Origin of the sequence: Fibrobacter sp. UWB13, from assembly GCF_900177805.1 — a bacterium.
In the GTDB taxonomy this organism is placed as follows: domain Bacteria; phylum Fibrobacterota; class Fibrobacteria; order Fibrobacterales; family Fibrobacteraceae; genus Fibrobacter.
Map to the genome: position 1 here is coordinate 517,243 of NZ_FXAX01000001.1, position 115,343 is coordinate 632,585.

General features: G+C 48.1%; 93 protein-coding genes, 1 tRNA gene and 1 riboswitch (2 of these 95 only partly in view). Of the genes, 46 read left to right on the plus strand and 48 right to left on the minus strand.

The genetic code is table 11. The features are described 5' to 3' along the window. A protein-coding gene (gene mfd / locus B9Y77_RS02285; protein ID WP_085490312.1) for a transcription-repair coupling factor crosses the window boundary here: on the plus strand, positions 1 to 2,619 show its 3' portion. It extends 780 nt beyond the left edge of the window; 2,619 of the gene's 3,399 nt are visible here — the last part of the coding sequence; its start codon lies beyond the left edge, outside the window; the stop codon is at positions 2,617 to 2,619. Here the strand turns inward: mfd and B9Y77_RS02290 are convergent. Beyond that, a complete protein-coding gene (locus B9Y77_RS02290) occupies positions 2,584 to 3,324 on the minus strand; it encodes a TatD family hydrolase (RefSeq protein WP_085490313.1) in 741 nt (246 codons plus the stop codon). The two genes, mfd and B9Y77_RS02290, sit on opposite strands and share 36 nt — an antisense overlap. A gap of 141 nt (positions 3,325 to 3,465) precedes the next feature. Here B9Y77_RS02290 and B9Y77_RS02295 point away from each other — a divergent pair, with 141 nt between their 5' ends. Further along, a complete protein-coding gene (locus B9Y77_RS02295) occupies positions 3,466 to 3,663 on the plus strand; it encodes a hypothetical protein (RefSeq protein ID WP_014544972.1) in 198 nt (65 codons plus the stop codon). A 104-nt stretch (positions 3,664 to 3,767) separates the two neighbouring features. Here the strand turns inward: B9Y77_RS02295 and B9Y77_RS02300 are convergent, their stop codons facing one another. Together B9Y77_RS02300 and B9Y77_RS02305 are read right to left on the minus strand one after the other, a co-directional pair. After that, positions 3,768 to 5,348, minus strand: coding sequence for an FISUMP domain-containing protein (locus tag B9Y77_RS02300; protein ID WP_085490314.1), 1,581 nt, complete (start codon positions 5,346 to 5,348; stop codon positions 3,768 to 3,770). Positions 5,349 to 5,537: 189 nt separating this feature from the next. Next, positions 5,538 to 7,112, minus strand: coding sequence for a hypothetical protein (locus B9Y77_RS02305; RefSeq protein WP_085490315.1), 1,575 nt, complete (start codon positions 7,110 to 7,112; stop codon positions 5,538 to 5,540). Positions 7,113 to 7,234: 122 nt separating this feature from the next. Between B9Y77_RS02305 and B9Y77_RS02310 the strand changes: the two genes are divergently transcribed. From B9Y77_RS02310 to B9Y77_RS02330, 5 genes are all read left to right on the plus strand, one after another. Further along, positions 7,235 to 8,314: a hypothetical protein gene (locus B9Y77_RS02310; RefSeq protein WP_254899893.1), complete on the plus strand. Its 1,080-nt coding sequence runs from the start codon at positions 7,235 to 7,237 to the stop codon at positions 8,312 to 8,314. Continuing rightward, positions 8,307 to 8,756 (plus strand): type II toxin-antitoxin system VapC family toxin, encoded by a 450-nt coding sequence (locus B9Y77_RS02315; RefSeq protein ID WP_085490317.1) that lies wholly within the window; start codon positions 8,307 to 8,309, stop codon positions 8,754 to 8,756. The genes B9Y77_RS02310 and B9Y77_RS02315 overlap by 8 nt, the downstream gene beginning before the upstream one ends. 147 nt (positions 8,757 to 8,903) lie before the next feature. After that, positions 8,904 to 10,361, plus strand: a complete 1,458-nt coding sequence (gatB, locus tag B9Y77_RS02320; protein ID WP_014544977.1) for an Asp-tRNA(Asn)/Glu-tRNA(Gln) amidotransferase subunit GatB — start codon at positions 8,904 to 8,906, stop codon at positions 10,359 to 10,361. A gap of 118 nt (positions 10,362 to 10,479) precedes the next feature. Then, complete coding sequence (locus tag B9Y77_RS02325; protein WP_244536543.1) at positions 10,480 to 10,725, plus strand: hypothetical protein; 246 nt, start codon at positions 10,480 to 10,482, stop codon at positions 10,723 to 10,725. 43 nt (positions 10,726 to 10,768) lie between these two features. After that, on the plus strand, positions 10,769 to 11,503 hold the full coding sequence (locus B9Y77_RS02330) for an IMP cyclohydrolase (protein WP_085490318.1): 735 nt from the start codon (positions 10,769 to 10,771) through the stop codon (positions 11,501 to 11,503). An 84-nt stretch (positions 11,504 to 11,587) separates the two neighbouring features. Here B9Y77_RS02330 and B9Y77_RS02335 read toward each other — a convergent pair whose 3' ends face one another. The 10 genes from B9Y77_RS02335 to B9Y77_RS02380 all read right to left on the minus strand — a co-directional run bounded on the left by B9Y77_RS02335 (position 11,588) and on the right by B9Y77_RS02380 (position 24,662). Beyond that, positions 11,588 to 12,979: a GntR family transcriptional regulator gene (locus B9Y77_RS02335; RefSeq protein ID WP_085490319.1), complete on the minus strand. Its 1,392-nt coding sequence runs from the start codon at positions 12,977 to 12,979 to the stop codon at positions 11,588 to 11,590. Positions 12,980 to 12,982: 3 nt separating this feature from the next. After that, the gene (trmFO, locus tag B9Y77_RS02340) at positions 12,983 to 14,314 is read right to left on the minus strand and encodes a methylenetetrahydrofolate--tRNA-(uracil(54)-C(5))-methyltransferase (FADH(2)-oxidizing) TrmFO (RefSeq protein ID WP_085490320.1); all 1,332 of its coding nucleotides are present in this window, start codon (positions 14,312 to 14,314) and stop codon (positions 12,983 to 12,985) included. A gap of 1 nt (position 14,315) precedes the next feature. After that, on the minus strand, positions 14,316 to 14,771 hold the full coding sequence (locus B9Y77_RS02345; RefSeq protein ID WP_085490321.1) for a hypothetical protein: 456 nt from the start codon (positions 14,769 to 14,771) through the stop codon (positions 14,316 to 14,318). A gap of 17 nt (positions 14,772 to 14,788) precedes the next feature. Continuing rightward, complete coding sequence (locus B9Y77_RS02350) at positions 14,789 to 15,841, minus strand: IMP cyclohydrolase (protein ID WP_073424266.1); 1,053 nt, start codon at positions 15,839 to 15,841, stop codon at positions 14,789 to 14,791. Between the two features lie 110 nt (positions 15,842 to 15,951). Then, positions 15,952 to 16,773: a NifU family protein gene (locus B9Y77_RS02355; protein WP_085490322.1), complete on the minus strand. Its 822-nt coding sequence runs from the start codon at positions 16,771 to 16,773 to the stop codon at positions 15,952 to 15,954. 158 nt (positions 16,774 to 16,931) lie between these two features. After that, on the minus strand, positions 16,932 to 18,182 hold the full coding sequence (gene glgC / locus B9Y77_RS02360) for a glucose-1-phosphate adenylyltransferase (RefSeq protein WP_014544985.1): 1,251 nt from the start codon (positions 18,180 to 18,182) through the stop codon (positions 16,932 to 16,934). 186 nt (positions 18,183 to 18,368) lie between these two features. Continuing rightward, positions 18,369 to 19,280 (minus strand): patatin-like phospholipase family protein, encoded by a 912-nt coding sequence (locus tag B9Y77_RS02365; protein WP_176221697.1) that lies wholly within the window; start codon positions 19,278 to 19,280, stop codon positions 18,369 to 18,371. A gap of 292 nt (positions 19,281 to 19,572) precedes the next feature. Beyond that, the gene (gene nifJ / locus B9Y77_RS02370) at positions 19,573 to 23,142 is read right to left on the minus strand and encodes a pyruvate:ferredoxin (flavodoxin) oxidoreductase (RefSeq protein ID WP_085490324.1); all 3,570 of its coding nucleotides are present in this window, start codon (positions 23,140 to 23,142) and stop codon (positions 19,573 to 19,575) included. Between the two features lie 141 nt (positions 23,143 to 23,283). Continuing rightward, positions 23,284 to 23,967, minus strand: a complete 684-nt coding sequence (locus B9Y77_RS02375; RefSeq protein ID WP_085490325.1) for an N-formylglutamate amidohydrolase — start codon at positions 23,965 to 23,967, stop codon at positions 23,284 to 23,286. After that, complete coding sequence (locus B9Y77_RS02380; RefSeq protein WP_085490326.1) at positions 23,967 to 24,662, minus strand: peptidase-C39 like family protein; 696 nt, start codon at positions 24,660 to 24,662, stop codon at positions 23,967 to 23,969. Before B9Y77_RS02380 ends, B9Y77_RS02375 begins: the two co-directional genes overlap by 1 nt. A gap of 91 nt (positions 24,663 to 24,753) precedes the next feature. Between B9Y77_RS02380 and B9Y77_RS02385 the strand changes: the two genes are divergently transcribed. Together B9Y77_RS02385 and B9Y77_RS02390 are read left to right on the plus strand one after the other, a co-directional pair. Beyond that, positions 24,754 to 25,350 (plus strand): FISUMP domain-containing protein, encoded by a 597-nt coding sequence (locus B9Y77_RS02385; RefSeq protein WP_085490327.1) that lies wholly within the window; start codon positions 24,754 to 24,756, stop codon positions 25,348 to 25,350. 2 nt (positions 25,351 to 25,352) lie between these two features. Then, the gene (locus B9Y77_RS02390) at positions 25,353 to 25,949 is read left to right on the plus strand and encodes a hypothetical protein (protein WP_085490328.1); all 597 of its coding nucleotides are present in this window, start codon (positions 25,353 to 25,355) and stop codon (positions 25,947 to 25,949) included. A 75-nt stretch (positions 25,950 to 26,024) separates the two neighbouring features. On the opposite strand, the gene B9Y77_RS02395 is transcribed toward B9Y77_RS02390, so the two are convergent. Further along, positions 26,025 to 27,839, minus strand: a complete 1,815-nt coding sequence (locus B9Y77_RS02395; protein ID WP_085490329.1) for a glycoside hydrolase family 43 protein — start codon at positions 27,837 to 27,839, stop codon at positions 26,025 to 26,027. A gap of 170 nt (positions 27,840 to 28,009) precedes the next feature. Between B9Y77_RS02395 and B9Y77_RS02400 the strand changes: the two genes are divergently transcribed. Further along, positions 28,010 to 29,095 carry an HD-GYP domain-containing protein gene (locus tag B9Y77_RS02400; RefSeq protein ID WP_176221698.1) on the plus strand — a complete coding sequence of 362 codons (1,086 nt, stop codon included), beginning with the start codon at positions 28,010 to 28,012 and terminating at the stop codon, positions 29,093 to 29,095. After that, positions 29,092 to 33,081: a hybrid sensor histidine kinase/response regulator gene (locus B9Y77_RS02405; protein WP_085490331.1), complete on the plus strand. Its 3,990-nt coding sequence runs from the start codon at positions 29,092 to 29,094 to the stop codon at positions 33,079 to 33,081. Before B9Y77_RS02400 ends, B9Y77_RS02405 begins: the two co-directional genes overlap by 4 nt. On the opposite strand, the gene B9Y77_RS02410 is transcribed toward B9Y77_RS02405, so the two are convergent. The 5 genes from B9Y77_RS02410 to B9Y77_RS02430 all read right to left on the minus strand — a co-directional run bounded on the left by B9Y77_RS02410 (position 33,059) and on the right by B9Y77_RS02430 (position 36,798). After that, positions 33,059 to 33,295 carry a zinc ribbon domain-containing protein gene (locus B9Y77_RS02410; protein WP_073424257.1) on the minus strand — a complete coding sequence of 79 codons (237 nt, stop codon included), beginning with the start codon at positions 33,293 to 33,295 and terminating at the stop codon, positions 33,059 to 33,061. The genes B9Y77_RS02405 and B9Y77_RS02410 overlap by 23 nt on opposite strands. 90 nt (positions 33,296 to 33,385) lie before the next feature. Beyond that, the gene (locus B9Y77_RS02415; RefSeq protein ID WP_085490332.1) at positions 33,386 to 34,177 is read right to left on the minus strand and encodes a hypothetical protein; all 792 of its coding nucleotides are present in this window, start codon (positions 34,175 to 34,177) and stop codon (positions 33,386 to 33,388) included. 160 nt (positions 34,178 to 34,337) lie between these two features. After that, a complete protein-coding gene (locus B9Y77_RS02420; RefSeq protein WP_014544999.1) occupies positions 34,338 to 35,336 on the minus strand; it encodes a class II fructose-bisphosphate aldolase in 999 nt (332 codons plus the stop codon). A 181-nt stretch (positions 35,337 to 35,517) separates the two neighbouring features. Next, positions 35,518 to 36,402, minus strand: a complete 885-nt coding sequence (locus B9Y77_RS02425) for an OmpA family protein (RefSeq protein ID WP_244536542.1) — start codon at positions 36,400 to 36,402, stop codon at positions 35,518 to 35,520. Between the two features lie 12 nt (positions 36,403 to 36,414). Further along, positions 36,415 to 36,798 carry a hypothetical protein gene (locus tag B9Y77_RS02430; RefSeq protein ID WP_085490333.1) on the minus strand — a complete coding sequence of 128 codons (384 nt, stop codon included), beginning with the start codon at positions 36,796 to 36,798 and terminating at the stop codon, positions 36,415 to 36,417. A 142-nt stretch (positions 36,799 to 36,940) separates the two neighbouring features. Between B9Y77_RS02430 and B9Y77_RS02435 the strand changes: the two genes are divergently transcribed. After that, positions 36,941 to 38,065: an RICIN domain-containing protein gene (locus B9Y77_RS02435; RefSeq protein WP_254899894.1), complete on the plus strand. Its 1,125-nt coding sequence runs from the start codon at positions 36,941 to 36,943 to the stop codon at positions 38,063 to 38,065. A gap of 123 nt (positions 38,066 to 38,188) precedes the next feature. Here the strand turns inward: B9Y77_RS02435 and B9Y77_RS02440 are convergent, their stop codons facing one another. The 5 genes from B9Y77_RS02440 to B9Y77_RS02460 all read right to left on the minus strand — a co-directional run bounded on the left by B9Y77_RS02440 (position 38,189) and on the right by B9Y77_RS02460 (position 43,574). After that, on the minus strand, positions 38,189 to 38,503 hold the full coding sequence (locus tag B9Y77_RS02440; protein ID WP_073424253.1) for a hypothetical protein: 315 nt from the start codon (positions 38,501 to 38,503) through the stop codon (positions 38,189 to 38,191). Positions 38,504 to 38,526: 23 nt separating this feature from the next. After that, positions 38,527 to 38,611 (minus strand) — tRNA-Ser (locus tag B9Y77_RS02445). Between the two features lie 135 nt (positions 38,612 to 38,746). Further along, positions 38,747 to 40,441, minus strand: coding sequence for a M3 family oligoendopeptidase (locus tag B9Y77_RS02450; RefSeq protein WP_085490334.1), 1,695 nt, complete (start codon positions 40,439 to 40,441; stop codon positions 38,747 to 38,749). A 6-nt stretch (positions 40,442 to 40,447) separates the two neighbouring features. After that, positions 40,448 to 41,125 (minus strand): hypothetical protein, encoded by a 678-nt coding sequence (locus B9Y77_RS02455; protein WP_085490335.1) that lies wholly within the window; start codon positions 41,123 to 41,125, stop codon positions 40,448 to 40,450. Between the two features lie 52 nt (positions 41,126 to 41,177). Next, positions 41,178 to 43,574 (minus strand): response regulator, encoded by a 2,397-nt coding sequence (locus B9Y77_RS02460; protein WP_139829239.1) that lies wholly within the window; start codon positions 43,572 to 43,574, stop codon positions 41,178 to 41,180. Positions 43,575 to 43,975: 401 nt separating this feature from the next. Here B9Y77_RS02460 and B9Y77_RS02465 point away from each other — a divergent pair, with 401 nt between their 5' ends. The 3 genes from B9Y77_RS02465 to B9Y77_RS02475 all read left to right on the plus strand — a co-directional run bounded on the left by B9Y77_RS02465 (position 43,976) and on the right by B9Y77_RS02475 (position 48,277). Further along, positions 43,976 to 44,572, plus strand: coding sequence for a PadR family transcriptional regulator (locus B9Y77_RS02465; RefSeq protein WP_014545006.1), 597 nt, complete (start codon positions 43,976 to 43,978; stop codon positions 44,570 to 44,572). Between the two features lie 268 nt (positions 44,573 to 44,840). Next, entirely contained in the window at positions 44,841 to 47,369 is a 2,529-nt protein-coding gene (locus tag B9Y77_RS02470) for a glycoside hydrolase family 94 protein (protein WP_085490337.1), read from the plus strand. A 206-nt stretch (positions 47,370 to 47,575) separates the two neighbouring features. Beyond that, complete coding sequence (locus B9Y77_RS02475) at positions 47,576 to 48,277, plus strand: hypothetical protein (RefSeq protein WP_085490338.1); 702 nt, start codon at positions 47,576 to 47,578, stop codon at positions 48,275 to 48,277. Positions 48,278 to 48,381: 104 nt separating this feature from the next. On the opposite strand, the gene B9Y77_RS02480 is transcribed toward B9Y77_RS02475, so the two are convergent. From B9Y77_RS02480 to B9Y77_RS02490, 3 genes are all read right to left on the minus strand, one after another. Next, positions 48,382 to 49,674, minus strand: a complete 1,293-nt coding sequence (locus tag B9Y77_RS02480) for a PAS domain-containing protein (RefSeq protein ID WP_085490339.1) — start codon at positions 49,672 to 49,674, stop codon at positions 48,382 to 48,384. 122 nt (positions 49,675 to 49,796) lie between these two features. After that, positions 49,797 to 51,491 carry a proline--tRNA ligase gene (locus B9Y77_RS02485; RefSeq protein ID WP_014545010.1) on the minus strand — a complete coding sequence of 565 codons (1,695 nt, stop codon included), beginning with the start codon at positions 51,489 to 51,491 and terminating at the stop codon, positions 49,797 to 49,799. A 78-nt stretch (positions 51,492 to 51,569) separates the two neighbouring features. Then, complete coding sequence (locus B9Y77_RS02490) at positions 51,570 to 52,526, minus strand: hypothetical protein (protein WP_139829240.1); 957 nt, start codon at positions 52,524 to 52,526, stop codon at positions 51,570 to 51,572. Positions 52,527 to 52,693: 167 nt separating this feature from the next. On the opposite strand from B9Y77_RS02490, the gene B9Y77_RS02495 reads away from it, so the two are divergent. From B9Y77_RS02495 to thiH, 8 genes are all read left to right on the plus strand, one after another. Continuing rightward, positions 52,694 to 53,812, plus strand: a complete 1,119-nt coding sequence (locus B9Y77_RS02495; protein ID WP_085491419.1) for a DUF2914 domain-containing protein — start codon at positions 52,694 to 52,696, stop codon at positions 53,810 to 53,812. Between the two features lie 73 nt (positions 53,813 to 53,885). Then, the gene (locus B9Y77_RS02500) at positions 53,886 to 55,205 is read left to right on the plus strand and encodes an FKBP-type peptidyl-prolyl cis-trans isomerase N-terminal domain-containing protein (protein ID WP_085490341.1); all 1,320 of its coding nucleotides are present in this window, start codon (positions 53,886 to 53,888) and stop codon (positions 55,203 to 55,205) included. A gap of 164 nt (positions 55,206 to 55,369) precedes the next feature. Continuing rightward, positions 55,370 to 57,271: a tRNA uridine-5-carboxymethylaminomethyl(34) synthesis enzyme MnmG gene (gene mnmG / locus B9Y77_RS02505; RefSeq protein WP_085490342.1), complete on the plus strand. Its 1,902-nt coding sequence runs from the start codon at positions 55,370 to 55,372 to the stop codon at positions 57,269 to 57,271. A 164-nt stretch (positions 57,272 to 57,435) separates the two neighbouring features. Then, entirely contained in the window at positions 57,436 to 57,744 is a 309-nt protein-coding gene (locus B9Y77_RS02510; RefSeq protein ID WP_014545014.1) for a hypothetical protein, read from the plus strand. A gap of 114 nt (positions 57,745 to 57,858) precedes the next feature. After that, positions 57,859 to 57,962: riboswitch (TPP riboswitch) on the plus strand. Beyond that, positions 57,953 to 58,159, plus strand: coding sequence for a sulfur carrier protein ThiS (gene thiS / locus B9Y77_RS02515; protein WP_014545015.1), 207 nt, complete (start codon positions 57,953 to 57,955; stop codon positions 58,157 to 58,159). It overlaps the preceding riboswitch by 10 nt. Beyond that, positions 58,159 to 58,803, plus strand: a complete 645-nt coding sequence (thiF, locus tag B9Y77_RS02520; protein ID WP_085490343.1) for a thiamine biosynthesis protein ThiF — start codon at positions 58,159 to 58,161, stop codon at positions 58,801 to 58,803. Before thiS ends, thiF begins: the two co-directional genes overlap by 1 nt. A 16-nt stretch (positions 58,804 to 58,819) precedes the next feature. Continuing rightward, the gene (locus B9Y77_RS02525) at positions 58,820 to 59,590 is read left to right on the plus strand and encodes a thiazole synthase (protein WP_085490344.1); all 771 of its coding nucleotides are present in this window, start codon (positions 58,820 to 58,822) and stop codon (positions 59,588 to 59,590) included. A gap of 1 nt (position 59,591) precedes the next feature. Beyond that, positions 59,592 to 60,854 carry a 2-iminoacetate synthase ThiH gene (thiH, locus tag B9Y77_RS02530; protein WP_085490345.1) on the plus strand — a complete coding sequence of 421 codons (1,263 nt, stop codon included), beginning with the start codon at positions 59,592 to 59,594 and terminating at the stop codon, positions 60,852 to 60,854. Between the two features lie 105 nt (positions 60,855 to 60,959). Here the strand turns inward: thiH and B9Y77_RS02535 are convergent, their stop codons facing one another. Further along, positions 60,960 to 61,754: a type II secretion system protein gene (locus B9Y77_RS02535; RefSeq protein ID WP_085490346.1), complete on the minus strand. Its 795-nt coding sequence runs from the start codon at positions 61,752 to 61,754 to the stop codon at positions 60,960 to 60,962. Positions 61,755 to 61,934: 180 nt separating this feature from the next. Here B9Y77_RS02535 and thiE point away from each other — a divergent pair, with 180 nt between their 5' ends. From thiE to B9Y77_RS02570, 7 genes are all read left to right on the plus strand, one after another. Then, positions 61,935 to 62,573 (plus strand): thiamine phosphate synthase, encoded by a 639-nt coding sequence (gene thiE / locus B9Y77_RS02540; protein ID WP_073424239.1) that lies wholly within the window; start codon positions 61,935 to 61,937, stop codon positions 62,571 to 62,573. A 105-nt stretch (positions 62,574 to 62,678) separates the two neighbouring features. Continuing rightward, on the plus strand, positions 62,679 to 63,503 hold the full coding sequence (locus tag B9Y77_RS02545) for a type III pantothenate kinase (RefSeq protein ID WP_073424238.1): 825 nt from the start codon (positions 62,679 to 62,681) through the stop codon (positions 63,501 to 63,503). A gap of 19 nt (positions 63,504 to 63,522) precedes the next feature. Continuing rightward, positions 63,523 to 65,013 (plus strand): hypothetical protein, encoded by a 1,491-nt coding sequence (locus B9Y77_RS02550; protein ID WP_085490347.1) that lies wholly within the window; start codon positions 63,523 to 63,525, stop codon positions 65,011 to 65,013. Between the two features lie 72 nt (positions 65,014 to 65,085). After that, positions 65,086 to 67,050 (plus strand): polysaccharide biosynthesis protein, encoded by a 1,965-nt coding sequence (locus B9Y77_RS02555; protein WP_254899895.1) that lies wholly within the window; start codon positions 65,086 to 65,088, stop codon positions 67,048 to 67,050. Positions 67,051 to 67,085: 35 nt separating this feature from the next. Further along, positions 67,086 to 69,074: an OmpA family protein gene (locus B9Y77_RS02560; protein WP_085490348.1), complete on the plus strand. Its 1,989-nt coding sequence runs from the start codon at positions 67,086 to 67,088 to the stop codon at positions 69,072 to 69,074. A gap of 167 nt (positions 69,075 to 69,241) precedes the next feature. After that, positions 69,242 to 71,413: a polysaccharide biosynthesis tyrosine autokinase gene (locus B9Y77_RS02565; protein ID WP_085490349.1), complete on the plus strand. Its 2,172-nt coding sequence runs from the start codon at positions 69,242 to 69,244 to the stop codon at positions 71,411 to 71,413. A gap of 202 nt (positions 71,414 to 71,615) precedes the next feature. Further along, complete coding sequence (locus tag B9Y77_RS02570) at positions 71,616 to 73,637, plus strand: glycoside hydrolase (RefSeq protein WP_085490350.1); 2,022 nt, start codon at positions 71,616 to 71,618, stop codon at positions 73,635 to 73,637. A 48-nt stretch (positions 73,638 to 73,685) separates the two neighbouring features. Here B9Y77_RS02570 and B9Y77_RS02575 read toward each other — a convergent pair whose 3' ends face one another. The 4 genes from B9Y77_RS02575 to B9Y77_RS15755 all read right to left on the minus strand — a co-directional run bounded on the left by B9Y77_RS02575 (position 73,686) and on the right by B9Y77_RS15755 (position 78,509). Next, the gene (locus B9Y77_RS02575) at positions 73,686 to 74,273 is read right to left on the minus strand and encodes a flavodoxin family protein (protein ID WP_085490351.1); all 588 of its coding nucleotides are present in this window, start codon (positions 74,271 to 74,273) and stop codon (positions 73,686 to 73,688) included. A 209-nt stretch (positions 74,274 to 74,482) separates the two neighbouring features. Continuing rightward, the gene (dnaJ, locus tag B9Y77_RS02580; RefSeq protein WP_085490352.1) at positions 74,483 to 75,625 is read right to left on the minus strand and encodes a molecular chaperone DnaJ; all 1,143 of its coding nucleotides are present in this window, start codon (positions 75,623 to 75,625) and stop codon (positions 74,483 to 74,485) included. 110 nt (positions 75,626 to 75,735) lie between these two features. After that, on the minus strand, positions 75,736 to 77,637 hold the full coding sequence (gene dnaK / locus B9Y77_RS02585) for a molecular chaperone DnaK (RefSeq protein ID WP_085490353.1): 1,902 nt from the start codon (positions 77,635 to 77,637) through the stop codon (positions 75,736 to 75,738). A gap of 311 nt (positions 77,638 to 77,948) precedes the next feature. After that, entirely contained in the window at positions 77,949 to 78,509 is a 561-nt protein-coding gene (locus B9Y77_RS15755; protein WP_139829241.1) for a hypothetical protein, read from the minus strand. A 285-nt stretch (positions 78,510 to 78,794) separates the two neighbouring features. On the opposite strand from B9Y77_RS15755, the gene B9Y77_RS15860 reads away from it, so the two are divergent. Further along, positions 78,795 to 78,968 carry a hypothetical protein gene (locus tag B9Y77_RS15860; protein ID WP_176221689.1) on the plus strand — a complete coding sequence of 58 codons (174 nt, stop codon included), beginning with the start codon at positions 78,795 to 78,797 and terminating at the stop codon, positions 78,966 to 78,968. A 23-nt stretch (positions 78,969 to 78,991) separates the two neighbouring features. Here B9Y77_RS15860 and B9Y77_RS02595 read toward each other — a convergent pair whose 3' ends face one another. Beyond that, entirely contained in the window at positions 78,992 to 79,300 is a 309-nt protein-coding gene (locus B9Y77_RS02595) for a type II toxin-antitoxin system RelE/ParE family toxin (RefSeq protein ID WP_085490354.1), read from the minus strand. Further along, a complete protein-coding gene (locus tag B9Y77_RS02600) occupies positions 79,301 to 79,546 on the minus strand; it encodes a type II toxin-antitoxin system prevent-host-death family antitoxin (protein WP_085490355.1) in 246 nt (81 codons plus the stop codon). A gap of 164 nt (positions 79,547 to 79,710) precedes the next feature. On the opposite strand from B9Y77_RS02600, the gene B9Y77_RS02605 reads away from it, so the two are divergent. After that, positions 79,711 to 80,043, plus strand: coding sequence for a type II toxin-antitoxin system RelB/DinJ family antitoxin (locus tag B9Y77_RS02605; protein ID WP_085490356.1), 333 nt, complete (start codon positions 79,711 to 79,713; stop codon positions 80,041 to 80,043). Continuing rightward, entirely contained in the window at positions 80,040 to 80,297 is a 258-nt protein-coding gene (locus B9Y77_RS02610) for a putative toxin-antitoxin system toxin component, PIN family (RefSeq protein ID WP_254899896.1), read from the plus strand. Before B9Y77_RS02605 ends, B9Y77_RS02610 begins: the two co-directional genes overlap by 4 nt. Before the next feature lie 68 nt (positions 80,298 to 80,365). On the opposite strand, the gene B9Y77_RS02615 is transcribed toward B9Y77_RS02610, so the two are convergent. From B9Y77_RS02615 to B9Y77_RS02630, 4 genes are all read right to left on the minus strand, one after another. Beyond that, positions 80,366 to 82,468 (minus strand): family 43 glycosylhydrolase, encoded by a 2,103-nt coding sequence (locus B9Y77_RS02615; protein WP_085490357.1) that lies wholly within the window; start codon positions 82,466 to 82,468, stop codon positions 80,366 to 80,368. 169 nt (positions 82,469 to 82,637) lie between these two features. Continuing rightward, on the minus strand, positions 82,638 to 83,327 hold the full coding sequence (grpE, locus tag B9Y77_RS02620) for a nucleotide exchange factor GrpE (RefSeq protein WP_085490358.1): 690 nt from the start codon (positions 83,325 to 83,327) through the stop codon (positions 82,638 to 82,640). Positions 83,328 to 83,539: 212 nt separating this feature from the next. Continuing rightward, a complete protein-coding gene (locus tag B9Y77_RS02625) occupies positions 83,540 to 84,442 on the minus strand; it encodes a hypothetical protein (protein WP_085490359.1) in 903 nt (300 codons plus the stop codon). Positions 84,443 to 84,580: 138 nt separating this feature from the next. After that, positions 84,581 to 84,841 (minus strand): hypothetical protein, encoded by a 261-nt coding sequence (locus B9Y77_RS02630; RefSeq protein WP_085490360.1) that lies wholly within the window; start codon positions 84,839 to 84,841, stop codon positions 84,581 to 84,583. Positions 84,842 to 84,932: 91 nt separating this feature from the next. Here B9Y77_RS02630 and B9Y77_RS02635 point away from each other — a divergent pair, with 91 nt between their 5' ends. From B9Y77_RS02635 to B9Y77_RS02645, 3 genes are all read left to right on the plus strand, one after another. Next, positions 84,933 to 85,667 carry a hypothetical protein gene (locus tag B9Y77_RS02635; RefSeq protein ID WP_085490361.1) on the plus strand — a complete coding sequence of 245 codons (735 nt, stop codon included), beginning with the start codon at positions 84,933 to 84,935 and terminating at the stop codon, positions 85,665 to 85,667. A gap of 252 nt (positions 85,668 to 85,919) precedes the next feature. Next, entirely contained in the window at positions 85,920 to 86,261 is a 342-nt protein-coding gene (locus tag B9Y77_RS02640; protein WP_073424694.1) for a P-II family nitrogen regulator, read from the plus strand. Positions 86,262 to 86,317: 56 nt separating this feature from the next. Then, complete coding sequence (locus B9Y77_RS02645) at positions 86,318 to 87,583, plus strand: ammonium transporter (protein ID WP_085490362.1); 1,266 nt, start codon at positions 86,318 to 86,320, stop codon at positions 87,581 to 87,583. A 244-nt stretch (positions 87,584 to 87,827) separates the two neighbouring features. On the opposite strand, the gene B9Y77_RS02650 is transcribed toward B9Y77_RS02645, so the two are convergent. The 6 genes from B9Y77_RS02650 to gltB form a co-directional block, all read right to left on the minus strand. Beyond that, entirely contained in the window at positions 87,828 to 89,888 is a 2,061-nt protein-coding gene (locus tag B9Y77_RS02650; RefSeq protein ID WP_085490363.1) for an NAD(+) synthase, read from the minus strand. A 1-nt stretch (position 89,889) separates the two neighbouring features. Continuing rightward, positions 89,890 to 91,404: a sigma 54-interacting transcriptional regulator gene (locus tag B9Y77_RS02655; RefSeq protein WP_073424221.1), complete on the minus strand. Its 1,515-nt coding sequence runs from the start codon at positions 91,402 to 91,404 to the stop codon at positions 89,890 to 89,892. A gap of 66 nt (positions 91,405 to 91,470) precedes the next feature. Next, positions 91,471 to 92,679, minus strand: a complete 1,209-nt coding sequence (locus tag B9Y77_RS02660) for an LL-diaminopimelate aminotransferase (RefSeq protein WP_085490364.1) — start codon at positions 92,677 to 92,679, stop codon at positions 91,471 to 91,473. A gap of 55 nt (positions 92,680 to 92,734) precedes the next feature. Then, positions 92,735 to 93,541 (minus strand): diaminopimelate epimerase, encoded by an 807-nt coding sequence (gene dapF, locus B9Y77_RS02665; RefSeq protein ID WP_085490365.1) that lies wholly within the window; start codon positions 93,539 to 93,541, stop codon positions 92,735 to 92,737. 211 nt (positions 93,542 to 93,752) lie between these two features. Continuing rightward, positions 93,753 to 95,117 (minus strand): glutamate synthase subunit beta, encoded by a 1,365-nt coding sequence (locus B9Y77_RS02670; protein ID WP_085490366.1) that lies wholly within the window; start codon positions 95,115 to 95,117, stop codon positions 93,753 to 93,755. Positions 95,118 to 95,135: 18 nt separating this feature from the next. Continuing rightward, a complete protein-coding gene (gene gltB / locus B9Y77_RS02675; RefSeq protein WP_085490367.1) occupies positions 95,136 to 99,557 on the minus strand; it encodes a glutamate synthase large subunit in 4,422 nt (1,473 codons plus the stop codon). Positions 99,558 to 99,838: 281 nt separating this feature from the next. On the opposite strand from gltB, the gene B9Y77_RS02680 reads away from it, so the two are divergent. The 3 genes from B9Y77_RS02680 to B9Y77_RS02695 all read left to right on the plus strand — a co-directional run bounded on the left by B9Y77_RS02680 (position 99,839) and on the right by B9Y77_RS02695 (position 102,962). Next, a complete protein-coding gene (locus tag B9Y77_RS02680) occupies positions 99,839 to 101,350 on the plus strand; it encodes a carboxypeptidase-like regulatory domain-containing protein (protein WP_139829242.1) in 1,512 nt (503 codons plus the stop codon). Between the two features lie 161 nt (positions 101,351 to 101,511). Then, the gene (locus B9Y77_RS02685) at positions 101,512 to 102,135 is read left to right on the plus strand and encodes a formate/nitrite transporter family protein (protein WP_085490369.1); all 624 of its coding nucleotides are present in this window, start codon (positions 101,512 to 101,514) and stop codon (positions 102,133 to 102,135) included. Positions 102,136 to 102,596: 461 nt separating this feature from the next. Continuing rightward, positions 102,597 to 102,962 carry a helix-turn-helix transcriptional regulator gene (locus B9Y77_RS02695; protein ID WP_085490371.1) on the plus strand — a complete coding sequence of 122 codons (366 nt, stop codon included), beginning with the start codon at positions 102,597 to 102,599 and terminating at the stop codon, positions 102,960 to 102,962. A gap of 122 nt (positions 102,963 to 103,084) precedes the next feature. Here the strand turns inward: B9Y77_RS02695 and B9Y77_RS02700 are convergent, their stop codons facing one another. From B9Y77_RS02700 to B9Y77_RS02710, 3 genes are all read right to left on the minus strand, one after another. Further along, positions 103,085 to 104,722, minus strand: a complete 1,638-nt coding sequence (locus tag B9Y77_RS02700; protein ID WP_085490372.1) for a cellulase family glycosylhydrolase — start codon at positions 104,720 to 104,722, stop codon at positions 103,085 to 103,087. Positions 104,723 to 104,854: 132 nt separating this feature from the next. Then, complete coding sequence (locus B9Y77_RS02705; RefSeq protein WP_085490373.1) at positions 104,855 to 105,715, minus strand: TIGR03915 family putative DNA repair protein; 861 nt, start codon at positions 105,713 to 105,715, stop codon at positions 104,855 to 104,857. A 31-nt stretch (positions 105,716 to 105,746) separates the two neighbouring features. Beyond that, entirely contained in the window at positions 105,747 to 107,045 is a 1,299-nt protein-coding gene (locus B9Y77_RS02710; protein WP_085490374.1) for a putative DNA modification/repair radical SAM protein, read from the minus strand. A gap of 620 nt (positions 107,046 to 107,665) precedes the next feature. Here B9Y77_RS02710 and B9Y77_RS15865 point away from each other — a divergent pair. The 6 genes from B9Y77_RS15865 (at position 107,666) to B9Y77_RS15870 (ending at position 110,085) form a co-directional block, all read left to right on the plus strand. Continuing rightward, the gene (locus B9Y77_RS15865; protein WP_163442696.1) at positions 107,666 to 107,818 is read left to right on the plus strand and encodes a hypothetical protein; all 153 of its coding nucleotides are present in this window, start codon (positions 107,666 to 107,668) and stop codon (positions 107,816 to 107,818) included. 156 nt (positions 107,819 to 107,974) lie between these two features. After that, complete coding sequence (locus tag B9Y77_RS02715; protein ID WP_235002942.1) at positions 107,975 to 108,175, plus strand: hypothetical protein; 201 nt, start codon at positions 107,975 to 107,977, stop codon at positions 108,173 to 108,175. 73 nt (positions 108,176 to 108,248) lie between these two features. After that, positions 108,249 to 108,959 carry a type 1 glutamine amidotransferase gene (locus B9Y77_RS02720; RefSeq protein WP_072830128.1) on the plus strand — a complete coding sequence of 237 codons (711 nt, stop codon included), beginning with the start codon at positions 108,249 to 108,251 and terminating at the stop codon, positions 108,957 to 108,959. 285 nt (positions 108,960 to 109,244) lie between these two features. Further along, positions 109,245 to 109,526, plus strand: coding sequence for a hypothetical protein (locus B9Y77_RS02725; protein ID WP_139829243.1), 282 nt, complete (start codon positions 109,245 to 109,247; stop codon positions 109,524 to 109,526). Between the two features lie 60 nt (positions 109,527 to 109,586). Further along, positions 109,587 to 109,787 carry a hypothetical protein gene (locus B9Y77_RS02730; protein ID WP_139829244.1) on the plus strand — a complete coding sequence of 67 codons (201 nt, stop codon included), beginning with the start codon at positions 109,587 to 109,589 and terminating at the stop codon, positions 109,785 to 109,787. A gap of 121 nt (positions 109,788 to 109,908) precedes the next feature. Then, positions 109,909 to 110,085 (plus strand): hypothetical protein, encoded by a 177-nt coding sequence (locus B9Y77_RS15870; protein WP_176221699.1) that lies wholly within the window; start codon positions 109,909 to 109,911, stop codon positions 110,083 to 110,085. A gap of 573 nt (positions 110,086 to 110,658) precedes the next feature. On the opposite strand, the gene B9Y77_RS02735 is transcribed toward B9Y77_RS15870, so the two are convergent. Then, complete coding sequence (locus tag B9Y77_RS02735; protein WP_085490377.1) at positions 110,659 to 113,538, minus strand: TIGR02171 family lipoprotein; 2,880 nt, start codon at positions 113,536 to 113,538, stop codon at positions 110,659 to 110,661. A 301-nt stretch (positions 113,539 to 113,839) separates the two neighbouring features. On the opposite strand from B9Y77_RS02735, the gene B9Y77_RS02740 reads away from it, so the two are divergent. Continuing rightward, positions 113,840 to 115,343, plus strand: the 5' portion of a protein-coding gene (locus B9Y77_RS02740; RefSeq protein WP_085490378.1) for a glutamine synthetase III family protein. The gene runs 617 nt beyond the window's last position; only the first 1,504 of its 2,121 coding nucleotides appear in the window; the start codon lies at positions 113,840 to 113,842; its stop codon lies off the right edge, out of view.

The following is a 115,343-nucleotide window of genomic DNA, read 5'->3' on the forward strand; positions in this document are numbered from 1 at the left end:
TTAGATTATATGCCGCGTGCATCACTTGTTTTTGAAGAACTTTCGTTGCTTTCGGAAACAGCTTCGAAAATGTATGGTGCATTCCGCGGTGCTTATGATGAAGCCCGCGTGGCTGATGCTGGAATTGCAGCCCCTGCGGATATTTGGTTCAAAATTGGCGAACTTTCGCGTTTGTTCGTAGGCCGCGCGTCGCTGGATATGACTCGTGTCAAGGTGGATGACGGCAACTGGCATGAGATGCACATGCGTCCGCAAGATTTTACCTCGAACGGCACGGATGCAGTTGCCAAAGAAATTGAGGAATTTTACGACAAGGGCGGTCGCGTTTATGTGATGGCCCAGACGCTTGGCGGCGTGAACCGCTTGCGTGAAATTTTTGACGGCTTGCCGGTCGAAGATTATTTTATCGGAAACTTGAGCGAAGGCTTTTGGCTCGAAGACGATAACGTTGCGTTTCTCACGGAATCGAGAATTCTAAACCGCCATGCGAACAAGGCTCGTAAGCACAAGATTGCGGGCTCGGTGACGAATGCGTTGATGGTGGAATCGCTCAATCGCGGTGACCTGGTGGCGCACGAAGACCACGGTATTGGTCGCTACTTGGGACTTGTCCGCGTGGAAGTCAACGGCGGTATGGTCGATTGCGCATTGCTGGAATACGATGGCGGAGATCGCCTGAAGTTCCCTGTGTCGGACTTGCAAAAGATTGAACGCCTCGACCGCTCGGACGATGTGGAAACCAAGCTCGACCGCCTCGGCAGCAAGACTTGGGAAAACATCAAGAAGCGCGTCAAGGAAAAGGTCATCAAGATTGCGCGTGACCTTGTGGAACTTTATGCGAAACGCGAACTTGTCGAAGGATTCGGCTTCCCGCCTGATGGCAACATGCAAAAGGAATTCGAGGAATCATTCGAATACGATCCGACGCCAGACCAGCTCCGCGCCACGGCCGACATCAAGCGCGATATGGAAAGCCGTCGCCCGATGGACCGCCTCATTTGCGGTGACGTGGGCTTTGGAAAGACCGAAGTTGCGATGCGTGCGGCATTCAAGTGCGTGGCTTCCAACAAGCAGGTGGCCATTCTCGTGCCGACAACGATTCTTGCGGCACAACATTACGAAAATTTCTGCGAACGCTTTGCCGCTTATCCGGTCAACATCGCCTTGATGAACCGTTACAAGAGTGCCAAGGAAAAAAAGGAAATCTTCAAGCAGATTGCGGAAGGTTCCGTGAACATCGTCATCGGAACGCATGCGCTGTTATCGAACAAGAGCGAGTTCAAGGATTTGGGACTTTTGATTATCGACGAAGAGCAAAAGTTTGGCGTGAAGCAAAAGGAAAAATTGCGCCAGCTCCGCCTTGCTGTCGATACGCTCAGCATGAGTGCCACGCCGATTCCGCGATCGCTGCACTTGAGCATGACGGGCGTTCGCGACATTTCGCTTATTAATACGCCGCCCATTAACCGTTTGCCGGTGGAGACCAAGCTGATGCAGCGCGATGACGAAGTCTTGAAGAACGCGATTCTTGATGAACTTGCTCGTGGCGGCCAGGTGTTTGTGGTGAACGATCGCGTGCAAACGATTACGAAACTTGCCGAAGATATCGAAGCGATGGCTCCTGATGCGAAAGTCGCTGTGGCCCATGGTCAGATGGAAGACCATGAACTTGAACGCGTGATGGATGCTTTCCTTTCGCGCAAGTTCGATATTCTCGTGAGTACAAGCATCATTGAATCGGGCTTGGACGTGCCAAACGCGAACACGATTATTATCATGAACGCGCACCACTTTGGCATTAGCCAACTTTACCAGATGCGTGGACGTGTGGGCCGCAGCAGCGTCTTGGCAAAGGCGTTCCTCGTCATTCCGCAGCGTGGCGAAATCTCGCAGGAATCCATGCGCCGCCTCAAGGCTTTGGAACAGTTTACCGATCTCGGCAGCGGCTACCAGCTTGCCATGCGCGACCTTGAAATTCGCGGTGCAGGGAACTTGCTTGGTCAGGAACAGCACGGCTTTATTGCCGAAGTCGGCTTTGAAACTTATGTGCGCTTGGTGCGCGAAGCGGTCGAAATGCTGCGCGGTGGCGCTCTTGAAAAGCCAATTCAGCCGCGTGTGGAAATCGGCGTGGATGCGTACCTTCCCGAAGATTACGTGGAAGACGGTCTCACGAGAATCTCGCTGTACCAGCGCATTGCTCGCATCACATCGCAGGCGGATGTACAGAACATCGAAAGCGAATTGCAGGACCGCTTTGGCCCAGTGCCGACACCGGCAAAGATGCTTTTGCTCGTGACCGAACTTGGACTTTTGGCGGGCCGCTTGCGCATCCAGGGGCTTGCGCTCCGCAAGGGTGTCATTGTTGCGACATTTGCAGAAACGCCTTCACCGGACCCGCGCGTGCTTGGCGAAATCAGCAGTCTCTGCACATGCAGTATGCGTTACCTAGGTATGTCTCCGTTGCAGGCGGTGTTCGAGGTCGGACGCGGAACGCCTGTGGAAATGGCAAAAAAAACGCTCGAAGTGTTCCGAGCGTTCGCAAATATTCAAGTTCAGGCGGCGACCGTCCGGTCGGCGGATCCTTTACTCAAGGCTCTTGGCGTAGGCGAGCCGAACTGATTCTAGACGACCTTCTAGTTCTTCAAGAAGCTCCGCAGGCTCAAGGAATGATTCATCGGCATCAGTCTCGAAGAATACGTTGCTTTCAGGAATGAGCTTGATAGCGGCTGTGGTCGTTTTTTTGCGGAAACTATCCTCGTGCAGGGAAAAGAGCGCTCCATAGGGGAGGGCTTTTTTCACGAAATTTGCATCCCCGCCAAAACGGTGGAATATCGGGCGTGGCGCTTCTCGTGACGGCGCGCTTGTGGCTCTATCGGTTTGAGCCACGGACTCAAACCCCGCTTCTTCCAAAAGTTTCAGCACGTGCATATAGTCCCCAACGCAGTGTATTTGCAAATCCCGCTTGAGTTCCAATGCAAGTCCGGCTTGCGCCAAAAAAATCTGGTCTTGGGTGCCGTCGTTGTAACCCGGATAGCGCTTGTCGATACCCGCTTCGCCGACCATGGCAAACGGATCCTCTTCTAAACGGGTGCGCAGTTGGGCTAACGTTTCGCGAGAGGCCTGCGTTGCAATCATCGGGTGGATTCCGTAGGTCACTTTAAAAGGCTTGATTTCGGTCGAAAACTCTTTTTTCAGTTGCGAGACTTCTTCCCATTCCCAGGGTTCGCAAGAAACCGCTATAAAGTCGTAATTGCGTTCTAAAAGCAACTGCGCGAGCTGCTTTTTTTGGGGTAATCGTGCTAAATGAATGTGAAAATCGAACATAATAGCCCCCTATACCTTTAAAATACAAAGAATTTATGGAAAAACAAAATTATTTGCTTGTTTTTTGGGGTAAAAAAGCCTAGTTTAAGTTTGTTGGTGCGCCAACCCAAGTTTTTTGATCACCTCATTAAAGGAGTCGCTATGCGCGATTTACTCGAAAAAGCTCTGAATAAAGGTTTGACTGTCTGCTTTACATCCGAAAATGGCTTTGATGTCATTCGAATTTCTTCCGGTAACGAAGTCGTTGCAAGTTGCAGCCTTGGATCGAATAGCTTCCGTGCTTCGGTCGAAGAATCTCTCCAGGCGCTTTTGCTCGACCTGGAACGCAAGGGCTTCTAGCGGCTTCGCCGCAGTTATCAGTCGGCAGTAGACAGTAGGCAGTAATTGCAAAAGAAATCCTGCGAGGTCATCGCAGGATTTCTTTTATGATTTTTAAGTGACTGCTAGTCTTTTACGCAGCGGACATTTTGCAAGTCCGTTTTGTGACATGCGTAACCAGAAGTGTTTGCGTAATCGTCGTTGAAATTGGCTATGGTTGAAGTCCAGAATTGCATTTGGAAATAGTCCATTCCAAAATCTTTATATAACAGTTTGTTTAAGTCTGGATCTTCAATTTTTTTGAACCTGGTATGCTTTAAAAGACATTCCCCTTCATAAACGGTATAGGGGTTGATGGATTCCATAAAGTCCTCTATTTCGTTATTGTCGGGTAAATGCCAACCTGAGGGACATGCGATTAAAGCTTGATTCCAGGTGTAGAATTTTCCATAGTTTTTACAAGTGGCTTCATGTTCTTTGCAGTAAGTGTCGTCTATGCTGTATTTGTTTTTACAACTTACAGGGCTTCCGATAAGTGGATGTTTGCAGGAATAATCAGAAGATTTTTTGCATTCATCTTCATATTCTTCATCATCATCATTTTCTTCGTTTAATCTACATGCTGCATTTGTATCCACAACGTCAAATACGTAATTTAAGTTTTGGTCCATCCATGTTTTGCCGTTGACAACAACGGTCTTGTATGTTTGTCCATCGCGTTCATCGGTGAATTCACTGTATTCAAAATCTGGCAAGGCGGGCGCGGTTGGCAGAGGTGGGTCCACCCAATCAACTCCGGCAGGTTCGTCTCTTACGCAACGGAGCGAACTCATGTATCCGTGGTATTCTTCATAAACAGCAACGACTTCGTATTCTTCTCTAACGCCGCTATCATAGGTTGCTTCGGTTGCGATACTCCAAGTAAGTGTATCTGCTGTTGTTAAAAATTTTGTTGGAGGATTCCTTTCGTATTCAAAAGTAAAACCTTCCATGCCATCACCCCACCATATGGCATAATAACCGGCAGGAAGTACTGCAAAACCGAATTCATCGGTACCGTTGTTAATTTTCCATTCTGAATTTTGGGCTTTAAGCTTTTGTGCTGTTCCACATTTTCCGCCTATTGCTCTAATCAATTGTTCGACCTCTGATGGATTGGGAATATGGAAACCTTCGGGGCATATTCCACGAACCATTCCCGTTAAATTACATGGAGACTCGAAGCCGCAACCTTTGGCACTTGTTCCAAATAATCCGGCTGTATCGATGGCGATGTTCCACGGGTAGAAATGCTCGCTAGTGTCTAAAACTTCGCCATACAAATAACTGTTCCATAAGGCGTCATAAAAACCGTATTCGTTATTATATGTTCCGTCATCAACGTATTGGGTAACATCCAATTTGAGATTTTCAGCCATCCACACCTGATTTCCGATGACCGTTGTCTTGTATGTTTTGCCATCGCGCAAATCGACAACTTTGCCATCGGTGATGATGGAACCGTTTGATATTTCTGTGGAGGGTGTTTGTGAACTAGAACTTGTGACTACCGTTTCAGAACAGGAACTTGTTTCGATTACATCAGAGCTGGAGCTAGAATCCTCTTGACTTGATACAGGAGGCTCGTTAAGTGCGACCGCATTTTCGTCACCACATGCCACAAGCGCAAGTGTCGCCGCTACCGCAAGCGTTCTTAATAATTTCATCCATATCCTCCTTAAAACAAACCATTTATCAGTAATATAAAAAAACACCCTGCCAAGCAAGGTGCCTTTGTAAAGCCAGGCTGTTTTTGCAGTAGTCTGTGAGCAAAAAGCCCTCGGTATTAACCGAGGGCGTTGGCGAGAGCGAGGCGAAGACGGAGTCTTGCTTTGCTCAAGAGCCGAGCAGTCTTATTAGTTTATTCTACCCACCAGGTTGCCAGAAATCATCACGTCTCTGGAACCGTAGTAGTTGTGAAGGCCGGCAGACAGGGAGAAGCGATCCGTGAGCGCCTTTTCAAGATAAAGTGCTGCAAGAACGTCCTTGATATGCTTGGTCTGGACTTCATAGAAACCATGTCTTCTGCGATGGTTGATGTATTCTGCTTCAAGAATGACGCGGTCAACAGTCTTGAAGTTGAATTCGAAACCGCCAGTGACAGGTACTGCGAGGTCGTCAGCAAGGTCCATGAGGGCTGCTTCAGCAAAGACCGTGAAGAAATCCGGAACGATCGGAGCGCGAACCTTCAGAGATGCATTGTGCTGGATCTTGGCTTTGCTATCGTGAACTCTGTCAAAGATGTTGCTACGGTAGCCGAGCTGGATATCGAACAATTCGAGACTCGGAAGATCGTGGAAGTTAAACACAAGGCGGAGGTCACCGTTGTTGAGGTGGGCAGCCGTGCTGATGAAGGAAAGGGCGATATCCATGTTTTCGTTGACATTGAAGCCAAATTCAAACTGGTTTTCCGGATCCTGCGTAGAAAGGAAACCGCTCTTGTAACCATCGATATAGCCACCGAAGTAGTCGCCATTCTTATCGGTGTTGTCCCAACGACCGACCTTGAAGCTGAACCAATCCTTGCTCTGGTAAGCCCAAGCTTCATCGAGAGTGAAGTAGTCTTCTGCACCACCAATGGCGTGGTTGTCGCTATCGGTCTTCAAGTCACCAGGATAGAAGGCGAGAGCAACCTTGCCTTTGAAGTTCTGTGTTTCAGCGAGGATAGCGAGGTTGGCCTTACCGCTCCAGGTTTCAAAGTTATCCGAATTCTCATCGTCTTCGGTTGTCCAAAGAACCTTGCCTGCTTCGAGTTCGAAGTCGGCGTTGATGTCGAAATCAATCTGGTTGACGGTAAAGACTGCGTTTTCGATCATCTTCTTTTTCTTGCGGCTCGTAGTAGAAGCCGGTTCTGCGGAAGCGACTTCAGCCGGTGCAACTTCTGTCGGAACTTCGACAGCCGGAGCGGGGGCGACAACAGGTGCTGGAGCTGCCGGGGCGTTGACTTCGGCAACCGGTGCGGGTTCAGCCTTCGGTGCTTCCGGAGTCGGTGCGATAGCCGGAATAATCGGTTCTGCCGGAGCCTTTGTTTCAACGGCGGTTGCGGCGTCAGCCTTAGCGGCTTCAGCTGCTGCTTCTACAGCCTTTGCTGTTTCCTGAGCCTTGACTTCTGCTTCCGGTGCCTTTTCGGCTACAGCGGCTTTAGCATTATCCTTGGCTTCGGTTGCTGCAGTTTTTGCTGTTTCTGCTGCCTTAGCGGCTTCCTGAGCCTTAGCATCGGCAGCTGCTGCAGTAGCCTTGGCATCTTCAGCGGCCTTTTCGACCTTTGCCTTAGCCTTTGCTTTCTTCTTTGTGGTTGCAGCCTTTGCCTTGGTAACAGCGGTCTTTGCTTCTACTGCCGGCTTTTCAGTTGCTGCCTTAACATCTTCTGCACTCGGTGCTGCAAAAACGGATGCTGCAAGCAGGCAAGTTGCAAGAAACATTTTCTTCATTTGTGGATCTCCTTGGTATAAATCCGGGTTTAAATACTCGATTAAATGTTAGAAAAAAAATCTTAATCTTTTTTTTACTACATATAAAGCCCCCAATAATCTAATTTAAATATCCAAAAGAGGTGATTGTTTTGAAAAAAATTTTGTTGGTGGTGTTGGTTATTTTAACGGCGAGCGCATTCGCCCAGATGAAACTTAATGTCTATAAGAAAATTGATGGGAATATAGACGAAAATCGACCGCTTGGGTATTTGATGTCTTCGGATGCCATTAAGGAACTCCCGATTCCGAAGGACAGAATTGAACACGAAAGTTTTGTGGATGTTCAGGAAAAGGTTCGTGGCAAAAACGGGAAATACAAGACCGTTACCAAAAAGCAAAGAGTTGTCACTTATGAAGAGGTCGAGCCGAAAGCTCCGCCGCGCTATGTACCGGTAAATTGCAAGTTTGGTGATGTGTGGGTCAAGCGTTCGGAGCTGGACCGTTTTATGCAAGAATACGCAGACTTGAGTGGGGAATACGTCTCTGAAACGGGACGCGTGGTTCTCAAGAGTTCGCCGAGCAACGCTAGCCGCTTTAACATTGTTGTGCAGAATGGTAAGGACGATAACGTAGCCGAAATCGAAATGGGTAATCTCGAAAAGAAAAACATCAATGGTCATGCTCGCTTTGTTTACCAAGAAGAAGGCTGTGCCGTTGGCGTGGATGTGTTTAACCGAGTTGTTCGCGTGGCTCAGCGCGGCTGCGAAGATTACAATGCTGGCGAATACACGCTTGCCGGCAATTATCCGACGTTTAAGGGTAACAACCGTATCGTTGAAACATTTAATTTGGATTCCTATAGCTTCTCTTATCCAAAATATCTGTGGTGCGCAAGCGGTTTCGATACATGCGAACCGCTAAAAGATGAACATGGCATTGTGAACATCACCTGGAGCAAAGACGGCCACGGAACGATTGAACGCAAGGCTGGCAATACGGTGCATACGTACCGCGCTATGGAACGCGTAATTCCGCACAAACGCGATTTCTACAATGGCGAAAAACCGATTGCCATCAAGACTAAGCGTACGGACATGAGTGGCGAATGGATGAACTGGTATTTCTATCCGCGTGCGGGGCGCTTTAAGATGATGCGTTCTGGACAGCGCCACGATGCCGCTTACATGGAAATCTACGAACCGGTCAAAGAAGATGATTAAGTCGATTGAACAGAGTCGTATTTTATTTTTGGATTCGGGGCCGCTCGTTAGGCTTTTGCAGATGCATCCGGATTATTATCCGGTTGTTTCGGGTGTGCTCGATGGCGTGTATGAAAATAATGTGCAGGTTTTGGTTTCATCTGTGACGTTGTTTGAAATTTGCAAGAAGGCGTATGGCGCCAATGACGGCGTACTTGCTAGGCAGTATCGCGAATTTTTTGAGAAGTCTGCGAATGTGCGTCTTTGCGAAGTGAATGCCGATGTGTCGCTCAAGGCTGCGGAGCTTTTTGCGGCTGCAGCCCGTACAAACCACAAGCTGACCGAAGCGGAATCGCTGCGCTTGGCGACGGCGTTTGTGAACGGTGCCGACTGCATCCTCTCGGAATGTGCAAATTTCCGTGACGCAACTGATGCGCTTGTTGTGACATTGGACGAACTTTAGGCTACGGGGTGTGGGCTCGCACCTTTAGTGCATTGAGCACGCTTCGCTTTGAGGTTAGAGCGTTTTACAAGCATATCTAAGTTCTAAGCTCTAAGTTCTAAGTTCTAAAATACTATCTTTTCCGCGTAAAATTTATTGGAGTTTAACATGTCTAATTACTGTCCTGTTATTGGTCTCGAAATCCATTGCCAGCTCGCCACTAAGACAAAGATGTTCTGTGGCTGCGAAATTGAAGTGAACACAAGCCCGAACAAGCACGTTTGCCCTGTTTGCCTCGGTATGCCGGGTGCAATGCCGGTGCCGAACAAGAAGGCTGTGGAATACGCCATTCGCCTGGGCCTCGCTCTCAACTGCGAAATCGATTTGAACGCCATGTGGACTCGTAAGAACTACTTCTACCCGGACCTTCCGAAGGGTTACCAGATTACGCAGACGGGTGGACTTCCGGTTTATGACCATCCGATTTGCAAGAACGGCTGGCTTGAAATTGTGAAGGCTGACGGCACCAAGAAGCGCGTGGGCATTACCCGTATTCACATGGAAGAAGACGCCGGTAAGCTTATCCACGACATGAGCCCGTCCCAGAGCCATTTTGACGCAAATCGCTGCGGTACGCCGCTTTGCGAAATCGTGACTGAACCGGACATCCGTAGCCCGGAAGAAGCCGTGCTCGTCTTGAAGAAGATCAAGCAGACGCTCGAATACACTCGCGTTTCTAACGCCAACATGGAAAACGGCAACATGCGCTGCGACGGTAACATTTCTCTCCGCGCATCTGAAGACGCTCCGTTCGGTATCCGCGCTGAAATCAAGAACTTGAACAGCTTCACGAACCTCGAAAAGGCTCTCTACTGCGAAATGAACCTCCAGGCATCGACGCTCGATGCTGGCAAGGAAGTCGAACAATGCACCAAGCGTTATGATCCCAACGCCGACAAGACGATTGTGATCCGCTCTAAGGAAGACGCACACGACTACAAGTACTTCCCGGAACCGGATATGGTCCGCCTCGTGACTGACCCGGCCTTCGTCGAAGAAATCCGCCGCACCCTTCCGGAACTGCCGGATGCACGCCGCGAACGCTTCATGAAGGACTTCGGTGTTTCTGAATACGATGCCCAGGTGCTGACCGAAGACCGCGACGTGAGCGAATGGTACGACACCGCCGCCAAGAACTGCAAGAACGGTAAGGTGCTTGCTAACTGGGTCATCACGGAACTCCTCGCTAAGATGAAGGACCTTGAAGGTGGCCTCTCTGCTCTCAAGATCAAGCCGGAACAGCTTTGCGCTCTCGTGAACCTCATTGCAGACAACACCATCAATGGTAAGATTGCAAAGACCGTGTTCGCCGAAATGTTTGAAACGGGCAAGGATCCTGAAGTTATCGTGAAGGAAAAGGGTCTCGTGCAGGTGACTGACACCGCCGCTATCGAAGCTGTTGTTCGCGAAGTCTGCGCCGCTAACGCTGCACAGTTCGCAGAATTCAAGGCCGGTAAGGTTGCACTCAAGGGCTTCCTCGTGGGTATGACAATGCGCAAGTCCGGTGGCAAGGCCAACCCGGGTCTCGTGAACCAGATTCTCGACAAGCTCGCTAAGGAAGGTTAAGACGAGAGACGAAAGACTAGAGACTAGGGTAACAAGGTCGCTGAGCATGTCGAAGCGCCTTGTTTTTGCATTTCTTGTTTCTCTCTTTCTTGCTTTTCCGACCTCTGCTTTTGCAAAGATGGACCGCTCGGACAGTTCCTATGTTAGCACGTTGAACATGACGGAAGAACAAAAGGAAAAGGTCTATGGCGTAGATTCCTCAACTCTCGCCAAAGGCCCAACGCTCCAGGAACTCAACGAAGAAAATCCGACTTACGTCAAACGCGAATATGACCACAAACAGCAAGTGGTTGTCGGTAGCGTGGTGATGTTCTGCGTTGCCCTTGCAATGGTCCTGATGAACAATTACAACCCGAAGAGATAAGTTTAAACCTACAACAAAGTGCCGCTGGCACGCCGAAATCAATATGAACTACACAGAAGATGCAAAACAGAATTTCAACGACCTCTCCAAGAACCCGTATCCGGGCCGTGGCATTGTGCTTGGCACAAGCGCCGATGGCAAGTCTTACGTGCAGGTTTACTGGATCATGGGTCGCAGCGTGAACAGCCGCAACCGCGTGTTTGAAATCGAAGCCGACACTGGTTTTATGAAGACCAAGGCTTTCGATGAATCCAAGCTCACGGACCCGCACCTCATCATTTACTATCCGGCTCGCCATACGAAGGACGTGCAGATCATCACGAACGGCGACCAGACGGACACGATTTACAACGCCATTAAGCTCGGTGGCACGTTCGAAAGCGCTCTTCGCACTCGCCAGTACGAAGACGATGCTCCGAACTTCACGCCGCGTATTTCCGGCATCCACTACAAGAATGCTGAACCGGCTATCTACAAGCTCTCCATCCTCAAGAGCAGGGGCAACAGCGAAGATGCTGGCTGCGAACGCATGACGTTTGAATTCGAAAAGGCTTTGAACGGTCTTGGACACTTCATCAGCACATACGAAACGGATGGCAAGCCGATTCCGTCTTTCAACGGTTTTCCGAAGCTTATGCCGATTTTCGCTACCGCCGAAGAAACGCTCAAGACTTATTGGGACGCTCTCAACGCTGACAACAAGGTTTCCTTGATGGTCAAGTGGATTGACCGCGAAACCTTCGAAGCTAAGACGATTATCGTGAATAAGAATGTTTAGTTAATGGTCGTTCTATGGTCATTAGTTTTTGGCGCATGTCGCGATTAATTAATAACTATTGACTAGCTACTAACGACTATTAAACTATTTCTCAATGACCTGCCCCAGAATCTGGTGCAGGCGCTTTTTATTCCCGAATCCATCGGGATTTTCGATGTAGTAGAAAATTTGCTTGATAAGTGCGCTTGTGTTAAAGTCGTACGATGCAATGCGCAACAAGTAGCTTTCGGCGGAGTTATCAAATCCGAGCACGTTCGGGTCGGTCTTATCGCCTGGCAATGTGCAATCGCCGTCATCGCTCATTTCGTAGAAAATACCTGCGACTTCATCATTTACGCAGACCCAGCAGTTGCAATCCTCAGGAACATTCTTGGCGAACTGCAAAAGCTTTTTCTTCACGAGATTACGGGCGTACGATTCGACGGAAAATCTCGAGACTCTCTGTCTTGCGATTTCCTTGTAGTCCCACGGGCTTGCATATTCGTCATCGGTAAATGCAATGACTTCTAGCCCCGAATTCATGAGGCCTGTCAAGCGGTCCTTGGACCAGGAACTGTTATGGTACGGCGAGAAATAACAGACCTTCTTGATGCCTTTTTGCAAAAGGTATTTGCCGAGCTGCTGGCCCGGGATTTCTCCGAATGTGGAGTTGAAAAACGCCCAGTTATTTTTGCTCAAGAATCTCGGTGGAATGTTTTGCAACGGGTGTTCCCACCACACGGAGACGGGGTATTTCACACCGTAAAAGAGCTGCAAAAGTGCATGCGGGTTCTGCACCAAGAGTGTCGATAGCACTGCACCGATAGCATTCGGATAATCTGTCAGACGGCAGACTTTTCCACTGCGGTCAATGAGCTTGCCGCTTTCTTCGTTTATGCCGAGCAGAATGAGCTTGAAATGTTGTTCACCGGCGGTCTGGTAAACGAGACGCAAAAAGTCGAGTTCGCGTTCACTTTCGGCGGTAAAGCCGCCCCACGAATTGCATCGCGTGACGAACAAAATCTCGCTGAAATTCTTGACCGTCTTTGTCTTGAGCGGGGAAGCGAATGCGTACAAACGCCCTCTGCGGACAAGAATTCCCTGATTCACTTTATGAATCAGGAACTTGCGGAGAATCGTCTGCGACACGTTATAGCGGTCGGAGAGTTCCTTTGCAAGCGGCAAATTCCTATTCGGGTCGAGGAATCCCTTTTCCCAGTCCGTTGAAAATTCTCGTTCAAGGCGTTCGAGCACGGTTTCGCGATGGACCGTTTTCGAAAGCATTTGTGCAAGATCATTGGCGTCTGGAGCCTTGCCCCAGAAGAATCCCTTGCCGCGGATGCTGTAAATGAACCCTTCTTCAGAGAGCTGCTTGAGCACGCCCTGAATGGTTCCCGATGAGACTCCAAACGTTTTCATCAGCTTGCGTACAGACGGGAGCATTTCCCCGTCTTTCAGCTCTTGTTGCAAAATCGCTTGTTTGATCTCGTCACGCATAATTTATGCCATATTGCGGGCCGCAATCCATTCGCGAACGGCGCGTTCAGCTCGTTCTGCAAGAATCTCTTTCTTGTTCTTTTTTTTCAAGCCTTCGTGATGGGGGAGGAGTCCGAAGTTGAAATTCATCGGCTGGAAATCCTCGTTCTCTTCGACAAGGCGGTTCATCAAGGAGCCGATGCAACTTTCATCTGGGAGCGGGTCGGCGTGTCCGTGCAAAATCGTCTGCGCCATATTCCATGCGGCGTACCAACCTGTAGCAACCGCTTCGGTATAACCTTCAGAACCCGTAATCTGGCCTGCAAACCACGTGGGCGGAATATCCTTGGCGCAATCGAGTTCCGGACGCAAGCGGAGCGTCTTATCAAGGAACTTCGGCGATTCGATGAACGTGTTGCGGTGCATGCAGCCGAAGCGTGCAAATTTTGCGTTTCGTAACGCAGGCACCATGGTAAAGATTTCCTTTTGCGTGCCCCACTTGAGGCGCGTCTGGAAACCGACCATGTTGAACAAAGTCTTCTGCTTGTTTTCGGCACGGAGCTGGATCACGGCATACCACAGATGTCCGTTGTTTCCAAGCCCAAGCCCAATCGGACGCATGGGTCCGTGGCGGAGTGTTTCGTAGCCACGACGCGCCATTTCTTCAACCGGCAGGCAGCCTTCAAAAAGTTCGCGCTTTTCGAACGGGCGCGGTTCGGTTGCTTCTGCTTCGCAGAGCTTGTTTACAAATTCTGTATAAGTTTCTTTGTCGAGTGGGCAGTTGATAAAGTCTGCCGTTTCGCCCTTTTCCCAGCGGTTCATGTAGAACGCATGGTTAAAGTCGATGCTGTCTGTCTCGACGACAGGAGCAATCGCATCAAAGAAGTGCAGACGGTTACTGCCGAGGCGCTTGAAAATATCGTCGGCGAGAGCATCACTTGCTAAAGGCCCTGCGGCAACAAGCGTCGGGCAATCGCCTTCGAGACTCGTCACTTCTTCGCGGTGCAGCGTGATGTTCGGGAATTCTGCAATCTTCTTTTCGACAAGTTCACTAAAAATGTCGCGGTTCACCGTCAGGGAATCGCCTGCTGGCACTGCCGCTTCACGAGCGCAATCCAAGAGGAAACTCCCGAGCAGAGTGAGTTCCGCTTTTAAAAGGCCATGGGCACTAGTTATGCCTAAAGCCTTGAAACTGTTAGAACAGACGAGTTGGGCGAGGTGTCCATCCCTATGGGCGGGCGTCTGCCTGTTGGGGCGCATTTCGTACAAATCTACCTGAAAACCACGGCTTGCCAATTGTAAAGCCGATTCGCAGCCTGCAAGACCGCCACCAATAACACGTACTCGTTCGTTCATTTTAATTCACAACAATTTTTCTATAGCTCTTCGCGTTTCCGATCCAGAGCTTGACCAACAATTCTTCGAGGGATGCCGTACTCACGCAATCCGGGTCTGCGTCCTGAATTTCGTCCGAAATAAGATTCGCCTGAGTCAAGTTCAGCATGCCGTAGTACAAAGCCTCAAGCAACTGAGACAAGAACTCGGGAGAAACCTTAGCGACAGACTCCATGTCATTCAACGGTGGGAGCTGTGTCTTGTCCGGCTGGAACTGATCCAGGTTATCCATAGTCCACATGTCGGTTGCCTTGCTCATTTCGGGCGAGGGTGCAATACCACTAAGCTTGGAACGGTAATCACTCCATTCCTTGGCGGTCGTTTTCCCGGCTTTGCGGACAGACTTCAAGAAGGAGAGGACTGCGTAATACAGGTCCTTCTCCCTTTGGTTTGATTCTTTCTGAGATACTGGAATCATTCTTACCTTATAATAAATTAGTGGCGGAAGTGGCGCATTCCGGTGAACACCATCGCAATGCCGAACTTGTCTGCAGATTCGATGGAAAGGTCATCCTTCTTGGAGCCACCCGGCTGAACAATGTAACGGACGCCGGCATCGTGTGCGGCTTCGACGTTGTCCGGGAACGGGAAGAATGCGTCAGAACCCATAACGACTTCGCCGAAGACCTTCTTTTCGAGAGCCTTGAGGCCTGCTTCGTTGATGAGCTTGCCGTTTTCGTCGAAGAATTCCTTTGCTTCCGGGAGGCGTGCGACGTTGTCGCGAACGCGCGGCTGGCAGAGGCGGAGGTTCGAGTCAATGCGGTTCGGCTGACCCGGGCCAAGACCCATCACCTGGAAGTAACCCGGCTTGTATTCGTAGCACATCACGATAGCGTTAGACTTTGTATGCTTGGTAACGAGCCAAGTGAAGCGGGCGAGGTCTTCTTTGTTCTTCGGGAACTGAGCCTTCGTTACGCATTCGAACTTTTCCCAAGTACCGATGTCGCGGTCCTGGACGAGCATACCGCCAATCACGTGCTTGTAAACCTTGCAAGGCGTAGCCTTCTTGATTTCGCCAACTTCGAGGAGGCGAATGTCCTTGGACTTGTTCTTGAGGAATTCGAGAGCGTCGTCATCGAAAGCCGGAGCGAGCAAGATTTCAACGAACTTGCCCTTGAGGAATTCGGCCGTCTTGAGGTCAACCTTGCGGGTCACTGCAATCACAGAACCGAAAGCGGACACCGGGTCACCTGCCCAAGCGGCTTCCAAAGCTTCGCGGAGCGTTTCGCCCGTAGCAAGACCGCACGGATTCATGTGCTTCACAATCACGACAGCATTGCCGTCGCTGAATTCGCGAGCCATTTCGAGGGCGGCGTCAGCATCGACGATGTTGTTGAAAGAAAGTTCCTTGCCCCAGAGCTGCTTTGCAGAAGCGAGGTTTGCTTCGGTGCAGGTCGGGTCGCGGTAGAATACAGCGGACTGGTGGGAGTTTTCACCGTAGCGCATCGGCTGCGGGTCAACGAATTTCAAAACGAGTTCTTCGGACATATCATTTCCTTTGTGGATTTTTCCAAAGGAAATATAGAAAAAAGCCCACGCAGGGTGGGCTCAAAAAACGAATAACTAATGACTATAGACCAATGACTAACGACTTGTAATTAGAACAAACTAGCAGGCGGATTGTTGTCATCCAGGCCCGGCAAATCCGGATTCTGGGGGAGGTTTGCGAGCGGGTCTTCCGGTTCGACGATCAAGTTGTAATAGACATTATTCTTGAGCTCATCTTCGATGTAGAAGAGCGTGCCGCCCATAGCGCTGCCGCATCCGGCGCATGCGCCTTGATAGCGGATTTGCAAACGGTTGTCGTCCGTCAAGTCGAGAATCTGCACGTCGCCACCATCGCCCTGGAGCGTTCCACGGACGGTCTGGTGCAACCATGCTTCAATCTTTTCGATTTTTTGAACTTTGGTAAGCGCATTCCATTCTGCATCAGCTTCGGCACGTCCTTCAGCGGTTTGCGTGCGGTACTTGATGCGTTCCATCTTCTCGCGAACGATGATTGCCGTAGCCTTCTTTTCGGGGTAGACGAGCAGAATCTTTGAGATGAGCGTGTTCATCTGCTTTATTTCTACGGCGTCCTCCGGGATGGCTCGCACGTCCGGCGTGTCGCGCAATTCTTCTTCGAGGCTTTCGGCGGTAATCTTGCAGGCGTCATCGACCGTAGCCATCTGGATTTTGCGGCAGAACGAATCGGCAAGGGCGGTAAAGAGCGGCCCGCCGTACGTAAAGAATCGCGTTTCCAAAATCTTGTCGCATTCCGGGTCAATCATCAAGTAGACCTTGAGGCTTGCTTCCTTCACATCGACGAGGGCGAGGCCTTTTTCATCGGCTTCAATCTGGAAAATAGCCCCACGGTACTTGGGAGCCTTAGCAATATCTTGTAACTTCTGAGAGAATTTAGCGCTTTGTTCTTCGTTCATGCGCGCTAATTTAGAAATTTATGGCGCTTTTGGGGAGGTTTTTACAAAACCTAGCGTGAATATAGGGTTTTTAACGTAAAAAGGAAATGCCCGCGCTATGGCGGGCACTTCCGAGACTTTATGTATTTACGCCTGGCGCTCTTCGAGCGCGAGCCTTGCTAGGCTTTTATGATAGTATCCTTGGCGAGGACAACAATACCGGATTCGGTCACGTGGAAGAGCTGCTTGTCGCGTTCCAGGTCGTAACCAATCTGGAAACCGGCCGGAATATGCAAGCCCTTTTCAACGATTGCGCGGCGCACCTTAGCACCCGGGCCTATCGTCACGTTCGGGAAGAGGATGGATTCTTCGACGAGGGCATCCTTCTGGATGGTAACACCCGGCGAGAGGATGCTCTTCACAACCGTACCGCCACCGATAATGCAGCCCGCAGAAACGATGGAATCGACGGCTGCGCCCTGATGGCTTTCGTTGTCGCCCGCAAAGAAACGTGCAGGCGGCTGATTCCAGTTGTATGTACGGATCGGCCAGTAGTTGTTGTAAAGGTCGAACGGCGGATTTTCGGAGCAAAGGTCCATGTTTGCTTCGAAGAAGGCGTCAAGCGTACCCACGTCGCGCCAGTAGCCCTTTGTAGAAGCCTTTTCGCCACGCACGATGTTCGTGTTGAAGTCGTAGACGTACACCGGGTATTCCTTGTACAAGCGCGGAATGATGTGCTTGCCAAAGTCCGTTGCACCGTCGTTTGCGCCCTTCAAAAGTTCGCGCACGAGGAACTTGCTCGTGAAGAGGTAGTTACCCATGCTGGCGAGGCACCAACCCGGACGGTTCGGCATCTGCTTCGGTTCTTTCGGCTTTTCTTCGAAACCGATCATGCGGTTGTCCGCGTCAATTTCGATAATGCCAAATTCGCGAGCTTCTTCGACCGGCACCGGAATAGCCGCAATCGTGAGGAGGGCTGCACGGCTCAAATGGAAATCAATCATCTGGTTGATGTCCATCTTGTAAATGTGGTCGCCACCGAAAATCGCCACGAGGTCCGGACGTTCGTCGGTAATCAAGTTGATGTTCTGGAAAATGGCGTCGGCAGTACCGCGGTACCATTCGTCACCCGTACGCATCTGGGCGGGCACGAGGTCCACATACTGGTCCAAACTTGCGTTCAGGCTCCAGGCGGCAGAAATGTGCTTGTTCAACGAATCGCTCTTGAACTGCGTCAAAACCTTGATCTTGAAAATGCCGGAATTGATGAAATTGTTGAGGACGAAGTCGATAATGCGGTAGGTTCCGCCAAAGTGTACGGCGGGTTTTGCACGGTCGCGGGTGAGGGGCTGTAGACGGCTCCCTTGTCCACCAGCCATGATCATGCAAAGAATATTCTTTTGATGCTCTCTTGAGTAAGACCAGCTCATGAAATTCCTCTGTAAATGCAATTATGTAATAGTCGTCCATAAAATACTTTTTTTTTTGCAAAAAACCTTAAATTTTTGATTTTTTGTTAAAAAAAACATACCCCACCAAGGTGATTGGCGGAGTATATCCCATAAGTGTATGTCAGAAAGACTTATAGATGCTGTTTTCGACTTCTTTATGGATTTTTAGTCTTTCGTCAATTTCTGAGCCGGTTCTGTCGACTTCACAAATTCGCACACTTCCTTGCCGATTTGGTCGTACAGCTTATCCCAGATGTCAGAAACTGTATCGATAACGGAGAGGTCGTCCATGGCGTATTTCTTATCGACTTCGGGAACGACACGATAAACGTTCTTTTCGCCAATGTTTGCGCATGCCTGGAAATAGCCGGATCTGCCTGTGCGTGCCACCCATTCTTCCATGATGTATTTACCCCAGCCGATGATACTGTGGTCGGTTGGTGCTTTATTGGCAGAACGCATTCCCGTATTGAATGAGAGGATCTTGTAGTTGTCCTTGAATTCCTTGACCTTGTTCAAACCGGATTCCAGAACCATGATGGGGTCGTTGGACCACATGCCGCCATCGCAATAAATTTCCGTTTTACCATTCTTTTCGCGACTTACAGGATCAAAATACGTTGGGGCAGAGCAGCTCGAGAGCACAGCAAACCACTGGTCAGACATGCCATCGCCACGGTCCCAGACCTTTTCAACGCTATCGCCATTCATGAACGTTGAAGGGATAAAAATGGGCTTCTTGAATTCGTACATCTTGTAACGGAAATTCTGCTGCAAGAGCTTTTTGAGATTCGTATTGTCGTAACGATGGTAATCCGAAGAGAGAATGTTCAAAAATTGCGGTGTTTTGACCTTGGTAAAGATGGCTGGCAAATTGCATCTGTAAAGGTCGTAAAGCTGGCTTGCTGTCATGCCGGAGCAAAGACCTGCCGCAACGATAGAACCGGTTGAGGTTCCCGCAAAAGCAGCGCCTGCGTCAGCAAGATGAGAAGAAAGGTCTGCTTCCAGACGGCGCATAAACTGCAAAGGACCGATGCCAAGAGCACCACCGCCCGAAATAGCAATCGCAAGTTTCATAAAATTCTCCCTGGTAAATAGTTCTATTAAAGTTTGTCTAAAAATAATAAAATATTCTGTACAAAGAAAAAAAAGAGCGGCAAGATTTCTCTTGCCGCGTATGAGACTCCGCATTCAACTATCGCATACAAGAACTTGTGACGTTGAATGCTCCGCGCTACGAAGGCTACTTAATAGTAGCCTCCTTCGCTTGGCGGTGGACGCCCGCTTTTAAAACAAAACACCCCGTCACTCATCGTGACGGGGCGTTTTAGTAAAGGGGAGATCCCCGCCTTCGCGGGGATGACATCCATTACAGGCTGATCAACCCTTCCGTATCCTTGGACATGGCGTCGTAGAAGGCATAGCGGGCGTCCACTTCCTTCTGGAGGTCGTCGGCGAGCTTCTTGGCCACTTCCGGATTGTTACGGGTGAGCTGCTTGTAGCGGTTTTCGGTGTAGATGTATTCTGCAACCGGAATCGTCGGCTTCTTGGAGTCGAGGATAAGCGGGGCCTTTCCTTCGGCGGCGAGAGCCGGGTTGTAACGGAGCAGAGTCCAGTAACCGGAATCCACGGCCATCTTCTGGTGCTGAAGCTGGCTGTTGAGATCGAAACCGTGGTTGATGCAGGGGCAGTAGCAGATGATCAGGGACGGACCATTGTGTGCTTCTGCTTCCTGGAGAACCTTCAGGGCCTGAGCGTCGTTTGCACCGAGGGCGATACGGCCCACGTAAACGTTCTTGTAGCTCATGGCGATAAGGCCGAGGTCCTTCTTGCCAGCGCGCTTACCAGCGGCAGCGAAGAGGGCGACGGCGCCACGGTTCGTGGCCTTGGAAGCCTGTCCACCGGTGTTGGAGTACACTTCGGTATCGAGGACGCAGATGTTCACGTTTTCGCCGGTAGCCATGACGTGGTCGAGACCACCGTAACCGATGTCGTATGCCCAACCGTCACCACCGAAGATCCATACGGACTTCTTCACGAGGTAATCGGCGAATTCGTCGCGGAGGCTGACGGATGCGTCGTCGGTTGCATTGGCGAGGGCAGCCTTCAGGGCGGCAACGTTTTCACGCTGGGCCTTGATGCCGGCTTCATCGTCCTGCTTCTGGGTCGTGAGCTTTTCCTTGAGTTCTGCAGGAACGTTCACGGCTTCGAGGAGGCTGAGTGCCTGCTTGGCATGCTTCGTGATAGCGAGGCGCATACCGAGACCGAATTCGGCGTTGTCTTCGAAGAGGCTGTTGGCCCAAGCCGGACCGCGGCCTTCCTTGTTCTTTGCCCACGGTGTGGTCGGCAGGTTACCGCCGTAAATGGAGGAGCAACCCGTAGCGTTAGCGACAACCATGCGGTCGCCGAAGAGCTGAGAAACGAGACGCACGTAAGCGGTTTCGCCGCAGCCTGCGCAGGAGCCGGAGAATTCGAACAACGGTTCGAGGAGCATGGCCTGCTTGACGAGATTCTTGTTGACCTTGGTACGGTCGAATTCCGGGAGATCGACGAAGAAGTCCCAGCACTTGCCTTGCTGAACCTTGATGGGTTCCTGCGGCACCATGTTGATAGCCTTCTTGGTGGCGTCGGTCTTGTCCTTACCGATACAGGCCTGCGTACAAACGCCGCAACCTGTACAGTCGTAGCTGGACACGGAAATTGCAAATACCGGCTTTTCGGAACCTTCGAGCTTGAAGCCCTTGGCCGGAGTGAACTTGAAGCCTTCCGGAGCGTTTGCAACGGCGGATTCGTCCACAACCTTCATACGGATGGCTGCATGCGGGCAGACCATAGCGCACTTGCCGCACTGCACGCAAGCGTCCGGATTCCAGGACGGGATGTTGAGGGCGAGGTCGCGCTTTTCGTACTTGGTGGTAGCGGTCGGGAACACACCATCGCAAGGCATCTTGGAAACGGGGAGCTGTTCGCCGTTGCCCTTGATGATTTCTGCGGTGACTTCGTTCACGAACTTCGGAGCGTTGCCGTGGATCGGAGCGCGGAATTCCTTGGTGCTGGTGACAGCGGCCGGAACCTTGACTTCGAAGAGGTTAGCAAGAGAAGCATCGATAGCGTCCCAGTTCTTCTGGACGACTTCCATACCCTTCTTGGCGTAAGTCTTTTCGGCGTACTTCTTGATGTACTTGATAGCAGTTTCTGCATCGAGAACGTTACCGAGCTTGGAGAAGAAGCAGGTCTGCATCACAGTGTTGATGCGGCGGCCCATGCCGGTCTTTGCGGCAACGGCGTAAGCGTCAATGACGAACACCTTGAGGTGCTTCTTGATGATGGCTTCCTGCACCGGACGCGGGAAGGTATCCCAAACAGTGTCAGCGGAGTGCGGGGTGTTCACGAGGAACGTTGCACCGACCTTGGCATACTTGAGCATGTCGATGGATTCGAGATGCGGAGTATGGTGGCAAGCAACAAAGTCAGCTTCGTTTTCGCCAATGAGGTACGGGGCGTCGATGATGCTCTTACCAAAGCGGAGGTGAGAGGTGGTCATGGAGCCGGACTTCTTGGAGTCGTAAACGAAGTAGCCCTGAGCGTAGTTGTCGGTTTCGTTACCGATAATCTTGATGGAGTTCTTGTTGGCACCGACAGTACCGTCAGAGCCGAGACCGAAGAACATTGCCTGGAAGAAGTCGCTTTCGAGCTTGAAGTTCGGGTCGATGGTGAGACTCGTGTGGCAAACGTCGTCGTTGATACCGACTGTGAAGCGTGCCTTCGGTTCTGCCTTGGAGAGTTCGTCGAAGATGGCCTTGACCATAGCCGGCGTGAATTCCTTGGAAGAAAGACCGTAGCGGCCGCCGATCATCTTCGGCATAGCCATCTTGCCTGCCATCACGGCTTCGGAAATAGCGGTCAGGGCATCCTGGAAGAGCGGTTCGCCTGCGGAACCCGGTTCCTTGCAGCGGTCGAGGACGGCAATCTTCTTGACTGTCTTCGGGAGAGCGGCAACGACAGCTTCCATCGGGAACGGACGGTAGAGGCGGATGTTGACGAGACCGACCTTTTCGCCCTTCCCGTTGAGGTACTTGACGGTGTCACCGATGGTGCAGGTCGAAGAACCCATAGAAATGATTACGCGTTCTGCATCAGCAGCACCGACGTAGTCCACGATGTGGTACTGACGGCCAGTGTAGCTAGCAACCTTGTCCATGTACTTCTGGACAATTTCCGGAACCTTTGCATAGAACGGGTTCACGGTTTCACGACCCTGGAAGTAAACGTCCGGGTTCTGGGCGGTACCGCGCATAGTCGGGCGGTCCGGTGTGAGGCAGCGTTCGCGGCATGCCTTCACATACTTTTCGTCGATAACGTTACGGATAACGCCGTCTTCGAGAGCTTCAATCTTCATCACTTCGTGAGAAGTGCGGAAGCCGTCAAAGAAGTGCATAAACGGAACGCGGCTTTCGAGCGTAGAAGCGTGGGCCACGAGAGCGAGGTCCTGGCATTCCTGGACGCAGCTGGAGGCGAGCATTGCAAAACCCGTCTGGCGGCAAGCCATAACGTCGGAGTGGTCACCGAAAATGGAAAGGCCCTGCATAGCAAGAGCACGTGCAGTGACGTGGAAGACCGTGGGGGTCAGTTCGCCCGCAATCTTGTACATGTTCGGGATCATCAAGAGAAGACCCTGAGATGCGGTGAAGGTCGTGGTCAAAGCACCGGCCTGCAAAGCACCGTGAACGGTACCGGCAGCGCCACCTTCGGACTGCATTTCAAACACGCGGGGAACCTGTCCCCAAATATTCTTCTTGCCTGCAGCACTCCAGTTGTCGGCGTGCTCAGCCATAGGACTAGACGGTGTAATCGGGTAAATAGCAGCAACTTCGCTAACAGCAAACGCTACGCTAGCGGTGGCTTCGTTACCGTCACACGCAATCATCTTTTTTGCCATGGATATCTCCGTTTTTAGGTTTTTTCGTAAAAAATCTGATCATATACACCTTCGGCGTGCATTACACGCAAAAAGGGCAAAAATCCACGCATAAAATTAAATAAGATTACCCAAAACGGACAACCAATTTTTGAAAAAAGTTTAAAAATTAAGCAGCTTTTGGTTAATCTCGATTTCAAGTCCCGCGTAACTTTGGCCGAACTTTTGGCGAAGCGTGGTCGTAAGGCCATCGGACTTGCCCAAATACGGGTAATTCTTGCGGATTTTAAGCCACGGGGCGCGTTCGTGGATGTTCTGGATGAGCGTTTGCGCAATTTTTACTTCGGCAGGTCGGCTCGGGTCATAGAGAATCCCGACATCGGCATCGCGCTCGACACCATTTAATACAGGCGTAAAGCTATGAATACCGAGGTGGATGACCTTGAGCGGCGCTTCCTTAGGTGCATTTTTCTCATTTTTGCGCGCTCTCGCAGGAATTTCACTCGCGACAAAGTTTTCAATTTTCTCACGGTATTTTTCCCAAAGACTCATCATGTGCGATTTTACGGTATTTGGTAATCCAACAGTAAATTCAGAAAAGAACGTCTTGTTGGTCGCACTGCGGTTCATGTCGACCACGAGTCTCGAGAACCGACTAGAGCAATGGAAGTCGGGCTTTAATCGTTTTACAAGATTTGAAAATACTTTATATGCACCAATGTCGTAAGCGCGGTGGGAGGCGAGAACGTCATCGGGAATCTTGGAATCGCGGAGTGCGCGCAGGACGAAATCCGGCACAGCGTTGCTCGCATGTTCGCAGGTAATCATCAGTGCCGGAGCTTTCATTACTTTTTCTCCACGACCAGGATGTTTCCGTCGTACGTCATGACACCCAGCAAAATGCTGTGGATTAGGCGGAACTTGTCGACTTTGTAATAAGGGCCGCTTGCCATCGGGTTCGTACAATCCGGGTCTGCAACCATGAACTGCTTCTTTTCATCGAGTCCGTAAAGCACTACGAAATGCCCCATCGGCTCGCCGTGAATATCGTCAAAGACGGACTGGTCTTTTTCGTTTGTGTATTCGCGAGGGGAACGATAAAGATAGGTGGCGCTGAGGCCGCAAAGCACCGGAATGTCTCGCTTGAAATAGCTTTCGAACATGCTTGCGCGAAGGTCTGCGGTAGCGACTGTTCCGCCAAGGTCAATGAATCTGATATAGGCATCAATTGCCTTTTTGAGCTTGGGGGCGTGTTTTGCCTTGTGCAAAGCGACCAGCTTTTCGCGGAGCTCGGGCATCTTGAGCTTGCTCCACGTCGGGTCAAAAATCTTTAAATTATAAGAATAAATGGTAGCCTTGAATCCGCGCTTGAGGGCGTCGATACCAAGAAAAACGCCTAGCGTGCCACCTTCTTCCAAAAATTCGATTTCGGAAATGAGCTTTTTAAGGGGAATGTTATAGCCAAGATAAGAGTAAACAGCGTGTAGGCTAGTCGGTCCGCACGTAACATCGTCTGGCTGAGGGAGTATTTTCAAATCCATCGAGTGCCTCGTTATTAACCGTGGCGGTTTGATCATCAAATCGTCAATCCGCGCGTAAATATAGAAAAATTTATTTAGTTATCTTTTGTGTATGAGCAAGTATTTTGAGGCTTTCGTTTCTGTCTTTTTTGCAATCGCGTTTTGGGCGTGTTCGGATTCTTCGGTGGGCGCGGCGGACGAGGATTCTCGCGCAGGCATTTTCGTTGACGCTCGCGATTCGCAAAGCTACAAGACCATTGAAATTGGTGGCCTAGTCTGGATGGCTCAAAACTTGAATTATTTCGATGATTCGGACTCGCTTTACAAAAGAACGTTTTGCTATAACGATAGCACTGAATATTGCGAAAAGCAGGGACGACTTTATGCCTGGAATGTAGCGATGGTCGCTTGTCCGGAAGGTTGGAAAATCCCATCAAAAGCTGATTTTGACAACTTGGTTGAAGCTGTAGGCGGTTTTGATTTTGCTGCAGATTCATTGATGTCATTGGACTTTGTTTCAGAAATCGGTGGCGGTTACCATTTCTTAGAATACTATAATTATTTTGACGAATACGCCTACTTTTGGACGACAGACGAGGTCCGTGCAAATTACGCCCGCACTGTAATGCTCGAAAAAGACTGCTCTAGCGTATCGTACGATGAAACTTACGAAGAATTTGCCCTCTCCGTCAGATGTGTGAGGAAATGAAAATGCGACTTTGGCTCTTTACTTGTCCTGATGATTTTGCTGCTGAACATGACGATATCGAAGAAATGTTTCGCCGAGGTTTAACCCGTTTGATTCTCGACAAGCGTGGGCGCGGTGGCAATGCTCGCGCAACATTCAACGATTACGATCGATGGCTGCTTGGTCTCCCGATGGAATTGCGCGACCGCATCTGGGTGCGTGGAACGCCAGACATGGCCGAAGAGCTTGATGTTCGCGGTTGCGTCTGCGATGCGCAAAGCTTTATGGGCGAGGTTCCCGAAAGCTGGAAACGCATCAACTGCGTTGCTCTTTGCAAAAATGCGGAAGAAGCCGAAAAGCTCCCGGAATGGGTGGCGGGCGCTCTAGTCGGCCCGATTATGCAGCCGCTTTCGGCGATTGAACCTGTTGAAACGCTTGAATCTTCTTTAAGTATAAACGCAAAAGCCTCCCTCATTTTATGGGGAGGCGTCGATACGGATACGATTGACGATTTTAAGAAGTTATCGCCCGCCGGAGTCGCTTCGCTCGGTGGCGTCTGGAATTACGCCGACCCCGTGAATGCTTTTATAAAGCTTAATAGATTGGTCAATAGCATTTAGTCAATGGACATTGGTTTCTGTTAGGCGACTCTGCCGTGATTCTTTAACCAATGACTAATAACCAGTGACTAACGACTATTTTACTACGAACATTCCGTTACGCGGCTTGCCAGAAAGCCTGTTACCGAGTAAATCAAAATAGATGGGGTTGCGTTTCAGACGTAAATCCTTGCGGCTTTCGCGCATTCCTCGGTTACCAATGCTTACCGGAGGTTGTTCTACATACGGCTTGTCCGGGTCATCTACGACAATCTTGATTTTTGCAACGCTCTTGCAGCCTGTTTCGTTTGTGTACGTCACAGTGTAATAGCCACTCTTGGTGCCATCCAGATTCTTAAGCGTGTTTTCTCGGGTTGTGGACTTGAACCCGTCTGGACCTTCCCAGCTCCAAATTTTGCCATCCCACGGGTGCGGGCCAAGCTGCACTGTAGCGCCTTTTGCAACTTTCACATCAAGCGTTTCGTTCCAGCCGCCATCGCCTACTTTCACGTAAGGGATAATCTTTGTTGCGCTACATGGTCCAACAACTTTCTTGCCATCGCAAACACCGATGGAATCGGGAATGTCGATGACTTTTGCTTCAAAGTCCGGAGTGGGGAAAGCCTTCATGAGCGCTGCCGTTTCTGCTGCGGTAAGCGGGAGGATTGTACCGTGACGTGGCGTGAATGCGCCGCTTGTCTTGGTGTTCTGCACGAATTTGAATGTATTGAGGTCCGAGCTAGACGTGAACTGGTAATGCCCATTCACGTAGCAGTCGTACATCAAGACCCAGGAATTTTGGTTGATGAGCTTGAACACTCCTGCACCTTCGACAGCTTCGGTCGTCTGTTGCAATGCACCACTGCGTTTGTACCAGGTCGGGGCTTTAGTGCCGTTTTCCGAGGTTAATGTCTGCGCCTGCACCTTGCAGATGCCGCCATCGCCTTCGTTCTTGTAAAACGCGTGATAAAGCTTGTCTACTGGATTATAGACAATGTCCATGTCAATGGTCGATTTGCCGCGGTCAAAGAAATGTATCGGTTCACCTTCGAGGTCGGTAAAGTCTTCGTTGGCGTAATTGAAAAACACCTTGTCATAAGGAATGGTCCCGTCATTGGTCAACAGCGAGTAATAAACAAGTGGCCTGCCCTTGCTCCCGTCCTTGTTCACATAATTTGCGTCCCAGATGGTTTCGGGCGCCCACACGCGCGTGACGTTTGCAAAGTTCTTGCCTTTGTACTTGTCCGGAAAATGCACCGTGCTGTGTTTCCAGTTGATGAGGTCGCGGGACTTCATCAGCACCATGCCACGGTTACTAGCCCATCCTTCGGCACTCTTCATGTCTGTATTTACCATGTAGAACCAGCCATCAGGCGCACGTAGCACATGCGGATCACGGAGGCCTTTTTTGATACTCACGGAGTCGGCGGCCACGACGCGCTTGCCGTTATTCATCGGGGTGAAGTTGTATCCGTCGTTACTGAGGGCGTAATAGATGTTTTCGTTGTCGTTGGCTGGAAAATATGCAAAGAGGTAGTTGGAGTATGGTTCAAATCCGTGGATGGAAACTTTGTTCTTTACAACTTGTTTTTTATCGCTCAAATAGTCTTGCACGGTCGCCGTGAGCGTGACTTCTTTGTTTTCGCCGACAAAACGACCATTGATGTGTCCATCATGGGTGAGGAACAGCGTATCGCTGCTTTCCCAGGTGATTGCAAAGGATTCTCCGCCCAACTTTATCGTGTCGGGGAGGGTAAGGTCATTATAAAGGTCGTTGATTATGTTGCCAAGGGCCACGCTATCGACAGCTCGATAGAACGGAGTGATATCGACAATTTCATCGGCTTGAACTGTGCTAGCCAGAAATGCGCTAGTAAAGAGTACTTTGGTCCATCCCAAACGATTTTTCATAAAAACTCCAAATTTATATTCCTAATATACTTTCTGCTATGACGAAAATCACTAAATCATGGTGTGGAACCTTTGAGAAATAATCCATAGAGAAAAATAAGACTATTTTATGTTCTATGGTGTAATAAAATGAGTTGTAATATTTAGATTATTTAACGTATATTATGAATATGGAACGTTCGCGTTTAAAAATTTTAGTTGTTGATGATACCAAGACGAATATTGACGTGTTGGAAGGTATTCTGTCGAATGACTATGATGTTTGTGTTGCTCTCAATGGTAAAAAGGCGATTGAGCTTACCGAAAAAATTAAGCCAGACCTGATTTTGCTTGATGTCATGATGCCCGAAATGGATGGTTATGAGACTTTGAGGATCATGCGCGAAAAAAACATTTTGCAAGGGATTCCGGTTATTTTCCTAACTGCCAAGGCTGATAGCAAGAGCGAACAGATAGGTCTAGACCTCGGTGCTGTAGACTATATTACCAAACCGTTCAACCCGGCTCTCGTGACGCTCCGCATCAAAAACCAGCTCCAGCTAAAGCTCCAGCGCGACCACTTGCACGATCTTGTCGATGAAAAGACGGCGGACCTCCGCAGGACGCTTAAGGTCATGCTTACGAGTCTTGGTTCGCTTGCCGAATACCGCGATCCTGAGACGGGTGAGCACATCAAGCGTACACAGATTATTGTACAGCGCCTTGCGGAAGAGTTGCGTAAAAACTCAAAATTCACTGAAACGATTACACCGGAATACATTGAGAATTTAGCGACCGCAGCACCGCTCCATGATATTGGCAAGGTCGGCATTCATGACCGTATTTTGCGCAAGCCGGGAACGCTTACGCAAGATGAACGTGAAATCATGATGCAGCACCCGCAGATGGGTTACGATGTTTTGCAAGAGGCGACCAAGGAACTGCACGACAGTCCGATGGTACGTATCGCCGCTGAAATGGCTCTTGGCCACCATGAACATTGGAACGGCGAAGGTTACCCGAACCACAAGAAAAAAGACGATATTCCCATAGGGGCTCGCATCATGGCGGTTGCTGATGTTTATGATGCTCTTGTTTCGAAGCGCCCGTACAAAGATCCGTATCCGCACGAAGTGGCTGTCAAAGAAATTGTCAAGGGCCGCGGGACGCAGTTTGACCCCGATGTTGTTGATGCGTTCCTCGCCATAGCAGACCAATTGCCCGAAATTTACGAACGGTTCAAAGACACTTCTTCTTCCGAGGAATGTAAGGATTGACACCAAGTCCTATAAATGAAAAAAAGCGCCACCTCAGCTGGCGCATTTCGCTCGTTTATACCATACCGATGCTTGTCTTTACCATCGTGTTGGTCGTTGTTTTTTCGAACTTTCTAAAATCCACCTTAATTACGTCTTCGTACAGTTCTTCGGAATCTAAATTTCAGGACAAAGTTGTTGTCGATCTTGAACTGTTCTTCTCGAAATTTGAAAAGCATTTCAAGCCACTTCCACAAATTCTCCAGCATACAAAAGAATCTGAAATCAAGAAGGTGTTGAAAAAGCACCAGCAGTCATCTCCTTTTATTGTTGATGCCTATTATGGCAATAAGAATGGCAAGTATATTTCTGCAAATGATTATAAGCTCGAAGAAGGCAAAAAAGAATTTCGCATAAGAACTTGGTATTTGGAAGCTTCTCGGCACAAGGGGCTTGCTATCACGGGTCCCGAAATAAATGCAAAAGCCAAGAAGCGCGTGCTCACGTATTCATATCCGCTTTGGGAGAAAAATCGAACGTTTATGGGGGCTGTCGCCGTCGATGTCGATTTGCAAAAAGTCCGTCAGTTGATGGGGGAATTTGCTAGGACTGACGGCGGTATTACGATGCTTGTGAGTTCGGAAAACGATAGCCTGTTTACGTATTTCCCGTATGAAACCAATTTGCATAATATAGTTACGGATACTGTTGCGGGGCTTTTACACCTTGTCCAGGATGATATCCAGATTGAAAATTTGGATTCTGTGAACGTGACTCTTTTTGAAAAGACAAACGTCGAAAATCGCAAATTGATTTTTTTAGTTAAGCCGTTAAAAAATGCGCCGTTTTATGTTGTCCATGTGATTCAAAAAAACAAGGTCGTTGCGAAGGTTCAAGAAAATCTGTACGCCATTATTTTGGTTGTGTCGCTTATTGTAGTTTCGTTGATTTTCCTCACGTGGCTTATTGTGCGTTTCCTTTTCAAGTTCTTTATTCAAAAAGACTTGAACGAAAGTGTCAGTTCCAGTACGATGTTCGAGACGCTTTTGGGGAGTGATAACTTTAGACTTATCTTGACGAACGATACGTTTGATATTCTCCATGCGAGTGCCTATATTGCTGAATTTTTCAATAATGGCAATGACGTCCGTGGCGAAATTCTCTGGAAGTTCTTCCGCTCGGAGCAATTCAAAAAGTTTGTCTACAAGGTGTCGAAGGGCGGCGAAATGCATGCTAGCGAGCGCCAGATTATTATTCCGGTGCGTAGTTGCGTGGGCGAAGATGCTTGGTGGAAAGTCATTTTCCAGTTCCTTGTCGAAGACGATGGGTCAATTCGCTATTTGTTCCTGATTTCTGATGAAACGAGCGGCATCCAGAAGGATACGATTCTTGATACGATCATGCTTTCGGCAGGAAATTCGATTCTTGTGATTTTTGACAAGAACCGTAAAGTCAAGTACATGTCTAAACAGTTGGCTGATTACCTTGTTGTGGACTGGAAAGATGCGATTGGGCAACCACTAGAAAACATGCCCAAGTGCGGCATGCCCGAAGATGTTGTAGAAGCGCTCAAAAGGACGTTTAATGAGCAAGGTGTCTGGAAAGATACGTTTATGCTCCAGACGCTCAATTCGCATACAGACACTTGGTTCCGCGGAGAAGCTTGCACGCTCAAGGTGCAAGAAGCGATTGTCGGCTATATGCTCTCGATGATCGATATTTCTGAGGTTGTGGCGGCTCGTGAAATTGCTGAACATGCAACACAGGCCAAGAGTGAATTCTTGGCAAATATGAGTCATGAAATCCGCACACCGATGAATGCCATCATCGGTATGGCTCACTTGATTCAGGAAACGAAACTGGATGAGCGACAGCTTGGATTTATCGAACGCATTAGCCATGCGGCAACATCGCTGCTCGGTATTATCAATAACATTCTCGATTTCTCGAAAATCGAAGCGAATAAGCAAGATTTGGAAATCACGCAACTTGTGCTGCAAGATATTATTGGTGAAGTTGCTGCCCTTGCCGAAGTGCGCATCGCCGGGCGCCCAATAGAATTGATTGTCGATGTAGACCCGGAAATTCCGGAAGTCCTGATGGGTGACCCGTTACGCCTTTCTCAGATTTTCACAAACTTGATAAACAATGCGACCAAATTCACGGAAAGCGGAAGCATTACGCTGAAGATCAAGCAGGAACAGGTGCTTGGAAATAATGTTAAGCTGTCGTTTAGCGTTATTGATACGGGTATCGGCATGACGAGCGAGCAACTGCAGCATTTGTTTAACGCATTCACGCAGGCGGATGGCTCTATTACCCGCAAGTACGGGGGAACTGGACTTGGTCTTGTCATTTCGAAATCGCTTGTGGAACTCATGGGTGGTGAACTGCGTGTCGAAAGTGAATATGGAAAGGGTTCAAAGTTCTTCTTTACGATAACGCTTGCTCTTGCTTCACAGGTGGCTGTTCCAAAATGGAAGTCTGTTTCGACATTTAAAAACAAGAATGTTTTGTTGGTGGACGACTGTGAAAGACTGCGAGCTGTTTTGAGGCATTATTTGACGAAGTTGCGCTGCGTTGTTGAAGAGGCAGCTTCTGTGGATGAAGCTTTGGATTTGATACAAGCTCACGAAGAAGCGGGGGAAACTCCGTACGATTTCTTTATTGTCGATTATCAGATGCCCATTATGAATGGGTTTGATTTTGTTCAGGGCTTGCCCGCAAACATGAGGATTATTCCGAAAATTCTCATGCATCCGATTCACTTTGACGAGAAAAATTATCATCTGGCGTCAGAAATCGGTTTCAATAGCTGTGTCGCTAAACCGCTGCAGATAAGCTCCTTGCTAAGTGCTATGCAAGAAGCGGTTAATGAAAAACTCACGTATCAGAAAGCTCAAAAAGTTGAGAAAAATAAGATATTCTTCAAGGAAGCGAAGATTCTCCTCGTTGAAGATAATGAGATGAACCAGGATTTGGCTGTATCGCTTTTGAACAGCGTGGGACTTGCGACAATGGTTGCCGCAAATGGTAAAATCGCACTTGATTTGCTCAAAAAAGATGCTTTTGACTTGGTACTAATGGATATCCAGATGCCTGTGATGAACGGTCTTGATGCCACAAGGGCGATTCGTAATCGCTCCGATGAGTATTTCAAGAATGTGCCGATTATAGCCATGAGTGCAAGAGCTTTCCAAAAGGACCGCGACGATTGTCTCCATGCGGGCATGAATTCTTACATCGCGAAGCCGATTGATCCGATGATGCTTTATGCGGAACTTGCCAAGTATTTACAAGTGGCGGATAAGATTCCGATGGCAGCAAGTGTTAGCGAAACAGAAAATACATCTGTAAGTACTGATGATAGTGCTGTCGCTATGTTCCAAAAGGTGCGCAACTTCGATGCGGCGGCAGGTCTTTACCACGCCAATGACAACAGGAATCTGTATTTCAAGATTATTCAGGGCTTTGTTCGTGATTACGGTGGTGAAGTTCTTAAACTGAAAAAATCTTTTGAAGGTGCTGATTTCGAAGAATCGACGCGCATTGTTCATACGATTAAGGGGCTTTGTGGAACGATTGGTTCGTATCACGTGCAGACGCTTGGCGTTATGCTTGAAAATTCGTTGCTCAAGAAAGAGCAAAATTATAGCGAATACAATGCGTTTATAGATGCTCTCGAAGATTTAATTGACGATTTGAAAATTGTCTTGCAAAATATCGCAGCTGAGCAGTCGAGCGCTGCCGTTATTATCAAGCATGTGGATCCTGAAGCCATAAGCAAGCTTACTCAAGCTATAGAAGAACTTAAGCCGGCTGTAGAATCTTGCTCGCTGACCGCCTGCAAACGCATTCTCGATTCGCTCGATGAGATCATGTTCTCGCAGGAGCAGGAATCTCTTTTGCAGAAACTGCATAACCAGATTGATGATTACGATTTTACGGCTGCCGAAGCAAGCCTCAAGAGCTTGGAAGAAACGCTTAAAGAACCATCGCAGCCATAAATGCAAGCACGACAATCACCACTGCGACAATCGTAAGCGGGCTTGATTTTTTCTTCTTTTCGCCGAATTCATTTTCTACAATTTCATCGTAGTCGGGGAGGTCGAGGTCGCTATATTCAGCGCCCTCTTTCCAGCCGGTGTTCTTGTCGCTCCCGCAGTGGGGGCAGAAGGTCGCGCCTTGTTTCAATTCGGCGCCGCAATGAGGACAAATCATAGTAGGCAGTGGGTAGTAGACAGTAGGAAGTTGGATGTGTCATCCTCGACCAAGCGTAGCGCGGAAGGGGATCTAACCGGGAATCACCATTTATTTTGTGAATTTATATCGTCCCAGAAGGTCGAAGTAACGGGCCTTGGGAAGCATTTTAACAGGCTTTACAGCTTTGCGGAGAGAGGATGTTTTGTTGGCATCAATAAAAAAGTATTCGGCGCTAGGATGGTCCAGGTTTCCTATGGTCATGCTTATGGAAAAGCCTTTTTCGTTGGGATTGTATGACAATGTAGCGTAATTTTTTTCATTAGCATAGAGATAGCATTTTGTATCGTCGTTTGGGTCTGCCACATATAGCATTGTACTTGATTTCGAGTTAACTTTATAACCCATTTGTCTCCCATAGCTTTCGTCTTTAGATATAAGCGTATCCGGTTTTAATATAAATTCAGTAAGTTGATGGTAGTCGGGTTGTTCTATTTCTTGACTGATATAATCGGGTGTAGCTTTAATAGTGAGTGTGCCATCAAATAGTACCCCGTCTTGATAAATTGATTGTACATAGCACAAGGTATCTTTAGCTTCACATTTGGTCAAAATGTATTCTGTGCCTGTATTTTTCAAAGACGATTTATCAGCATCAGGATAAAAGTATAGAATTTGTTCTTTTTCGCCTTTCTCGCGAACCTCAGTAACCTTGCCGTTGGTATAAATGTATTTCTGGGTAGACGATTTAGTGTATACTGAATCTACATAGATATTCGGGTCTATTCTAAGGTTTGGGTTTGCATTCATACTAAATGCTGCCTCTGTGCATTTGTTTGCAAATGCAGCCGTATTAAGAGTCAACATGGTAAAAGAAACCAAGAACAGTGATTCACGAATCATAATTTTCCTCCTTAATTTGCTTTAAATATAACAAAAAACCGCCAGGCGATTGCCTAGCGGTCTCCTGTGAGCAACAAAGCCCTCGGTATTAACCGAGGGCGTTTGCGAGAGTGAGCGCCACTCACATATTTCTATGTGATTCTAGGCGCGAACGGTCTCATTAGAGCTTGTCGTTGGAGCCGAGCACATCCACGATCTTGTGCATGTACATCTTCTTCATGTTTTCACGAGCCGGCTTGAGGTACTGGCGCGGGTCGAAGTGTTCCGGATGTTCGTCGAAATACTTACGGATAGCGGCAGTCATAGCGAGACGGCTGTCAGAGTCGATGTTGATCTTGCAGACAGCAGAGCGAGAAGCTTCGCGGAGCTGTTCTTCCGGAATACCAACTGCATCCGGGAGCTTACCGCCGTGAGCGTTGATCGTATCAACTTCGTCCTGCGGGACAGAAGAAGAACCGTGGAGAACGATCGGGAAGCCCGGGAGCTTCTGTTCGATGGCGTGGAGCACGTCGAATGCCAGAGGAGGCGGAACGAGCTTGCCCTGAGCGTTACGAGTGCACTGTTCCGGCTTGAACTTGTATGCACCGTGAGAAGTACCGATGGAGATAGCGAGGGAGTCGCAGCCCGTACGGGTAGCGAAGTCGATCACTTCTTCCGGCTTCGTGTAGTGAGAAACTTCAGAAGCAACTTCGTCTTCAACACCGGCGAGAACACCGAGTTCAGCTTCGACGGTAACGTCGTGAGCGTGAGCGTATTCAACAACCTTCTTGGTAAGGGCGATGTTGTCTTCGTACGGAAGAGCAGAACCGTCGATCATCACGGAAGAGAAACCGTTGTCGATGCAGTCCTTGCAGAGTTCGAAAGAGTCACCGTGGTCGAGGTGGAGCACGATCTGCGGATTTGCGCAGCCGAGTTCCTTGGCGTATTCAACAGCACCCTGAGCCATGTAGCGGAGGATGGTGCCGTTAGCGTAGTTACGAGCACCCTTAGAGACCTGCATGATCACCGGAGACTTGGTTTCAACGGCGGCCTGCACGATAGCCTGCATCTGTTCCATGGTGTTGAAGTTGAAAGCCGGGATAGCATAGCCACCCTTAACTGCCTTAGCAAACATTTCCTTGGTGTTAACCAAGCCGAGTTCCTTGTAAGAAACTGCCATTTGTTTTACCTCTTGTTTTTGATTGGCGACTTGCGCCGCCGGTTTAAAAGTTACGTGACTAAATCTAGAAAAAATAGACTTGATTAAAAGGCTTTTCTATCAAAAAGTTGATGAATTTTCCTGTATAAAAGAGACCCCGACCTAAGGCCGGGGCGACTCCTGTCTTATTCGGTTTACCGAACTACTTCACTTTCTGCGTACGGTCCGTGATAACGAGATCCACGCGGCGGTTCTTCTGGCGACCTTCCTTGGTAGAGTTGTCCGCAATCGGCATGGTCATGCCAAGACCCTTGGCGGTGAGACGGGTTTCGGCAATGCCCTGTTCCACGAGGAAGTTCATCACGTTTTCTGCACGTTGCTGAGAAAGCGTCATGTTGAATTCTTCAGAACCGGTGTTGTCGGTGTTACCTTCGATGGACACGTCAAACTGCTGGTAAACGGAGAGGATCCCGGCAATCTTAGCAAGGCTTGTCATGAGGTCGGTCTTCAAGGTGGCACGGCCCACGTCGAACAAGATATCGGACATCGAGAGGATTATACCGCGAGCGTCCTTCGTCACCTGGATCATCTGGGATTGGAGGGCGTTTAACTTGTCCATAGCTTCGTTCTTGCTGGCTTCGAGCTTGTCCTTCTGAGCCTTGATTGCCTGCTTTTCAGCTTCGAGGTCCGAAACCTTACCGCTACGAGCTTCGCCAATCTGTTCCTGGATTGCTTCGATGGTGCGGTTTGTGGCTGCGCGCTTTTCCCAGTTTTCTGCAATGTGATTCTGGATAGCCTGGGTTTCGCCCTGGAGCTTTGCGATTTCTGCGTATTTCTGGCAGTTTTCCAAGAATGTCGGGATCAGCTTGGATTCATCGTCATCCGCATAAATTGTTTCGAGGGCATTGAGCGTGCCATAGCCTTCGGCAAGCGTAAGCTTTGCGGCGTAAGCATTGGATGGCAAATTGGTTTTGGCATTGTCGAGAGCTAGTCTGCACTGGTCAACAGGGGTGACAGAAGGTGCATCTGCGGCAAAGCTCATGGATGCGGCGAGGGCGCCGAGAGTCAAAATCTTAATCGTCTTCATCTTTGCGGCTCCTTACTTCTTAGATTCCTTTTCGAGAATGCTCTGGTACAAGACCTTGCGTTCTTCGTCGGCACGGAGAGCTTCTTCGAGTTTCTTGTCTTCGATTTTTGCCTTTTCGTTTTCAGATTTGGCTATGGCGAGTCGCATTTCGAGTTCACTCTGTTCTGCAAGAGCCTGGGCTTCTTCGATTTTTCCGTCTTCTTTCAGAGCCTTGGCTGCGACAAGTTTGGAGTACGAGTTCGAAGTCATGCTTGCGTCGAGTTTGTTTTCATTGACGAGCGAGCGCGTTGCATCGGCTTGTCCAAGGGAACGGTTGATTCCGCTCTGGCTTCCCGAGCAGCCGGTAAGGGCGGCAAGTGCGATTGCAGAACAACATGCTAATAATTTAGCCTTCATTGGGGCTTCTCCTATGATTGATATTCCGCGCTAAAATTACATTCTGGTTTATTACATAGTTCTTGCAATCACAAAAAACTTTTTTTACTTGCTTATATATATGGAATAGTGTAAATTAAAATTGTATATAGGAAGGTTTTTTATGAATCTTTTTGTAAAAAAATCAAGTTATATTGGAATTTTCTCCTTCCTGCTTCCGTTGTCTAGCGCTTTTGCTGGCAACGTTGAATATCATTTGAATAAATCCGCAAATCCGACTCAGGACGAACTTGACGCCTACGAGCATATTACGGCGGCGATGGATTCGGCGGTTTTCCTGTACAATAAGTACTCTGATCTTTCGAAACATATCGAAGTTTACTACAGCACGGGCGTTCCTACAGCCGAGGCTAGCAGCAATGGCGATTTACGTTTCGGTAAGGATCGGGGTTATATGTATGTGGGCACTGCCATGCACGAAATGGCGCATACCATGGGCATGGGCACAACATCTGAGTACAAAGCGATGTTCAAGGACGGTGTGTTCCAGGGAGAAAAAGCCCAGGCACTTATCAAGGAAATTGATGGTCCGGATGCCGTGCTCAAGGGCGATAGCCAGCATTTTTGGCCGTATGGCATCAATTACAAGAGTGAAGTCCATTCCGAACAGGATTTGATCAATCACGTGAAAATCGTGAACGCTATGTATCAGGACATTTTCAAGGAAGCGTTCTTCAAGCAGGGGAGGGTAAAGTCCCTTTCCGAAAAGAAATGCATGGGAATAACTTCTTCGAATACGCTTGAACTCATGGATTGTGCCGACACGGCAACTTTTGTCAAGATTTATTCGATGGGCGATAAGCCTGTCACCTACCGATTCCAGCTTGGAAATCGCGTAATCGATATTCCGAATGAATCAACCGCTGCGGGTGTAACAGCCTCGACATACGGCTACAATGGCGGTGTGCACCAAAAATACCAGCTCGAAGATGCCGGAGTGAACACTCCGAATGCTTTCCTTCTCAAGAATTACAAGAGTGGGCTTTATTTGCAGGCGGTCGGTAAAAATGTCGTGCAGAACCCAATGACATCGCGCTCTGATGATTTCATCTGGAAAATTGAAGAACAGCGAGCCGATACTGCGGATAAGCCTGTATCCATTTCCAAACGCCGAGTTCCAAACAAGAATTTGGAAGAATCAATGCCAGAGCGGTTATTTGATGCTCTCGGACGAGCTGCCGGCAAGATTCGTCGCGGTGTAACGTCGAAACTTTTGAAAAGCAATTAATTGAAATTTCACAGGATACTTCGTGGCTATTCGCCTCTCAGTATGACGGTGATGAATCTTTATGACGACAATGAAAAAAATGACCGCTCGAAAGCGGTCTTTTTTGAATTCTGTTTTTCGAGATTAGAAAGCGTCAGTTGCGGCTTCGCTTGCTTCTGCAACAGCTTCTGCGCTCGGAGCAACTTCTGCAACGGATGCCTTTACGGCATTTTCAGTCACATCGTTAGAGCCTTTTTCAACCATCGTAAGCTTATGTTCCTTAAAACGGTTCATAGCAATAGTTGTCGGCTTCTGAGTGAGCTGAATGTAACCTTGCTTGGACTGATTGTTAATGAAGCGGGCTTCATGAGCCATCATGACAACGGCGCGGAAAACCGAACCTTGGCATTCTTCACTAGCGTAAATATCGTCAAGATAAACTCTTTGAGATTCAGCCATTAGGTACCTCGAAAAATTTTTAGAAGAGGGAGAGGGATTCGAACCCTCGTTACCGTAAGGTAAACACGCTTTCCAAGCGTGCGCCTTCAACCACTCGGCCATCCCTCCGTTAGGATGACCTCCATTGAGGAGGTGCGCCAATAATAACTTTTATTTTTTTGATTGTCAAGGGTGTTGGGCTAAAAAATCAAAAAAAAGTGAAATTTTTAGAGCTTTTAAGATTTTTTAGCCGCAAATACAGCCCTACAGCTTACTGAGTTCGTCCCAGACCACCTGCATCAAGGGTTCCAGCGTTTTGGGCGTGAAATCAAACTTGATGTTTGCTGTCGCGAAGAGTTCTGGAATCGGACGGCTGCTGCCTAGGCTTTCTGCCTTGAACAAATCGTCGATAGCCTTCTGCGGATCCTTCTTGAAGTTTGCCCAGACCTGCAAAGCGCCAATCTGTGCGATACCATATTCTATATAATAGAACGGGCATTCGAATAAATGAAGTTGCTTTTGCCAAAGGTTGCGGCGAACTGCTTCAAGTCCACTATAGTCCACACCGGCATCGTAGCGGTCCATGATTTCGTTCCAGATATCGCTGCGGTCTTCGGCGGTATGAGTCGGGAAGTTGTACAGACGATGCTGGAAACTGTCGATACTAGCCACCCACGGGAACAACCAAATCACATCGGCAAGTTCGCCTTCAGTGCTGCGGACAATCGCTTCATGGTCGTCACCATAGAACGGCTTAAGGTTCGACATGCCGATGAGTTCCATGCTCATGCTTGCAACTTCTGCAAATTCAGCAGGAACATCGCGGTAAGCGAAAATCGGCTGGTTTGCGAGAGCAAACTGATGGAACGAATGGCCTGATTCATGCAACAGCGTATAAATGTCGCGGTCCGTATTGGCGGAATTCATGAAAATGAAGGGGAGGCGGCTTTCGTCAAAACCGATCTGGTATCCTCCTGGAGCCTTGCCCAGTCTGGAATCCGGATCGATAAGCTTTTTCGCCTGCATTTCACGAGCCCATTTACCGGCTTGCGAATGGATGCTTTCAAAAATGGAATCGACTTTTTCGATAAGTTCATCACCGCTCTGGTACGGCTTAAGAGGCGGTCTGCTCAGCGGGTCGACATCCAAGTCCCACGGGCGCAAACGTTCGAGCCCCATTTTCTTGGCGCGACGCTTGTACATTTCCTTCTGCAACGGGAGAACAAGCTTCTCGATGCTTTCGTGGAATGCTTCGCAATCGGCAGGAGTGTAGTCAAAACGGTGTTTTGCAAGGAAGATGTAGTCGATGAAATCCTTGCAGTTTGCGTTTTTGGCAATCTGCTTGCGAATTTCAAACAACTTATCGTAAGATTGGTCTAACGCATCTTTGTCCTGGAGGCGGCGTTCCCACATAGCACGCCAGGCGCGTTCACGAAGATTGCGGTCGGTCTTTTCCATATAGGCAGCGAGCTGCTGCATGGTCTTGATCTCGCCGTCGAACTCGACGCTCATGCCACCAGTGATTTTCTGGTATGCCTGAATCGCTTTGTTCTCTTCGGTTTCAAGTGGAATGTTCGCGGGGGAGAACAAGTCCAAAGAAACTTGTACACCCTTGAGCCATTCACCAAATTCGCCCTTAAGAGCGTCCTTGGACGGGTGTGCCATGAGCTTCCTATTCAGTTTGTTGTCGTATTCAATCATGAGCGGTTGAATGTTTTCAACAAAATCTGAATAAGCCTTGGCTGCTTTCTCGTCTCGGGTATCGCACGTCATGGCGACATAGCGTCTGCAGCTCACTTCGCCAAGAACCGATTCCAGTTCGCTCCAGTCTAAAATCCATTGACGGAGCGGTTCGACGTTTACAGGAATATCGCGCTGCAAAAGAGCGCGATATAGTCTAGAGATTTCTTTTTCATCATCCGGATTCAAATTCTCCGGAACAAAGGTACGTTTTTTCATGTGTTATTATTTAATAATTTTTCCGAGCCATTTGTTCACGAGAAGATCAAACAATCTGTCGCGGACGAGGTTCTGGAGCTTTTCGACATCTTCAGGCTGGACATCTTTCTTGATATCGAAGTCCTGAGAAACCGATTCGCCCCCTTCGGTGAGGGATACGTCGATAAAGCCTGCAATGCCGTAATACTTGATTTCGTTAATCTTAAAGACGTTTGCATCAAGCGGGAATGCTGCGTTGAAGTGCAGGTCGTTGTCGCCCGGAGCAAGTCTGATGGTATCTTTCAGAGTAAGCGGAACCGTCACAAGCGTATCGAACTTGATTTCGATCTGGAGCTTGTTGATCCACAAGGTGTCCTTGGTCGTGTTGTTGGCGTTCATGTAAACGTCAAAGTTAGCATTACCAAGGCTCTTGTTGATGATGTTCTGGGACAAGTCCTTGACCAACATGACTGCCTTCGGGTTCGGCAAGAAACCGTCCATTCCGGTATTCACGAGTTCCATGACGTCATCATAGACATCGACGTTATCAAAGGTGAGGTCCTTATACTCCATCTTTGTTTGGATGAGGACTTTAGCTGCCTGAAGCTTTTTGAAAATCGAGCAGCCGGTGAATGTCGTTGCCACAAGAGCAAATGCACCTGCAACAGCGAGCGATATTGCGAAGCGTGAGAATTTGGTTTTCATATTTATCTCCTTGTCTTATATCATTTATTATAACAAATATTTTTCCACTTGTTTAACTTTGCCTAAAATTAGTCAACATTTGGATAAGTTTTTGGACTTCAATCGGCTTGGCGAGGTGCCCGTTCATGCCCGCGTCAAGTGCGTTTTTCTTGTCTTCTTCAAAAGCATTTGCTGTCATGGCGATAATTGGAATTCTAGACTTTTGCGAATCCTCTAGCTTGCGGATAGCCTTGGTCGCATCGTAGCCGTTCATGCGGGGCATCTGCACGTCCATCAAGATGAGTTCATAATCGCCAGGTGCAGCTTTACGCACTTTATCGACGGCTATATCGCCATCAGTTGCAGTATCGACGATGAGTCCGTTTTCGGTCAGGATTTCTTCGGCGATTTCGCGGTTCATTTCGTTATCTTCAACGAGCAACACCTTCATTCCCTTAAGCGGGATTGTCGTAATGGTTTTCTGTTCTGTGACTTCGGTCTTCAATTCCTGGCACCACTTCATTGGGATGCTCACGACAATCTTTGTACCTTGTCCTTTCTTGGATTCGATTTTGATTGTGCCACCCATGATGTCTGTGAGCTTTTTCACGATGGTCATGCCAAGACCGGTGCCTTGGATACGGCTGACCGTTGTGGAACTTTCGCGTGTAAATTCGTCGTAAATGTGCTCCAAAAATTCAGAGCTCATGCCAATGCCTGAGTCTTCAACAGTAAAAGCGTAAATCCCGTAGCCATCCCGGTCGCATTTTTGCTCTTCGAGTGTACACATGATGGTTCCATTTTCATTCGTGTACTTGATGGCGTTTCCGATGATGTTTGCCGCAATTTGATTGATGCGGTCGCCATCGACAAGGACAAACTTGTGTTCGATGTTCGTGATAGTCGCTGTAAACAGAATGCCCTTTGTTTCGGCGTGCGAACCGTACGTTGTCGACAAAGCCTTGATGATATTTTCGAGGTTGCACTTTTGTTCGCTCAGGATAATCTTGCCGGATTCAATACGGGACATTTCAAGAACTTGGTTCACAAGAGACAAAAGCTGCTTACCGGCGATATCGATTTTATCCAAGTATTTTTTGACGGTTTCTTTTTCTTCGATATGTTTTTTCGCCATAGCCGTGAATCCCATGACCGCATTCATCGGAGTGCGAATGTCGTGTGACATGTTGAACAAGAATGTCGTCTTGGCATTACTTGCTTCGCGGGCGGCGTTCAATGCTTGCGAAAGCTTGCGGTTTGCTTCAATTTCTTTAGATTTCTCGGTGGTAATATTTCTAAATAAAATAATTCCTTTATGAACAACGTTATTTTTTACTTCGACAGGAATATACACCATGGTTATGTATTCTTTTTTTTCATTGGGTTGTAGGCTACAGAATACGACACTTGGAATATAATTGAGAACTTTGCGATTCTTTATGGTTACATTAAAGAAGGTCCTAAAGTCGTCGCCATTCTGCATGTCGTCGTTGAATCTGATAAACCCTTCAACAAGATCATCCAAGCGTCCGTTTTTGGGAAACGGCATTGGCATGATAGAGAGGTCTTCGAATGTTCCATTCTCGGCATCCACGTAAATCATGGCTCTTGCGATTGTATTTTCGGCTATGGCGATATAGTTCGCCATACGATTCTGCCGGGCTTCGTTACGCCTTATCAACAGTTGTACAATCATGAGATAGACGATATAACCTGCGAATATGCAAATGAGCAAAAACTGGAGCATGCGCCCCGCTTTGATGCCCATGGTATAAAGGGCATTTGCGGCTTCAGTGGGGAAGTTGGAATAAACACTTAAAGGAACCGAGTGTAGCGGAGCGATGTAGCCCTGGATTTCATCGTTTTCTCCTTTGAACTGGTAGCTGGACGGGCTTCGCGTTGTGTAGGCGTATATAATCTTATTTCTGTTTTCTTCATCGAACTTAGAGGTGTAAAGGAAATTCTTGAAGTTATCCTTGGGGAGACCTTGAATCGAAGTTTGCTGTATTTTCATGGTCTCAAGAGCGATGAGATTTTTGCCTTCCGTGTTGATAATGCCAGCGGAAGCATGTGCGCCAAAAACCTTGTAATCAAGCAATCTCTTGATGGTGTTTTCGTCAAATGACGAGAATAGCAGACCAACTATTTTTCTATCGACAATCACAGGAGCGTAAAAGCCGACAGATGCAATTGTAGTATTGGTGGGCATAGCCACGTAAATTCCGCTGTTTCCTTTCATGCCGTCGGTAAAAGCCCACTTATTGCCCACATAAACCTTTTGACCAGAAGTCTTTATAGCCATTCCGCTAGAATCCGCAAAGATCAAATGGTCAAATTGAATCAACTTTTCAAGTTCCGCCAGGAATACGGAACTCATTTGACCGTCTCGAATATCGTTTGAACTGAGCTTGGCTAGCGCTTCGACAGACTTGAGAGAATTGGAAAAAATATCGTCGAGCTTATTAGCCATCGCTAGGGTGATATCCTTGATATAGTCCCTATTGCGAGCTGTAACCGCGCTTTTGTCTTCTTTTTGGAACGCTGCAAAAGCCTCGATGATCAAATAGACAACGAGAATAAGAGGTGCAAACCTTATAATCGAAAATTTTAATCGATTGTTTTTTCTTTTTATTTTCTGAATAGTCTGCACAAAGCTCCCCAATATCTACTAGCAACCAATAGAAATATAAACTAATTATCCCAATAAGAATGGAGAGTTGCCTAAAAAAAGAGTATTTGCGGATTTACGGGACTAAATTCAAAAATTTTCCGAATTTTTACATCATATTGTTTCTTTTCCGCGAAAATAATGTAATTTTCTTGTTAGTCAATTATTCCAACTTGGAATACTAGCAAAATCAAGGAATTTAAATGAACCGTTACGATCTTGTATTGCTCGGCCTCATTCTGGAACACGAACGCAGTGGGTACGATATCATCACGGAAATTCGTGATCGTGAACTTGACCGCTGGGCTAAGATTAGCACTTCGACCGTTTATAATAGACTGATAACGCTCGAAAAGAATGAATGCATTGTCGGTCATTCCGAACGCGACGGAAACCGCCCAGAACGCATGGTGTTCAACATCACGGACAAGGGTAGGGAAGTGCTGCGCAAGGAAGTCCTCAAGCATTTGACCGGTTTCAACGACGATCCGCGTACGCTTGGTTTTGCATTCCTTTATGGAGCCGAAAACAAAGAAGTTATCCGCACGCTCGAAGTGCATGAACGTAGACTGGTTCAGGAAATTGAAAATCTTGAAAAGATGATTGCCGAAGAACCACGCCCGACGCTTTACCCGGAAGGACCGTTCCTCAACTGCATGAGCCGCGACCACATCTTGGTGGAACTCAAGTACGTGCGTGCCGCCATCGGCATTTTGCGTGACCCGGTCCGCAGCAAGAAACTCGGAGGATACTTCTATATCAATTTCGGTAACCGCGATTTCGAAAAGTTTGATGAATAGAGCTTAGACGAGTGCTCGTCATCCTGACACCGTAGGTGGAAGGATCCAGTGCTTTCTTTGACTGGATTCTTCGCTTTGCTCAGAATGACGGAATTAAAGACGTTCTCTAAGTTCTATCAACTAAATTCTACCAACTAAAAACTATATTTACCCGCAAAATTTGAAGGAAATTAACGAGTTCAGAACATCGAATATCAGATTCACAATTCCGGATTCCTAATTCCTACTTCCGAATTTAACTAACCCCCCCCTCTCTAACGGAGATAAAATGGCTACAAAAACAGTGAAGAAGAGCGCTGCAAAGAAGGCCCCGGCAAAGAAGACCGCTAAGGTCGCTGCCCCGAAGTATGGTTACTTTGATGACGCTGCAAAAGAATACGTGCTCACCACCCCGGCAACCCCGATCAAGTGGTGCAACTACGTCGGTACTCTCAATTTCGGCGGTATCGTCGATACGACCGGCGGCACTCTCGTTTGCAAAGGCGACCCGGCTCTCAACCGTATCACCAAGTACATTGCACAGATGCCGTGCTCTGACTTCAAGGCCAGCACTATCTACATCCGTATCAAGGATGGCAAGAGCTACAAGATTTTCTCCCCGTTCTACGTTCCGACTTTGACCAAAATGGACAAGTGGGAATGCCACGTGGGTCTTTCCTACATGCGTTGGATTGCCGAAGCTTTCGGTCTCCGCGTGCAGGTCACGATTTTCGTTCCGACGGGCTCCAACACTCTCCTCCAGGACATCCAGGTGACGAACATTGCCGGTGGCGCTAAGGAAGTGGACATCATCCCGGTTTATGAATTCAGCCACTTCGAAGCTGAAAAGCAGCTCACGAACGCCGACTGGGTTCCGCAGACCATGACCCTCAAGGGCCACTGGGAAAAGGACGGCCACGTCGTTTTGGAACAGTACGCTTACATGAAGCGTGACTACGCTGTGAACTACGTTACTGCTGACTGCAAGGTTGGTTCCTTCGATGGTGACCGCCGCGTATTCCTCGGCCATAACGAAATGGGTTCTTGGGCAAATCCGCTCAGCCTCCAGAACAAGGAACTTGCTAACAGCGAATGCGACCGTGGCGACAACATTGCCGCTCTCATGATCCACGCTGGCAAGATCGCTGCCAAGAAGACTTTCCGTACCTGCACCCAGCTCGGTCAGGAACAGAGCCTCAAGGTTGCAGCTAAGGCTATCAAGAAGTACCGCGATCTCAAGAACGTGGACAAGGCTTTCGAAGAACTCGCAAAGTTCTGGGAAAACTACCTCTCCACGATCCAGGTCAAGACCCCGGATGCTTCCTTCAACACGATGGTAAACGTGCACAACCCGCGTCAGTGCCACACCACCAAGAACTGGAGCCGCTACTTGTCCCTCTATCAGTTGGGCTACGGCACCAGCCGCGGTATCGGTTACCGTGACTCTACTCAGGACCTCATGGGCGTTATGAGCCACATGCCTGAAGAAGCTCTCGTTCTTACGAAGAACCTCATCTCCGTGCAGCGTCCGGAAGGTAACGCTATGCATCAGTACGCTCCGCTCGCTCTTGCTGAAGACACGGGTAACGAAGCTAACGCCGGTGACTCCCGCGAAAAGGCTGGCGTCCTTGATGCCGATGGCAATCCGATGTATGCCGACTGGTACGGCGATGACCATCTCTGGATCGTCCTCACTGTCGCTTCCTACCTCAAGGAAACCGGCAAGATGGAACTCCTCAACGAAAAGCAGCCGTTCTACGTTCCTGGCAAGAAGCGTGGCGAACGTCCGGAAGGCACGATTCTCGAACACTTGAAGCGCGCTCTCCAGTTCACTCGTGAACACCTCGGTCAGCACAATTTGCCGCTCCTCGGCTTCGCTGACTGGAACGACTGCATGAACCTCCCGCTCGGTGCTGAATCTACGTTCAACACTGCTTTGTACGCAAAGGCTTTGCTCGAAATGATGGGCATTGAAGAAGCTCTCGGCGACAAGGAAGCCGTTGAAATGTACAAGGGCTGGTACGAAGATGTCAAGAAGGCATTCAACGATAGCGCTTGGGACGGCAAGTGGTGGACTCGTTGGTTTGACAAGGACGGCAACGGTTACGGTGTTTCTTCTGCCAAGTACGGCAAGATTTACTGCAACGGTCAGTCCTGGCCGGTCATCTCCGGCATTGCTTTCGGCGACCGCGCTGTGCAGGGTATGGACAGCTTGAACAAGCTCCTCAACACCAAGTACGGTGTGAAGAGCTCTACTCCGGGTTACCGTGGCTTTGAACCGGCTGTCGGTGGCATCTCCACCTATCCTCCTGGAGCAAAGGAAAACGGCGGTATCTTCCTCCACACGAACCCGTGGGTGATGATCGCCGAAACGATCCTCGGCCGTGGCGATAACGCTTTCCAGTACTACAACCAGATTAATCCGGCTTCCAAGAATGACATCCTCGACGTGTTCGAATCTGAACCGTACTGCTATCCGCAGAACATCCTCGGTGACGAACACAAGCAGTTCGGTATGGGCCGTAACGCATGGCTCTCCGGTACTTCTACTTGGACGTACCAGGCTGCAACGCAGTTCATCCTCGGTATCCGCGCAAGCTTCACCGGTCTCGTCGTTGATCCTTGCATCCCGAGCGCATGGGATGGCTTCGAAGCTACCCGTAAGTTCCGTGGTGCTACCTACCAGATCTCCGTGAAGAACCCGGATCACATCTGCAAGGGTGTCGCAAAGATGGTCGTTGACGGTCAGGAAATTGATTCCAACGTCGCCCCGATCTTTACGAAGGGTGTGCACAAGGTCGAAGTCACCTTGGGTTAAGAAACTCATATAGCCGTCGCGATAGTTCGTCAATCTCGCCCTCACGTAGGAAACTACGCTACGGGCGATCTTTCCTGCTCTCGCTAGGCTCTCTGCGTTTCTTGAAACGATAATTCGGTTCTAATCCAAATTTGGGATTTAAGGTCCGCTTCTTGTGAAGCGGACTTTTTGTTTAAGTAATACCTTTTTAGGTTATATTTAACATCATGAATTATATGTTATTGAAAGTTTTGTTGGGCTTGGCTGTTTTATTTTTTACGGTTGGCTGTGCAACGCATCCGCCTTCAGCGGTTGCTTTCATGACAACCAAAAAGCAGACAACATCTCAAGATACTCTTAAAACAAATGTTCAAGCAGGAATTAGTCTTTTAACGTTGGGCTCGATAAATGTCGAACAAACAAACAACAACCATAGTCTCAATGACGAACTGAATGCAGCTTTTACTATACAAGCAAGTTTAAGATATGGTTATCTGGCTTATGGTTTTGGGTTTCAAATGCAATGTCCTTTTGGATACGTCGGTTTTGCATCCGAGCACTTTGGAACAATGCTTTGGTCCAATATATTCCCTCTATTGTCTCTTTTTGAATGGATGGGGGATAAAAATTCCAATATATTCAGCGAAAAATTTGGTTTCGGAGCGAGCGTCATTGAGCAAATCAAATTGGGCAAAGAAAGAACTTTAGGATTGACCCAACATTTTTCAAGAACTCTTGCTCCATTTACGGAGTATCGGGGTGTTTACCCATCAAGCCGTTTCGGTAGTTCATACTACTATGAATTTGGCGGAGGGGTGTACTTTTCATTCCCATTAAGCAATCAAACTGTAGGCATAGAAACTCGCTATAGTCGAAATTACACCTATAAGGCAGACCAATTGTCACTAATGGTGGATTTTATAATTTAATCCAAATTCGGAATTTTAGACGCCAGTCTCTCACGAGGCTGGTGTTTTTTATAAAAAATTCCATTGCTTTGCAATGGAATTGTGAATTTATACTTAAAGAAGTTTTATCCCGAAATTCGCATGTAGACGCAAAGTACACGGCTCACGGTATAGCCGGACTTGAGGAGCGATTTAAGCATGGGGACCACGTTGATGGTGCAAATCAAATCGCTATCGTCAAATTTGCCCTTCCAGCTTTTGGGCGAGCCGTTGTCAAAAACGTCCTTGATCATGGAATCGTAATAGGGGAGGAACTTGACGGAGATGACATCTTTCAAAGATTGATTGACAACTTCGTCTGTTTTGGCAAATCCAGAGTCTGTGGCAAAGGCGTTGTTGCATCCAAGAATGGTAAAGTTGCGGTCGACCCAGAAAATACCGATGTTCGGGAAATTGAATAGTGAATTTATTAGAGATTCTTCAATGCCGCTCTTCATGAGGAACGGAATTTCAGGTGAGGTTTCGACGCGGCGGGCAGAACCCATCATCACGATGCGGTCTTCGTCATCAGGGGCGAGGTGACCGCGGAAGTCGTACCACACGAGGTTCTTTTCACTGTTCCAGCAACGGATTTTGAGAGTGCCGAATCGTGCGTTTTCGTTGGCAAGGCGGTTGAGCTGGCTCAGTTCGTCAAGCAGGTGCCCTTTGTCATCATAAGCGGCTTCGCCACCAGCTTTCATCATGCATTCGTTCATCACACGTTCGAGCAACTTGAAGTCATCTTCTGGCATGAGCGATTCAATATCGACAACACCGCCAGAACGGGGTACGTCGCGGTAGTCATCGTCCATCATTGGCGTGAGCAAAAAGAGCTGGCGGCTTTCAAAATCGAATTTCCACAGGAAGTCGCCGGTATTGCGGAGCAAAGATTTGAGCTTTGTTTCGGCTTCATCCAGGCGATGCTGGTTTTCAACGGTGTTTGAAATGTTTTTAATCAAGCAAATATAACGCGATTCGTCCATTGAAAGGCGCTTGTGTTGGCATCGCATTTCAAACCAAAGCATCGTACCGTCGTCGCGTTTGTACGAGAACATGAAAGGCATTTCGGGGTGCTTATCAATATCGTCAAAGTACAATTTTAGGCGAGCCCAGTCTTTGGGTGGCAGAATGTCTCGGAATAGGCGGTCCTTGCTCAAGTTGTCAAAGAGCGGGTCTGACATGAACTGCGGAAGCGAACTGATAAATTCGAATTTGTCAGACAGTACAACGATGAACTCACCAAGGTTGCCCGAGAAAAGCGTATAAAGCCTTTGCCTTTTCCAATAATCGAGCAACAGCAAAATGGTGACAATCAATAAAAGTAAGAGCACGGTGCAGACATAGCACCAGCCCACAGACCAGTCAATAGAGTTCATCATACGTTTATAAGATAATCAATTTTACAGGGATGGGGCAATAGAGCAAAGAAAAAAGCCTGCTCGTAAAGCAGGCTTGCAATTTTTAAAAAAGGAGATTCCCGCTCAAGGCGGGAATGACACGTTTACTCAGCGAAGTATTCCTTCGCCTTGGCGATGACGTCTTCGACCTTGACCATGGTGAACTGCTTTTCGTTGCGGAACTTCCATTCAACTTCGCCGTTTGCGAGGCCCTTCTTGCCGATGGCGATACGCACCGGAGAACCCCAGAGGTCAGCGTCCTTGAACTTCACGCCCGGACGTTCGTCGCGGTCGTCCACGAGCACGTCAATGCCTGCGGCTTCGAGTTCCTTTTCGAACTTTTCAGCGAGTTCCATGAGTTCGGCTTCCTTGCCGATGGGGACGATTTCCACCTGGAACGGAGCGATGGACTTGGGCCAAATCGGTCCGAAGTCATCGTGGCTGTTTTCCACGACGGATGCCATCAAGCGGCCCACGCCGATGCCGTAGCAGCCCATGATCGCCGGAGCAGTCGTCTTTTCGGCGGTGAGGAACTTGGCGCCCATGGATTCAGAGAACTTGGTACCGAGCTTGAAGATGTTACCCATTTCGATACCGCGGGTTTCCGTGAGGAGTTCACCGCAGCAGGGGCACTTGCAGACTTCGGAAGCTTCGGCAATGTCGGCCACTTCGAATTTCGGGAAGTCGCGCTTCGGGTTGCAATGCTTGAAGTGGAAGCCTTCTTCGTTTGCGCCCGTGACGAGATCGAAGGAATCTGCGATGGCTTCGTCCACGATGATGCGGGTGTCGTGAGAATTGATCGGGGATGCAAAGCCCGGAACCATGCCGCAAGATTTGATGAGACTGTCTTCTGCCGGATAGAGTTCCTTGGCCTTCAAGAGGTTGTGGAGCTTGATTTCGGAAACGTCGAGGTTACCCGGAACCACGACCGTGATGAGCTTGCCTTCGAAGTCGAAGAACACGCACTTGGCTGTCGATTCGGCCGGAACATTCAGGAACTTGGTGATTTCTTCGATGCTTTCGCTGTTCGGAGTAGCGACCTTTTCGAGAGCGGCATTTTCGTCGCCCTTGAACGGCACGCGCTGGAACTTCGCGATTTCGCGGTTGGCCTGGTAGCCGCACTTCTTACAGAGAATCAAGTAGTCTTCGCCGTTCGGAGTATCGAGCATGAATTCGTGAGCGACTTTACCGCCCATGATACCTGTATCGCTCTGCACCACCACCGGTTCAATGCCCACACGACGGTAGATGCGGAGATAGGCGTCGTATTCTTCCTGGTAGTGACGGTCGAGGTCTTCCTGGCTGGTGTGGAAGCTGTAAGCATCCTTCATCAAGAATTCGCGGACACGGATAAGGCCGCCACGGGCACGGGCTTCGTCACGGTACTTGGTCTTGAACTGGTAGAGCATCACCGGCAGCTGCTTGTAGCTGTTGAGCACGTAGCGCACGAGGTCGGTCATGGCTTCTTCGTGCGTCATGGCGAGCACCATGTTGTGGTTGTTGCGGTCCTTGAAGCGGAGGAGTTCTTCGCCAATAGCCTGATAACGACCAGATTCGCTCCAGAGTTCAGCGGTCTGCACCACCGGCAAGTCCACTTCGATACCGCCAATCTTGTTCATTTCTTCGCGGATGATGTTTACGATCTTCTGGATGACACGGTAACCAATCGGCATCATGGAATAGATACCGGTAGAAACGGGCTTGATGTAGCCGCCGCGCATAAGGAAGATGTGGGAGGGCATGGTGGCATCGCTCGGCGTTTCGCGGAGCGTGACGTAAAAGTACTTGGAGAGTTTCATCGTTAATGACCTTTTAAAATTTTACGGCGTAAATGTAGCTAAAAAGCCATTACCGGACAAGCGCTCTCCAAATCAAAACTAATTGAAAACTTGCACTCGGCGAGTCTCTGAACCCACCTTAACCCAATAGGTGCCCGGCGCCATGATGGCGATATTCGTTGAACCATTGACGCGCCCTTTTTGGATTGTTTGTCCCTTGGAATTGAATACGGAAAACACATTCGGTTCCGAACTGAAAATTTGAATTTGCAAGCCCGAAGAATGAATTTTGATTTGCGAAACAGATTTGCTTGGTCCTTTTAAATCCAATGTTTCGTTATCACTTTTCGAAACGAATTTTATGGTATGGTCGAATTCTTCTCCATTTATATTTATTCTTGCAGCAAGCTTGTATTCACCTTCAGGAAACATCGTTGTTTGAATAGTAATGTTTCCACCGCAGAAACGCACAATTTCATTTTCATCACATGTCATTTGTTTTTCAGTCTGGATGGTGTCGCCTGAAGTATTGAGTATGCTGTAATAAACTTCAGTTGCCTTGAATGGGTATTCATAAGGCGGATCGGGAATAACAGTCTTTTTCGTGTAGTAGCAGTGCGGACGAAGATCTTCATCGGTTAAATTACCGGATACACCCCAAAGGTCATCTTCGTAGTATTCTTCATCGGGAATGTAATAGAGTGCATTAATATTGGTGTTTTCGAAATCAAAAAAATCTGCAAGTAGTTTGACGTCAAAAGCCATTAATGTATCAGCGCCGATTTTACTGAAACCAATAGGGTGTTCCAAAGCTTTGTCTTCTTTGCAATAAAACAGTACTGAGGTCGGCAAGTTTGCCTTGTCCCAACTGTACGAATACCAACCAGGATATTCTTCGTCTTTCTGCATGGCTTGTAAGTTTACGTCGTTATTGATTACAAGTCCGACTCCTGATTCAATCCAACAACTGTCATTTGGAATTAAGAAATGAACAGTAAATGTTTCTGCGGATAATAAAGTCGCTAACCCCAAAAGCAACAAAACAAATTTTTTCATGAATTTCTCCTTTTTTGATAACATTTATAATTTAGCTTGTTTTAGATGATGAAGCGCTTTTTAGAGTAATTTTGCTTTTCCCACTTTAATTTTTTGTTGCATGCGTTGCATATAGGATCCCCACATGCTCCATGACAGGTTCTCCTATAATTTTGTATCTTACGGTCATGGAATTTTTAAACCATTTGTGGGAAAAAGCCGCGGTACAAAAAATCGAAAAGTTCATTCCGGCGATTGCATTTTTGGGCGGGTTCAGCTGGGACTCGATGACCATTGGGCATAAAGTTTATGGAAGAGACTTAATTTTGTTGTCGTTCTATTATCTAGTGGCTCTCGTTTCGATTTATTTTATTGCGACAAAAAGTGTAATCAATGAAGATGATGAACTCGACGACTTTCCATCATTTTTCAGTAGAGTTTTAAATCGTGAATGGCCGTCTTCTTGGGTTGACCGATTGACTTGGGCTGTGCAGTTTTGTTTTGGGAACCTTTATAGCGCACTTGTCATTTGCTATTTCAAAAGCTCAGGTTCCATCGCGTCTTTTACCATCGTTTTATTCCTAGTTGCGCTTCTTGTCGGTAACGAATTCTTGAAACAGAAATATGAAAAATTTGGAGTAAGTCTTGCGTTCTTTTGTCTACTTGGGACGATGTTTTTCAATTTTTTAATTCCGCACTTGGTTCATGAGATGGGGACGTTTTGGTTCTTTTTCAGCACGATAGTTTCGGTCTCCATCTGTTATTTACTTTGGTTTAAATCAAAGCATGAAAAACGGAATCTCATAGCACCCATAACGATTAGTCTGGTCCTTTCCATAGCGTATTTAGCCAACTGGATTCCTCCTGTTCCGCTAATCGTGAAACAACAAATTGTCTGTAAAAATTTTGACAACGAAACGTACTCGTGCGATGCCGATAGACTCAATTTTTGGCAACGCAATGGTTTTGCTCAGTCGACTATTCACAAAGAAGATGGCGATGAAATTTACTTCATGTCCTCAGTTTACGGCCCGGCAGAACTCAAAGCACCTGTTGAATTTCGCTGGTACTACAAAGAACCCTCCACAGGAAAGTTTAAATTGACGGACAAGATTTCTTCGAGCCGAATGGTTATTCGGGGTGGGCGAGAGGCTGGTTATCGAAGTTATTCCAAAAAGAAAAATATCCCCGCAGGGGCATACCGTGTGGAAACGGCTTACAAGGATGGGGCTGTTATCGGTTCAACTTCGTTCAAAGTACTCGAAGGAACGCCTAAAAAAGGTTTTGTCCGTGATTCCCTACGCTAAAAATATGTATATTAACACGCGAAAATAGGAATGGGTGCATTCCTAATGATTTTTTGACTTAGGAGTCTAAAAAATGAAACTGAAAAAGATTGCTCTTGGTGCAGCCGCCCTTGCCTTGGTTGCTTGTGGCGAAGCCCAAAAACCGATTGCTAAAGCAGCTGCTATCGCTCCAGATTCTGCAGATGACCAGAAATTCGCCTACATGCTTGGTGCCCAGTTCGGCCTTCAGAATTTTGCCAATCTTCCTTGGCAGTCTGGTGAAGGCATCGACGAAGATGCTACTGTTCAGGGTTTCCGTGATGGTCTTGCAAACTTGAAAGACACGAGCGCAAAGCTTCAGCTCCCTCAGGATACACTTGCTTCTGTTAGCAAACAAATCCAGAATGCAATGCGTGAACGCTATTTCAAGACGCAACCGGATTCTACCGCCAAGGATTTGAGTGACGAACAGCGCCGCGCTCTTGTTGATTCGCTCCGCAAGGCTTTACCGGTCACTCCGGCTCCTGCTGTTGCTAACGCTAATGTAAAACTCACTTTGGATGCTTCTTTGCAGCAGAAGTTCTCCTACCTCGTCGGTGTTCAGTTTGGTAACCAGTTCTATAGCATTGGTCGCCAGTTCCAGACGGATTTCGATGGAGAATACTTTGTGCTCGGTATTCGCGATGCTGGCAAGCGCGTTCGCGACACGACATTCAAGATGGTTCTTTCGGATGACTCTTTGAAGGCTGTCGGCGATCGCTACAACGAAAAGCTGAAGACAATCCGTGAAGAAATGACCAAGAAGCAGCAGGCTGAAGAAGAAAAGCTCAAGGCCGAAGTCGCTTCCCTCCGTGGTGATACGCTTGCAAACGGCATGCCTGCTAAGATGAACTTCAGCGTGAAGGCTTCCGGTATTACGGTGAAGGGCGAAGACTTGAGCGCTTTTGCTGGCAAGCCGCTCCTCATGTTCTACTTCTCTGCAACTTGCGGTCACTGCGCACATGCCGCTCCGCAGATTCTCGAAATCGCAAAGGAATTTGCTCAGAAGGGTCTCACGACTGTTTCTATTGCTAGCGGTGGAAACAACAAACCGGGTATCCGTCGCTTTATCGACGATGCCAAGTTCGATGAAACGATTAGCGTCGTTTGGGATGAATCTCGCCAGTTCGGTGAACTTTACAGCGATGGCTACGTTCCGAAGGTCTATCTCGTGAATCCGGATGGCTCTTACAAGCAGTATGCTGCCTTCGAAAAGGAAAAGGATGACCTGAAGAAGGAAATCGCAGAACTCCTCAACGGCAAGAACGTTGAATGGAAGATCGAAGTCAAGAAGCCGGCTGCTGATTCCGCCAAGGCTCCTGAAACAAAGCAGGAAACCAAGAAGGACGCCAAGTCCGCTAAGGCAAAGAAGTAAGCCAAATTTTCTTGTGCCGGGCGTTGTTCCGGTATAGCCTTTGAACGCATCTCGTAACGCGGGATGCGTTCTTTTTGTAGTGCGTTTTTATATAGCCGAAAGCCCTATAAATTTCTAAATTGCGTGAAAAATCGCATATCGCCTGAATCGCAAAAGAAAAGTCTATGATTATCGCAGAATTTGATGTTGTCGTCGTCGGTGGTGGTCACGCCGGTATTGAAGCTACGCATGCCGCATGGAAGATTGGTGTCAAAACCGCCATGCTCACGATGGATTTGAATGCTATCGGCAGAATGTCGTGCAACCCAGCAGTCGGTGGCGTTGCTAAAGGCCAAATTGTTCGCGACATCGATGCTCTCGGTGGTCTCATGGGGCTTTTGACGGACAAGGCTGGCATCCAGTTCCGCATGCTCAACATGAGCAAGGGTCCTGCCGTATGGGGACCGCGTGCACAATGCGATATGAAGTATTACAGCGAAGTTGCCCGCGAGACGATGGAAAGCTTGCCGGGACTCACGCTGATTCAAGGCGAACTTGCATCGTTTGAACGTATGAACGACGGTCGATTGGAACTCACGCTTTTGAATGGCGACCGCTATATCACACGTGCGATTGTGGTGACGAGCGGAACATTCCTTGCCTCCAAGATGTTCACCGGGCTTGAAACGAGCATCGGTGGGCGAGTGGGCGAGCCGAGTGCAGACAAACTCTCGGAATGTTTGGCAAAGAACGGCATCCGTCTGCGCCGCCTAAAAACAGGCACGCCGAGCCGCTTGGATCCGGATTCTATCGACTTTAACGAGTGCGATGTGCAACATGGCGACGAGCATCCGTGGCCGATGAGCGACCGCCATTTTGATGGTGCCACTCCCGACAAGTTCTGGGGTGACCAAATTAACAAGTTTATCCGCAACGATTGCGTCTGCTGGATTACGCGCACGAACATCAAGACGCACGATATTTTGCGCAGCGGCTTCAAGGATAGCCCGATGTTCAGCGGCCGTATCCACGGCAAAGGCCCGCGTTACTGCCCAAGTATCGAAGATAAAATCAACCGTTTCGGCGACCGCGACGGGCACCAGCTGTTCCTCGAACCGGAACAGGCTGACATCGGGCGTGTGTACATCAACGGTTTCAGCTCGAGTTTGCCGGCAGACATCCAGCTTGCTGCCATCCACACGATTCCGGGCCTTACCCGCGCGAAAGTGCTCCAGATCGGTTACGCTGTGGAATATGATTCTGTCGATGCAACGCAGCTATACCCGACGTTCGAATGCAAGAACGTTCCGGGACTCTATTTTGCGGGCCAGGTCTGCGGCACAAGCGGTTACGAAGAAGCCGCAGGTCAGGGTCTTATGGCAGGCATCAACGCCGCTCTCAAGGTCAAGGGCGAGGAACCGTTCATTCTCGGGCGCTCCGAAAGCTATCTCGGCGTGATGGTCGATGACCTTGTGAACATTTTGCTCGATGAACCGTACCGCATGTTCACTAGCCGTGCGGAATACCGTCTGTTCCTCCGCAGCGACAATGCCGAAATGCGCCTCAAGGAAAAGGCCCGCAAGATTGGCATGATCAGCGACCGCGATTGGGAAGACTGGACTCGCCGCCGTGACCTCATGGCTAGCCTCAAAACACAATTTACAGAAACGTCCGCAATGCCGGAAGAAGCAAATACGATTCTTGAAGCGGGCGGTCAGGCTCTCGCCTCCGAACGCACCCGCTGGATCAACGTGCTCCGCCGTCCGGGAATCGATCCCGAAACGTTCTTCAAGGTGGCTGCACCGGATGCTAAAATTACGCGCCGTGACCAGTGGTACATGTATGCCGAAGAACTCTATGCCGGGTTCTTTGACCGCCAGGAACGCGAAATTGACGACCAGAAGAAGATGGAAAAGGTCAAGCTCTCGCCGGACTTCGATTACATGTCCATTACGGCCATCAGCATTGAAAGCCGCCAGCGCCTCAACGCCCACAAGCCGCTAACGCTTGGACAGGCTAGCCGCGTGCCTGGAGTGCGCCCCGCCGACATCACCGTCCTCGCGCATTGGATTGAATCTAGAACCTAGTCAATAGTCATTGGTCAATAGTTGATGATGCCTCAAAAGGTACGGCAATTTGGCTAACGACTACTGACTAATAACTAAGGACCATAGCGTGTTCACTTGCAATTTCATAGTTTTTTACTATCTTTGCGCCCGTCAACTTAAACAATTTTCCAAGAGGTATATATATGGCAGAAGAAGCAGAAGTCAAATCCACAGAAGAAGTTAAGCCTCAGGAAACAAAATCCCAAGAAAAATCTCAAGTAAAGAAGGCTCCGTCCAAGAAAAAGCGCCCGTTCAACGGCAAGCGCAAGGGTGGTGCTCCTGCTGCTGCAAAGAAGCCGGCTGTCTTTAGTGATTCCCTGGAAGATCGTTTCCCCAACCTTGCTGCAAAGCTCAAGAAGTCCATCGAAGATGGTATCAAGCAGAAAATCAAGGACGCTCAGAACGATCCGAAGGTCAAGGCCGCCTCTAAGAAATTTGCTAAGGACAAGTAATCTTACTTCTCATAATCTTTTGAAAATGCTCCGCACTGCGGGGCATTTTTGCTTTTAGAAAAAGCGTGGCAAAGCCCCAAGTTAGTTGCCAAATACATCTCCAATAGTTAATTTTATTGCGCTTACGGGAGCTCGTAAAACGGGCTGAGAGGAAGTTGAAAACTTCGACCGAACCTGATTTGGATAATGCCAACGTAGGGAGGTTCCATTGAACTCAAATCCAGTCAAAATCAACGGTGAAAACGTCGCAGCGGCAGGCATGACCATTGCCGAATATTTGGCGTCCGCAAATTATGATACAAAGCGCATCGCCGTTGAGCGCAATTTGGAAATCGTCCCCAAATCAAAGTATGCTGAGGTCGTCCTCGAAGCGGGGGATGTCGTCGAAGTTGTGAACTTTGTTGGAGGCGGGTGATGGAAAGCGTTCGAATCCCGAGCAAGGAAGAGTTCCGACGCGCACTCGTACAAAAGCAAGGCGAAGAAATCGTTCAAAAATTGGAACAGGCCACAGTTGCCATCTGTGGTGTAGGTGGACTCGGCTCAAACGTCGCCATCAATCTCGCTCGCGCGGGCATCAAGAAGCTCATTCTCGTGGATTTTGACCGTGTTGACGTGACGAACTTGCAACGCCAGCAGTACAAGGCATCTCAGGTTGGAGAGCCTAAAGCGTTTGCGCTCGTCGAAAATTTGAAAGAAATAGCACCGTACACAGAGTTTGAAGCATACGACGAAAAAATCACGGAAGAAAACATCGACAAGTTCGTAGCAAATGCTGATGTTGTATGTGAAGCGTTCGATAATCCCGAAACAAAGTCGATGCTTGTAAACGCTGTGCTTGAAACGTATCCGCAAAAGTATCTCGTAGCGGCCTCTGGAATGGCAGGCACGGATGATGCGAATTCTATCAAGACGCGTAAGATTTCAAAACATTTTTACCTCTGTGGCGATGGCAAGAGCGACGTGACTCAAGGACTTGCGCTCCTCGCTCCACGCGTGCAGATTTGCGCAGCGCATGAGGCGCTCACGATTATCCGGATTATTGCCGGTCTAGAAGTTTAACATAAAGGACATGCAAATGAATTCTGACAAACTTGTTATTGGCGGTCATGAATTTGATTCTCGTTTTATTCTCGGTTCTGGAAAGTATTCCCTCAAGCTCATTGAAGCTGCGGTCAAGGATGCAGGCGCTCAAATTGTAACGCTTGCCGTTCGCCGTGCAAACACGAAGGAACACGAAAACATCCTCGACTACATTCCGAAAAACGTCACGCTTTTGCCGAATACGTCGGGCGCTCGCAATGCCGAAGAAGCTGTGCGCATTGCAAGACTTTCCCGTGAACTCGGTTGCGGCGACTTCGTGAAAATTGAAATCATGCGCGATACCAAGTACTTGCTCCCGGACAATGCCGAAACCATCAAAGCTACCGAAACGCTTGCCAAAGAAGGCTTTGTCGTGATGCCTTACATGTACCCGGATTTGAACGTGGCTCGCGACCTCGTGAATGCGGGTGCTGCCGCCGTAATGCCTCTTGCATCGCCGATTGGTTCGAACAAGGGACTTTGCACAAAAGACTTTATCCAGATTTTGATTGACGAAATTGAACTCCCGATTATCGTAGATGCGGGTATTGGCAAACCGTCCGAAGCATGTGCTGCCATGGAAATGGGCGCAGCCGCCATTATGGCTAACACCGCTCTTGCAACAGCGGGCGACATTACGCAGATGGCTTCTGCTTTCAAGCTTGCAATCGAAGCGGGCCGTAAGGCTTACCTCGCTGGGCTTGGTCGTGTGCTTTCCCGTGGGGCATCGGCATCTGATCCGCTTACAGGATTCTTGAGGGATTAAGATGGCTGAACGCAAAGACAACAATTACTTTTTTGATTCTGGTAATCTCTCGCCTGCGGCTCTAGAACGCAAGCACAGGATCGAAACAGATCCGTCTGTCCGTACGGACATCATGGAATACTTGCCGGGAATGGAAGTGATTCAATCCGACATTCGCGACAAGGTTCTCGATGCATTTGAAAGCTATGATGCTTCCAAGTACACCGCACGCGATGTGCAGTTTGCCTTGCAGCACGACACTTGCTCTATCGAAGATTTCAAGGCTTTGCTTTCTCCTGCAGCTGCTCCGTTCCTCGAACAGATGGCAGCCAAGGCAAAGATTGAGACAGGCCGCCATTTCGGCAACAACGTTTATCTCTTTACGCCGCTCTACATCGCGAACTATTGCGAAAACTACTGCGTCTATTGCGGTTTCAACTGCTACAATCACATCAAGCGTATGCAGCTGAACATGGAACAGATCGAGCACGAGATGAAGGTCATCGCCGACAGTGGCATGGAAGAAGTCTTGTTGCTCACGGGCGAAAGCCGCGCAAAAAGCAGTGTCGAATACATCGGTGAAGCTTGCAAGCTTGCCCGCAAGTACTTCAAGCTCGTCGGCGTCGAAGTTTACCCGGTGAATGTCGACGAATACAAGTACTTACACGAATGTGGCGTTGATTACGTGACGGTATTCCAAGAAACGTATGACCGCAAACGCTACGAACAACTTCATTTGCTCGGCCATAAGCGCGTATTCCCGTACCGCTTCGATTCTCAGGAACGTGCCCTCATGGGCGGTATGCGCGGCTGCGGATTCTCGGCACTTCTTGGACTTTCGGACTTCCGCCGTGACGCACTCGCAAGTGCTCTGCATGTTTACTACTTGCAAAAGAAGTACCCGCATGCCGAAATGAGCCTCAGCTGTCCGCGTCTCCGTCCGATTGTGAATAATGAAAAAATCAGCCCGCTTGACGTTCACGAAAAGGAACTCTGCCAGGTGCTTTGCGCTTACCGCATCTTCCTTCCGTTCGTGGGCATCACGGTCTCGAGCCGCGAAAGCAAGGAATTCCGCAATGGCATCGTGAAAATCGCCGCCACGAAGATTTCCGCAGGCGTCTCTACCGGCATCGGCGACCACGAAAGCAAATACAGTGGTCACGATGATGGGGAAGGCGGCGACGAACAGTTCGAAATCAATGATGGCCGCAGCATCGACAAGATGTACGCCGACATGAGCAGCGAAGGCATGCAGCCTGTGCTGAACGACTACTTGTATGTTTAGCCGTTAGTCATTGGTCATTAGTCATTAGTTAATTTCAAGCGATATCGCAATAGAAAACGCCTCGGAAAAATCCGGGGCGTTTTGTTGAGGAGGAAAATACTCAATTTATTCTATTTTGCTATTTCTACAGCCTTTTCGTCCGTATGTCGAGAAACATGTTCCGTTTTTAGACAAGAATGCGCTTTCCCAGTCCTTTCCATTTGGTAGCATGTACACTTCAACGGAGTAGGGATCACCTGGATTTGTCCAACGTAAATTAAGTGAATAACGAGTGTTATCATCTATTTTTCCGACATTCAGAGCCTTGCTTTGGAAAAGCTTTCGTATCGGTGCAGTTCTGTAGAATGTTTGACCATTGGAATTTGTAAATGGTTTTGAGGTGTAGGTGTCTCCTCCATGGTCGACGTATGATGTTTTGTTTGGAATTCTGTCGGCTATAATTTCAGCCACACCATCAAAGTTTGCGTCTCTAAGGGCGTTGTAGAATGTTCCTGCGTCGCCAACCATTTGGCAGATGTTGAGATTATTGTTGGCTAATTTGGGATGGCTTCCTTGAACATTCATAGAAGTTTTTTGATGCAGTTCTATTACGAATAGGGCTGCTCCAAATTTAGACGATAGACCGTCGTTAAGTCTTTTCGACATTTCCTCTCTAGTTACGGGAGGAATATCTTTGCCTGTGACAGGATCGTAAACTTCCATTGCCGCATTATCCTCAATAAGCGCTAAGTTTAGAGCGTTTCTGAGGTCATAAAGTTTCAACAGGTCGATTTTTTCACGAGCCTTTTCCTCAAAACCAAAAAGTTTCGGCACAGCTACGGTGGATAGGATACCCATAATTGCGATAACCACCATAAGCTCCATGAGGGTAATACCCCTCTTTGAATTCATCGGTTTCATAATATCGCTCCATATGTATGTAGGACTTATCGTCCTTGTTTTTTTTATAAAAATAGATAAGTAAATTGGAATGTAACGCATTTTCGTGATAAAAAAGTAATAAGCGTGAGAAATTGCACAGATTTCAAGCTTTAAGCTGTTTTATTCCAAAATGGATTATTTTTTTCTACCTTTAAAAACATGAAAAATCTTGATACAACGCTCTATTTCATTACCGATAGCACGAGTGTGCCAGCTGAACGTTTTTTACCTACTGTAGAAGCCGCTTGTAAAGGCGGGGCTACGCTTATCCAGCTTCGCGAAAAGAACCGCTCGACACGTGAATACATGGAGCTTGCTGCTGCAACTCATGAAGTAACGAAGCGTTACAACATTCCGTTGATTATTGATGACCGCGTTGATGTGGCGCTCGCCATCGGCGCCGAAGGTGTGCATGTTGGACAGACGGATATGCCGGTAAAAATTGCTCGTCAATTGATGGGTGCAGATAAAATAATTGGGGCGACGACCAAGACCGTTCCTCAGGCTTTAGAAGCTTATGAACAGGGTGCGGACTATCTTGGTGTGGGGGCTATTTACCCGACGACTACTAAAGTTGTCACAATCCTCACAAGTGTTGATACTCTCAAAGCCATTGTGAATGCTGTGCCAATAAAAGTGAATGCCATTGGCGGGCTCAACAAGGATAATATCGATGTGCTCAAGGGTTCTGGCATTTCAGGAATTTGTGCCGTTTCTGCCATTATGAAATCGGCGGATCCTGAAAAAGCGACACGGGAATTGAAACAGGCTTTTTTTAAACTAGTCAATAGTCATTAGTCTTTAGTTATTAGTTTTTAATTTGGCAGCTATGCTGCGATTATAAAAACCAATGACCAATAACCATTAACCAATAACTAATTGATTATTACTATCTTTTTTGCAATGAAAAAGAATTTAAAGAATACTTTGTCGTTTGTTGTTGATGTAGGCAACTCTCACACGGTCCTTGGAATATATAAGGGCGACAAAGTTGTAGATCACTGGAGACTTACGACTCGCAAGCAAACGACCTCGGACGAGGTGATGAATCGCGTGGGCGGTCTCATTCATCTTTCAAAAATCAAGTTAGAAGCGGTGACGCATGTGGGGCTTTCGACTGTGGTGCCGTCTTTGGAGCGCCCGTGGGTCAAGGCTCTGCAGACGCTTCTCAAGCGCCCGGTACAGGTGGTTAGTTCGACGAACTGTTTGAACTGCCCGATTGCATACCCGAACCCAAGTACGCTGGGTGCCGACCGTCTCTGCAATATCATCGCTCTTAAAGAACGAGGATACACCGATGCCATCGTCATTGACATGGGTACGGCAACAACGTTTGATGTGATGAAGGATGGGGGCTTTGCTGGTGGTATTATCATCCCGGGCATCAGCGCTAGTCTCGATGTGCTCACTGAAAAAGCGGCTCGCCTTTTGCCGGTAAGTATTGAATGGCCCAAGCGCCTCATCGCAAACAATACTGACGACGCTATCCGCGCGGGTCTCCTGTTCGGTTTCATGGCTGAACTCGAAACGCTAGTCGCCAAGATTAAGCAAGAAATGGGCAAGAAGGATGTCCCTGTTTTTGCAACGGGTGGCTGGGGTCGCACAGTCGTTGGGCATACCAAAATAATTGATACTTACGATCCGTATTTGACTCTTGATGGTGTACGACTGGTCGCTCTTCGCGGAGATTCAGCAGCCGAAGTCATTGATAAAGACGCGGAAGAATAATTTTTAAGTGGAGGGGAGAATGAAATCAATTCTTGCAGCTCTTGTTCTGGTTGTCGCCTCTTTTGCTGAAACCGGATTTTCTACAGTTGTTGGTGCCGAACGCACTCGCAACTTGCGCGGGCTTGATTACGCGCCGATGCTTTTTGAATACCATCGTCAGACGGTTGGCGAAGGAAATCATTTTTTCACGTATCCGCGTCGCGATACGACGTTCCAAAAAGATTTTTATAAGAATCATAAAAATGCGATGGCTTTCTTTGAAAGCGATAGCAATTCTTCGCACAGGTTCGCCATTGCTGTAAGCCCGATTCTCGGAATCGACTACAAGTCCTCTTCTGCGCTTGGAGATACAATTTGGCCGGCGGTAGATGGTGGGCTTTTCATTCGCGGTTTTGCGGATTCCTTGGACTTTGACCTCGATGCAAGAATCTATTCCGAAGGGCATGCTGCCAAGAAACCTAAGAGCTATGACCACGAAGTTTTCGATGTGCAGAGCAAGGACCGCGGTGATGGTGGTATTGACTATGTGAGTTTTTCCCGCTACCGCGCTCACTTGGCTTTGAATTATGCATGGGCAAGGCTTCAGCTCGCTCGTGATGTCTTGCACTGGGGTCCTGGATACTACAACAATCTTTCGCTTAACCAGTTTGCGCTTCCGTACAATATGCTTTCGTTAGACCTTACTTTTGGTCCGTTGCGCATCTACAGCGTGTATGCGGATCTTCGTGTAACGTCCTGGAGCTACAGCAAAGACAACTTGAACGACCGTAATCTTTACGCTCATCGTTACGAGCTCGCTCTCAAAAATTTCACGTTGGGCATTTCTGAAATCCAGATTCTCTACAATGAGAATAAGCCTTGGTTGTTTGTCCCGATAGCCCCCTTGTTTATCGAAAAAGGGAACTATTCCGAACGCGTCAATAACGGTGCTCTTGCCATCGACATGAACATCCAGCTGTTCAAGTTGGCGCGTATTTATGGTGAATTTTTCTTGGACGATATGGAATCGCCTTATGCCGTTTACCAGAACCGCTATAGCAACAACCGTTGGGCTGCCATGCTAGGTGTTCAGGTCGCTCGTGATATGGAAGTAAAAGGAAAGTTTTTGCAATTAGGAACAATTGCCGAAATTGCCCGAGTTGAACCTTTTACGTACTGCCATTACGACACCGCCCAGGCTCAAATGGCGCATCTTGGACTCCCGCTCGGAAACCCCAATGGACCGAACTCTTTGGCTTTGGATTGGACGCTTTATAGCCGCCTTTTCTGGAATGCGTCTTCGAGCTTTTTCTTTGGTCTCCACAACAAGTGGCTCTGGAAAGGGGTGGATTATGGTAGCGATATCAGCGACCCTTATAAGACTCAACGCAAGAAATTTGTGGATGGAGCACCCCTCCAATATACCATTGCGCCCTCTGTGAACTATAGTGGACAACATATTTCTTATGAGCTGGAGCTAGTTTTTGGAGATATTCGCGCTGTTTTTCTACGTGCTACCTTGCACTGGTAGCCTTTTATAACTATTTTGTAACATAAGAAACCGATTAAAGTTAAAGGTTTTTAACAAAAAGGTATTTTGGCCATGTCCAAACTGATGGGATTGTTCTCGAACTTTAGAATTCGCAAGCGCGTTTTAGCGATTGCAGACGCTTTTATTGTTGTTGTTGCAGGATTGTTCGCTAACATTCCTTTGCCGCTGTACGCTAACGCAATCGATCGTGCTGACTTATTGGCGTTGTTCTTTTTAAGTGTCATCTTGTGCTTTAGCAGCTTGCTTTTCTTTGGTGCCTACAATAAGCTTTGGCGTTATCTTAACCGTTATGATTTTTACACTTGCATTAAGGGCGTGTTTGTCGGTCTCTTGGTAACACACATTTTCTTCTATCTGATTAACGGTAACCTGCATTGGCAGTTCGCTTTGACACAAGCGCTTATCGCTAGCTTTGGCGTTTGCCTTTTCCGCTACATGTTCCGTAAAACTTTCATTTCCTTGGTCAATACGGGACATCAAGAAGCCATCAGAAAGCGTACCATGATTATCGGTGCTGGTAATGCTGCTAGACTTTTGCTCAACGAAATCAAGAACAGTGTAAAGGATGCTCAAAACGGCGTCGCCACATCAAACGCTTCAAAGATTAATCCTATTTGCCTTATTGACGATGATCGTCAAAAAATCGGTAAAACGTACGAAGATGTTCTTGTTGCTGGTTCGACAAGCGACATTCCAAAAATCGCAAAGCAAGAGCAGATTGAACAGATCCTTTTTGCTATCCCGAGCTGCCCGCCGAAAGATCGTCAAGCTATTATGGATTTGTGCGGTAAGACCGGACTTCCGGTAAAGGTCATTCCGTTTGTGGGTACGATTTTGGATACCTCCAATGTCGGAGACGGTTCGACCAGCTTTGCAACGCAGATTCGCGATATCAAGGTCGAAGACTTGCTTGGTCGTGACCCGATCAAGTTTGATAACAAGGACATCCGTGCTTACATCGAAAATAAAGTTTGTATGGTGACCGGCGGTGGTGGTAGTATCGGTAGTGAACTTGTTCGTCAAATTGCAAAGTATAATCCCAAACAAATTATCATTGTCGATATTTACGAAAACAACGCTTACGACATCCAGCAAGAACTTGTGATGGAATACGGAAAGTCTTTGAACCTTGTAACGCTCATCGCTAGTGTTCGTGACTATTTCCGCATGAACCAAATTTTCAAGACTTACAATCCAGAAGTGATTTTCCATGCCGCAGCTCATAAGCATGTGCCGCTTATGGAAAACAATCCGATGGAAGCAATTAAGAACAACGTTATTGGAACATTCAACGTGGCTACACTTGCCATGTTCAATAATGTCAAAAAGTTTGTGATGATCAGTACCGATAAGGCGGTGAACCCGACAAATGTCATGGGTGCTTCCAAGCGCTGCTGCGAAATGATTGTTCGTTTTATGTCTATGCAGAAGGACAGTAACACAGAATTCGTGGTAACCCGTTTTGGTAATGTCCTTGGCAGTAACGGTAGTGTGATTCCGCTGTTCAAGCGCCAAATTGAACAGGGTAAGCCTGTAACAGTGACTCACCCGGAAATCATCCGCTACTTCATGACTATACCGGAAGCGGTGAGCCTTGTGCTCGAGGCCGCAAGTATTGCTCATGGCGGCGAAATCTTTGTGCTCGATATGGGTATGCCGGTTAAGATTGTAACGCTTGCCGAAAACTTGATCCGTATGTATGGCAAGGTGCCGTACAAGGATGTGCCTATCAAGTTCACGGGACTCCGTCCGGGTGAAAAGATCAAGGAAGAACTTTTGATGAACGAAGAAGGCTTGAAGAAGACAAAGAACAAGCTCATCTTCATCGGTAAGCAAATTGATATTGACACTTCCAAGTTCATCAATGAACTTTGGAAACTCAAGAGTGCCGCTTCAGAGAACAATGATGAAATTGCCATTAGCGCACTGCATGAAATTGTCCCGACGTTCACGACTCCAGAAAAGTTCAACAGCACGATTCTGAAGAATTCTGAACCCGCAGCACAAAAAGCTTAACAACCAAACAAACAAAAACCAAGAAGGATCAAAATATGAAAAAGGTCATCTCGCTAGCTCTTTTCTCAGCGACTCTAGCCTTTTCCCAGGCTGGGATCATGGGGGGCACCGATGGTTTGCATCAAATAAATGCAAATACTCTCGGACAGTGGAAAGTTAACTTCGGTACAGGAGGCAACATTACGTTTGGCTCTTGGGGACTCTCTCGTGGTGGTGTCTACGAAGCTAACGGCAAAAGATATTCGTTCAACGATGCTGATGCATCGCTTTCTGGCAATTTCTTTGCTAGCGTTGGTATTTTGGACATCGTGGACATCGGTTTGTCTCTCCCGCTTTATTACGACCATGCAAACTCTAAGGGGCCGAGTGGTCAGGGTAACATGTGGACGACTAGCCGCGGTGACTTGGATCTCTTTACCAAGATCGGTCTTCCGTTTATTTCTACAGAAGACGGTTTCTTCAAGACCGCCCTTTTGCTCGACCTTTATGTTCCGACGGGTGAACAGAGTGCCGGTGTGCGCCCTCGTCACGCTTGGTACCTGAATAGCAAGGCTTACACGCATCCGTTCACTGCAAATAACTGGGCTTTTGCTGCAGGTTTTGCATTCTCCTTCGATTTCAACAAGCTTGGCGCTCCGCTTACTTGGAACTTGGCTGCAAGCTATGTTGCTCCGGCTAGCTATGCTGAAACCCAGACGCTTGTGTATAGCACAGGTGTGAACTGGAATGTCACTTCTTGGATGACTCCGTACTTGGAATTCTCTGCAGAAATGCGTTTGCAGGACAAGGGCCGTTATGACATGGATCCGATGGTGGACCCGATGCTCATCACTCCGGGTTTCCGCTTCCACCTCCCGTATAACATCGAATTCGGCGTGGGTCTCGAAGTCGCAACTCGTATCTTCACGCAGGGCTTTGACCACAAGTACGATGTCAAGAGAGGCAAGGACCATATCGTCTATTATGAAGGCGAACGTGGCGTAAAGGCTTCTTACGGTTATGCCGGTACTCCGTTCTTTGCTGGTGCCGCAGTCTTGAGCTTCGCATTTGATGCTAAGAGCGCACCGAAGGATTCCGATGGTGACGGCATTATGGATGATGTTGACCAGTGCGCACACACTCCGATGGGTGCTCAGGTCAATGAATATGGCTGCCAGGTTGAAGATCTTCGCAGAATCGCTTTGGAAAAGGCTTACAATGATTCTCTCGCTCGCATCGATACCGACAAGGACGGCATTCCGGATCTCAATGACAGATGCCCGAATACTGTTGCTGGTATTACTGTGGACTCTCTTGGTTGCATGCTTGACTTCGATAAGGACGGCGTTGCAGACAATCTCGATCAGTGCCCGAACACTCCGGCTGGCGTTCCTGTAAACGCTGCTGGTTGCCCGATGGACTTTGACAAGGATGGCGTTCCTGACTACCTCGACAAGTGCCCGAACACTCAGAAGGGTGTGGAAGTCGGTTCTAACGGTTGCTTGCTCGATACCGACAGAGATGGCATTACCGACTCTAAGGACAAGTGCCCGAATACTCCGGTTGGCTATGCTGTAGACTCTCTTGGTTGCTTGCCGGACTACGATAAGGATGGCGTTGCTGACGTTATTGACAAGTGCCCGAATACTCTCCCGGGTGTTCGCGTGGACGAAAAGGGTTGCCCGATCAACAAGAAGGAAGACCTTGATCAGCTCAAGAAGGGTATCAACTTCAAGACCGGTTCTGCAAAGCTTACCAAGAGCAGCTATGGCACTCTCGATGATATTGCAGATCTCATGCTCAAGATTCCTGAAGCAAACCTCGAAGTTCAGGGTCATACCGACAACAAGGGTTCTGAAAAGAAGAACTTGAAGCTCTCTGAAAATCGTGCCGCTGCTGTGGTTAACTACCTCGTGAAGGTGGGTGTTGCCAAGGATCGTCTCCGTGCTGCTGGTTACGGCAGTGCAAAGCCGATTGCAGACAACAGCAATGCTACTGGCAGAGCTCAGAACCGTCGTGTTGAACTCGTTCCGTTTGCAAAATAAAACGTGACAAACTCTATCTAAAAAATTAACGCCTAATGCACTAACTGATTGTCTGGTTAGTGCGTTAGGCTTTTTTAGATGACAATAATGGTAAAAAAACTTAATTTTAAATAAGGTAAACAAACTGGGGAGTTTTAGATACTCCTATTGAAGTCTTGGGAATACATATGCCTGAAAAAGAAGAACAAAAAGTTATTGCTCCTGCGTCGATCCAGGTTCAGCAAGATGCTAATACGATTACATTGCTAGAAGCGTTACAAATCCTTTTAGAAAAAAAGTTTACCTTACTAATGTTTATTATAGCCGGTGGTCTTATCGGTTATACTATAGCGAACTGGCTGCGTCCGCAGTACACTAGCGATATTTTGTTGCAGATTGATGCAAAGAGTGGTAATGCAACAAAGGCTATGGGTGAAATGGGTGCCATCCTTGATGTGGCAAGCCCTGCTGATGCTGAAATTGAGCTTATCAAGAGCCGCATGGTGTTAAGCTATGTTGTCGAAGCAGAACGCCTTTGCTTTAATGCAACCCCAGTTGGCGCTGTCGATCGCTTTACGCACAAAGAGGGACGCATGGACTTGGATTCCCTCTATATCCCCGAACTTGCTCGTGCCGAAAAGTGGATGGCTAGAGCTGTTGATGAAAATACTTACGAAGTCATTTCTCCTGAAGAACAGGTCATTTTGGAAGGTAAAGTCGGTGAGATGTACAAGGCCGCTTACGCTGGTGACACTCTCAATATTCACGTTTCTAAAATGCTTGCAAAACCGGGTCAGGAATTTATCCTTTCTCAATCGGGCATGTTGAGTGCCATCGCTGCTTTGAAGAATGGGCTTAAGGTTGCAGAAAAAGGCAAGAAGAGCGGTATCATCGAAGCTAGCTACAACCATCGCTATCCGGATAGGGCTGCTTCTATCTTGAATTCTGTGGCAAAGACGTATTTGCGCCAGAATGTTGAAATGCGCAGTGCCGAAGCCGCCAAGACTCTTGAATTCTTGGAAAAGCAACTCCCTGGTGTGAAGGCTAAACTCGACAGTGTCGAAAAGATTTTGGCGGATTACCGTTACAGCATAGGTTCTGTGGATATGACCGGTGAAACGCACGCCCACTTGAATAAGGAAAGTGAAATCCAGAGACAGCTCTTGGAATTGGAACAGCAGCGTCAGGCAGCTATGCGCTTGTTCAAGGAAGAACATCCGAGTGTTCAGACGCTTGTGCGCCAGCAGAATCGCTTGAGGGCAGAACTTGCTAAGCTGAAGAAGACTGCTGAAAAGATGCCTTTGACGCAACAGGAAGTGGCTCGCTTGAAAGAAGATGTGGCTGTCAATAACGAAATTTACACGACCATGTTGAACAACATCCAGCAGTTGCGCGTTGTGCGTGCTGGTGAAGTGGGTAACGTCCGCATTGTTGACTTTGCCCAGATTAACGGTGTTCCGAGCAAGCCGAAAAAGATGAACATCATCATCTGCTCTGTGGCTGCATCGCTTATGCTTGGCGTTCTCTTGGTATTCCTCCTGCGCATGATGCGTAATGGTGTTCGTAGCGTTACCGAAATTGAACGTGAAACGAATACAAGCGTGCTCGCTAGGGTTCCTGAAAGTCCTGATTCTAAATTGAACCACAAGTTTATAAAGACCAGAAAAACACACGTTCAATCTGATCCTTCCGATCCTGTTAGCGAAGCAATCCGCTCTATCCTTACGGCTATTGATTTCTCGTTCAGTTCGAATAAGGAACATCAGGTGATTATGGTGACGGGTATTATGCCGGGTGTCGGTAAGAGCTTTGTCTCGACGAACCTTGCTGCTACTTTTGCTATGGTTGGGAAGAAAACCTTGTATATTGACGCTGACATGAGAAAAGCTTCTTGCCGCTTTACGAAGATTGGTCTTGCTGATGTCCTCATGGGAAAGGTTGCTTTTGAAAACGCTAAAATCACAAGTCCAAACCTCCCGAATCTTGATATTTTGGAATCTGGCAAGTTCAAAATGGCTGCATTTGAGCTTTTACGTGGCGACATGCTTAAGAAGTTGCTTGAAGAACTTCGTCCGAATTACGATGCCATTATTATTGATACCCCGCCGACCAACATGGTGACGGATGCTTACATGATTTGCCCGTTGATCGATTTTGCACTCGTTGTGTTGCATTACGGTCGCCATTCCATGGAAATGATCAAGGAATCTATGCAGACCTTGGAACGCTATTGCGATAAGCCGAAGGCTTTTGTGATGAACCATTGCGAACACAGACATGGTTACGGCTATGGCTATTATGGCAAATACGGTTACTATGGCTATGGTTACGGTTATGGTCACAAGTCCAAAAAAGACTAAATAGCGACTGCGAAATCCACAGAAAAGAATATCGAGAGCCCGCCTCCTTGCGAAGCGGGTTCTTTTTTATCGATGACGCCGGGAAATGACAAATAGTCAATAAATTTTTGTGTTGGGGTGTCCGCTTTTCCGTAAAAAAATGGATTTTTATAGAGTAATGAACTGCGCATTTTGAAATGTGCCGAGACATGGGGTTGAGAAATTGAAGAGTAAATTGATTTTTGTTACGGCTGCGGCTCTCGCTTGCAGCGCTGCTTACGCCCAGACGAAGGTCGTCGTGGACCCGGGCAAAAAATACCAGCTTTTTGAAGGCTGGGGTACAAGTCTTTGCTGGTGGGCAGAACTCGCCGGCGGCTGGGACAAGGCGAACTACACGAAGCTTTTGGGCGCTGTGGCTGACCCGGACACGGGTCTTGGCTATAATATTTTCCGCTATAACATTGGTGGTGGCGACCAACCCGGTCATAACCATTTGACCAAGGGCGATGGGGGAGCCGCGGTTCCCGGCTACAAGCCGACCGAAAAAGGCGATTACGACTGGACAGCGGACCCGAACCAGCGCAACATTGCATTCGCTCTTGCAAAAATGGCGAAAGATCCGATTTTCGAAGCTTTTTCGAATTCCCCACCATGGTGGATGACAAACAGCGGTTGCGTTTCGGGAGGAGTCAATGGCGCCGACAATCTCAAGTCCGATTATTTTGACGATTTCGCTGATTACCTCTCCGAAGTCGCTAAGCACTTCAAGGAAGAATGGGGTATCACATTCCGCACGATTGAGCCGTTCAACGAGCCAAGTGCAGGTTGGTGGAAAGCTAACGGTGACCAGGAAGGCTGCGGCTTCAAGAATAAGCAATCTGAAATGATTGTGGAACTCGGCAAGGCGCTCAAAGCGAAGGGGCTATTCCCTGCAACTTCTGTGAGTGCAGCCGATGAATCAAACATTGGCGATGCTTTGGCTCGTTTCAATAGCTATAGTGCCGAAGCACGTTCTTACATGTTTCAAGTGAATACGCATAGCTATTCTGGCTACGATTCCCGAGCAAAGCTTTACAATGCAGCGTTTGCCGCAGACAAGCGCGTTTGGCAATCCGAATCAGGGCCGCTCCACCGCAGTGGAAGTCTCGATATTACGCTTTGGATGGCGGATGTGATTTTGCATGACCTTCGCGATATGCATGCTAGCGCTTGGGTCGATTGGCAACTTTCAGACCCTGCCGAGAACTGGCGCACCATTGCTGTTGACCATAAAAAGCAGACATTCTCTTATGCGCCGCGATTCTATATGCATGCTGCGTTTAGCCGTGCTATTCGACCGGGTTCTCGTTTTATCGATAGCGACAACAGCAACACGCTTGCCGCCATCCGTGAAGATAGCTCGCTTGTGCTAGTGGTGCTGAATACAGGCTCTAGCGATGCAAAATACACGTTTGACTTGAGCAAGTTCGCAACGATTGGCAAGAAGGCCAAAATCCACCGCTTTACGCTCCCGGCAGCGCTCAAAGCCGATTCTGATATTGACGTTACGAACAATGCAATTACGGTCACAGCGGGTGCCCAATCCATCGTTACGATGGTCATTGAAAATGCAACCGGTGGTGTATGCGAAGCTAGCTCAATCATTCCGTACGCCAAGATTCACGATGGCGGCTGGAACGAAACGACGGAAGTCAAGGTGAATCCCGGCGATTCGCTTGTGATTGGCCCGCATCCGTACGATGGCGGCCGCTGGACTTGGAAAGGCCCGAATGACTTCTATTACTTGGGCCGTGAAGTGCGTTTCAAGAATATGCAATGGCAGAGCAGCGGCATTTACACGGGAACGTACGTGAATCCGTATGGCTGCGAAAGTACGGTCGATATCAAGGTCATTGTCGATGATCCGGAACATCCGTATGTAGAACCGGAAAAGCCGGATCCTGGTAGTGTCGGTATTTCACCGAGAGTCGCGCAAGGTGCTGGGAAAATCTCGGTCACGAGAAGCGGGGGAGACCTGCTAGTGAACGCTGGGAATGCGGCGTGGAATGTCGCGCAGTCCGGGAAGTCCTCGCAGCCTGGGAATGCGCCGCTACAGCTCACGATTCACGAATTGCAAGGCGTACTCCTGATGCGTCGCTCCATTGAAGGTTCTGCTGTTGTGCCAGTCGCGCACTTGGCAAAAACGCATTATGTTGTGCGAATTAAGAGCGCTGGAAAGACCGTTTATCAGAAGAAATTCAAATAAATTATAGAGATCCTCGCGAATGCGAGGATTTGCTTTTTATGTTGAACTTTATGAATACTTGTGATGGAGCTTGTTCGCGAAACTACGACATTTGGCGATTTCGCGTGAGGAGAGTTCTTTGTTCTTGAGGGTACCGCCTTTTTGCAGAACACCAGCAATCTTGAACCCGCTCCAGCAAAGAACTTCCTTGAGCGCACGTACAGTACCTGCAGATTGCTTGAATAAAATGTTGAACGGCCATGGGGTAGAGCAGGTGGTGATAATGACAGCCTTTTTGCCTTTGAGAAGCGGAATGGGATAGCCGCTTTCGCTATGGTCCATCATGCCATAAACCCAGCGGTCAAAAAGCATTTTGAGTTGTCCCGTCATATTGCCCCAATAGCACGGCGAACCCACAATTAGCGCATCACAATCTTGCACGAGATGCAAAACTTGCTTGGCGTCATCATCGGGCATAACACAATCATGTGTGCTACGGCATTTCATGCAGCCGATGCATGGGCGGAATTGCAATTTGCAAACATCAACGTAAAGGACTTTGTCGCCACAAGCTAACAATTCATTGCGGACTATCCCAAGCATTTGGCTGATATTGCTATTCGGGCGAGGGCTTGCGTTCAAGATAACATACTTCAATTTCGGACTCCTTAATAAATTCATAAAAGCTATTCGAGATTGCCGCGTTTCTGCGACGCTCGCAATGACGTATTTTGCATGTGCTTTCTAAGCTTTTACTTATTAAACACCTAAGGAGCCTAAATCTGTTACTATAAAAAAATCCCGAACGCTTTTTGAACGTTCGAGAGATTACTGGATCCTTCGACTTCGCTCAGGATGACAAGCCCTTACTTGAACAGGTTCTTCATCTTTTCAAGGAACGATTCTTCCTGGGCAGTTTCCTTGTCCTTGCGGAGTTCAGCGAGCTTCTGGTAAAGCTCCTTCTCTTCGCGAGAAATTTCCTTCGGAATGTCCACGCCAATTTGCACGTAGAGGCTTCCGCGATCGCCCTGTTTCTTGAGCGGATAAAGGCCCTGATCGCGCAGACGGAGAACGCTACCAGCCTGAGTGCCAGCGGCAATCTTGATCTGGATTTCATCACCGCTGATGGTCGGGATGCGCTGCGTACCGCCAAGAACCAGCTTGTGGACCGGAACCTTGACTTCGCAATGCAAGTCGTCGCCTTCACGGCTGAAGAAATCGTCCGGCTTTTCGGCAATCACCACAAGCAAGTCGCCGCAAGCGCCACCGCGCGGACCGCAGTTACCTTCGCCACGGAGGTTCAGGTACTGGCCTTCGCTCACGCCTGCCGGAATCTTGATGGAAATTTCTTCGCTTTCTTGCACACGACCTTCGCCGTGGCAATGAGAGCACGGATTGGCAATCACTTCGCCCATGCCGCCGCAAGTGGGGCAGGCGCTTTCGGAAACCATCTGGAAGAATCCGCCGGAAACGCGACGCACACGACCCGTGCCATGGCAGGTATCGCATGTTTTGACGTTCGTACCGCCCTTGCCGTTACATTCCGTACACGGCGTATAGCGTTTTAAGCGAACCTTCTTGGTGCAGCCTTCGAAAATTTCCTTGTAGCTAAGAGCCACCTTGATCTGCAAGTCATTACCACGCGGAGGACCTGCCTTGCGAGAACTTCTGCGGCCACCGCCACCGAAACCAAAGCCACCACCAAAGATATCGCCAAACTGGCTGAAGATATCGTTGATGTCGAATCCGGCACCACCGAATCCACCACCGCCAAAACCGCCACCAGGAGCATTAAAACCAAACTGGTCGTAGTTCTTGCGCTTTTCAGGATTAGAGAGTACGTCGTAAGCTTCGGCAGCTTCCTTGAACTTTTCTTCAGCTTCCTTGTCGCCCGGGTTCTTGTCCGGATGGTACTTGATAGCAAGCTTCTTATAAGCGTGCTTGATTTCATCAGCACTTGCGTCCTTGCCGACGCCCAAAACTTCGTAATAATCTCGTTTTTCAGCCATTTTGCCCTCCGGGCAAACTCATCATATAAAAAATCAAAAATCGTTATTTTACAACAAAAGGATTGCCCCCTTTTGAGAGGCGAATCCTATTTGTTTTTTGAAGGTTGAAATTAGTCAACCACTTCAGCGTCGACGACTTCCGGACCATCACCCTTCTTGTCATTCTTCGGCTGTTCAGAAGCACCCGGCTGCGGACCCGGCTGAGCCTGGTTTGCACCAGCAGCCTGAGCCATGGAGCTGATCATGCCCTGGAGCTTGTCCATAGCGGCCTTGATTTCTTCCTTAGTGCCGTTGTCCTTCTTGGCCTTGATGTCGTCGATAGCAGCCTGGAGCTGGCTCTTGGTGTCGGCCGGGAGCTTGTCGCCAAATTCCTTGAGCTGACCTTCAGCCTGGTAAGCCATCTGTTCGGCCTGGTTCTTGATGTCCACGAGTTCGCGCTGTTCCTTGTCCTTGGCAGCGTTAGCTTCGGCATCCTTAACCATCTTGTTGATTTCGTCTTCAGACAAACCGCTAGAAGAAGTAATCTTGATGGACTGTTCCTTACCGGTTTCCTTGTCCTTAGCAGACACATGCACAATGCCGTTTGCGTCGATGTCGAAGGTCACTTCAATCTGCGGCACGCCACGCGGCTTCTTCGGGAGGTCGGTCAAGTCGAACTTGCCGAGCGTACGGTTGTCGCGAGCAAATTCGCGTTCGCCCTGGAGCACGTGAATCGTCACAGCCGGCTGGTTGTCTTCGGCAGTGGAGAACACCTGGCTCTTCTTGGTCGGAATCGTGGTGTTACGATCGATGAGCTTGGTCATCACGCCACCGAGAGTTTCGATACCGAGAGAAAGCGGGGTCACGTCGAGGAGGAGCACGTCCTTCACAGCGGAGTCGCCAGAAAGCACAGCGCCCTGAACGGCAGCGCCGATAGCCACAACTTCGTCCGGGTTCACAGTCTTGTTCGGTTCCTTGCCGAAGAACTTCTTCACGGCTTCCTGAACGGCCGGGATACGGGTAGAACCACCGACGAGAATCACTTCGTCAATTTCGCTCAAAGAAAGACCGGAGTCCTTGATAGCCTTGCGGCACGGTTCCATAGAACGTTCCACGAGGTGAGCGGTGAGCTGGTCAAACTTTGCACGGCTGAGGGTGAGGTCGAGGTGTTTCGGACCAGAAGCGTCAGCAGTGATGAACGGAAGGTTGATGTTCGTAGAAGTCGTAGCAGAAAGGTCGATCTTTGCCTTTTCTGCAGCATCCTTCAAACGCTGCAGGGCCATCTTGTCCTTCTTCAGGTCGATGCCCGGATTGTCCTTCTTGAATTCGTCGTTGATCCAGTCGATGATGACTTCGTCGAAGTTGTCACCGCCGAGCATCGTATCGCCGTTGGTGGCCTTCACGCTGAACATGCCGTCGTCGATTTCCAGGATGGAGATATCGAACGTACCGCCACCGAGGTCATACACGGCGACCTTTTCGCTCTTCTTGGAGTCAAGACCGTAAGCAAGAGCAGCAGCCGTCGGTTCGTTCACGATACGGAGAACTTCGAGGCCAGCAATCTTACCAGCGTCCTTTGTAGCCTGACGTTGAGAGTCGTTAAAGTAAGCCGGGACCGTAATCACAGCCTGGGAAACCGTCTGGCCGAGGTAATCTTCGGCAATCTTCTTCATGGTCTGAAGAACAGCAGCGGAAATCTCAGGAGGAGCAAACTGCTTGTCGTCAATCTGAACGCGGACCGGATCAGAACCCGTGCCGACGAGCTTGTACGGCATGTTCTTTTCGGCAGCAGAGCATTCGCCAGCCGTACGGCCCATGAAACGCTTGATAGAATAAATCGTCTTTTCCGGGTTCGTGATTGCCTGGCGCTTTGCAACGTGGCCCACAAGACGTTCACCGTTCTTGCCAAAAGCGACAATAGACGGCGTAGTGCGGAAACCTTCTGCATTGGCGATGACGACCGGCTTGCCACCTTCCATCACGGCAACGCAGCTGTTTGTCGTACCCAAGTCAATACCAATAATCTTACCCATGATTTTAATCTCCTATTTTAAATTCTTGATCCCCAGTGTTTTTGTTTGAGTGGGGAGTTTTTTACGCCGATACATTAGCAAAAGCCGTGCCAACCCCGAAAAACGCCCTTTTTGTTTCGTTCTGAAACATTTTTTGAGCTAAAAACGGGTAAAAAAAGGGCTGTTTCAAAAAAGAACGCCCTACAGCGTCATCCAGACGACCTGTCTTCCTCGAAGCGAAGCGTAGGAAAACCATAATTTCTCGTATCTACCTACAGTTGGGAGGAAGGTTTCGGTGATGTATTAAATAGATAGGAGGGGCTACTTTTTATTTAGTAAACCGAAGGTGGTAAACTGTAGTCTGGGGAAGAGCCTTTTTCATAAAACGACCAATCTATAGAAAAAGTGTATCGGTTTCTGCTTTCACTGATATCACGTCCATAGCGAAATTCAAAAGAAAAACGACCATACGAAATATATGCTCCGGCACCAAATTCAGTATATCGAATTGGTTCAGGATCTCCAGAACAAGCTCCAGGAGGAACAAAAATGCCACCATCACCACAGTAACTGTCTTTCAAATAAAATTCACGTCCATTTACAGAAACGTGCTGCGTAAACCCCAATCTCCAATCATCTCCCCAATGCATTTGCTCAATTGTCGAAATTCCACCCATAAGACCAAGAGAGCCCCAACTCATCACTCCAAAATGTTCGGAAACAAACCCTGGTTGTAACATCAAAGTTAAACTTTGTAATCCAAAACCAAGGGAAAAATAGGACCAATTAAAAAAATGAAAAAAAGAAATATCAGCAGGCCATTCATCTGCTTCTAAAACATCAAATTTATGTCGAGAAGATTCTCTATCATTTTCCTTTGTTTCGTGAACCAAATCTCCGCTGTAATGAGCTAGTGTAAGAGTATTGGTTGAAAAGCTGTCTCGGAATGACCCCATAAACGCCGCTGCAGATGGAGGCCTTGCGATTATGCTACATCCCGACAAAAGGGAAAATACCATAGCTAGTAGAGGTAATCTGAAATTATTCATTCAAAAACCGAAACGTAATCATTGTGAATAAATGTATAAAAAAAGGTGTTCGTACCATCTCATTTGCAAGAGGTGTGCTTTATCGTGAAAAATTTTGCAAACAACCGACTGCACAAAAACAAAATCTAATTGATAGTCTGGCTTTTTCCTGAACTTAATGCGGCTGCATTTGCCCGAAGACTTGGAATTCCGCAACCTTTATTTGCCGCCTATGTGAACGGAACAAAGAAACCTTCTGCAGCCCGTCGTAAAAAGATTGATGAAGAATTTCAGCGAATCGGTCGTGAACTGATGAAAGTATAAAAAATCCTCCGCGGGGGAGGATGCTACAATTCCAAAATGTTCAAGTAGTTCATTCGACTATTCAAAATGCGGACAATAAGCACCTTGTCAAGTTCAATTCGATAAAAAACAATATAGTTCGATACTGATAAACATCGATATCGACTCAACGAATCTACTTTGCCTTTTAAGGATGGACCTATTTCAGGAAAAATGGCAAGGTTGTCGATGGCGTCAAGGATTTCAAGAACCTTTTCATTTGCCGCTTGAGGACCGCCCAATTCAGATTCTATATACGCTTTGATTGAATCCAAATCCTCGGAGGCCTTTGGCGAAAAAATGATGACGGGCATCTACACCTCGTATTTCTTTCGCACATCCGCAGCGGAAAGCCAGCCACCCTGTTCGGCAGATCGTTCACCCTCGGCAAGAGCCTTCTGGAGTTTCAAAGCTGCAACCATCCGTTCGTACTCCTTAATGTCAATGACAACATAGCAACCCCGACCATTTTTGGTTAGGAATACTGGAGACTCTTCAGATACATTCTGAAGAACTTCATTGTAATTTCGTAAATCAGACACTGGTAAAATGCAGGGCATAAACAACCTCCATTTTAATAATATATAATTTTAAGTAAAATTACAAGTAAAAAATTAAGATAAATTGATTGAAAATCCTCCACGAGGGAGGATCCTTTGAGCTCATTATTTAGGTTGTATTTCGGTGTGTTTTTATATATATTTATAGAAAAGAGGTTACTTTTATGTCGCAAACCACCTTTAGCATCAGAATGGATGACAACCTGAAAAAAGACTTTGATAAGCTTTGTGAAGAGTTTGGCATGTCAATGACCACGGCGATAAATGTCTTCGCTCGTGCCGTTGTGCGCGAGAAGAGGATTCCCTTCGAGGTTTCATCCACAAAGGCTCCCGCCTATGCCGCCGACAGGCGCGTTTTCTACAATGCAAGTCCAGTTGCGAGCCGTATGTCGATGGTAATGCGCCTGCTTTCTGCCGAGGCAGAAAGAGCTGGGGCCGCCGATATGACTCTAGACGAAATCAATGCCGAAATTGATGCTGCCAGGAGCGGCCGATGAAGTTTTATGCGGTCATTGACACGAATGTCATTGTTTCCGCTTTGCTGAAATGGAACTCTGTTTCTGGAGTCGTATTGCAGGCTGTTTTCAATGGATTTGTTGTTCCTGTATACAATGATGAAATTCTGAATGAGTATCGCAATGTTTTGAATAGGCCGAAATTCGGTTTTTCTTCAGAGTTGATTTCAGAAACCATATCCCAGATAGAATCCTTGGGTGTTATGGAAAATAATTTGCCACAGAAATTGCATTAAACTTTGACACTAAAAATCCCCGGCCTCGTGAGTGAGGTCGGGGACTTTAAATGTGGGGGAGGTAGGGCTTATTCCCCGACTTGCAATTTCAGGGTCTTTCCAGCAGGATTCCGGACGACGTAGACTCCGCGCCCAAAGCCGGCCGTCTTGAGACCAGTCTTGATTTCTGTCAACGAAGCTCCTGCGTTAAAGCGGACTTTACCAACCATATTGCCCATCAAGTCAAAGACTTTGTAAACACCTGCGTTTTTTGCGAAAGCGTTTACAGCATCCGAAGCAAATTTCGGCAAAATGCCTGTGGTGCCATTGCGCTTATCCATAATATCGCCATCAATTTTACCGAAGGCAATCCAGTCGAGGTTTACGTAGTCGCTTGTTATTAGGACTTTGAGCACGTGTTCGCCTTTGGTGAGTTCCTTGGTTGTTTTGCCTTTGTACGTAGCGTATGTATCGAAGTCATCGGTTCCAGAAAGCGATAGTGTATCGGTGATGGGTTCATTGTCCATAAAGAATCGTACGCTTGCGCTTTCCATGCCTGTTGCGTAAGAAAGTTCGAAGGGGAGGGTTCCGCTAGTTTCGACGTTCACGGTGTATTCCAGCCATTCGCCTTTCTGCGTGTAGCCCACTGCAAAGCCGTCGCCGTTTTTCACGATGTCCACGCGGTCTTCGCGGTATTCTTCGCCCTGATTCTTGGTGTCCATGTCGTAATAAGCCTTGCCTGCACCGCCCAAGTCGTAGTTCTCAAAGTCAATGAAGTTGGCGGGGCCTTCGACGCTTGCGCCTATAACCGGAACGTCGCATTTAGCTTCGGGGTCGGTGAGTTTAGCCTTGCAGAAGGGGCTCTGCGGAATGGCGGTTTTGCTGTCCTCGAATTCCCAGTAGTCTGCTTCGAAATCGCCTGCGAACACGAAGAACACGTCGTGCTTGCCGACAGCGCCTGTAAGCGGAACTGTCACAAGACCGTCTGCGGAGAATTCCGCCTTGCCGATGATTTCGCCGTCCACCTTGTCCAAGCGGACGGTGATGCTCGAGGCCTTCTTGACGCTCAGAACGGATGCCGAGAAGCTTTCCGCGCCCGCGTCGCCGAATTCCACGCCGCTAATCTTGGTGTATTTTCCTTCGGAAAGATTGGTGATGACCGTATTGCCGGCAGTACCGCTCTTACGGACCCTCACGTCTTCGCCCCACGACATGGTTTCCGCTTCCACGCGCTTGTACGGGTCGAAATCTTCCAGCTGGGCCACGCCATTATCCGGCCAATAGTCAATCTTTTGAATAGTGCCGTCGGCGTTGTACTTCATTTCGGAAAGGCCGACAGAACGACGCTCCTTGTGTTGGTATTTCTGGCCCATTTTCTCGGACTTGTAACGCCAAAGTTCGTAATTTAGGCCGAAAACGTAGGATTTCCCCTTGAAATCGATGATACCCGGGTGGTTTCCGTTACTGCGCGAAGAATGCGGCATAATGTCGCCCTTGTAGGTCCAGGGGCCAGTAATCTTGTCGCTCATGGCATACCCGATACCTTCGGCACAGCAGGTGGATGCGAAAGTCATGTAGTAATGGTCGCCGTGCTTATAGACCCAGGGGCCTTCTTGGTAATCCTTGATTTTGGGGTAGGTGACGATGGACCCCTGAGTACTAATCATGTCCTTATTCAACTTGATCATGTACAAATCGGGGTTGCCCCAGTACATGTAGGCCTGTCCGTCGTCGTCAATCCAGACGGTAGGGTCGATATCGTTCCAGTGCTCGCGCTGCCAGACCAGCGCCTTGTTCAAAGGTTCCTTGAAAGGGCCATAAGGGCTGTCCGCCACCAAGACGGAAATGCCATTGCCGTGAATGGGGACGTACATGAACCACTTGCCGTCGCGCTCGATGACCTGTTCCGCCCAGGCCCCGTTAGTCTTTGTGCTCCACTTGATGTCTCCTAGGCTTGCCACGGCACCGTGACTGGTCCAGTTGACCATATCCGTGGATGTGTGCAACAGCCAGTCGTACATCATGAACCCGTCGGCATTGTCCTCGTCGTGGGTCGTGTACAGGTAAACCGTATCCCCATGGACATAGGGCGCCGGGTCCGCCGTATAGTTCGTCGTGATTACAATTTTCTGAGCGAAACCCGTACAAGCCAAGGCCAATACGGAAGAAACGATTAGGTTTTTACCAAACATCTTGATCTCCATTCCTTGTTAATTCCTACACCCAATAACAAAGATATATCTGAAAATGTTTGCGGTTAATCGCTTGCGTAAATCTCTATTGTCAAATTATCAAAAGAGGGGAGATAAGAAAAGCCCGCTCACGGGGGAGTGGCGGGCATAAAGGCGGGGGATATGGGGGTTATTTCCCGGAGGATACGATGACTTTTGCGGTCTTCAAGATTTTGTTCTTGAGCTTGTAACCCTTCTGGAATACGGTAACAACATGACCTTCCGGGATAGTTTCGGAGGGCTGCTGCATCAGAGCTTCGTGGAGGTTTGGGTCGAATTCCTTGCCGGTCGGGTCAATCTGTTCAAGTCCTGCGTCCGTGAGAACCTTGGCGAACTGGTTGTAAATCATCTGCATGCCTTTTTCGAAGGCTTCGAGATCCTTGGCTTTGTTTTCGCTGGCGAAAGCACGTTCGAAATTGTCCTGGACTTCAGAGAGCTTTTCGAGAAGCTTGCCGTTCGCGGTTTCGATGAGTTCGAGCTGTTCCTTGGCATTACGGCGGCGGAAGTTTTCGAATTCGGCCATCAAACGCACAAAACGGTCGTTAGCGTCGGCAAGCTGCTGTTTCAAAACTTCTTCGGCGGAAGGTGCTGCGGGCTGTTCGGCGGCTTTTTCTTCGGCCTTTGGTGCTTCTGCATTTTGACCTTCTACGTCAGCGGGCTTTTCGGCGTTGGCATTGTCGGTTGCTGAGCCTGCCGAAGCATTGGCTTCGGCTTCGAGATTCATTGCGTCCTGGGCGGCTTTCAGCACATCCTGTTCAAATTGAGCACGTTCAGCATCATTCGGTTCAACATTCTGTTCCGGATTCTTTTCTTCAGCCATGATATATCAATATTCCTTTAAAAATTGTCCGTACGGACATCTGTTTTACAATTTCGACACAAAGATAGCAAATACCATGCCAACAAAAAACGTCAAAAATTGTTTTAATGTGAAACAAGCGTGACTCCCCTTTCTAAATTTGTATTGCCGATAATTCGGATTATGTAAACTAAACTTTGAAAAAAGAAAAACGGGCTTTTGCCCGCTTCTTTTTATTTCGCAAAAATCAAGTCTTCATATGTCATGGTGCCATCGAGCAATGCCGGACATGCCACATCCTGCATAATCTCCACATAGCTATCTAAGCTAACTGAAGATTGATTAGGGGAATCGTATTGGATGATATAATCAGAGCAGACCAAATTCTTGATGGAACTTTGTTTTTTATAATTTTCGCAAATTTGCGCAAAGGTGGCTTCGTCAATCTTTTCATAGATTTCAAAGAAGGAATAAATTCCATCCTGAACAGAAACAATTTCTGTAAGAGTTTTATCGGAATAAACGATTCGGGTCTGTACGCTGGTCCCGACTTTCATGGATTCGCAAAGCTGGGCTTTTTCTGCTTTATTGGGCTTTTTATCATCTGTGAGCCCGGTTCCCTCGGCCAACTTATCTAGCGTGCTTGAAAAATGATCATAAGAATCGTCGCAGTACTGTTTCATATCTGTAATCTTTTTTGATACAGCAAGCGATGTTTGGGATGGATCCTGTTCCCCCAAAGTAGCCGTAACTTGTGCACTGCCATCAGAACATTTATAATGACCATCATCCATTTTTGCAGCGGCATCTTTCATTTTATCACAGAACTGTGATGTGGATTTAAATATTCCTGAATAGTCTATTTTATCGCTGTAAAAAGTAGGATTGTCGTAATCAGCTTCAATTAGCTCGTTTACGTAGGAATTATCTGTAAATACAGTGACTTTGAGATTTACAGAAACGCTGTGGTCCGTGGCATAGACTTCGCATTTGGCGTTACCGATCTTATTTTCAAAATGGCGCTCGTGCTGGAGAGTTCCTTGATCAAAAGCCACATCATTAGGGTTGGAGTCAGCGGGGTCACAGGCGGTGAGAAGAGCTATAATTGGTAGAGAGAGTGCAAAAAATTTTTTCATTATAATTTCTTCTTCTTTAGTTTTGTCGGAAAATATACTTAAACAACGCTCATTATTCAACAAATTCTTTGGTTAATTTTACAGAAAAAATTGTATTTTTGTAACAAATTCAGTCCAGTTGACGAAAATAAGAAGGATTTATTTTATGATTAAAAATTTTTTACCCATCACCGCTGTAACCACCCTTGCTTTTATGGCGTGCTCCCCTGATGAATCATCCTCTCCTATTGCTCCAATCGCGGAATCGTCATCTTCAATCCAAGGGGTAGAAAATCCAAACTCTGCAAATTCTATCGCAAGTAGCTCTTCAGAATTCCAAAACAATAGCAGTTCCTCTGTATTCTCAAACCACAGCAGTTCTTCTGTGGCGAAAACGAACGAAAGCTCATCTTCGGTCAACCAGACTTTGTCAAGTTCAAATGGAAACCAACTTCAGCATTTTACGAAAAACGAATGCTCTGTAACAAAGTTATCCGACAATGTGGTCGTTATGGATTTTACCGTAGCAAATTCGGAAAGCGTCCAGATGAAAATGACTCTCGTTGGAACTGATGTCGAAATGGACATGGTAACCACTTACGATGCTTTTGTTTCTAATTCCGAAGTTGAACAGACGTGTGCAGAAGCCAAAGAAAGTGCAGCTGGTTACAATAACGCAAGCGTATTATGTGATGGACATACCATATCGGTCAAGTATATTAATTCTGCCAACGACAAAAACGCCGATGAAATTGTTGAGTCTTCAAAAGAACTCTGCAAATTGATGAACCTGGTTGAAGTATATGGTTCATCGAGTTCTACAAGTAATCCTTCTTCCCTATCGAGTTCCTCGTTCCAAGTCCCGGTCAGCAATAAAGAGAAACCAAACGATGCTGTGTGTGAAGTTTTCGTTGACTTGGATACCGCATTTGTGATGACCGCAGTTAAACCTGATTCAATCATCATCAATATAAACATGAACTATAATAGAGGTACTTTGGTAATGTCCGAAGTAATGCAATTTGCAGATGCTATTCCTGAGACCACCATTTCTGAAATTTGCAATCAGGCGAAGGAAGATGCAAGAAAGGATCCTCTGAGTGGAACTGTATATTGTAACGGAAAAAATATTACACAGTCTCTAACGCTTACGACTGTAAACTCGATTCCAGTAAGTGCTCCGGATTTTATTGCCGACTGCGACGAAATCAACGCTACAGGAATTCTTGTAGAAGATGAGGATTAGAGGTCAATCGATCATTGTTGTGAATAATTTTTTGTGGCGTAGAGAGCGTAAAATTTTCACACTCTGTAAATAAAAAGCCTTTCTTACAATTCTTGTAAATCTTTCATTTGAGGAAAGTCTCTCCCCTACACTGCCCCGCAACCCGCATAGAATAAGGGATTGCGGGCTTTTTTATGTGTTGGAAAAATTTTTGGCACGCATTTTGCAAATACGAGTGCGAACAAAAAGAAACCTCAAAAAAAGGATACCAACATGAAGCTCGTCACAGCTTACATTCAACCTGAAAAGCTCAATAGCGTAAAGCAATCGCTATATGAGAACAAGATCTACAAGATGTCTGTCACTAACGTTCTTGGTTGCGGCCAGCAGAAGGGTTACAATCAACGTTTCCGTGGCGTTGTTACTGAAGTTAATTTGCTCAAGAAAATTTGTCTGAAGATTGCCGTGAATGATGAATTTGTGCAGCCTTGCATCGATGCCATCATCAAGGGCGCTCGTACGGGTGCCATCGGCGATGGAAAGATTTTCGTCACGTCGCTTGAACAGTGTGTTCGCATCCGCACGGGTGAAACTGGACCGGAAGCGATTGGTTAATTCGGAATCAGGAATTCAGAATTAGAAACTAAAATTTTCAAAAAGGATTTATACAAATGAACGAAGTAGCAACAGTCGCAACCGTCAACGACGCCATCTTTATGACGGAAAACATTTGGATCATGATCAGCGCCATGTTGGTGTTCATCATGGGTCTTGGATTTGCATGTGTCGAAGCAGGCCTTGTGCGTGCTAAGTGCTCTGCAAACGTCGCTTTCAAAAACATCGCTGTGCCGGCAATCGGTATCACGATGTACGCCTTGCTCGGCTTTGGCCTTATGTACCCGGGTACTTTCAACGGCATTCTCGGTTTCGCCGGCTTCGGCATTGGCGACTGGGCAAATCCGGCAAACTTCACCGTAGCCTACAACGGACACTTCACTCTGTTCACGGACTGGCTGTTCCAGGCAATGTTTGCAGCAACCGCCGCAACGATCGTTTCTGGTGCCGTTGCTGAACGTGTGAAGCTCAACTCCTTCCTCGTTTTTACCATCGCTTACGTGGCTCTCGTCTACCCTGTTGTCGGTAGCTGGACATGGGGCGGCGGCTGGCTCTCCACCTTCGGTGCTCACGGTTTCCACGACCTCGCCGGTTCTACCCTCGTCCACTCTGTGGGTGGTTGGGCAGCTCTCGCTGGCGTCATGATTCTCGGACCGCGTATCGGTAAGTATGTCGGTGGCAAGGTTCACGCTATCCCGGCTCACAACATTCCGCTCGCAACAATCGGTGTGTTCATGCTCTGGTTCGGTTGGTGGGGATTCAACGCCGGTTCTGCTCTCAACGGCGACCCGAAGGCTACTAGCTGGATTCTCGTGACCACGAACCTCGCTGCTGTCGCAGGCATCATCACTGCAACGCTCACAAGCTGGATTGTTTCCAAGAAGCCGGACGCCACCATGGCTCTCAACGGATGCCTTGCTGGTCTCGTCGCTATCACCGCTGGTGCAGACGTCGTGACCCCGCTTTCTTCCTGGATTATCGGTGCTATCGCTGGTGTGCTCGTCGTCGGTGCAGTCTTCATGTTCGACCGCTTGCACTTGGATGACCCGGTTGGTGCTCTCTCTGTCCACCTCGTGAACGGTGTCTGGGGTACGCTCGCTGTCGGTATCTTCGATATCACCGGTGACTACACGCTCGGCACTCAGGCTGTTGGCGTCCTCGCCTACGCTGTCCCGTGCTTCGCTGCCGCAAGCCTCATCTTCTTCATCATCAAGAAGACCATGGGCCTCCGCGTGACTGAAAAGCAAGAACTTCGCGGCCTTGACCAAGCTGAACATGGTCAAGAAGCTTACAGCGGATTCCAAATCTTCAGCAACATGTAATTTGGCACTTAGTTATTAGTCAATAGTTATTAGTTAAAAAACTTACTGAAGTTTCCAAGCCTTAAACTAACGACCAACAACCAATAACTAACAACTACAAAAAGTATCTCTGTTGACTAAAGTACCCCGGAACGAATGTTCCGGGGTTTTACGTTTGTGCGTAGCGACTATTTTTCGATTTTGTGCTACAAAAAAAGCCGCACGAGGCGGCTTGGAAATGTTCGTTTGGTGAATTCCGCGCGGCTCAGAGATTCTCGATTTCCTTGAGCCAGTCGGCAGAAGAGGCATCGCAGGGCATTCGCCAATCGGCTCGCGGAGAGAGCGAAATCGTTCCGACCTTTGGACCGTCCGGGATGCAACTGCGCTTGAATTGCTGAGCAAAGAAGCGTTTCAAGAAGAGCTTAAGAACGCGAACGAGTTCGTCACGCGGGTATTTCGCTTCAATTGCGGAGCCATCCTCGCCCACTTTGGCCCCAAAAGCTTTCTCGGCCAAGTAAAGCAATTTGCGTGGTTCTGCACCATATTTTGTAAAATGATACAGATAGAAATCGTGAATTTCATAAGCCCCGAGAATGGACTCCGTTTTTTGGGCGATTTGTCCGTTGCTATCGGCGGGCAAGAGCTCTGGTGAAACAGGCGTATCCAAGATGTCGCGGAGAACATCGGCGAGGGCTTTCGCGGAATCCTTGGAATTTGTCGCACGCACCCCCATCAATTCCAGCACATGATCGGCGTACCATGCGACAACGTGGCGCACGAGCGTCTTTGGAATATCGCAGTTCACGGCATACATGGACATATGATCGGCGTTATACGTGCTCCAACCAAGAGCGATTTCGGAAAGGTCGCCCGTTCCAACGACAATGCCGCCTTCTTTATTTGCCAAGTTCATCAAAATCTTGGTACGTTCGCGAGCCTGTACGTTTTCGTACGTCACGTCAAGCTTTGCAGCATCGTGACCGATGTCTTTGAAATGCTGCAAGCAAGAGGGCTTGATGTCGATTGTTCGGAGTTCAACGCCCAAGAGCTCCGCCATTGCAACAGCGTTATTTTTTGTGCGTTTGGTCGTTCCGAATCCAGGCATTGTAGTCACGAGAATTTCGTTCAGCGGTCGATTCAGCAACTTGAATGTTTCAACAACGACTAGCAATGCAAGCGTTGAATCAAGACCTCCACTGAGCCCGAGAACCGCACGTTTGGCATACGACGATTCCAGACGTTTGGCGAGTCCTGCGCATTGGATGTTGAAAATCTCGCGGCAGTTAGAATCGCGATGAGCAATGTCGCTTGGAACAAACGGCATCGGCGCAATGTAGCGGTATTTAAGACCTTCCGTGGGCTTTTTAGAATCATTCGCAACAACGGGAAGTGATGCAAAATTTGCAGCCTTTGCAAAATATTCTGTGGAATCAAAATCTTGGAAGCTCCCCTCGCTTAAGCGCTGGGCATTCAAACGCTGTACATCGATATCGGCAAAAACGATTTCACTTTTGCGACTGTAATTTTTGCGTTCGGCGAGCATGGAGCCGTTTTCGGCAATCATCAAATGGCCGCTAAAGACCATGTCGGTCGTGGATTCATGAACGCCGGCAGATGCATAAACGTATGCCGCCATGCAGCGCGCAGACTGATTCATCACGAGATTGCGACGGTAATCGCCCTTCCCTACTAGCGCATCGCTTGCAGACAAATTTAAAATCACATTTGCGCCAGCCAAAGCAAGTTTACCGCTAGGCGGAGCCGCTGTCCACAAGTCTTCGCAAAGTTCCACGCCGATGCGTATTTCTTCGCTACCGTTTACCGTAAAGAAGTTTGTTATCGGCACCTCGCCCACGCCATCAAATGAATACGTGAGCGGAGCTTTCCCATAACCGCCGATTTTAGCACAGTTTGCGCTTAGCAAATCGCGACCGCTATTGAAATGGCGCTTTTCGTAAAATTCACGCTGGTTCGGTAGGTGAATCTTTGGTGTAATGCCAATGATCTTTCCGCGTTGCAAAAGGGCAGCGCAATTATAGAGCTTACCGAACATTCGGAGCGGAAGCCCCACAGCGACAATCATGTCGGAACCATCAAATGCCTTTGCAATTTTTAAAAGCGATGCAAGTGATTTCTTCAGCAAAAGTTCTTGATGGAACAAATCACTACAGGTGTAACCCGTAATGCAGAACTCAGGGAAAACAACAACTGCGGCCCCTTCGTTTTTGGCGAGGAGACCGCAGCGTATTATTTCATCAGTATTGAATTCCGTATCCGCAACTTTCAAAGTTGGACACACAGAAGTGATTCTGTAAAAACCGAACATTTTATTTTGTAATCAATCCTAGTTTGTTCATTCGATAATTCATCATTCGCGGAGAAATGCCAAGTTCGCGGCCCGCTGCCGAAATATTACCGTCGTTGCGCTTGATAGCTTCTGTGATCAATTCCTTTTCGTAATTGCACATCATCACGTCAAGCGGAGCGTGATCGGTAATAATCTTTCCGGTACCCGTGCTTAAGCTAGTCTGCAATGAAGGTGGAAGATTGTAGCTATGGATGCAATCGTCTGTCGCCGTAAGCACAGCGCGTTCAATGCAGTTTTCAAGTTCACGGACGTTACCCGGCCAATGATAACTCATCAAAAGGTTAATTGCTGTTGTGGACAAGCGAACAATCTTTTTGCCGTACCTGAGATTCATCTTTTCAATGAAATGCTCGGCAAGCAAAATAATGTCGCTCTGGCGCTTTGCCAAATCCGGCATCGCAATCGGGAAAATATTCAAGCGGTAGAACAAGTCTTCGCGGAAGAGCTTCTTTTCCATGAGTTCTTCGAGGTTGCGGCTTGTGGCCGCCAAGAAGCGAACATCGGAATGGAGTTCTTCATTGCTGCCGACTCGACTGAACGTGCGTTCTTGCAAAAAGCGCAGCAGCTTGACTTGGGTCTGCATCGTTAAATCGCCAATTTCGTCGAGGAAGAGCGTTCCGCCATCGGCAATTTCTGCACGACCCTTGCGCATGTTAATGGCTCCTGTGAATGCGCCTTTTTCGTGACCGAAAAGTTCGCTTTCCACAAGATTCTCTGGGAGGGCTGCGCAGTTAAGCGTTACAAACGGCTTGTCTTTACGAGATGAAAGCTGCACAATTGCACGAGCGATCATCTCTTTACCTGTACCGCTACCACCGCGAATAAGCACGGTCGCATCCGACGGAGCGACTTGACGCACTTGTTCGTACACAATCTGCATTTCGCGGCAGTTGCCAACAAGTTCACTCGGCTTACCGCTGAGCATGTCACGCAGCTTCTGGTTTTCGTCAATCAAGGACTGGCGTTCCACAAGCATTGTCTGGCATTCGCTAGCGGCATCACCCGTGATGTTCGCGATGATTTCCAAAAGTGCGACATCGCGGTCCAGATCCGTCGTCACATCGACAGGACGGTCAACTGAAAGCGTTCCGATAATTTGTTCATCGTGAATCAAAGGAACGCAGATAAATGCGACCTGGCTATCGTAATTGCGAGCGCCTGTGCGGTTCAAGAATCGAGAATCCTTGCGCAAATCGGGAATCACGTGGCTGCGGCCTGTTTCTGCCACATGACCTGTGATGCCCTCGCCCACCTGATATTGGCCTAGGCGCTTTTTCTTTTCATCAAGTCCATGCGATGCTTCAATTTTCAAGGTATTACCGAACAGCAAAGTAAACGTGCCGTTCAGCATTCCCATGTCGGTATCCAAAATGGTGAGCACATTATCCAAGAGCTTTTCAACATTTCTCTCGTGGATGATGATTGTACTGATCTTTTGAACGACCGCGATTTCTGAACCTATTGGTTGTTTCATAATTTGTAAAATAGTAAATGATTGTTATATACTAAAGGGCTTTGACCAATAACTAATGACTTCGTTTTACAACTTTTCCCTAATGCGCTTGAGGGCAACTGCAGTCTGATCTGGGTCGCCAAAAGCGGTCAGGCGGAAATAGCCTTCACCGCACGGGCCAAAACCACTACCCGGCGTGCCGACAACTTCGCACGTGGCAAGCAAGCGGTCAAAGAAGTCAAACGATTTTTCGCCTTCAGGCAATTTCCACCAAATATAAGGAGCGTGTTCGCCACCGAAAACGGTATAACCGCATTCCGTCAATTCCTTACGGATTCTTGCAGCTGTATCCATATAACCGCTAATGACGGCCTTTGTCTGTTCCCAGCCTTCCGGTGTGTAAATAGCTTCTGCAGCGCGCTGTGTCACGTAGCTCACGCCATTGAATTTAGTGCACTGGCGGCGGTTCCACATGGCACGGAGCTTTTCAAGTTCGTGCGGGACAATTGTGTATGCGCAACGAACGCCCGTGAATCCGGCGGTCTTACTGAAGCTGCGGAATTCAATGGCGCAAGTGCGAGCGCCCGGAATTTCGTAAATGGAGTGCGGGAGCTTTTCGTCGCGGATGTAGCAGTTGTATGCACCATCGAACAAAATAATTGCACCAGTTTCGTTGGCGTAATCCACAAACTTCTGGAGCGTTTCACGAGTGAGCACCGTACCGGTCGGGTTGTTCGGGCTGCAAAGATAAATCAATTGGACGGGATTCTTGGGCAAGTCAGGCTGGAAGTTGTTTTCAGCTGTTGAAGCGAGGTATGTCACTTCGGAGAAATGACCGTCATCCTGAAGAACTCCCGTACGGCCTGCCATCACGTTGCTATCGAGATACACGGGGTAAACCGGGTCCGGGATTGCAATTTTGGCGTCAGCCGAGAAGAGTTCCTGGATATTAGCGACATCGCACTTGGAACCATCGCTCACGAACACATCGTTCGGATCCATTTCAATGCCGCGCGGGGTGTATTCGCCACGGATAATGGCTTCACGGAGGAAATCATAACCTTGTTCTGGACCGTAACCGCGGAACGTCCACTTGACACCCATTTCGTTTACAGCCTTGTGCATGGCTTCGATCACAGCGGGGATAATCGGAGAAGTCACATCGCCAATGCCCAAGCGGATGATGTCTGCATTTTCGTGGGTGCCCTGGTATTCCTTGATTTTCTTGGCAATTGTTGAAAAAAGGTAACTGCCAGGAAGACGATCGTAGTACGGATTGATGATTGAATTGTTCATTTTTAAGTATTCGGTTTTAGGTAATAGGTTTTAGGAGCTCACTCGTTTAAACGATTTAGATTTCGCCCTTGAAGACTTCTTTTGCGGGGCCGGTCATAAAGACGGGGCCGCCTTCTTCGTGCTTGATGTGAAGCGTTCCGCCATCCAAGACAACGTCTGCTTCGAGACCGATGCGACCCGTGCGCTGGGCGGCAACAAGCGTTGCGCAGCTTCCGGTTCCACAAGCCATCGTCACGCCACAACCGCGTTCCCAGACGCGCATGCGGATCGTATTTTCGTTGATCACTTGTGCAAATTCGATGTTGCAACGGTCAGGGAAAATCTTGTCTACTTCGAGGATGCTTCCCCAATTTTCAAGCTGGATTTTTTCGATGTTGTCTACGAAGATGACGGTATGCGGGTTGCCCATAGAAACTGTTACGCCCGTAAAATCAAAAGTGTCTGCCGTAAGCTTGATTGTTCCCATGAATTCGCGCGGGAGGCCCATATTTACACAAACACGGCCATCCGGCAGAACGGATGGCTTTACAAGACCGCTTTTGGTGTGCAAGACAAAATTGCAATCATCGCTAAGACCGCGACTTTGGATAAACTTCGCAACACAACGCGTGGCGTTTCCGCACATGGCGGCTTCGGAACCGTCTGCGTTGAAGATGCGCATTTCAAATTCGTTACTTTTTACATTTTCGTTTATCGGAGTCACGACAACTACCCCATCAGCGCCAATGCCAAAGCGTCTATCGCAAAGTTCAATTACACGCTGTTCCAGAGCCTTGCCCGGAGTCATGTCGAAAGACTCACCAGGTTCGACGAGAACGAAGTCGTTGCCGAGACCAGTCCATTTTGAAAATTTTAAAGACATAAAATGTAATCCTTTTTACGCTATTCGCGCTCTATAGGCAAAAATCGTGCCACTTTTACAATTTCAGTAAAAGCGCTGATTTTGAAGTAATTTCGAGGATTTTGAAAATTAAGAGATTTTCAGGAAATGAAATATTTTACAAAATGTGTAAAAACAAGAAAAGAGTTTTACAAAAATTGTAAAACTCTTGAGTTTCAGGAACGGAGATGTATTACTTGAGTCGGTTTACGACCTGCTTAGCGCTTGCCATGGCGCGAACCACAAGCGAAGCTCCGTTAGCACAGTCACCGACCGCGTAAATGTTACGTGCTGGGTCCGGGATGATTGCCGTACGTGGCGTAAGTTTCAAACCCAAGTCGTTCACGAGGCCTTCAGCCGGAACGCCTGTAAAGCCCATGGCGAGCACGACCAAATCAGCTTCGATGATTTCCGTAGAATTCGGAACTTCATTCGGCTTGAGCGGCTTGCCGAGCGGAGACATGTCCCATTCGACACGGACTGCTTCGACACCGGCCACATGACCGTCTTTGACAATAAACTGTTTGGACGAAACATTCCAGCGACGTTCGCCGCCTTCGTGGTGTGCGTAGCTTGTGCGCAACAAGTACGGCCAATCCGGCCACGGCGTAGAGGGAGAACGAGTCTCAGGCGGCTTCGGCATGAATTCCACCTGGAGAACGCTCTTGCATCCTTCACGAATTGCTTTACCCACGCAGTCGTTACCCGTATCGCCACCGCCAATGATCAATACTTTTTTGCCCTTGGCATTGTACTTTTCCGGATCTTTGCAATCAGGCATTTCGGCACCGTGCAAGTAATCAAGAGCAAGGTAAATGCCTTCGGCTTCACGGCCCGGGATTTTCAAGTCACGAGCGTTCGGCGTACCAATAGCGAGGAACGTGTAATCGAAATTGCGGTGGATGTATTCAGCAGAAATATCCTTGCCGATTTCGGTATTGCAAATAAACTTGATGCCAGCGGCTTCGAGGAGAGCTACGCGGCGGTCAATCACCTGCTTTTCGAGCTTCCAGTTCGGAATGCCGTAACGCAGAAGTCCACCCGGCTTTTCGTGCTTTTCGTAAACCGTCACGGCAAAGCCTTTGCGACGAAGTGCTTCGGCAGCAAACAAGCCTGCAGGACCAGCGCCAATCACGGCGGCGGTCTTTCCGTTCGGTTCAGCCGTCGGGAGGCTCACCCAGCCTTCTTCGAAGGCGGTTTCGATCATGAACTTTTCGACCTGACGGACCATCACAGCATCGTCATTCAAGTTACGTGTGCAGCAAGATTCGCAAAGAGCCGGACAAACGCGTCCCGTGAATTCCGGGAAGAAAGCTGTCTTGCTAATGATATCGTAACCCTTGCGGATATCGCCTGCGGCAACCGCTTCGTTAAATTCCGGAACGAGGTTTCCAAGCGGGCAACCTGCGCCGTGGCAGAAAGGCACGCCGCAATTTGAGCAGCGACCGGCCTGAGCCACAATTTCAACGGCAGTCAACGGGCGTTCAACTTCTTTTACGTCCTTGACACGTTCATCAACCGGACGGTAAACATCTTGTATTCTCTGTACTGTTTCCATTATATCCTCCGTACCGGTTTACTTCTGAGTGTGCATAGCTAAAGCGTGACGGTATTCAACCGGGAATACCTTTACAAATTTCGGACGGGCATCATTCCAGTCTTCGAGAATGCGCTTGCCCTTTGCAGAACCCGTAGCTTCGACGTGCTGCTTGATGATGTCGAGGAGTTCCTTTTCGCTTTCCGTACCCGGAAGCACGCTTTCAAGGTCCACAGAATCCACGTTGCAGCTCAAGTCAAAGTGACCCGTTTCGTCGTAGACGTAAGCGAGACCACCCGTCATACCGGCAGCGAAGTTCACGCCCACGCGACCGAGCACGACCACGCGACCACCCGTCATGTATTCGCAACCATGGTCACCAACGCCTTCAGAAACGAGGAGCATACCGGAGTTACGGATACCGAAGCGTTCGCCAGCGAGACCGTTGATGAACACCTTACCGCTCGTGCCACCGTAACCGATGACGTTACCAGCGATGACGTTGTCTTCGGCCTTGAACGTTGCGTTGTGCGGCGGGCGAACGATAATCTTACCACCGCTGAGTCCCTTTGCCATAAAGTCGTTGACTTCACCTTCGAGGTCAAGCGTAACACCCGGAGCGAGGAATGCACCGAAGCTCTGGCCAGCAACACCCTGCAAATGAATCTTGATCGTATCTTCCGGGAGACCCTTTGCACCGTAGAAGTCATCCACGTAGCCAGAAGTTTCTGTACCGACCGTACGGTCCGTGTTGTGGATCATAGCGCAAAGTTCAACCGATTTGCCTTCCTTGAAGGAATCCTGCACGAACGGGAGAATTTCGCGGCGGTCAAAGTTGACAAGTTCTTCAGGAACGTAATTTTCGTCGTAAGACTTGCAGCCTTCAACAGTCTGGAAGACCTTGCTGAAGTCGAGGTGCTTTGCCTTGTAGAATTCAATAGCGTGGTTCACGTCGAGCAAGTCGCTACGGCCGCAGGCTTCATGGAGGCTCTTGAGACCGAGGCTTGCAAGGATTTCACGGACTTCGTCAGCGATGAAGAACAAGAAGTTCTTGACGTATTCCGGCTTGCCCTTGAAGTGCTTGCGGAGTTCCGGATCCTGCGTGGCAAGGCCCATCGGGCACTGGTTCGTATGGCAGCGGCGGTCCATAATGCAGCCGAGCGATACGAGCAAGTTCGTGGCAAAGCCAAATTCTTCGGCACCGAGGAGAGCGCCAATCACAACGTCACGACCGGTCTTGAGCTGACCATCGACCTGGAGCTTCACGCGGCCACGGAGATTGTTCAAAACGAGAGTCTGTTCCGCTTCCGCAATACCAAGTTCCCACGGGAGACCGGCATGCTTAATGGAAGTGAGCGGAGATGCGCCCGTACCGCCATCGTGACCAGAGATGAGAACGACGTTTGCGTGAGCCTTGGCAACACCGGCTGCAATCGTACCGACACCGACTTCGGACACGAGCTTCACAGAAACACGAGCCTTCGGGTTGGAGTTGTGCAAGTCGTAAATGAGCTGAGCCAAGTCTTCGATGGAGTAAATATCGTGGTGCGGCGGCGGAGAAATGAGCGACACGTTCGGGATAGAGTGACGCACTCGGGCCACAAATTCGTTCACCTTGCGAGCAGGGAGCTGACCACCTTCACCCGGCTTTGCACCCTGAGCCATCTTGATTTGCAAATCCTTAGCGTGACGGAGATAGTCAATTGTCACACCGAAACGACCAGAAGCGATCTGGCGAATAGCAGAGCTGCGGATTTCACCGTTCGGCCCCGGAGTATTGCGATCCGGGTCTTCACCACCTTCACCGCAGTTGCTCATGGCACCCACGCTGTTCATGGCGATAGCGATTGTTTCGTGAGCTTCCGGGCTCAAGGAGCCAAGGCTCATAGCGCCAGCGACAAAGTGCTTGACGATGCTTTCACGAGATTCGACTTCGGAAATGTCAATCGGAGTCGTTTCCTTGAACTTGAAGAGACCGCGGAGCGTTGCGAGGCGTTCGGACTGATCGTCAATGAGCTTGGAGTAAGCTTTGAACTTTTCGTAATCGCCCATCTGCACCGCCTGGCGGAATGCTGCGATAGACTGCGGAGTCCACAAGTGGCGTTCGCCTTCGCTGCGATAGCGGTACTGACCGCCTTCCTTGAGGACGCTGCTAGCGTCGGCAAGAGCGATATGGCAACGAGCGTCAATTTCCTGAGCGATTTCCTTGAGGCCGATACCTTCGATACGGCTTGCGGTACCCGGGAGGTACTTGTCGATAAATTCGCGGTTGAGACCGACGGCTTCGAAAATCTGGGCGCTGCGGTAGCTGCGGAGCGTAGAGATACCCATCTTGGACATGATTTTCAAGAGGCCCTTGTCCACAGCCTTGATGTAGTTGGCTGCTGCCGTGACCGGATCCACATTGATTTCGCCGGTATGGCACATGTTCGTGATGCTTTCGAGAGCGAGATACGGGTTGATGACCGTTGCACCGTAACCGAGCAAAAGGGCAAAATGCATGACTTCGCGAACTTCACCAGACTGCACAATCAAACCGATTTCCGGGCGGACGCCAGCTTCGACGAGCGAGCGGTTCACGCAAGCGGTTGCCAAAAGCGACGGCATCGGGACATAGCCCCAATCCACGTTCTTATCGGAAAGGACGATGATGTTGAAGCCATCCTGCACGGCGCGGATAGCATCGCCAGCGAGCTTCTGCAAAGCTTCTTCGAGAACTTCGCCATTGCCGCCAATCGGGAACTGCATCTTGAGCACCTTGGCGGTAAAGCTCTTGTCGCCGATGTTTTCGAAACGGCGGATTTCGTCTTCGGTCACGACCGGACGCGGAATCTTGATGAGGTGAGCCTGTTCCGGTGTTTCTTCGAGAATGTTGCCGTGGTTACCGATGTAGGTCGTAAGGCTCATCACGAGTTCTTCACGAATCGGGTCAATCGGCGGGTTCGTCACCTGGGCGAACAGCTGCTTGAAGTAGTTGAACAGCGGCTGCGGCTTGTCAGAAAGCACGGCGAGAGCGGCGTCGTTACCCATGGAACCGAGCGGTTCTGCGCCCGTCTTTGCCATCGGCTGCAAAATTACGCTCAAATCTTCGGCAGAGTAACCAAAACGCTTCTGCTGGATGAGCAAATCGGCAGGAACGTCAGACGGATTGATTTCGCTGAAGAGGCCGCGAACGCTCATCTTGTTTTCGGCAACCCAGCGGCGGTACGGCTTGCTGCGGGCGACGAGAGCCTTCATTTCCGCATTCTTCAAGATGCGGTGGTTTTCAATATCGAGGTAAATGATTTCACCCGGTTTTAAACGACCCTTTTCTTCAACCTGGTCGTCGTCGATGTCGAGCACACCCGTTTCGGATGCCATGACAAACAAACCGTCTTTACATAAAGTGTAACGTGCCGGACGGAGACCGTTGCGGTCCAAAATGGCACCAGCGTTCACGCCGTCGGAGAATGCGACAGCTGCCGGACCATCCCACGGTTCCATCAACATGGATTCGTATTCGAAGAAACCACGCACATCGCGGCCGAGGTAATGCTTTGCACCCCAAGCCTGCGGCATCATCATGAGCATCGCATGCGGGAGGCTACGGCCAGCGGCCACCAAAAGTTCAAACATGTTGTCGAGGCTAGCGGAGTCGCTTTGGCCTGCGGCAATCAGCGGCAAGCACTTCTGCAAATCTTCGCCAATGCGGTCGCTCTTGAGGTACGGTTCACGAGCTTTGAGGCTATTCAAGTTTCCGCGGAGCGTGTTGATTTCGCCGTTGTGAGCGAGGTAGCGGAACGGATGGGCCAAAGGCCAGGTCGGGAACGTGTTGGTCGAATAACGCTGGTGGACAAGCGCGATAGCACTTTCGAAATCGTTATCCTTCAAATCCTTGTAAAAGCCTTCGATCTGCGTTGCAAGCAAAAGGCCTTTATAAACAATCGTCTTGGAGCTGCAAGAGCAGATGTAGAGGTTCTTGACAGACTTTTCGATTAAGCGACGAAGCACAAACAACTTGATTTCGAATGCTTCGTTCGATTCGAACTTGGAACCGTCAAAAATGTACTGACGGATATGCGGGAGCGTTTCGCGAGCCGTGTGACCGATAGCGGACGGGTCCACCGGAACTTCACGAATCTTGACGACCGGAGCACCTTCAGCAGCAGCGAGCTTTTCAATTTCTGCATCGGCAGAATCGGCTGCCACCGTATTTTCGACAAAGATCATCGCCACGCCGTAACGGGTCGGAAGATCGTTGTAGATTTTGTGGAAGAACTTGTGCGGCATCGAAAGCAAAAGGCCGGCACCATCACCCGTTTCCGGATCGCCACCCGTTGCACCACGATGGAGGAGGCGCTTTAAGACGGTGATACCCTGGACAACAATCTGGTGAGAAGCGATATTATTTATATTGGCGACCAAGCCGACGCCGCAGGCGTCATGTTCGTTGGCTGGATCATAAAGAGCTTGTGCTTGCATAGAAATCCTTTTTAGTTTTTGCGCCCTATATGCAAAAACTGTGCCAACTCGCGACAAAATGCGTAAAGCCCGCTTCAATTCATGAAAAAGCGGTTAAAAATGTAAAAGAAAGAAATTTCTGAACAGAATCTCTAAAATTTGATGCAAACATGATTTACAGTTTTTGAAATTAAATTTTGAATTTTTACAAAATACGTAAAATTAGAAAGCTATTCCAAAAGTTTTCCAAAATGTTGTTGTAAATCAACTATTTTTGTATTATAACATTCAAGATGACTAATATGATGAAAAAATTCAAGTTTGGATCCTTTGGGGCGTTGGCAATTTTATTGGTTTTTATTTACGCATGCAGTGACAACGGAACCGATAGTGATTATCCGCGAACAAAATATCCCCAAATAAAAGATTACTCAAGAAAGACAATTGTGGGTACAGTCATCAACGCCGACAGCGTCCCCCAAGCTCACGCTCGAATCTATATTACCGGAGTTGATTCCACCACTCAACACGCCTATATCATGGATTCAACCGAAGCCGATAAAAATGGATATTATTCCATCGTTACAGATGGCGATAAACACCGTTACAGATTGCTTGCCAAAACGACGACCGATCCCGACACGTTATTTGGATTTGAAACCTACGTTTATACACTTTGGGACACCCCTTATCCAGACACGTTTGAATTCAATATAGAAGTCGGTGAACCGGCCTCAGTGCAATTCTATTTACGCTATAGAGATTACGATTCCATCTGCCTGGAAGGTTCCTTTGCCTGCGCCACAATTACCGAAAACGATCGAGAAAAAGGCTTTGTCATCATTCGTGACGTACCTCCTGGATTTTACGAAACTTACACAGGTTGGAGAGATGGCAAAGCCAATGCCAACCCATTACTACTGAGGCCCAAACATATTCGGGCTGGTTCAACGTATTACTGGGCAAACGGTTTTTTAAAAGGACACGAAGCCGGAACTTTGGATCTCTCGATTCCGCCCAAAGCTTTAGCTATTTTAGACTCAGCAAAGCTCCCCCACATATTAAATAACCTCATCATCCCTGTCTTTAAAAAAGAAAATTACGATGCTCTAATGGATGATCGCGGGAACGAAATAATAATGTCCAAAGCCAAAAACGAAACGGATTCAAGCCGTTTTTGGATAATTCCCGATTCCATAGGTTATGCCAATCAAAAGATTCGATGGATTGACGCATTCGATCAAAATGAACAACGGCAAAAAAGAAACCTTTGGCTCCTTTATTCAAAAATCAATGCGGACTCCATTGATATAGGTTATGATTTTAACCCTTGGGATTCTAGCTACGCTCTTAGTTTCTGGATTGAATCTCTCAGCGACTCACGCAAACAAGTCTCGCTAGTCTCGGTCGGCAACGATTCTCTTGGTTTCAAAATAACCCAATGCCCCAAAAACACCCAACAAATTTGCATGAGAATTTTAGATAAAAATGATTCGACCTCTATAGATTCGACAATTTACTGCAGTGAAAAAATTTTTGATAGCAAACGCCACCACTTATCGATAGTTATCCACAAAGACCTTGTGATGATCGCAATAGATGGCAAAACAGTCTACGAAACCAGTATGGATTTAACAATGAATTTCTTTAAGGCGCTTCGATACTCGATAATTGGCGATATTCCAATGAAAGATTTTATCGTGTACAAAATGGACAAAGACATTCGCACCCCCAAAGACAACGACTGGACACGCCTCAAGGCATGGCTTATGGCATTTTATGAACTTCAAGCCTCTGTTTCATCAGATAAATGATGCGATTTACAAATTTTGACGCTAAATTTCGCAATTTTTTCGGTTACGAATCGTGAAAATTGAGGTTTGTTTAATTTTATAAGAAAAATTTAAGTTTTATAACATATTTGTGGACAAAAATTGGAAAATGAGCGCTGTTTAAAAATTTTAAATTTGGCGCCATGATTAATTTTATCAAGTCTATTTACTCCGGTTTGTGCATCGGGCTCGGCGGAACGGTTTACCTTTCTTGCGACAATAAGATTCTCGGATCATTCTTGTTCGGACTCGGTCTTTTTACGATTTTGAATTTCGGATTCAACCTTTTTACGGGTAAGGTCGGCTATTTCGTCAACAATAAGATTAATTATTGGGGATTTTTAGGAATTGTTTGGCTCGGAAATTTCATAGGAACGTTCGTTTTCGCGAAGTTAATGGCTGCGACTCGCTATGGTGCGGCACTTCAGGCGAAAGCAAATGCTCTTTGCGTTATCAAGGACGGCGATGGTTTTGCTAGTTTGCTCGTGCTCGGAATTTTCTGCGGGATGCTCATGTTCATTGCAGCAGATGGCTACAAGACCGTAGAAAACCAGGTCGGGAAAGTTTTCATCGTGTTCCTCCCGGTGATGGTCTTTATCTTGAGCGGTTTCGAGCACTGCATTGCAGACATGTTCTATTTCTCGCTTGCAGGCGATTTTTCAATGACAATGCTCAAGGCGCTTGTCGCGATTACGATTGGCAATTCCATTGGCGGTGGGCTCATCCCGCTGATGCAAAAGTTGAACGCCAAGTCCGCAAAAGCGTAAATAAGCGAATTTACACCCTTTTTACAAAGGGTGCCTTGCCAAAAAATCTATATAACTTACATTTCTTTTGCGTTTCTGAGTAATGCGCTGTGGCATCCAAAAATTTGGATGTCTTTTTTTAATTTAAGGAGATAAGCGCATGAAAGATCCATCACAAAACGACATTAAAAATATAAAGATTCCATTTACAAAAATAATCAATGACGAATAATCAAAAATTGATTATATTATGTATAATGTGACCGTAACAAAACGGGCTCAGAAAAATGCAATGACTATGCCTAAAGCTGTACAAAATAAGTTTAAGGCTCTTCTGCAATCATTGAAAGTTTCTGGTCCGATTCAACCACTATTTTGGCATTACTCAAAACTTGGAAACGAGACATACCATTGTCATCTCGCTTTAAATTGGGTAGCATGCTGGACTTGTAAAGACGGATCTATAAATATAGAGGTGTACTATGCTGGCAGTCGTGAAAAGGCCCCGTATTGAAATCAGAGCGAAACATATTCCTGCCCCACTTGTACGCTTTTTGCGTGACACTTATAAACCCGAAAATGTAATTGTTAGCGACGACAACGAATCTGAACCGTTTGAACAAACGGAATGGTTTAAATCGCTTGATACTACACCAGGGGAAATGATTGTCGCAAATAGGGATTTGCGCAATTGGTCTCAAGTGACTCTTGCTGAAAAACTCGGTATTCAGGTGCAGAATCTTTGCGCTATGGAAAACGGTCGAAGAACAGTATCTCGAAAAATGGCTGTTAAGCTCGGTGAAATTTTTGGCACTGATCCTGCCGCATTTTTTGATTTCGAAAAATGACAAAGAAAAAGCGCAGTCCACGAGGGATTGCGCTTTTTTTCGTGAAATAATGGATTCCCTCCTTTTGGTCGAGAATGACGATTCTAAGGATGAATTGTCAAGAGGGACCGTGGAGGAAACGTTTATCCGAGGTCTTTGATGACCATGATGCCGCTGCGTTCGATCTTCGGGTATTGACGCATGCCTTCCCCGCCCTTACCCTTGTCGAGAATCTCGAGGAGTTTGCCATCTGTGGAGTACAGGTGCAGTTCCCACGGGCCGTTCGGTGCGTTGAAGTAACCGGAGTTCTTTTGCACGTTGCGCTGGAACGTTCTATTCAAGCGGTCGGCGACGCTGCGGGCATGAACGAGCGAAACATCGGCGAGATTCCAGGATATCGGCACGCCACCCATGTCGAATATGAGTACAGCATCGACATCGGTTTCTTCCTTCATCGTGAATTTCCAGCTGAAGTTCTGCCAGCTCGTGCTCAAGTCGAGAATACGGCCGTTTGCATACGGTGTATAGCTTTCGCAGTCCTTCTTGATGTTCACGTTGAGCGTACGCGGCTTGTCAGCCTTGGCGCGCATGCTAAAGATGTACGTTACACCCTTGTGGAGCGCGAAATGCTGCTTGAACTGGAGATTCCAGGAATCCTTGCCGCCCTTCTTGATGTCGAAATGCACAACGCCATCCTTGACGGTGACATCGCCCTTTCCACCCCAGAAGTCGGTCGTCCAGCCAGAAAGCGGATCTTCGGCGTTGAATTCACCGTTTTCGATGATGTTCGCGCCAGTTCCCTGAGAACCGGTTGTGAAATCCTTATTCTGGATAAAGTTTGGAATCACGCTTGTGTTCTGGATGCCGAGAGGACTATCGACAGCGACTTCCTTGCCCCAGCCAATAAGCGTGTTGTAGGAGCCGTGAACCGTCATATCCATTTCTGGACTGTCGAAGTTACCCGGGCCCCAGCTCCATGCGAGCCAGCCGATGTTCAAGCGTTCGCATTCCGACATGATAAACTTGTACGGAATTTCACGAACACCGCCTGCAGCCACCGGAGCAAATTCACCGACAATCAGGGGAATCTTACGCTTGAGGGATTCTTCGAGCGTACCCTTGATGCGGTCCTTGACGGTTTCGTAGCCTGTTGCCACCGGATTGTGGCGTTCGGTCGGCCACCACATGTGAATCGAGAAAATCAAGTTGTGTTCGGGGTCTGCCTGCAAAAGCTTTGGGCCCACGTTCAACAAATTCTTTTCGTTCTGGCCCCATTCGTCGGCGTCGATCATAATCGGCACACGCACACCAGAGGCGCGGAGCTTTGTGACGATGATGTTATAGGCGTTGAAAAAGTCATCGGCGCTCTGAGCCTTGTCGCCCGGTTCGTTACCGATGTTCAAAATCAAATATTCCTGATGATTGTAAATCATCTGGAGTGTTTCTTCGCGAAGCCAAAATTCAAGGGCGTCGCTCAGGCGGTCCCAGTTACCGGTCGTGTCATGAATTTCCGGGATAGGAATCATGCCGTTGGCAATACAAAGCGAAATAATGTTGTCGAGGTCGCTGATGCGGCCACGAGTATTCCAAACAATTCTTACACAGTTTGCGCCAGTCTTTGCAATTTCAGGAATGGTCTTGCCTTCACGATCCGTCCAAATAAACATGTGGTTTACACCACGAAGAACAACCTTTTCGTTGTCCTTGCTATACAGAAAAGAATCTTGAACGAAAAAGCCCGGTTTCACAGATGAGCCGTTCATGTCTTTAATTTTCTCCATAATGTCAATTAATCCATTATAAATATACAACTAAATGTTTTTTAGAGCCAAAATTTTTTCGCATATATAAAAAATTCAGCGCTCATTCATGGACTTTTTGAGCAAAATATGTGCCACAAGGCGTAAGCTCAGCTATTTGAGCCTTATGGACGCTGACGCGTTTGATTTGGCGACTTCAGATGGAAGTTGCGGCGGCACTACATTTCCGATGTTTTTCGCCGAGTAGTTCGATAACGAACGTTCAGGAAGATGTTTCCAGTAGCGTACAGGCAGGCAACGTCGAAGAAGGCGCGGGTTGAGCCGCTCCTTGATTGCCATCGTGTCGTAGTAAGACTTCCACATACGAGTAAATTCATCTGGAGGCGCGTGCGCCGAAATGTAACTCGGGTCAGGAACCGTTACAAAATGTGTCCGGTAATTCTCGTAATAGACGCCAAAGCCTCGCTTGACATCAATAATCGCCCATGTGCCGTTGGGGTAACGGCATCGGAAATGCCCGACAATCATTTCGAGAATGTCGTACTTGGGTTCGATTTCAGCGATGTACATACCATCGGGGGCTTTATTGAAGCGCACCATTCCGTACATGTTGTCCATTTCGCGACGCACGGAACGCGCGATGGTAATGAGCGGAATCATTTCGAGACTTGACGGATTGCGACCGTAATTCGGGTCTAGCCCCGCAAAAAGCTTGCGCAAGTACGCAAGAATGTTCATCTCGATGTTTGCGTCTTCGGAACGGAAACACGTTTCGAGTAAATTCAATACGTCCTTGCTTGCTGCTTTGGTAATAGCTCGCTTGAGGCGGTTGGCGGAATCTTCAGACGTTTCAACGTGGAAGGGTTGCGCGAAAAGGTCAGTTGCCGCTTCACGTTCCGCTTCGTACGTGCGTTCGGCGACAAAGCAAGAAACATCGAGATGTTGGCGGTAAATCTCGAAAACGGCACTCAAGAAGCCGTCGAAAGTAGAATCGTAATGAATCGCGAGGGACATTGTTTAGTAGTTAGTCAATGGTCATTAGTTATTAGTTGTTTGCGATTGACAAAGCGTTAGTGTATGGTGCGGCTTTTGGCTGTGGCAGCGCTGCGGGCATGGAGTCGAACAGGTCGAGTTGATCGTTCTTGGGTTTGCCTGCAATAAGCAAGGGGCGAATCATCTCAGGGTAAAGCTTGTGGAGTTCTCGCGGTACGTCGCTATCGTAGATGAAGTATTTTGCGCGCTTGAGCACCACCCCCATTTTCTTTAAATGCTCGAGCCTGATTTTAGAATAACGCCTTCCACTGACAATGAGCTGAGCTGACCTCACGCCAATGCCGGGCACGCGCAAAATCATCTCGTAATCGGCGGATTGCAAATCGACCGGGAAACATTCCGGATGGCGGAGTGCCCACATCACTTTCGGATCCAAATCCGGGTCCAGGAACGGATTTTTCTCGTCAAGAATCTCGTTGTACTCGAACTTGTAAAAACGCATGAGCCAGTCGGCCTGATAAAGCCGGTGTTCGCGTAAAAGTGGCGGTTTTGTGGTAATTACGGGCAAGCGCTTGTCCGCATTTATGGGTACATAACCTGAGAAATAAACACGCTTCATTTGCTGTTGCTTGTAAAAGCCTGCCGAAAGCGTCAAAATCTGGAAGTCGGTCTCCCCCGATGCTCCGACAATCATCTGCGTGCTCTGCCCTGCCGGCAAGAACTTCGGAGAGTACTTGGACTTGTCCGTTTTGTATTCAAGCTTGCGTTCTGCCAAAAAATTCATCGGGCGGTAAATGGATGCAAAATTCTTTTCGGGCGCGAGGTATTGCAACTGCTTGTCCGAAGGAATTTCGATATTCACGCTGCTGCGGTCGGCATAAAGCCCGGCCTCGAACAAAAGCCTAGAACTTGCGCCGGGGATCGCCTTTAAATGGATGTAACCGCCAAAATGGTGTACCAAACGCAATTCCTTAGCCACCTTAATTAACAGTTCCATCGTGTAATCTGGCGAGCCAATCACGGCCGAGCTCAAGAAAAGCCCTTCAATGTAATTGCGGCGGTAAAATTCCAACGTGAGGTTAATGAGTTCTTTGGGCGTAAAAGTCGCTCGTGGGATATCGTTACTGCGTCGGTTCACGCAATAAGCACAATCGTACTTGCAGGCATTACTGAACAGCACTTTCAATAGCGAAATGCAGCGACCATCGGCGCTCCATGTGTGGCAAATGCCCGAGCTATGCCCGCACCCCATTCCGCCTTTTGGCGAATTGCGCTTGGAACCGCTCGACGAGCACGAAACATCGTACTTGGCGGCATCGCCTAGAATGTTCAGTTTATCGCGTAAATCCATTTTTTCCCATCGTTTTTAACGACACACTTGTTTACTTGCCTTTTTGTTCACTAAATATAATATTAACTGCACAAAAAAGCAAGTGTAAAATGGCTCTGTCAAGCCAATCCGTATAAAAAGTAGGTGCTAGCAAACTTTTCTCAATTTGTAAGCCCCTAGAAAACTGCATTTTTACTTCAAAAACGCCATTTTTAGGTAGTTTTTAGGTTTCGGCGCCGCAGCATAACCACAGCCAAAAAATAGCCGTACGACCAGACTTGACAGAGCCGTGGCTAAAACCGCAGCGTTGGCGCAGTTTTTCGGAAATAACCACGCAGCTATATAAAAAGGCTTGACAGAGCCATAAAAACGGCTCTGTCAAGTCATTTTATACGGTTCCATTGCCATAGCAAAAAATGTCGGTTTCGTAAGCCCCTCCGAAGCTGTTTATTCACTACAGAATTGCAGAATTTAGACTTTTTTGGCCATTTTTGGTTTCCGCAGCGTTTCTACAGCCATACGATTTGGTGTGACAGAGCCGTGGTGATTTTTGCAGCCTAAAAACAGTTGGAATGCAGTGACCATGCAATTTTGTAAAAAAATACAGTTTGGCTTGACAGAGCCCCACAAGGAAGTGCAACATGAAAAATTCCGAAGTAATCAAGGTCACCAAGGGCCGCCAAAGAGAAGCCCTCAAAATCGTCAAGAGAATCGAAGCCAGGCTGATGGCATTCCAGACAAACAAAAAAAAACAACTGGGGCCACGCCGGTTCCATGGGCGCTCTCTGGGATAAACTCATTGAAACCGAAACCTTCACCGACTTTCTCAAGTAATAGGAGCGACGCCATGACCCTCGAACAAAAGATGGATTTCCTCATTGAGAACGGAATCGCCACCGAAGAAGAAATCAAGCTCGTGACCTGCATCAACGGCTGGAACGACGAAACGTTTGACGACATCTACTATGCCCGCGCCGGCCCACTGCAAGGTCAGCCATTGCTTGCCCGCTCACCGCGGCGAAGAAATCACGGACTCCGTGATGGACAATCTCGACGTGAACATGAGCTTCGAAGAAGCAGAAAACCGCTTGCATGCACACAAGGCTGTGCTGTGGCAGGTCATGAAGCCGACTAGCGAATTCGGTAAGTAATTTTCGGCAGGCAAACCGCCCGCTCAAAAAATTAGCCCGCGAGAAATCGCGGGTCTTTTTTATATTTGCGGTTATGGAAACCTATATTTTTCAGCATGTTGAATACGAAGGTCCGGGAGCGATTCTCCCCTACCTGCAGGCCAAGGGGCACAACGTTCATATCGTGCGCCTTTACGCCGGCGACCCCATTCCTCATGAAGACGACGTGGACTTCGCCATCTTGATGGGTGGGCCCATGAGCGTTCTGGACGAAACAAAGTACCCTCATTTTGTTCGCGAAAAAGAACTTTGCTGCGACATGGTGCAGCTGGGCAAGCCCCTTCTGGGAATCTGCCTCGGTGCCCAGATGATCGCAAGCGCCTTTGGCGCGGCCATCAAGAAAAATCCCGAAAAGGAAATCGGCTGGTTCCCCGTCACCTTCACCGGCGATGCAGTCGAAGAAATGAATTTGCCCGAAAGCCTGGACGTTTTCCATTGGCATGGCGAAACCTTTGACATTCCAGAACTACCGGGCATTGCAGAACCATTCGCCTTTAGTGAAGCCTGCCAGAATCAGGCATTCAAAATCGGCAGCGGAATCGCATTGCAGTTCCATCTAGAAGCCACGCCCGAATCCATGGAAAGCATGTTAAAGAACGGCGACGACGAAATCAAGGCAGGCATTGCCGCAGGTTTTGACTACGTTCAAAACCCGAAGGACATCCGCATTGCCGGTAAGACCGCCATGGGCCCCGCCAACGAATTGCTGGTAAAAATCTTGGATTACCTGTTGGAAGAAAAATAAGCAGGATGATTTTGAATAAAGGCAAATAGGTTCTGTGACCGTTGGCTCTGTCAGGCTAATTCGTACTTTTTTACAAAGACTGCCAAAACGCTGCGAAAATGACCTGACAAAGCCTAACTACCAAGGCCAGTAGAAGAGTGCGACAAGGAAAATGACTCCGATTTTGCCTCATGATGTTCACTTTCTGCAAACACATGCACTCAGCTGCCGTTTAGACGCTCCGCCCGGACCACAACCGCTAGCACCACCAACAAAATAGACGGTCAGATTGCTATTTTATTGAATATGTCAAAGCAATTTATCGTTTCATTTCTTTTTATATGCGCCATCTCAATGGCGTTTGCGCATCCTTACGATGACATAGACTGGGAAAAAGCAAAAGCTCCCAACGGCTGCTTCAACAGTTCAGGAGCATTTTGGTGCGAAGATAAAGCAAAAGGTTTTGTCACAGTCACCATGCCTGCAAAAAGGATGCAATATCTTTATGCAAAGATAGATGGTCATTCAGGGTTCTATGTCAATTATTGTAAAGACCTCATTGCCTTGCCGACAAAAACGGACAAATAAGCTGCCGCCGCCCTAAACAAAGGTGATTACGAAAAATTTCATGCCTATCTCACAGAAGCTATGATGACAGGTGATTTTACCTGGACTTGCATGGGTGAGCGAAAAATCAAATCTGTTTTTTGTCTTGGAAATAAAGATTGGAGTGGTAACTATTACATAAAAATTTCCAAGTATGATGAATATGGCATTTTGGACAGCGAAAAAGAAACCAGTACCCCAGAAAAAGATTACTGCAAAAAATTGTTAGACGCTGTTGAATAACTTACGGATTATCTACTGATTGCATACATGCTCACCATTATTTCGAATAATGCAGAATCTCTAAATATGAAAAACTGCTAAAAGCTAAACATCTTCTTTAGATAAAAAATAGGTCGTCAGAATGTGGATTTATAACGTGTGCAAGGTTCGCAAGCCGGAAGGCAACGGATATGAAATCTTGGAAAGGTTCACTGACAGAACCGCGGCGTATATGCTGATGTTCGCCTTGATGAAGGCTGACAAATCAGACTCAGTCTATTTCGTTGAGCGAATCTCGGATAAGAAACTTCGTAAATAGTAGAATAAGTAGTAAGTCATATCATTATATACAATAGTGGACACGAGCTTTTTCCAGGGTTACGAAACGGGTGTAAAAGCCCGTTTTTTCGTTGCTTCTGGCGGTCTTTTTAGGACTATCGAAAGAGACTTTATTTGTGATTCCACGGTGCGATTCTAGGCTGATTTTGGGGCTAAAACCATGTTCAACTATTTGGACTATGTTTCGCGAGTCCAGAAGTGCTCCAAAACGCGAATATGGCGATTCTAGCCTAAAAACGGTGATGGACTATTTTTGACGGGCTAGATATAGTGAACAGAAAGACACTAATAAAAACGGCTCTGTCGGGCTAAACTGTACACTTGTGCCCGGCTAGCAAAAAATCCTCAATCTGTAAGCCCTTCCAAAACTGTTTTTCGGCTGCATGACCGATGTTTTTAGGCTATTTCGGCCGGTTCCGACTTCGCAGCATGTTCGCAGCTATACGGCCTGGCCTAACAGAGCCAGAGGGGCATTTTCGCAGCTTTTTCGCAGTTTCGACCCCAAAGTACGGCCTGGCCCGACAGAGCCACAAAATGGAGTTTCGCGGGCTATTTACGGCAAAGTTTGCAAAAGAGAATCCAGACGTTTCGTCATTTGAATAGCCCCTTCGTGGGCTAGATGGTTGCAGTCAAAAGCCATGTCGTCGGTGTAGTCGTGCTCCCCCATCTTGTTTTCGTCCATAAGGACAAAGTTGGGGTGTTCATCGTGTAAATCGGCGAGTTCCTTGATAAGCGCGGGAGCCTTGCTCCTCTGTATTCCGTGGAATCCGAGCGCACCGGTATTTTTGTATGCGGGGTTCTGCGGGAAGATGACGCCAATGACGTAAATTTCTCGCGCTTCACATTCTTCAATAATCGTTTTCAATAAATTAAAGTTGTCGTAATAAAGGTTGGAATAGCGATTCAGCCACAAACTATCTGTCCAAATTTTAGGATCACCCCACCCTGCAGCTTCAAGTTGTTCGTAACCCATGGTATTCAATAGCGGTTCAAACTTGGAATATCCTGGAGAATTTCTCGTGTATTCAGCAAGCTTGCTCGGAACAGAATCCTTCCAATAATTATGGTCCTCGTCATAGGCGTAGCCGGGATAATTGCGGTGGTTGTTTAACAAGAAGCTGTTGGGCGCCGAATTGAACCAGATATCCATATCAACGGAAATGACGATATATTTGAGGTGGCTGACATGCGACAGAACGTAGTTTTCAAAAATGAAATTTGCGCAATAGAGCATGCTGTTTGAATTTGCCATATTGAGCGCCTTGAACTTTTGATCGAAAAGCGACGGGATAACGCCGTGAAGCGCACGCGAAGATCCGAGAATGACTGTGTTTAGCGAGTCGTATTGATGCCAAAGCAAATCAATTTTATAGCGCCACTTGACAGCTATTTCAGACGTACCCGGGACAAAGTAAATTCCCGCACTGTCCGGATCCAATTGGAACGTATCTTTAGGAAGTGTATCGTTTTTAACGGTGTCTTTTTTAACAGTATCTTTGGGGATGGAGTCCTTAGGAATGGTGTCTTTGGGAATGGAATCCTTTTTTACGGTATCTTGCGGAATAGTGTCCTTCGGTGCTTTGAAGACTTTTTTCACCCATAAATTGGGGTGCCAGAGTTCATCGCCTTCGGCAAGTTCCAAAATGCTATTGTCGGTAGGGTTTGCAAGCACGATTTTCGTGTGAGCTCCGTTTTTATTGACAAGAGTCGCTACGATGTTGGATCGTTCCCCATCAGTCGCCCATTCACTGTGATCGAATGTATAGCCATCAGGAGATTTGACGCTCTGCAACAATTTGCCATTGCTGTCGGCGATAAGGATGCGTTCGTGCGTGGCGTATGGAGTTCCGACAAACTCAGTCCCGGTTTTTCCTGCAAAATCAAGGAATGCGGTGCGTTTGCTACCGTCTTGTGCTAGGGACGCATTGCAAGCTTGTTCGTCATTGTACCATATAGTAGAGTTCGATTTTTGTGTAATGTCAGAACCAGAATCCGCAAAGAGGGCACGCAACAATCTTGCACCTGTAACAGCGAGTTTGTTGTCTTCGCTAACGCCGCCGTGATAAGCTCCGTCGAAAAGTTTTTCTGGGACGCCAAATTTGCCATTTGCGAATTTGACTTGCCACGTACTCGTCGCTGCAAATGCGGTTTCGTCTTTGTTGTTGCCAGCATCCGTGACGTAAACGATAACCGTGTCGCCGTTTACAACGCGCCAACGCGGAATAGCAGCGCTTGGAACATCGAGCTTTACAAGATTTGAACCGTTTGCGTTCATGTCGCGAACGTAAAGGCGGGATTCTCCAGCAATACCTTCAAATCGAGTGCAGAATGCTACATGTTTTCCGTCAGGCGAAATATCGGGATGGTAAACTTCCAAAGTGTCTTCAATTTCTGTAACGGACAACGTTCCGTCATTGTAATTGATGTAAGCAAGATTCCCGCTAATGTCGTTTCTGAAAGCGAGAATCGTGTTGTACGTTCCCGTATAAGATTTTAAGGCTGTCGCGCTTGCAAGCGGAGAGACTATGCTCTGTTGCACTTTGCCATTATCATCAAGCCATGTCGGAGATGGAATTTTTCCAAAAGCGAGTCGGAACCCAATTCGTTCTGCATGAGATGAGGATTCTACGGTGTAATCATCGCCACGGGAAACCAAATTTATTTCTGATGCGCGGTCTGAATAATATCCGCCTTTTAAAACTCTTTCCCCAACAGCGCCACCATCTGGAGCACCGACATAATTTGTAACAGTCGTGTCGCGGAACATCCCCGCCCAGTCATTTACCCACTCTTTTACATTTCCTGCCAAGTCGCAAAATCCTAAAGAATCCTTCCCTGCAGTACAGACGGGGTGCGCATGAAATTCAGAATTATCAGAATTCCAGCTTTTTTCTTTGGGATTCCAGCCTTGTGATGCCGCGAGAACCCACTCTGCTTCTGTCGGGAGTCGGAAAGCATCGGCATCAGGATGGAACGCAAAACCTTCTAGATTTGTGCAATGGCCTTCGGTATCGTAAGTTGCTTTTGTGTACGTGTAAGCAGTATCATGATTTAGTTCTACGCTCTTGGCATTCGCATAAAGAACGGCGTCGAAGTAAGTAACATTGGCTAACGGCAGCTCATCGTTTGCGCGTTCGCCAAAGTCTTTCACCTTGCCTTTTTTCGCGAGAATTCGATAGTCCCCGCAAGTAACTTCGTGAACATCTAAATAAAATTCATAATCGAGATGGACTTTCATAGCGGGGCGTTCAGCAGCTCTGAACGAAGATTCGTTACTCCCCAAAACCAGATCACCGCCTTTGATGACCTGCATGCCCTCCATTCTTTCAGGTTCGGGTTCGACGTCGGGTACAATATCGTTGGACGAGCTACTGCTATTGCTACAAGCTCCCCATAATATTGATATAATTAACAAAAAAAGCCAAATTTTCATGGAAAAAAACGCTGTACGAGCTTACTTTTCTACGCCAAAATTATGAATTGTAAAGACTTTTGTCAAATAAAGTGCATGTGGGCGACAAAAGGCTTAGTTCAAGCGCAATTTTACACCTTGTTTTTACACTTTCTGTAAATTAACATTCGTTTTTCCAAAATTTGAAAAACATCGTTTTTTGTAAAGAGGGCTAGAAACCCGCAAATTACACATTTTTCGCATAAAATCATTCAAATTCCATTTTGGCACGTTTTTTGCAAATAGGGCAGCGAAAAACAAAAAACAATAAGGAGTTTGCCAAATGAGCAACGCATATAGATTAAAAGCAATCAAGGAAATCGCGAGCGAAGCCGCCGGCGCAAACATGGCCGCAGCCCCCGCAAACATCGACTTTTATGGTGAAGACGTTTTCAACGCCGACGCCATGCGCACTTACCTGCCGAAAGACATCTGCAAAAAGCTTTTCGCAACTATCGACGATGGCGCACCGCTCGATCCGAGCATCGCTGGCGAAGTTGCACACGGCATGAAAAAGTGGGCCCTTGATCGCGGCGCTACTCACTTTACTCACTGGTTCCAGCCTCTTACCGGTTCCACTGCCGAAAAGCACGACTCTTTCTTGGAACCCGAAGGCGACAAGGCTATCCTCGCTTTCAGCGGCAAGAACTTGATCGTCGGCGAACCGGACGCATCTTCTTTCCCGAGCGGTGGTCTCCGTTCTACTTTCGAAGCTCGTGGTTACACCGCTTGGGACCCGACTTCCCCGGCTTTCATCAAGCGCCACGGCAACGGCGCAACGCTTTGCATCCCGACCGCATTCTGCAGCTACACTGGCGAAGCACTCGACAAGAAGACCCCGCTCCTCCGTTCCATTCAGGCCTTGCAGAAATCCGCCGACCGTCTCATGGGTCTCTTCGGAGTCGCCCAGCAGAAGGTCACCGTCACGCTCGGTGCCGAACAGGAATACTTCCTCGTCGACAAGCGCTTCTACCTCCAGCGCCCGGACCTCTACCAGGCCGGCCGCACCTTGTTCGGTGCCGCTCCGGCTAAGCACCAGCAGATGGAAGACCACTACTTCGGTAGCATTCCGTCTCGCATTTTGAACTTTATGAACGATGTGGAAAAGGAACTCTGGAAGCTCGGCATTCCGGCAAAGACCCGCCACAACGAAGTCGCTCCGGCTCAGTTCGAACTTGCTCCGATGTTCGAAGAAGTGAACCTCGCTTGCGACCACAACATGCAGATTATGGAAGTCCTCCGTCAGGTCGCTGACCGCCACGGACTCGTCTGCCTCCTCCACGAAAAGCCGTTTGCAGGCATCAACGGTTCTGGTAAGCACAACAACTGGTCTGTGAACTATGGTAAGACCAACCTCTTGAACCCGGGCAAGGACCCGCACCAGAACGCCATCTTCCTCACCACGCTCTGCGCTGTGATTTACGCCGTCGATACTCACGCTGACTTGCTCCGTATGGCTGTTGCAAGCGCTGGTAACGACCACCGCCTTGGAGCAAACGAAGCTCCTCCGGCAATTATCTCCATGTACCTCGGCGACCAGCTTGCTGATGTCGTCGATCAGCTCGAAAAGGGCGATCCGAAGTCCAGCAAGCAGGCTGGCGCTCTCAAGCTCGGTTCTGACACTCTCCCGCCGCTCCCGCGTGACGCTACGGACCGTAACCGTACTTCTCCGTTTGCATTCACAGGCAACAAGTTCGAATTCCGTGCACCGGGTTCTAGCCAGAGCTGCTCTGAACCGAACGTTATCCTCAATACGATTGTTGCAGAAGCATTCGACATCATTGCAG

Coding starts and splice junctions, on each gene's coding strand:
- B9Y77_RS02415 (WP_085490332.1), bottom strand. CDS start 34,177: ATGATTCGTGAATCACTGTTCTTGGTTTCTTTTACCATGTTGACTCTT.
- B9Y77_RS02635 (WP_085490361.1), top strand. CDS start 84,933: ATGGATTTTACCGTAGCAAATTCGGAAAGCGTCCAGATGAAAATGACT.
- B9Y77_RS02400 (WP_176221698.1), top strand. CDS start 28,010: ATGGAACGTTCGCGTTTAAAAATTTTAGTTGTTGATGATACCAAGACG.
- B9Y77_RS02600 (WP_085490355.1), bottom strand. CDS start 79,546: ATGCCCTGCATTTTACCAGTGTCTGATTTACGAAATTACAATGAAGTT.
- B9Y77_RS02605 (WP_085490356.1), top strand. CDS start 79,711: ATGTCGCAAACCACCTTTAGCATCAGAATGGATGACAACCTGAAAAAA.
- glgC (WP_014544985.1), bottom strand. CDS start 18,182: ATGAGCTGGTCTTACTCAAGAGAGCATCAAAAGAATATTCTTTGCATG.
- B9Y77_RS02325 (WP_244536543.1), top strand. CDS start 10,480: ATGGACCGCTCGGACAGTTCCTATGTTAGCACGTTGAACATGACGGAA.
- B9Y77_RS02670 (WP_085490366.1), bottom strand. CDS start 95,117: ATGGAAACAGTACAGAGAATACAAGATGTTTACCGTCCGGTTGATGAA.
- B9Y77_RS02290 (WP_085490313.1), bottom strand. CDS start 3,324: ATGTTCGATTTTCACATTCATTTAGCACGATTACCCCAAAAAAAGCAG.
- B9Y77_RS02330 (WP_085490318.1), top strand. CDS start 10,769: ATGAACTACACAGAAGATGCAAAACAGAATTTCAACGACCTCTCCAAG.
- B9Y77_RS02550 (WP_085490347.1), top strand. CDS start 63,523: ATGAAATCAATTCTTGCAGCTCTTGTTCTGGTTGTCGCCTCTTTTGCT.
- B9Y77_RS02350 (WP_073424266.1), bottom strand. CDS start 15,841: ATGTCCGAAGAACTCGTTTTGAAATTCGTTGACCCGCAGCCGATGCGC.
- B9Y77_RS02555 (WP_254899895.1), top strand. CDS start 65,086: ATGTCCAAACTGATGGGATTGTTCTCGAACTTTAGAATTCGCAAGCGC.
- thiF (WP_085490343.1), top strand. CDS start 58,159: ATGGAAAGCGTTCGAATCCCGAGCAAGGAAGAGTTCCGACGCGCACTC.
- dapF (WP_085490365.1), bottom strand. CDS start 93,541: ATGTCTTTAAAATTTTCAAAATGGACTGGTCTCGGCAACGACTTCGTT.
- B9Y77_RS02485 (WP_014545010.1), bottom strand. CDS start 51,491: ATGAAACTCTCCAAGTACTTTTACGTCACGCTCCGCGAAACGCCGAGC.
- B9Y77_RS02725 (WP_139829243.1), top strand. CDS start 109,245: ATGTCAAAGCAATTTATCGTTTCATTTCTTTTTATATGCGCCATCTCA.
- B9Y77_RS02735 (WP_085490377.1), bottom strand. CDS start 113,538: ATGAAAATTTGGCTTTTTTTGTTAATTATATCAATATTATGGGGAGCT.
- B9Y77_RS02410 (WP_073424257.1), bottom strand. CDS start 33,295: ATGATTTGTCCTCATTGCGGCGCCGAATTGAAACAAGGCGCGACCTTC.
- B9Y77_RS02720 (WP_072830128.1), top strand. CDS start 108,249: ATGGAAACCTATATTTTTCAGCATGTTGAATACGAAGGTCCGGGAGCG.
- B9Y77_RS02465 (WP_014545006.1), top strand. CDS start 43,976: ATGAACCGTTACGATCTTGTATTGCTCGGCCTCATTCTGGAACACGAA.
- mnmG (WP_085490342.1), top strand. CDS start 55,370: ATGATTATCGCAGAATTTGATGTTGTCGTCGTCGGTGGTGGTCACGCC.
- B9Y77_RS02420 (WP_014544999.1), bottom strand. CDS start 35,336: ATGGCAGTTTCTTACAAGGAACTCGGCTTGGTTAACACCAAGGAAATG.
- nifJ (WP_085490324.1), bottom strand. CDS start 23,142: ATGGCAAAAAAGATGATTGCGTGTGACGGTAACGAAGCCACCGCTAGC.
- B9Y77_RS02700 (WP_085490372.1), bottom strand. CDS start 104,722: ATGGAGAAAATTAAAGACATGAACGGCTCATCTGTGAAACCGGGCTTT.
- B9Y77_RS02430 (WP_085490333.1), bottom strand. CDS start 36,798: ATGAAGGCTAAATTATTAGCATGTTGTTCTGCAATCGCACTTGCCGCC.
- B9Y77_RS02525 (WP_085490344.1), top strand. CDS start 58,820: ATGAATTCTGACAAACTTGTTATTGGCGGTCATGAATTTGATTCTCGT.
- B9Y77_RS02535 (WP_085490346.1), bottom strand. CDS start 61,754: ATGAAACCGATGAATTCAAAGAGGGGTATTACCCTCATGGAGCTTATG.
- B9Y77_RS02490 (WP_139829240.1), bottom strand. CDS start 52,526: ATGAAAAAATTTGTTTTGTTGCTTTTGGGGTTAGCGACTTTATTATCC.
- B9Y77_RS02615 (WP_085490357.1), bottom strand. CDS start 82,468: ATGTTTGGTAAAAACCTAATCGTTTCTTCCGTATTGGCCTTGGCTTGT.
- B9Y77_RS02480 (WP_085490339.1), bottom strand. CDS start 49,674: ATGATGAACTCTATTGACTGGTCTGTGGGCTGGTGCTATGTCTGCACC.
- B9Y77_RS02510 (WP_014545014.1), top strand. CDS start 57,436: ATGGCAGAAGAAGCAGAAGTCAAATCCACAGAAGAAGTTAAGCCTCAG.
- trmFO (WP_085490320.1), bottom strand. CDS start 14,314: ATGAACGAACGAGTACGTGTTATTGGTGGCGGTCTTGCAGGCTGCGAA.
- B9Y77_RS02640 (WP_073424694.1), top strand. CDS start 85,920: ATGAAGCTCGTCACAGCTTACATTCAACCTGAAAAGCTCAATAGCGTA.
- B9Y77_RS02450 (WP_085490334.1), bottom strand. CDS start 40,441: ATGAAAAAACGTACCTTTGTTCCGGAGAATTTGAATCCGGATGATGAA.
- B9Y77_RS02395 (WP_085490329.1), bottom strand. CDS start 27,839: ATGAAAAATCGTTTGGGATGGACCAAAGTACTCTTTACTAGCGCATTT.
- B9Y77_RS02425 (WP_244536542.1), bottom strand. CDS start 36,402: ATGAAGACGATTAAGATTTTGACTCTCGGCGCCCTCGCCGCATCCATG.
- gltB (WP_085490367.1), bottom strand. CDS start 99,557: ATGCAAGCACAAGCTCTTTATGATCCAGCCAACGAACATGACGCCTGC.
- B9Y77_RS02365 (WP_176221697.1), bottom strand. CDS start 19,280: ATGAAACTTGCGATTGCTATTTCGGGCGGTGGTGCTCTTGGCATCGGT.
- B9Y77_RS02390 (WP_085490328.1), top strand. CDS start 25,353: ATGCGACTTTGGCTCTTTACTTGTCCTGATGATTTTGCTGCTGAACAT.
- B9Y77_RS02695 (WP_085490371.1), top strand. CDS start 102,597: ATGCTGGCAGTCGTGAAAAGGCCCCGTATTGAAATCAGAGCGAAACAT.
- B9Y77_RS02375 (WP_085490325.1), bottom strand. CDS start 23,967: ATGAAAGCTCCGGCACTGATGATTACCTGCGAACATGCGAGCAACGCT.
- grpE (WP_085490358.1), bottom strand. CDS start 83,327: ATGGCTGAAGAAAAGAATCCGGAACAGAATGTTGAACCGAATGATGCT.
- B9Y77_RS02295 (WP_014544972.1), top strand. CDS start 3,466: ATGCGCGATTTACTCGAAAAAGCTCTGAATAAAGGTTTGACTGTCTGC.
- dnaK (WP_085490353.1), bottom strand. CDS start 77,637: ATGGGTAAGATTATTGGTATTGACTTGGGTACGACAAACAGCTGCGTT.
- B9Y77_RS02500 (WP_085490341.1), top strand. CDS start 53,886: ATGAAACTGAAAAAGATTGCTCTTGGTGCAGCCGCCCTTGCCTTGGTT.
- B9Y77_RS02680 (WP_139829242.1), top strand. CDS start 99,839: ATGATGAAAAAATTCAAGTTTGGATCCTTTGGGGCGTTGGCAATTTTA.
- B9Y77_RS02650 (WP_085490363.1), bottom strand. CDS start 89,888: ATGTTCGGTTTTTACAGAATCACTTCTGTGTGTCCAACTTTGAAAGTT.
- B9Y77_RS02335 (WP_085490319.1), bottom strand. CDS start 12,979: ATGCGTGACGAGATCAAACAAGCGATTTTGCAACAAGAGCTGAAAGAC.
- B9Y77_RS02300 (WP_085490314.1), bottom strand. CDS start 5,348: ATGAAATTATTAAGAACGCTTGCGGTAGCGGCGACACTTGCGCTTGTG.
- B9Y77_RS02455 (WP_085490335.1), bottom strand. CDS start 41,125: ATGAAAACCAAATTCTCACGCTTCGCAATATCGCTCGCTGTTGCAGGT.
- B9Y77_RS02730 (WP_139829244.1), top strand. CDS start 109,587: ATGATGACAGGTGATTTTACCTGGACTTGCATGGGTGAGCGAAAAATC.
- B9Y77_RS02345 (WP_085490321.1), bottom strand. CDS start 14,771: ATGATTCCAGTATCTCAGAAAGAATCAAACCAAAGGGAGAAGGACCTG.
- B9Y77_RS02660 (WP_085490364.1), bottom strand. CDS start 92,679: ATGAACAATTCAATCATCAATCCGTACTACGATCGTCTTCCTGGCAGT.
- B9Y77_RS02645 (WP_085490362.1), top strand. CDS start 86,318: ATGAACGAAGTAGCAACAGTCGCAACCGTCAACGACGCCATCTTTATG.
- B9Y77_RS02315 (WP_085490317.1), top strand. CDS start 8,307: ATGATTAAGTCGATTGAACAGAGTCGTATTTTATTTTTGGATTCGGGG.
- B9Y77_RS02710 (WP_085490374.1), bottom strand. CDS start 107,045: ATGGATTTACGCGATAAACTGAACATTCTAGGCGATGCCGCCAAGTAC.
- B9Y77_RS15870 (WP_176221699.1), top strand. CDS start 109,909: ATGTGGATTTATAACGTGTGCAAGGTTCGCAAGCCGGAAGGCAACGGA.
- B9Y77_RS02610 (WP_254899896.1), top strand. CDS start 80,040: ATGAAGTTTTATGCGGTCATTGACACGAATGTCATTGTTTCCGCTTTG.
- B9Y77_RS02705 (WP_085490373.1), bottom strand. CDS start 105,715: ATGTCCCTCGCGATTCATTACGATTCTACTTTCGACGGCTTCTTGAGT.
- dnaJ (WP_085490352.1), bottom strand. CDS start 75,625: ATGGCTGAAAAACGAGATTATTACGAAGTTTTGGGCGTCGGCAAGGAC.
- B9Y77_RS02385 (WP_085490327.1), top strand. CDS start 24,754: ATGAGCAAGTATTTTGAGGCTTTCGTTTCTGTCTTTTTTGCAATCGCG.
- B9Y77_RS02655 (WP_073424221.1), bottom strand. CDS start 91,404: ATGAAACAACCAATAGGTTCAGAAATCGCGGTCGTTCAAAAGATCAGT.
- B9Y77_RS02495 (WP_085491419.1), top strand. CDS start 52,694: ATGGAATTTTTAAACCATTTGTGGGAAAAAGCCGCGGTACAAAAAATC.
- thiE (WP_073424239.1), top strand. CDS start 61,935: ATGAAAAATCTTGATACAACGCTCTATTTCATTACCGATAGCACGAGT.
- B9Y77_RS02460 (WP_139829239.1), bottom strand. CDS start 43,574: ATGGCTAATAAGCTCGACGATATTTTTTCCAATTCTCTCAAGTCTGTC.
- B9Y77_RS02565 (WP_085490349.1), top strand. CDS start 69,242: ATGCCTGAAAAAGAAGAACAAAAAGTTATTGCTCCTGCGTCGATCCAG.
- B9Y77_RS15865 (WP_163442696.1), top strand. CDS start 107,666: ATGAAAAATTCCGAAGTAATCAAGGTCACCAAGGGCCGCCAAAGAGAA.
- B9Y77_RS02355 (WP_085490322.1), bottom strand. CDS start 16,773: ATGAACGAAGAACAAAGCGCTAAATTCTCTCAGAAGTTACAAGATATT.
- gatB (WP_014544977.1), top strand. CDS start 8,904: ATGTCTAATTACTGTCCTGTTATTGGTCTCGAAATCCATTGCCAGCTC.
- B9Y77_RS02560 (WP_085490348.1), top strand. CDS start 67,086: ATGAAAAAGGTCATCTCGCTAGCTCTTTTCTCAGCGACTCTAGCCTTT.
- B9Y77_RS02595 (WP_085490354.1), bottom strand. CDS start 79,300: ATGCCCGTCATCATTTTTTCGCCAAAGGCCTCCGAGGATTTGGATTCA.
- B9Y77_RS02685 (WP_085490369.1), top strand. CDS start 101,512: ATGATTAATTTTATCAAGTCTATTTACTCCGGTTTGTGCATCGGGCTC.
- B9Y77_RS02545 (WP_073424238.1), top strand. CDS start 62,679: ATGAAAAAGAATTTAAAGAATACTTTGTCGTTTGTTGTTGATGTAGGC.
- B9Y77_RS02435 (WP_254899894.1), top strand. CDS start 36,941: ATGAATCTTTTTGTAAAAAAATCAAGTTATATTGGAATTTTCTCCTTC.
- thiH (WP_085490345.1), top strand. CDS start 59,592: ATGGCTGAACGCAAAGACAACAATTACTTTTTTGATTCTGGTAATCTC.
- B9Y77_RS02625 (WP_085490359.1), bottom strand. CDS start 84,442: ATGAAAAAATTTTTTGCACTCTCTCTACCAATTATAGCTCTTCTCACC.
- B9Y77_RS02470 (WP_085490337.1), top strand. CDS start 44,841: ATGGCTACAAAAACAGTGAAGAAGAGCGCTGCAAAGAAGGCCCCGGCA.
- B9Y77_RS02440 (WP_073424253.1), bottom strand. CDS start 38,503: ATGGCTGAATCTCAAAGAGTTTATCTTGACGATATTTACGCTAGTGAA.
- B9Y77_RS02305 (WP_085490315.1), bottom strand. CDS start 7,112: ATGAAGAAAATGTTTCTTGCAACTTGCCTGCTTGCAGCATCCGTTTTT.
- B9Y77_RS02475 (WP_085490338.1), top strand. CDS start 47,576: ATGAATTATATGTTATTGAAAGTTTTGTTGGGCTTGGCTGTTTTATTT.
- B9Y77_RS02380 (WP_085490326.1), bottom strand. CDS start 24,662: ATGGATTTGAAAATACTCCCTCAGCCAGACGATGTTACGTGCGGACCG.